Below are 114280 nucleotides of genomic sequence, written 5' to 3'. Positions count from 1 at the left end.
GCGCTGAAGCCGCCGAGCTTGCCGAGGACGGCGACGAGCATGGCGACGCCGGCGAGGAGCTGGATGACGAACTGGCCGAGTTCGGTGAGGGCGTCGGCCCAGAGTCCGCCGACGGTGCAGTAGACGCCGGTGACCACGCCGGTGATGAGGATGCCCTGGTTGAGGGAGATGCCGGTGAAGACGGAGAGGAGGGTGGCGATGGCGGCCCACTTCGCGCCGACGTCGACGATCTTCAGAAGGACGCCGGACCAGGCGAGGGCCTGCTGGGTGGGGAGGTTGTAGCGGTCCTTGAGGTATTCGAGCGGGGAGGCCACCTTGAGGCGGGAGCGCAGCCGGTTGAGCCGGGGCGCGAAGAGGCTGGCGCCGATGGCGATGCCGATCGCGATGGGGAAGGACCAGGTGACGTAGGACGTGACGCCGTAGGTGAAGGCGATGCCCGCGTACCCGGTGAACATCACCGCGCTGTAGCCCGACATGTGGTGGGAGATGCCGGAGAGCCACCAGGGCATCCGGCCGCCGGCCGTGAAGAAGTCGGAGACGGTGTCCACCCGCTTGTGGGACCAGACGCCGATCGCGACCATCACGCCGAAATAGCCGATGAGCACGGCCCAGTCGAGACTGTTCATGGAGCCCCCTCCAGGGGTTCTGGTCCGCCTTGTGAACGCCGTTCATGGTGTGGCGAGTTGCAAGGCAGGGACAATGCAATGGAGGGTCAAGGGACAGTAAAATCGTTCTGTTTACTGACCCTTGTTCATGTCCATGAACTCTTCCCGCGTGGAGTCGGCGCGGAATCAGAAGGTTCCTGCGGGTATCAGCGCATCAGCTCCCCGGCGTTGACCAGGAGGGACTGACCCGTGATCGCCCGCGCCCGGTCCGAGGCAAGGAAGGCCGCGGCCTCCGCCACGTCCCCGTCCGTCGCGAGCTCCGGCAGCGCCATCCGCTCGGTGAGCCGGGCGAGCACCTCCGCCTCCGGGACCTTCTCGGTGTGCGCGGTGAACTGGACGAAGGCCTGCACCGGCGGCCCCCACATCCAGCCCGGGAGCACGGTGTTGACCCGGATGCGGTGCGGCCCGAGCTCGTGCGCGAGCGAGTACATCGCCGAGGTCAGCGCCCCCTTCGAGGCCGCGTACGCCGCCTGCCGCACCTGGGTGGGCGCGGCCACCGCCGACTGCGTGCCGATCAGGACCACCGAACCGCCGCGCGCCTTGAGCGCCGGCAGGCAGGCGCGGGTCATCCGCAGGGTCCCGAGCAGGTTGACGTCCAGGACGCCCTGCCAGGTCGCGAAGTCGGCGTCCTCCAGCCCGCCGAAGTAGGAGTCCCAGGCGGCGACGTGGACCACCGCGTCGATCCCGCCGAAACGCTCGGCCGCGAGAGCGGCGAGGGCCTCGCACTGGGCCTCGTCGGTGATGTCGGTGGCCCGGTGGGCGGTCCGGCGGCCCTCCGGGTCGATCTCGGCGGCGGACTTGGCGAGGTTGGCCTCGGTGCGGGCGCCGAGGACCGCGTTGCCCCCGTCCCGTACGACCGTCTCGGCGATGCGATGGCCGAGTCCCGCGCCGACACCCGACACGACGACCGTCTTCCCCTGGAGCAGCATCCGGGTCCTCCCTGGGCCTGTTCATCGATCTGACGGTCCGTCAGAGTAGGGCCGTGTCGCCGACAAGGGAAGGGGAACGAGGATGAGCGAGGAGACCCGCAGCGAGACGTACGCGGAGCTGGCGTCCGTCGGCCCGTACGGGGTGCGGCCCGGCCACGCGCTGATCACCATGGTCGAGCCGCATCCCGGCCACGAGTACGCGTACAACCGCTGGTACGAGGACGACCATTACTACGCCGGCGCCATGGCCATGCCCTGGATGTACGCGGGCCGCCGCTGGGTCGCCACCCGCGAACTCCAGGAACTGCGCGCCCCGGAGAAGTCCGCCGTCGCCCGGCCCGTCACCGCGGGCTGCTACCTCTCCACCTACTGGATCACCGAGGGTCGCTACGACGACCACATGAAGTGGACCGTCGGCATCAACAAGAGGCTCAACCGCGACGCCCGCGTCCACCAGGAACGGACCCATGTCTTCACCGCGTTCCAGGACCACGAGGCGACCGTCTACCGCGACGGGGCGGCCGGCCCGCGCGACTTCCACGCCCTCGACCACCCCTACGCCGGGCTGATCCTCCAGGTCGTCGACACGGAGGGCCCGGAGGAGCGCGCCGCCCTCCTCGAACGCCTGCGGACCAGGGAACTGCCCCGCCGGCTCGCCGGCTCACCGGCCGCGATGGTCACGCTCTTCCGCCCGACCCCGCTGCCCGGCGACCGCATGACGTACGTGAAACAGGTCGAGGGCGTCGACACCCGCCTGACCCTGCTGTGGTTCCTGGAACGGGACCCGAGGGAGTGCTGGACGGAGCACTTCGCGGACCTGGAGTCACTGGGGGCGGACACGGGCCGCGTGGAACTGGTGGCGCCCTTCATCCCGACGGTGCCGGGGACGGACCGGTACGTGGACGAGCTGCGGTGACCGGTCCGGGGGCAAGGCCGAGCCCCCTCGGCCAGGACGGCGGACCGGTCGAGAGGGCTCTTTCGTACTGCTGACGGCTCGAGCGACGGGGCTCAGAGGGCCCCGTTGCTCACCTCGCCGACGAAGGCGTTCCACGATCCCGGTCCGAAAGAGAGGGCGGGACCCTCGGGGGCCTTGGAGTCGCGCACCGCGATCGCGGTCACGAGGGGGGACTTCACTTCGACGCAGGCCCCGTTCCCTCCGGAGTACGAGGACTTGGTCCAGGTGTCGGTGCCACCCTGAATAATCGCCATGCTGCTCAGCTCCGGTTCTGCCAGTGGATGTGTCGCGCCAACGTTCTTGCCGGCGTGATCGACGCTACTCGCCGGTCCCTTCCGGTGGGACCGGCGTTCACACGTCCGAGTGGCATATTCCAACTGGGCTTCCGTGGGAGCGAGTACGCCGTGTATTGTACCCGCCCCGCTGTTTTTCGGATGTCTTTCGGACCGTGAGGCGGCGCTTTTCGGCTCGGCCCCCGGGCATGTCGGCTCGGCCGCCGGGCATGTCGGCTCGGCCCCCGGGCACGTCGGCTCGGCCGCCGGGCGTCTCGGCTCAGCCCCTGGCGTGCTTCTTCACCATCTCCGAGATGAAGTCACGGGTCTGCTCGACGTTCAGCGCCTGCGCCCTGAGGTGCTCGTACATGACGCTGTACTTGCCGACGTCCTGCGCCTTCTCCAGGTACAGGTCGCTCGTCACGCCCTCGATGTAGACGACGCTGGAGTCGGACGTGTCCGGGAACTCCAGGATCGAGTACTGCCCGCTGATCCCGGGATGCGCGCCCATCTCGAACGGGATCACCTGCACGGTGACATGCGGCAGGTGCGACTGCTCGATGAGGTGCTCCAACTGCTCCACCATCAGCTGCCTGCTGCCGACGATCCGGTGCAGCGCACCCTCGTCGATGACCGCCCACAGGCGCAGCGGACGCTCCTCGTCCCGGATGCGCTCCTGGCGGCGGGTACGGACCGTGACCCGCTTCTCGATGTCCGCGGGCGTCGACTCCGGCAGCGCGCCGGTGATGACCGCCTCCGCGTAGGCGTGCGTCTGCAGCAGCCCCGGAATGATCTGCGGCTCGTACATCCGCAGGCTCTCCGCGTCGGTCTCCAGGCCGATGTAGACGCTGTACGGGATGTCGCCGAAGGCGTGCCACCAGCCCTGCTGGCGCGAGTCCTTGGCCATCTGCATGAGCGAGTCGACCATGCGCTCGTCCTCGACCTCGTACACGCCGCACAGGTCGCGCACATCGCGCTGACTGATGGAGCGGCGGCCGTTCTCCAGCCGGCTGATCTTGGACTGGGAGACGAGAAGACGCTCGGCGACCTGCTCGGCCGTCATGTTCTTCGCTTCCCGGAGCTTGCGCAGCTCCTGGCCCAATCGGCGTCGCCTGACGGTGGGGTTGACGTTGGACGCCACGGAAACTGCACCTCCGGCTGTCTGCTGCGTAGCTGTGAGTGTCTACCGCTTGGCAGACTGCCACCAATAGCCAGGTGTGCGCTGGAAAATGACCACAACGTATGCCCGGCTGACCACCGGAGACGTCCGGGGACGCACGTGTGCGGGGCGGCCGTCCAGACCGCCCCGCACACTTGTGCGGCTCCCGGGTTGGTTCTGTGCCGTGCGTGGTGCCTAGTGCGCCGCCGCGCGGGCCATGCTGCCGCGAGGCTGCGCCGGGACGCCCGCGGCGCTCCGACGCGGCTGTGCCGCCGCGCCGTTCTGGACGTCCATCACGGCGTGCGCCACGAGTCCGCCCATCGGGTCGTGCCGGATCAGATCGCGCAGCCGGGACCGCGACGACCGTCCTTCGTTGCCGGGGTAGAGGTGCTTCCCGAGACCGACCGCGTGGGCCAGCGCGGCAAGCGCCGCGGTCCGCGGGTCCGGCGGTACGCCGGTGCGGATCGCACTGTCCAGCCGGGAACGGATCTCCCGACTGATCGCCGTGTCCGTCGCCTGGTAGCGAGTCGTCGGCAACACCCCGCACATCTGGCCCTCCACGGCATGCACCATGCCGCATCGCTCCAGATGCGAGAGATACGTCTGGCGGAGCCCCAGTCGGGGTCCGCCGATCCAGTGGACGGCCCGAACCGGACTGCCACGCCTTCGCAGCAGCTCCAGTGCGGAGTCCAAGGTCGGATCTCCGGTCGGCCGTGGCATCACCACGGCGATACGATCCCCGTCAGGGGCTATCCGGCCTGCCAATGCCAGCTCCACTAGCTGTGCACCGGCCAGGCCGAGGTCGAGCGACTGCGGCTGCGCTGTGGTACCCGTGGTCGGGTCCAGAGCGAGCAGCAGAAGCTCCTCCGGAATGGTTCTGCGGCTCCTGCCCATCCATGCCTCCCCGCGTGGATGAATGACAGGGTGACCCCTCTCACATTCATCTGTCGAGAGTGCCTGGGTGGTTCATCCGGGAACCAGTAGGTATGTCGTTCTCGTCTAGCACGGGGGCCAAGGGGTTCACACAGGACACTGGTACACGGACCGGTACACGGTCCGTACGTACGCACGACTCATGGAGGAGGCACGGTGGCGGGCGAGTCCCCCGACAAGGCGGAGCAGCAGGGGTCGTCTCAGGAGACGAAGGCCTCGGGCGGCGGCGGCAGGGATCCTCGGCTTTCCGTTCTCCATGACTCGGACGCCTCGTCGGCGGCTGCGGTTGCGTCGTCCTCGGGATCGGGGTCGGGGTCGTCCTCGGGGTCAGGTTCGGGATCGGGATCGGGTTCGGCGACGGGGGCTGGGGCGGGTTCCGGGTCGGCGGTTCAGGTGGACCAGCCGACGGCCGTCTTCAAGACGCTGGCGCCGCGGACCCCGGAGGACGACGCACCGGCGGCCGCGCCGGAGCGGACGGGGTCGACGGGGTCGACCGAGCGGACCGAGGAGACGGGCCCGTCCGCGGCCTCCGGGACGTCGGAGCCGGAGAAGGCTCCGGAGCCCGAGAGCGACCGCCTGAAGGCCGCGGTAGCGGCGTGGGTGGCGACGGCGGAGGAGCCGGAGGCGGAGTCGGGGGCGAAGTCGGAGGACGCGCCCCAGGAGCCCGAGGACTCCGACGAGGACGAGTCGGAGTCGGAGTCCGGTGCGGACGAGGCCGACACCGACACCGAGCCGGCGGACGACGACCCCGAGGGCGAGGACGAGGCCGAGTCGGACGACGAGACGGAAGACGATTCCGAGGACTCCGCCGACTCTGACGACGACTCCGATGACGACTCCGACGAGGAGCCCGTCGAGGCGAAGGCGGCCACGGAGGCCTCCGCGGAATCCTGGTTCTCGGCGCGGAAGCCGGCGGCGGACGCGAAGCCCGCGGCCGAGAATCCCGCTGACGCTCCCTCCGACGCAGCCGACCCCGGCGACGGCTCCGAGGACTCCGACGACCCCGCCGGCTCCGACGTCGACGACGAGCCGGTCGACCAGCCGACGACCATGTTCAAGGCCGTCCGGCTGCCCGTGGACCAGCCCACGACCGCGCTGAAGCTCCCGTCCTCCCTGACCGGCACCGGCAGCAGCACCGGGGACGCCGACAGCGAGCGCACCAGCACCTTCCTGCCGCTGCGGGCGGACATCCCGGCCGAGCAGAAGGCCCAGGCCGCCGCGGCGGCTCCCAAGGCACCCAAGGCGCCCGAGGCGCCCGAGGCTCCGCAGCCCGCCGCCTCCGCCCCCGTACAGCCCAAGGCGCCGTCCGCGTCGGCACCCGCGGCCTCGCCCGCGCCCGCGCCCGCGTTCGCCGAGGCGGAGCGGACGCGGCAGCAGCCGCTGCCGCCGCTGCCCCCGCTCGACCTGCTCGCCGAGCTGACGAACACGCCGCCCCCGCCGCCGACCCCGCTGCGGACGACCGTGCGCCGGGTGCGGATCTGGACCCCGCTGGTCCTTCTGGTCCTGATCGTGTTTGCGATCGTGCAGATGGTCCGCCCGCTGCCCGCGCCCCAGCTGACCCTCTCGGCCGCCCCGACCTTCACCTTCCAGGGCGGTGACCTGAAGCTGCCGTTCCCCGCCGAGGGACAGGGCGCCGTCGAGGTCGAGGGTGTCGGTTCCATGGGCACGTACGGCGCCCAGAAGCCCGCCCCGATCGCCAGCGTCACGAAGACGATGACGGCGTACGTGATCCTCCGCGACCACCCGCTGAAGGGGAGCCAGAAGGGCCCCGAGATCGAGATCGACCAGAAGGCGGCCGATCAGGGCAAGGCGGAGCACGAGTCGACGGCGCGGGTCCAGACGGGCCAGACGTACTCGGAGAAGGAGCTCCTTGAGCTCCTGATGATCCCCTCCGCGAACAACGTCGCCCGGCTGCTCGCGCGCTGGGACGCCGGTTCGGAGGCCGCGTTCGTCAAGAAGATGAACGCCGCCGCGAAGGACCTGGGCATGACCCAGTCCACGTACACGGACCCGTCCGGTCTGCTCGACAGCACGGTGTCGACCCCGCAGGACCAGCTGAAGCTGGCCAAGGCGGTCATGCAGTACGACGTGTTCCGCGAGATCGTGAACATGCCGAACGTGACGGTGGACGGCATCCCCGGCCGGATCGAGAACAACAACAACATCCTGCTCCAGCCGGGTGTGAGCGGCATCAAGACCGGCTCGTCGACCCCGGCGGGCGGCAACCTCCTCTGGTCCGCGAACACGATCGTCGACGGCCAGAACCGGCGCATCCTCGGCATCGTGATGGGTGCGAAGGACGCGGAACAGCTCGGCGAGAAGCTCCAGCTCGCCATCGACAACAGCCTCAAGATCATTCAGCAGGCCCAGAAGGACGTCACCTCCGCGGCCGTCATCCGCAAGGGGCAGGTCCTCGGCTACGTCGACGACGGCCTCGGCGGCCGGACGCCGGTCGTGGCGACGAAGGAGGTCAAGGCGATCGGCTGGCCGGGTCTCCAGGTGAAGCTGGCGCTGACGGACGGCGGCAAGGCCGTCCCGCACACCGGCAAGGCGGGCGACGTCGTCGGTCAGGTGTCGATCGGCACGGGCGCCGGCAAGGTCAGCTCCCCGGTCGCGCTGCAGCAGGACCTGGTGGAGCCGGGCGTCGACAAGAAGCTGACGCGCGTGGGCTGACGAGCCTGTGGCGCCGGGCCAGGCCGGGTGACCGGTCGGCCCGGCACCTGGTCAGTCGGCCCGGCGCAGGGCCACCCGGCCCGGCGCCCGGTCACCGCTCCAGGCGGCCACCCGCTGGCTCGCAGCCCGGTCACCGCTCCAGGGCGGCAACCCGCTCCGCCGACTAAACGCTCGCCCGGCCACCACCCGCTCGCCCGGCCGGGCTCTCCGGTGGCCACCACCCGCTCGCCCGGCCGGGCTCTCCCGGTTCTCGGGGGAGCCCAGCTGTTAGCGTCTTCCCGGGGACGAGTACGACGCGTGACACACGCGAGCGAAGTGAAGACGGGCAGCACGGGAAAGGGCCGCAGTGACCACCGCCGAGCCGACACGCGCCGACCGCGCGGACTCAGCCCCTGAGGCCGACCATGCCGACGGCCCCGCCGACGGCCGTACCGAGGCCCGTGCCGAAGGCCGCTCCGGCGCCGGGGCCCCCGCGGAATCCGAATCCGACGCGTCTCGTGATTCGCTCCCGCGAATAGTGCTTCCGGCGCAGCGGCCGGCCCCGGCGTCCACCGCCCCGGCCCCGGCCCCGCGGCGGAAGCGCCGCTATACGGTCCTGGCGGCCACCGGCCTCGCGGCCGTCACCCACATCCTGTGGTTCTTCTTCTTCGCGAACAGCGGCGGCGACCTGGCGGCGCAGGACGCGTGGGCCGAGTTCGTCGGCCGGCACCCCGACTCGGCGTACAACCTGGCCTGGTACGGCGGGATGCACCCGGTCTCGTACAGCGTCGTGTCGCCGTACCTGATGTCGATGCTCGGCGTGCGCAGCACGATGATGGTCGCGGGGACGCTGTCGGCGGGGCTGACCGCGCTGATCCTGGTGCGGGTGCGGGCGGTCCGCAATCCGCTCGCGTGCTCGGTCGCGGGCGTGTTCGCGTTCCTCTGCAACGCCCTGTCGGGGCGGGTGACCTTCGGCCTCGGCATGATGTTCGCGGTCGGCGCGGTCGCGGCGGTGTTCTGCTGGCCGCACCGCTGGCGCCGCAAGCGCTGGGCGAAGGCAGCCGTGGCGGCGCCGCTCGCCGGTCTGGCGACGGCGTGCAGCCCGGTCGCGGGGCTCTTCCTCGGGGTCGCGGCGGCGGCGCTGTTCCTGAACCGCCGACGGCCGGGGGCGTACGCGCTGGGTCTGGCCCCGGTGGTGGTCGTCGCCCTGTCCTCCTGGCTCTTCCCCTTCTCGGGCACGCAGCCGATGGCATTCGGCTCGACGGCGCTGCCGCTGCTGTTCGGCGTGCTGACCTTCCTCCTCGTCCCGAAGGACTGGCGGACGGTCCGCACCGCCGCGGCGGTGTACACGATCGGCACGCTGCTCACCTGGCTGATCGACTCGCAGATCGGCTCGAACATCTCGCGGCTCCCGATGCTCTTCGCGGGCGTCGTGCTGCTGACGGCCCTGCCGTACACGGCGCCGCGCTCACGCCGCTGGTACGCGCTGGTGCTGGCGTTCGCCGGTCTGAACTTCTGGATCGGCTTCAAGGGCGTCGACGACGTGATCCGCACGGCCCCGGACGCCTCCTGGGCGCGTGAGCTCGCGCCGCTGGTCAACCAGCTCCAGGTGCGGGACGCGCGCAAGGCGCGGGTGGAGGTCGTACCGGCGTCGAGCCACCGCGAGTCCTCCGCGCTGAGCCCGTACATCAACCTGGCGCGGGGCTGGAACCGGCAGGCGGACATGGAGCGCAACCCGCTCTTCTACGACGACACGCTGAACGCCGTGAACTACGAGGAGTGGCTGCACCGCTGGGCCGTCCACTACGTGGTGCTGCCGACGGGCGCGCCCGACTCGGGCGCGGAGCAGGAGGCGGAGCTGGTCGGCGACGGCCTGCCGTACCTGAAGCAGGTGTGGTCGGACGAGAACTGGCGCCTGTACGAGGTCGCGGCCCCGACGCCCCTCGCGGACCCGCCGGCGGTGGTGCAGAGCGCGGAGGAGAACGAGGTCGTCATCCGCGTCGAGACCCCGGGCCAGGTCCTCATCCGGGTCCCGTACTCGCCGTGGCTGGCCCTGGTGGACGAGGACGGCGGCAAGATCGAACCCCCGCAGGAGACGGAGGCGTCGAAGCTGGCCCGCGAGGAGTCGGACACCGAGATCCCGAAGGTCTTCGCCAACGAGGAGGGCTGCCTCTTCAAGACGGAGGCGGACGCGGAGGGCGACGAATGGACACAACTGGTCGCCCCGAAGGCGGGCGTCTACCGCCTGGCGGCCCCGTACAAGCTCTCCCGGGGCACACCGTGCCCGGAGGAACTCCGCTGAGCCGGGACGACGCCGGGTCACGGCGAACTCGCTGAGCCGGACGACGCCGGGTCACGGCTTCCGGTAACCGGCCAGCAGCCGCCGCATGGCGAAGGCGTGCCCGCCGCTGCCGATGACGAGCGCCCGGTAGACCCGACCCGCGACCCCGGGAAACACGGCCCGGGTCTCGGCGCGCAGCCGACAGCGCCCGCCGCCCAGCTCCTCGACGCGGAAGACCAGGCTGTACGTGGAGAACCGGTGCCGCCCTTCGAGCGCGAGCTCCCGCCCCGGCACGACCCGGGCGACCCGGAACCCCGGAAACTCCGACCCCGCACCCAGCGGCCGCACCCCGCCGCTCTCCCGGGGAACAGCCCCCACGAGCCGCGCGTACCGCGCCCCACCGGCGGCGGTGGACAGCGACCGCCCGACCTTCACGAGCAACCGCGCCCACAACTCCTCGACACCGGCGTCCACGACGACGACATGCTCGTCGACGAACGGCAACACCCTCACGACGCCCCCTCCGGTGCGGGGCCGTGCGGGGCCGCGGGGGACTGCTGCGATCCGCCGTCGCTGATGTCAGTCGTGGATGTCGGCTGCCGCCGGTCGGCGAACGGCCGCCGATAGTCCGAGGCATCCCCGACCGGGGGATAGTCCCTGCCGAACATCACGTAGACGGGATTGTCGGCGTCTCCGGCCTCCAGCGCGACACAGATGTCCACGTCGTGGTTGGCGAACCGGTGCAGGTACTGGACGAACAGCTCCAGCTCCTCACCGGACAGCCGCTCGTCGTGCCGCTCGTTGTACAAGCCGCCCCCTACTGACTGATGGACCGGTCCGGACGATACCTGGGCCGAAACCGGAGGGCGGCTCCCAGGGCGGCCATCGCTACCGGGCGGGCCGACTCCACGACGCCCTTGGTGAGCCGACGGCCGTGGATGTCAGACCGCTCTGACATCCTGCGCCCGTGAGAATGACATGGGCCGACTTCTGGGCACTGATAGCCACGCTGGACGGCGAGGCGACCGAAGAGAGCTGTCGGCGCCTTGCGGAGGAGCTGAGCACTCGCTCCGTCCCCGAGATCATCGGCTTCGCAGAACGGCACGCCGAGGCTCTCCACCGCCTGGACCAGGAGAAGTTCGGCACCCTCCCTGTGGCTGACCTGACGGCCCGGTACGGCAGTCCTTTCCCGCAGTCGGCCGACGTCTTCCTGTACACCCGCTGCGCAGTGGTCGCCGCCGGCCAAGCAGTCTGGGAGAGCGTGTTCTTCGACGTCGAGAAGTTCGCCCCGTACACCTCCACCGCGTACGACGGCGAATGGCTGCTGTACGTGCCGGACAAGGCGTACGAGCTGGCCACGGGCGAGGAGTGGCACCGCCGGACTCGGTACTGCTCGGAGAGCTACTCCAACCGCGACGGCTGGCCCCACCTGCGGACTGAGAGGAACTAGCGCTGGCTGGGGATCTCGTAGACGATCTTGCAAAGTGCGGCGGGTGCGACGATGTCAGCCGTCTCCACTGGCCTGCCCTGGTCGCTGTAGTAGGTCCGTCGGATGTGCGTGACGAGCGCGGCCTTCTGAATCCCGAGGAGTGAGGCTTCCCCGGCGGTCGCCTGCCGCGGCTCCGGCTGCTCCACGGCATGGCTGACCGTGACCCCGATCTCGGCCAGCCGATTCACGACGCCGGCCCCGGCATGCGGCCCGCCCTCGGGAAGGACGACGAGGGGCCCGCCTGTGAGGTCGTACGGCTCCCAGCTCGTGGACAGCTGCACGGGCCGTCCGTCGGCGAGAAACTCGTACACCGTCCGGACGCACAGCTCACCCTCACCGATCCCGAGGCGCGTAGCGATCTCCGTCGGCGCGGCCACCTTCGCATCGGTCCGGCTCTCCCAGCCGCCGTTCCGCCCCACGGCCGTCATGTCCGCCCGAAACGGCGACCCATCAGGCTGCTCGCGCGCTGCGGACCGAACCATCCGCACCCGTGCTCGGGGCTCGGCCACATAGGCCCTGGACCCGGCACGCCCTCCAGCACACCCTGGGAGATCAACAACTCCTGGGCCCGGCGAACGACGTTCTCGCCCACCCCGCACTCCTGGCCGATCTGGCCCGAGAGGGCAGCCGGTCTCCAGGAGTCCACTCGTGCTCCGCGATCCGCCGCCGCCGTTCATCGGCGATGCGGAGATAAGGCGGCTGCTCAGGCATATGGAGCACCCCGCTGACGGAGTTCCTCTACCTCACCCACCAGGGAGAGTCCCCACACAGCCTGGCCCGCATCTACGTTCCTCGCGAGCTGGCGGCGGCTGGGCCCCCTTGGCCCCGATCCGGCGTGGAGGAATCCCGAGACAACGCAGCTCCGCCTGCCGATCGCCAGCAGATTCGTTCCAACCTGACGAACTGTCGCAAATCATCCTTAAGCCGTGAGTGACTACAGCTACGATCCACGCTTACTTGTTGATCAACGATGGGGAGATTCGTGAGATCTGGCATACGCACGGCCGTGGTTGGTGTGGCCATAGCTGCGATGGCCGGTTTCAGTGCACCGGCGTACGCAGCCGGAGCGAGTTCATGCCCAAGGGACGGTCACCTCTCGGGGAGCTCACGTTGCACCTCGATGTCTAATGGTGTCCTGTCCACCTACGCCGCAACCGGCAGCTACGTCATGGTCAATTACTACCGCGCGTCCGGCGGCAGCTTGACTGCGAGGCTCGGTCATGAGCGCAACGGCACCAACAGCTGGTGGGCCTACGAGAACATGTCCACGGTGCCTCGCCACTACAGCCAGCAGAGGAGCCTCACGGCCAGCTGCAGCGTGATCATCGGCAAGCTCTACACCAGTAGCGGCGCCACCTACGCTACGCCGCCCGTAGACCCCTGCTAATCCGTAACGGCACGCTGTCAGGGCCCGCATCACTCCTAGCCCAGCGGGAGGAGGTGCGGGCCCTTCCCTACGAACAGGCTCCTCCATGATTGAAGCTGTCTTTCAGCACCACCTGGTTTTCCTCACGATCGCCATCGCTGTGACTCTCGCCGCAGGCGCCGTTTCATATGCCGTGGCTGCCCGTCGCATCGACCGGCTACGCGCTGTGTTCTACGGGCTGTGGGCTTCCTCGACCGTGGGGCCCATAATGCTGACCACGTGGGGTGGCAGCGGGATACTTACGCAACGGTGCACGATCAATCCCGCCGTCATCGAGGCGTTCACCACGACGCAGGGCCAACTCAACGTCGCCCTCTTCGCTCCATTCGGTCTGCTCGCTGTCCTGGCCACAAGGCGACCACTTTTCAGCGCTGCGCTGGGAGTCTTGTTCACGGCGACCGTGGAGACCGCTCAGGCCACCATCCCGTTCATCTCTCGCCTTTGCGACACTGACGATCTCGTCACGAACACGGTCGGCGTTCTCGCAGGTGCCGGCATCGGAACCATTGTCTGCCGCAGAGTCAACTACGGCGTACCGCTGCCACAGCCAGTCGTCAGGCGCGCCACTATCGCCGGTACCGCGACTTCGCTGCTCATCGCCGCAACATGGGTCGTATCCATCGAGCCTGTACGTGCCGTTCTGCCCACGGCAAGTCCTTCCGCGAGTCCCGAGCAGGTCCAGGCGCTCAAAGCCGAGCTCAGGAAGGCTTTCGGTGATACCTACGCCATCGACACGGCGGACTTCCTGAACAACATAGAGGGCCCCAGCACTGTCAGCGCGCCGCTGCCCGGCGGCTTCGCAGAGATGACGTGGCCGGACCGTGAGAAGCTCACGGTCCACTTCACCCCTACCAGCCAAGGCGAGGGAACCTACGCCTACAAGATCCCAGGAGCCGGCCAGCACGTGGGGACGGCGGAGCAGGCACAGCAGGTGGCAACTCATTTCGCCCAGCGCTACGCGCCCTGGGCACTACGTGATTCCAAGGTCAGGGTGTGGTCGGCGGATACCAGTGTCCAGAGTTCCGGCTGGGTAGTCGAATGGCGCCGGTGGCAGGGCAAGATTCTCATGCCCATGCGGTTGGACATCCTGATCGAACCCTCCGGCCGTATGACGGACCTCATCGCCCGGAAGGTGAATGACCCCAAGCTGCCACCCATCGCCGTAAATGAGGCCACTGCGTGGAAGCGATTCAATTACCAGCACAAGCTCAAGCCCGGTCAGGGCAAGCGTGAAGAGCCCGTGCTTCTGGCAGAGCGACGGGGAGACGAGTGGCAAGTCCACTGGCGCCTGGGTGCCAACTATGCCGACACCCTGTTCTCGGCCACAGTGAACGCCACCACCGGCGACGTGACAAATCCGTCAGCCATCCCTGCGTCAGAGGGCTCCCCTCCCGCTACGGAGGAAGTCCAGGGGCCCTGAACGCACGAGAGCTCAGCAGGACGTGGACACACCATGGCGTGGCCCGGCTGCATTCCCTTGCTTGGTTCTGAAGAACTCGCGGGGACGCTGTCAGTGAGCGAGAGCCCACATCGGCATCGGGTCTGAGCGGTGCGACCGCTGGCACCGGACCCGGGCTGGTCTCGCCGGCTGCTCCGGACCTTCTAAATCGGGCTGCCAGCTTGGTGGGGCGGGTGCTGAACCGATCCATCACCCTGATCGCCATGTCGCGGCGGAGCTCGCGGGCCCAGTCGTAGGCAGCCTCGCCGTTGACCGCGAGATGTGGATCAGCACCGCACGCCAGGAGGACCGCGGTCAGTGCGCTGTCGATCGGCTCCCCCGACTGATTCGTGGCATCGACTTCTGTGTCGATGGCGTGCCTCAGCAGAGTCAACTGGCAGCAGACCTCGTCAGCGTCGGCTCCCTCGTCGAGGATGCGCGTGAGCGTGACGTGGTCGCTCAGCTCCACCGCTTGGTGAGCGAGCGTCCAGGGGTTCTCAATCTTCAGAGCATCCTGCATCTTCATGGCGTCCTCCGAGGGCACTCTGCCCAATGGACGCGACCTTGATCGGCCGGACAGGTCCTAGCTAGGCCCACCACTGACCCCGACTCCCATCCCGTCTGCCGTTGAGCACACCGTGGAGCGCGCACCAGCCTGCCGTCGGGAGTGACTACGTCTTCACGACGCGTACGGGCAGCCCTGTCGAGCCGCGGAACGTGTACCGCTCCTTTTTGCGTCGCCGCCTCCGCCGGGCTCCGCGTGATCCGGCTGCATGACGCCCGGCACGGGTGCGCGACCCTGCTCACCGCTGCCGACGTGGCGCCACGCGTCGAGGTGGAGATCCTCGGGCACAGCCAGATCAGCATCACCATGGACGTGTACACGCACGTCGTCCAGGACACGCAGCGTGAGGCCATCAGTCACATGGACCGGCTGCTCAAGAGGCGGTCCGGTCGTCCCTGATCGCTGTCGTTGATGTTAGGCGTAGATGTCAAAGGGCACCTAGCAACGTTGCTAGGTGCCCTTTTCCCTTGTGCCCCCGGCAGGATTCGAACCTGCGACACCCGCTTTAGGAGAGCGGTGCTCTATCCCCTGAGCTACGAAGGCGGACGGAGACAGCGTAGCGGACGGGTGTGGGGGTGTGCTGCGGTGATGGGGTGTTGTGGAGGGCGGCCCCGGGATCTGTCCCGGGGCCGCCCTCCGTCGGTGCGGGGTCGTTCGGTGGGTCAGCGGGTCACCTCGCGGTTGAAGACCGCGCGGGACCAGAAGTAGCCGAGGGCCGACAGGGCCGTGCACCAGGCCAGGGCGATCCAGCCGGCGTTGCCGATGTCCGTGCCGAGCAGGAGGCCGCGGAGGGTCTCGTTGATCGGGGTGAAGGGCTGGTACTCGGCGAACCAGCGCAGCGCCGTCGGCATGGACTCCGGGGGGACGACCGCGCTGCCGAGGAAGGGCAGGAAGGTCAGCGGCAGCGGGGCGTTGCTCGCGGACTCGACGGTCTTCGCGCCCATGCCCATCGCGGCGGACAACCAGGCCATGCCGAAGGCGAGGAAGAGGAGCAGGCCCGCGGCGGCCGCCCACTCGACGACCGAGGCGTTCGGCCGGAAGCCGATCGCGAGGGAGACGCCGGTGACCAGGACCAGGACCGCCGCGACCTGGAGGACGCTGCCCATGACGTGGCCCGTCAGGATGGAGCCGCGGGAGATCGACATCGTACGGAAGCGGTTGACGATGCCCTCCGTCATGTCGGTGCAGACCGACACGGCCGTCGCGACGGCCCCCGAGGTCGCGGCCATCAGGATGATGCCGGGCACCAGGTAGTTGATGTAGTCGCCGCGGTCGCCGCCCGCCCCGATGCCGGCGCCGAGCGCGCCGCCGAAGACGTACACGAAGAGCAGCAGCATCAGGAGCGGCATGACGAGGATCGAGATCGTCATCGACGGGTAGCGCTGCATGTGCTTGATGTTGCGGCGCAGCATCGTCAGGGAGTCGCGCAGGGCGTACGAGCGGGTGGGCGTGGACTGCGGGGCCGGGGCGAGGGTCGCGGTGCTCATCGGGTCGACTCCTTCTGAGTGGTGGTGGCGGCGGACGGGGCGGGGACGGTGGGGGCGTTCTGCTTGCCCGTGAGGGTGAGGAAGACGTCGTCGAGGTCGGGGGTGTGCACGGTGAGCGACACCGCCGGGGCCCCGGTGCCGTCCAGGGCGTCGAGGATGGCGCGGAGGTTGGTGACCGAGCCGTCGCTGGGGATCTGCAGGGCGAGTGCCTCGTCGTCCCGGGTCGCGATGCCGAAGACCGCGGCCGCCGCGGCGAGGTGGGTCTCGTCGGCGAACCGGACGCGTACGTGGCCGCCGGGGATCAGTCGCTTCAGCTCCTCCGCCGTGCCCTCGGCGACGAGCTTGCCGTGGTCGAGGACCGCGATGCGGTCGGCGAGGTGGTCGGCCTCCTCCAGGTACTGCGTGGTGAGGAAGATCGTCACGCCCTGCTCGGTGACCAGGTCCCTGATCAGCTCCCACATGTCGCGGCGGCTGCGGGGGTCGAGGCCGGTGGTCGGCTCGTCGAGGAAGATGATCCGCGGCCGGCCGACCAGCGTCATCGCCAGGTCCAGCTTGCGGCGCATGCCGCCGGAGAAGGTGGCGACGTTCTTGCGGGCCGCCTCGGTCAGGTCGAACCGGTCCAGGAGCTCGGCGGTGCGACGCCGGCCCTCGCTGCGGCCGAGGTGGTAGAGGTCGGCCATGAGGAGCAGGTTCTCCTCGGCGGTCAGCAGCCCGTCGACGGCGGCGAACTGGCCGGTGACGCCGATCAGGCTGCGTACCGAGTCGGCGTCGGCCCGCACGTCGTGGCCGGCGATCAGGGCCTCGCCCCCGTCGGCGGTGATCAGGGTGGAGAGGATCTCGACCGTCGTCGTCTTGCCCGCGCCGTTGGGGCCGAGCAGGGCGAAGATCGTGCCCTCGGGGATCCGCAGGTCGATGCCGTCGAGCACCACCTTGTCGCCGTACGACTTGCGCAGGCCGGTCGCGGAGATCGCCGTGGATCGCGTGCCGGGGGCCGCGGTGGCGGCTGCGGCCGCTGCGGTGGCCGTGTGCGTGGGGCGGTTCGTGGCGCTCATGGTCTGCGGGCCTTTCTCCGAAGTCAGCGGTGGGGCTGGTGAGGTGTTGGGCTGGTTGCGCTGGGGTGGTTCTCGGTGGTGCTCGCGGTGGAGTGGCGTTTGTTTGGCGCCACTCCGTGCCGTGCTTGCGCCATCATCGTGGCACATGGGTGGCGCCATGTCGAGTCATTGTGGCGCCATGCGTGCATCTTTGTGTCGCCACGTGGTGTCGAGCTCTTCTGACCTGCGGTTTTGACGGTGCTCTTTCCATGGGGAAAGAAAGGCGCCCCATGGCGCCGCCCTGGACAAGGGTGGCGCCATGGGGCGCTGTAACCGGTACTCAGCCGACCAGAGTGCTCTCCCGCGGGGAGCGTGCCGCCGACTGCGTCCCGGCGAGCCTCTCGCCCTCCACGTCCACCCGCGGCAGGATCCGGTCCAGCCACTTCGGCAGCCACCAGGCAGACCTGCCGAGCAGCGCGAAGAGCGCCGGCACGATCGCCATCCGGACCACGAAGGCGTCGAAGAGGACCGCGATCGCGAGGGCGAAGCCGATCATCTTCACGAAGTCGTTGTCCTCCACGATGAAGCCGGAGAAGACGCTCATCATGATCACCGCGGCCGCGCCGACCACCCGGCCGCCGTAGCGGAAGCCGTCGACGACCGCCTCGCCCGGGCGGGCACCGTGGGCGTACGACTCGCGCATCCGGCTGACCAGGAAGACCTCGTAGTCCATCGCGAGGCCGAAGACCACACCGATCATGAAGATCGGCATCGTGCTCATGATCGGGCCCGGTGCGTCGATGCCGAAGACGTCCGCCAGCCAGCCCCACTGGAACACCGCCACGACCGCGCCGAGCGCCGCGGCCACCGAGAGCAGGAAGCCGAGGGCCGCCTTCAGCGGGACCAGGACGGAGCGGAAGACCACCATCAGGAGGAGGAACGCGAGACCCACGACCAGGGCCAGATAGGGCAGGAGCGCGTCGTCGAGGGTCTGCGAGAAGTCGATGAACATGGCCGTCTGGCCGGTGACGAGGATCCGCGACGCGGTGCTCCGCTCCAGGTCGTCGGCGGTGTCGCGGAGTGCGTGGACCAGTTCTTCGGTCCTCTTCTCGGTCGGACCTGTGGTGGGGACGACGGTGAGGATGGCGGTGTCGCCCGCCTTGTTGGCGGTGGCGGGGGAGACCGAGGCCACGCCGGGCGTCCTCGCGAGGGCCTTGCCGATCTCGTCGCCCGTCCTCCTGGCGTCCGCCGGGGTTCCGGCGGACGCGGTCCCGGTGCTGCCGGCCGCGCCGGTACCGTCCGCGGTCCCAGTCGCGGACACGGTCTGCACCGTGATCGTCAGCGGGCCGTTGAAGCCGGGCCCGAAGGACTCAGAGAGCAGGTCGTACGCCTTGCGCTGGGTCGTCTGCGTCGACATCTGGCCCTCGCCCGGCAGGCCGAGCTCCAGGCTCGCGGCCGGTACGGCGACGGTGCCGAGGCCGATCACGCCGACCAGGAGGACGACCACGGGATGCCGCAGGACGTAACGCGCCCAGCGGGTGCCCAGGTTGGGCCGCGTCCTCCGAGCGAGTTTCGCCTCGTGCCGGGCGGCCCTGCGCCGCTGACGGTCCGACAGCGGCTTCACGGCGTACCGCAGGCGTCCCCTGCGCGCCATCACCTTCACCGGCGCGAGGCCGAGGAGGGCGGGGACCAGCGTGATCGCGACGAGGACGGCGACGGCGACGGTGCCGGCTGCGGCGAGGCCCATCTTGGTGAGCATCGGGATGTTCGCGACCGCGAGCCCGGCCAGGGCGACGATGACCGTGAGACCGGCGAAGACGACGGCCGAGCCGGCGGTGCCGACGGCCCGCCCCGCGGCCTCCTCGGGGGTACGTCCCTCCGCCCGCTCCGCGCGGAACCGGGACACGATGAACAGCGCGTAGTCGATGCCGACCGCGAGACCGATCATCATCGCGAGGGTCGACGTCGTGCCGGAGAGGCCGAACGTGGAGCCGAGCGCCGTGATGCCCGAGATGCCGATGCCGACCCCGATCAGCGCGGTGATCAGCGGCATTCCGGCCGCGATCATCGAGCCGAAGGTCAGGACCAGGACGAACGCGGAGACCAGGATGCCGATCTGCTCGCCCGTGCCGCCCATGGCCTGCTCGATCTTCACGGCGTCACCGCCGGCCTCGACGGTGAGCCCCGCCTCGCGGGCCTGCTCGGTGGCGGCGTCGAGGGCGTCGTGCGCCTCGTCGTCGACCTCCGCCGCGGGGACCTTGTACGTCACCACCGTGTAGGCGGTCGTCCCGTCCTCGCTGATGCTGACGGCGGGGGACTCGTACGGGTCGGCGACGCCCGCCACCTGCGGCGACGAGACTCCCAGCTCGGTGACGAGGCGCTCGACCTCGGTACGCGTCGAGGGCGTCGTGATCTTCGTGCCCGCAGGGGCGCGGACGACGACCCGGGCGGTGGCGCCGTCGACGCTCGCGTCGGGGAACTTCTCGGTCAGCAGGTCGAAGGCCTCCTGCGACTCGGTGCCCGGCATCGAGAACGTGTCGGCGGGCGGCGCCGGCGCGGACGAGGCGGCGACGCCCATGCCGACGAAGACCAGTAGCCAGAGCAGCAGCGTCACCCCCTTGCGGCGGAAGGCGAGGCGGCCCAGTTTGGAGAGGAACGTAGCCACGGTGGGGCTCCCGTTGGGTGGTTGAGGGTCGGGCGGGATGACGTGTGCGCGGTGCGCGGCGCTCGGTGGGTGGTGCGTGGTGCGTGGTGCGCGGGGGTGGGGGCGGTAGGCGGCACGGCTCGACGGCTCGACTGCCCGACTGCTCTACGGCATGGCGCCATGGCGCCATGGCCGTCCCGGGCCTACAGGGGCCCGTGCGGGCGGTGAGGGGTGGGGTGGGCAGCGGGTGCGCCTATGGGCGCGAGAAGTGCGGTGCGCGTGAGCCCGCGTTGCGGCCTGGTGGTGCCGCCGTTCCCGGTCGGGTCGGTCAGGACGCGGTGGTGAGCGACTCGCGGCGCGTCGGGGACCGGTGGAGATCGTGGAGGTCGAGGACGACCGGCACGGGCTGCTTGCGGGCCGTGGCGAAGACGTACAGGCGCAGCGCGAGGAAGCGCCCGATGCCGGCGAGGCCTGAGGCGGAGAGGTAGACGGTCTGCTCGACGGCGAGACCCGGGGCGCTCTCGATCGCGTGCAGGAGCAGCATCGCGAGGGTGGTCACGGAGAAGGCGGCGGCGGCCGTTCCTGCGGACTGCAGGTGGTGGCGGAGGCCGCAGCGCAGCAGGCCGCGTCGGGTGGAGGGCCGGAGCCCCGACGCGAAGGTGAAGCGGGCGTGCAGCTCGGTCGCGAGGATCGTCGAGACGACGGTGACCAGCGCGTTGGCCAGCGCGAACGGTAGGAGGGCGGCGAGCAGAGCGACGGCCGCGCTGGACGCGAGGCCGACTCCGCCGCCGAATATCACGAAGCGAACGAAGGAGACCAAGGCGCCGGGAGCGCCGGGAGCGCCGGTGGCCCCGGGAGGGCCAGGAGCTCCGGCGGTTCCAGGAGCGTCGGCGGTGCCATGAGTGCTGGTGGCGTCTGTGGGGCCCGTGGCGCCTGTCGTGCCTGTGGAGCCTGTGGTGCCTGTCGTGCCTGTGGTGCCGGCGGCACCAACACGGCCGGTGGCCCCGGGAGCGCCGGTGGTGCCAAGAGCGCCGGTGGTGCCAAGAGCTCCGGTGGTGTCGGGAGCTCCGGTGGTGCTGGTCCGTGGTCCGCGTTCCATCGGGCTTCCCTCCCCCCTCGGTTCGTTGTGTCGGGCGGCTACGCGCGGCGGATGACGATGTCGCCGACGCTCGTACGGCCGCGGACCTCGACGGTCTCCTCGGACTGGCCCGGGCCCTCGGCCGCGCCCAGTTCGTTGCGTACGCGGCCGGCCGTGGACCGTACGTCGAGCCAGGCCGCGGTGCCCTCGGCGATGCCGACCTCGAGGCCACCGGCCGCGGAGTCGAGCGTGATCCGGCCGCGGACGACCTCGCCGAGGCGGATCGCGCCGCTGGCGGTCTTGGCGGTGACCGAGGACTCGGTACGGCCCACGCCGATGGGCCCGTTGGACGAGTTCACCCGCAGCTCGCCGGTGATCTTGCCGACCGTGGTCTCGCCGTTGAGGTTCCGGATCGTCGCCGAGCCGTCGATCCGGCCGATCCGCACCCGGCCGGAGCCGTGGATCTCGGTCTCACCGGTCGTGCTGTCGACGAGGATGTCGCCGTGCGAGGTCTTCAGCCGTACGGCCGCGGCGTCGTCCAGCTGGATGTCCCCGGCGGCGGTGGTGAGCCGGCAGTTCCCGAACAGGCCCTCGCCGATCAGCTCGCCGAGGCCCGTCCTGCAGGTCAGATCCGATCCGGCGGGCAGTTCGACGGTCACGTCGACCGCGCCGATCTTGCCGAAGAGGGAGCGCTTCTTAGGGCCCTTGACCAGCAGCTTTCCACCCGTGCAGGTCACGTTGGTCTCGGCGGCGGCCTGGACGTCGAGCTTGTCGCCGGGGTCGCTCGGCGTCACCTCGACGACGGTGTCGGTGCGCTTTCCCGCGACGATCCGGGCCCGCCCGATCTCGATCTCGACGGTGGCGGAGAGAGGTGCGGGGGTGTCGAACGTAGGCATGGCTGTGCCGTCCTTTGAGTGAGGAGAGAGGTGAGTGCTGGGGTGACGTGCCTCGGTGCGGCAGTGAGGTGGGTGCGCCGGCCCGGTGGGCTGCGCGGGGCCGGTGAGGTGCGCGGCCTGGTGGTGTGCGCGGGCCCGGTCCTGCGGGCGGGTGGCCGGCGGTGGCTCGCGGGCGGCTAGCGGACCCAGCCGGTGAAGCCCTGGCCGACGGAGGGGCCGGCGCCCGTCGTGCCCTTGCGGGTGGTGCGGCCCGCCGTGCCGCCCGGTTCGAGGGCGGCGGCCACGGCCCGGACGAGCCAGGCGTTGACCGAGAGTCCCTCGCGGCTCGCGGCCTCCTCGACACGGATCTTGAGCTGGGCCGGCGGCCGGAAGTTGATGCGGGAGGTGGCGCCGTCCTCGCCCTCCACGGGGGTCGCGACCGGGGGCGGCGGGGCCGCCAGTGCGGCCTCGGCCTCCTCGAAGTGGTCGGCGGTCGGCGGTGCGGTGACCACGAACTCGGGGTTCAGTCCGCGCAGCCGCAGATCGACCGAGCCGGGCGCGAGGTCGCGGGTGACTTCGTCCATCGCGTCCGACAGGGCGTTGAGCAGGGTCAGCCGGGCGGCCGACTCGAGCTGTCCGGTGAGCCGGTCCGCCAGGGCGCGGGCTTCGTCGCCGCCCGCCTGGGCGGCCACGCCGAGCTCATGGCGGAGATTGTCCACGTACGGGGTGAGGTCCATGACGCAATAGTGGCACCATCATGGCGCCATTGCAAGTCATCTGGCGCCACGGTGCGCCATGCTGCGCCAGAGTGTTGCCGGGTTGGCGCCATAGCGGCCGCCCGCCGAGCGCCACGGCGCCCGCCCTCGGCCCGCGCGCCCTCGGCCCGTGCGCCCTCCGTCGCGTGCCGTCGGGTTGACCCGGTTCGGGGGTGCGCATAGCGTCGCCGCGCTGGGACGACGAGCGGATGCTCAGGGGGTTGTGCGGTGGCGATGCCAGGTGGAGACGAGCGGCTCACTGCGGACGGGGCTCCCTTCGCCGTCGAGGACGGGGTGTACGCCTCCGGGCCCCGCACGCTCAGGGAGTTCGTCGAGGTCGTCTGGGGCTACGACGACCGGGTGTTCCTGGTGTCCGAGGACGGCCGGACGACCTACCGCGAGTTCTTCGACGCCGCCTGCGGACTGGCCCGGCGGCTCGTCGGCGAGTACGGGCTGACGCCGGGGGACCGGGCCGTGATCGCCATGCGGAACCACCCCGAGTGGCAGGTCGCCTTCTGGGCCGCCCAGCTCGCCGGGCTCGTCGCCGTACCGCTCAACGCCTGGTGGACCGAGGACGAGTTCACGTACGCCCTCGACGACTGCGCCCCCGCGGTGCTCCTCGTCGACGGGGAGCGGGTCGGGCGGGTACGGGAGTGGGCCGCCCGGAACCACGTGCCCGGCATCGTCTTCCACGGGGAGACCGGCGAGGACCTGCCGGAAAGCGGCTTCGTGCCGTACGTCCCCGACACCGACCCGTACCTCGGGCCGCCCCTCGTCGAGGTCCTGCCCGAGCACGACGCGACCATCATCTACACCTCCGGCACCACCGGGCGCCCCAAGGGAGCCGTCGCCACCCACCTCGCGCAGGCCGGGGCCGCCATGAACCCGCGGTACTTCGCCGCCGCCGCGGCCCTCGCGCGCGGGGACATCCCCGGGGCGGGGCCCGTACCCGTGTCGCTGACCACGTTCCCCTTCTTCCACGTGGCCGCGTTCACCTCGTTCTACGGGGTGATGGCGGCCGGCGGCACCCTGGTCATGATGCGGAAGTGGGACGCCGGCCGGGCCCTCGAACTGATCCGGGAGCACCGCGTCACCCACTACGCGGGCGTCCCCACCACCGCCCTGCAGCTGCTCGACCTCGCCCGCGCCACCGGCGACCCGCTCGACAGCCTCGTCCTCCTCAGCACGGGCGGGGCCGCCGCCCCGCCCGGCATCGTCGACGGCATCACCGCCGGGTACGGGGAGCGGCTGGAGCCCCGCAACGGCTACGGGCTCACCGAGACCAGCGGCGGTGTCCTGTCCAACGTCGGTGCGGAGTACCGCGCCCACCCCGGCAGCGTCGGCCGGCCGACGCCCGTCACCGAGGTGCGGATCGACGGGCCCGACGCCGGGGGCGTCGGCGAGCTGTGGCTGCGCGGGCAGTCGCTCGTCCGCGGCTACTGGGGCAACGAGGAGGCGACCCGCGCGGCGTTCTCCGAGGACGGCTGGTTCAGGACCGGGGACCTCGCGCGCGTGGACGCGGACGGCCGGGTGACGGTCGTCGACCGGCTCACCGACATGGTCGTCCGGGGCGGCGAGAACGTGTACTGCGTCGAGGTCGAGGACGTGCTGCAGCAGCACCCGGACGTCGTCGACGCCGCCGTCCTCGGCGTACCGCACCCGCTGCTGGGCGAGGAGGTCGCGGCCGTCGTCCGGCTGCGGCCCGGCGCCGCCGTGGGCGTCGACGAACTGCGCACGCACGTGGGCGCGCGCCTCGCCGCCTTCAAGGTGCCCGCCCATGTCCTCGTACGGGAGGAGGAGCTGCCCCGGAACCCGACCGGGAAGCTCCTCAAGAGGGAGCTGCGGGGCGCGCTGCCGGTCGTCCGGCAGGACGGCCTGGCCGGCGGCTAGGCGGTGGCCTGATGGGTGGCTCGCCCGGCGCCTCGACCGGCTGCTCAATCAACGGCCCGGGCGGCGCCCCGACCGATGGCGTGTGACCTGGGTGGAGGAGGCCGGTGCGTGAGCCGGGCGGTCGCCGACCGGTGCCGCCTCAGCTCCGGGTGATCCGTACCCGGTAGGTGCCGTTCTCGTCCTCGTCGAGCACGCTGATCCGTATGCCGTTGGCCCGGTCCGTGAACGTCTCCCCGGGGCGGTACGGCGCGTCCGACAGCTCCGCGTGCACGTTGGCGCGCCGGGTGCAGCCGCCGCTCGCGTGCTCGCTGTCGGAGACGGTCACCGGGCCGTGGCCGGTGTCCACGTCGGACTCCACCCGGTAGACGAGGACGCCGTGCTCGCAGACCGCCTCGTCGTTGCCCTCCTTGCTGCGGACCTCGACCGCGTACCCCGACGTGTCGGAGAGCGGGACGATCGCCAGCTTGGGGCCGCCGGCGACCGCCAGCGGGGTGAGCGTGTAGTCGCCCGTGCCGGTGGTGGACGCGCAGCCGATCTGGTCGTTGTCGAGCCAGCCCAGCTTCCACTTGTGCCAGCCGAGCAGGTCGTTGTTGGCCCCCCAGTCCTCGGACATGATGTCCCAGTGCCCGACGGTCCCGCCGCCGTCCGAGGTGTACAGGTCGGGCAGGCCGAAGACGTGCCCGTTCTCGTGCGGCAGGACCCGGTAGCCGGTCTCGCCGAAGCTGCCGGAGCCGTCGTCCTGACGGCTGTAGACGAAGGACGTGTTCGCCAGGGGTACGCCGTCCGCGTAGGGGGCGTCGTCGTTCCCCGAGAAGGTCACGGACAGGACGGTGTCGAGGGCGGAAGGCCCGGCGTTCGGCGTGACCAGGACGTTGACCAGGTCGTACGCGCTGAAGTCGACCTTCTGGTCGGCGGCCGTGACGATGTCCTCGACGAGGGAGCGGTAGCCCGGTTCGTACGGTGAGCCGCGCTCGATCCCGTACGCGGAGAAGGCCTTCGGCATGCGCAGCCAGTCGGGTATCGGGACCTCGGCCTGGTAGCGCAGCCGTCCGTACGAGCTGACGCGGAACCACTCGGCGGTCTGCGGGAAGAACTCCCGGAAGCGCCCCATCGCGGTGCCGTCCCCGGGGGCGTCGGGGAAGTCGATCATCAGGTTCAGTGCCCTGACCCGGCCCGTGGAACGCACGTACCCGGGGGCCGTGGGGAGCCCTTCCGACATCTGCACGCCCAGCGTGGTGGCGATACGGCAGGGGCCCAGCTGGGCGCCGTCGGGCGCGGCGGCCACGGGGCCGGCCGAGGCCGGTGCGGGCCCGGGGAGGGTGCTGCTGGCGGAGGCGAGCAGCGTGAGGGAGAGCGCCGTGGTCGCGGCCATGGCGACGGGTCTGCGTATCCGTCGTCGGGGGTGCTGCATACGGGCGCCTCTCCGGTGGGGGCAGGTCGGCGGCACGCCCCTTCCCGTTCTCGCGGGGTCGCGCTGTGCGATCACTCTGTGACGAGTGCTTCCGGCGCGCGCGCCGGGTGGCCCGATCGGTGGACCGGGCGGGAGCCCCCCGTCCGGCCGCGCCCGAGCAGTGATCGAGCCGCGATCCGGCCGCGCCCGAGCGGCGGCCGAGCCGCGATCCGGCCGCGCCCGAGCCGCGCCCGAGCGGCAGTCCAGCGGTGATCGGCCGCGGTTCCAGGCGGATTCGAGTATGTGGTCCAGGTCACACTTCATCCGGGAAATAACCGGGGACCTGGTCCCCGTTTATGACTGTGTTCAGCGAAGTGGGGACTGTGTCCCCGGATCGCATCCCCGGACGGCGTCCCAGGACGGCTAGGGGGACGCGTCCCCGCCGGACACTCAGTCCCCGCAAGACCCTCAGCCCTCAGCCCTCAGCCCTCAGAAGGAGGTCGTGGCGTGACCAGCACCGTCGCCGGTTCCGCGCCCGCCCGGCGCGTACCCCGCCCCCGCGCGGACGCCCTGCGCAACCGCGAGCGGATCGTGACGGCGGCCCGCGAGATGTTCGTCGAGTTCGGGTCCCAGGTGCCCTACGACGAGATCGCGCGCCGGGCCGGCGTCGGGAACGCCACGCTCTACCGGAACTTCCCCGAGCGCACCGACCTCGTCCACGAGGTCGTCCTCTCGCTCATGGCCCGCGTCACCGAGGTCGCCGAACGGGCCGCGGAGGAGGAGAGCGACACGTTCGCCGCCCTCCGCCGCTTCACCCTCGGCGCCGCCGACGAGCGCGTCGGTGCCCTGTGCCCGATGCTCGACGGAGCCTTCGACAAGGACCACCCCGACCTGATCGCCGAGCGCGAGCGCCTGGAGGAGGCCGTCCAGGGCCTCGTGGACCGGGCGCAGCGGGCCGGCCGGCTGCGCACCGACGTGGGCGTCGGGGACCTGATGGTGGCCCTGTCCCAGCTGACCCGGCCGCTGCCCGGTTCGGGCTGCGCGTCCTTCGACCAGTTCGTCCGCCGTCACCTGCTGCTCTTCCTCGACGGCCTCGAGGCGCCCGCGCGCTCCGAGCTGCCCGGGAAGGCCGCGACCCTGGAGGACCTGAGACGCGACACCTGCTCGTCGTGAGCGCGCTCTCCGTGAGCGTCCTCCCCCGGGGTTCCGGGCCGGCCTGATCCGGCCCGCGTAACCCGCGCCCCGCCCTTCGACTTACCTTCACGTCCCTTTTTCACCAGTACGCGCCAAGAGGTGGCTACCCCCATGCCGAAAGTCCCCGACAACACCGTGACCCACCCCGACCCGGGCCGCTGGAAGGCGCTCGTCTTCATCGCGCTCGCCCAGCTGATGGTCGTGCTCGACGCGACCATCGTGAACATCGCGCTGCCCTCCGCCCAGCAGGACCTGGGGATCTCGGACGGCAACCGGCAGTGGGTCATCACCGCCTATGCCCTCGCCTTCGGCGGACTGCTCCTCTTCGGCGGCCGCATCGCCGACCTGTGGGGCCGTAAGCGCACCTTCGTCGTCGGCCTGATCGGCTTCGCCCTGGCGTCCGCCCTCGGCGGCGCCGCGACCGGCGAGGCCATGATGCTCGGTGCCCGCGCGCTCCAGGGCGCCTTCGGCGCGCTCCTCGCGCCCGCCGCGCTCTCGCTGCTCGCCGTGACCTTCACCGACGCCAAGGAGCGCGCGAAGGCCTTCGGCATCTACGGCGCGATCGCCGGCGGTGGCGGCGCCGTGGGCCTGATCCTCGGCGGTTTCCTCACCGAGTACCTGAACTGGCGCTGGACCTTCTTCGTCAACATCCCGTTCGCGATCGTCGCCGCGGTCGGCGCGTACCTCGTCATCCGTGAGCCCGCCGGCAGCCGCAACCGCTCCACGCTCGACATCCCCGGCGTCATCCTGTCCACGCTGGGTCTGGTCGCGCTCGTCTACGGCTTCACCCGCGCCGAGTCCGAGGGCTGGAGCGACGCCGGCACGATCGGCATGTTCGTCGGCTCCGCCGTGCTGCTCGCCGCCTTCGTGCTCACCGAGGCGAAGGTGAAGTCCCCGCTGCTGCCGCTGCGCGTCCTGACCGACCGCAACCGCGGTGGCGTCTACCTGTCGCTGGGTCTCGCCGTCATCGCGATGTTCGGCCTGTTCCTCTTCCTGACCTACTACCTGCAGGTCGTGAAGGGCTACTCCCCGGTCATGACGGGCTTCGCGTTCCTCCCGATGATCGCGGGCATGATCATCGGCTCGACGCAGATCGGTACGCGGCTGATGACCCGCGTTCCGCCGCGACTGCTCATGGCCCCGGGCTTCCTGACCGCCGGCGTCGGCATGCTGCTGCTCACCCAGCTGGAGATCGGCACCTCCTACGCCGGTCTGATCCTGCCCGCGCAGCTGCTGCTCGGCCTCGGCATGGGTACGGCGTTCATGCCGGCCATGTCGCTCGCCACGCACGGCGTGGACCCGCGGGACGCCGGTGTGGCCTCCGCGATGGTCAACACCTCGCAGCAGGTCGGCGGCGCCATCGGTACGGCCCTGCTGAACACGATCGCCGCCTCGGCGACCACCGCGTACCTCACGGACAACGCGGCGGGCGCGACCACGCCGGCTGCGCAGAAGCTGCTCCAGCTCCAGGGCATGGTCGAGGGCTACACCGCGGCCATCTGGTGGGCCGTCGGCATCCTGGTCGCCTCGGCCGTGATCGCCTTCACCCTGATCAACACCGGGAAGCCGGACACCGGCGTCGTCGCCGGGTCCGGTGAGGGCGCGGAGGACGAGGTGAAGGTGCCGGTCATCGTCCACTGATCCCGTACGTCGTGCGGCTCCTGTGATCCCGTAGGACCCGTACGTCGTCTGGTTCCTGCCCTGGTTCGGCTGCTCGTCAGCGGAGCCAGGGCAGGTCCGCGTCCGGGTCCGCGGGTTCGAGGCCCTCGGCCATCACGCGCATGATGGCGCCGAGCTGCTTCACCTGCTCGGGGGAGAGCCGGTCGAAGAGGGCCTGGCGTACCGCCGCCACATGGCCGGGGGCGTTCTGCCGGAGGACCTCCATGCCCTCGTCCGTGAGCCGGGCGAACTGGCCCCGCTTGTCGGAAGGGCAGTTCTCGCGCCGTACCCAGCCGCTCTTCTCCAGGCGGGCGATGGCGTGGGAGAGGCGGGAGCGGGTGATCTTGGCGCTCTTGGCCAGCTCGGTCATCCGCAGCCGGCGGCGCGGGGCCTGGGAGAGCTGGACGAGCAGTCCGTAGTAGATGTGCGGCATCCCGGCGTCGCGCTGCAGCTGGCGGTCGAGGTGGTCCTCGAGGAGCGTGGTGGCGTGCAGGTACGCGCGCCAGACGTGCTGCTCCTCGTCGGTGAGCCAGCGGGGTTCGGTCATGTCTCCCATGGTGCCCAATCGTACGACTCATTCTTGAAAGTTGAACTACATAGGTCTACGGTAGGTGGCAGGTAGCTTGAAGTTTCAAGGACCTGCCCCAGATCGAGAGACCGGAGGTGGTCGCCATGGACGCCACGCTGGAAACAGAGGCCACGCGGGCACGCATGCCCGCCCTGTACCTGTCCCACGGCGCCCCGCCGCTCGCCGACGACCCCGTCTGGCCCGGCGAACTCGCCGCGTGGTCCGCGGACCTTCCGCGCCCCAGGGCCATCCTCATGGTCTCCGCCCACTGGGAGGAGGCCCCGCTGGCCCTCGGTGCCACCGAGACCGTCCCGCTCGTCTACGACTTCTGGGGCTTCCCCGAGCACTACTACCGCGTCCAGTACGCGGCCCCCGGCGCGCCGCAGCTCGCCGAGGCCGTCCGCAAGCTGCTCCGCGCGCCCGGCACGCCCGTCCAGGACATCCCCGACCGGGGCCTCGACCACGGCGCGTACGTGCCGCTCGTCGAGATGTTCCCGGACGCCGACATCCCCGTCCTGCAGATCTCCATGCCCACCCTCGACCCGCGCCGCCTCATGGACATCGGACGCAGGCTCGCCCCGCTCCGCGACGAGGGCGTCCTGATCGTGGGCAGCGGCTTCTTCACCCACAACCTGGCCGCCCTCCGGCACACCGGCGGCGGGGTGCCGGGCTGGTCGGCCGAGTTCGACGCCTGGGGGCACGAGGCCCTCGCCGCGCGGGACGTCGACGCGCTCCTCGACTTCGAGCACAAGTCCCCGGCCGGGCGTCTCGCCCACCCGCGTACGGAGCACTTCGCCCCCCTCTTCGTCACGATGGGCGCGGCGGACGCGGCGGGCGACCTCGACGCGGAGCGGTCGGTCATCGACGGGTTCTGGATGGGACTGGCCAAGCGGTCGGTGCAGTTCGGCTAGCCGCCGGGGCCGGACCCACCGCCCGATCCGGGCCCGCGCTTCGGTCCCGGTGCCGGTCCCGTCGCCGGTGCCGGACCTGGTCCCGGTCCCACCGTGCACCGGCTCACTGGAGCAGCGGTGGATTCAGTTCGATCGAGCGGATCGCGGCGGCCAGGGCGAGCGGGTCGCCGACGTCGAGCGCCGTGTCGGTGAACTTGATCGTGTGGTCGTCGCCGTGCGCCGCCGCCCGCTCGAAGACCTCCTCGGCGGTGAGGAGGGTGGGCGTGTACGCGGCCGGCTCCGGCGGCGTGTACGCGGCGGTCACCGCCGCCGCGGCCGTCCACGCCGCCGCCAGGCTCGGCGCCCACAGTTCGCGCGGGAGCGCGGGCAGGGCGCGCAGGACCGCGTTGGGCGCGGTCGCCGCGTGGACCAGCATGATCGGCTCGCCGTGGCCGTGGGTCGCGTACCGGTGGGTGGCCGCCGTGACCAGCTCGGTGAGCAGGGCCTTCGCGGTGTCGGGGTCCGAGGCCGCGCCCCAGACAGGGAACGCCGTCAGCTGCGGGAGCCGGTCGCGGATCCCGCCCTCCTGTACCGGAACCGGTGGCACGGCGTCGAGCGCGGCGGCCGCCGACGGCGCCACGGCCAGCGCGGCGAGCTTCGGCAGCGGCGTGTTGCGGGCCGCCCAGTAGCCGAGGGCGTGCGCGAGCTCGGCGAGGCGGGGCGCGGTCGTTCCGCCGCCGCCCGCTGCCTCCTCGGACTCCAGGAGGGTCCGTACGGCGTGACCGGTACGGATCACGGGGTGCGTCGCCGAGGCCGAGATCCCCGGCAGCAGCCGCGGCCACCAGACGGCGAGGACCTCCCGCCAGGGGTGCTCGGCGAGCTCGCGGCCGAAGAAGCGGGTCCAGTCGGTGATCCGGACCGGGTCGCCGAGCGCCTCGCGCCAGCCGTCGGCCGTCACCGGCCGGGACGGCGGGGGCAGCTCCTCCAGCTTGTGCGCGTAGTGATCCAGCCAGCGGTGCACGGTCGGGGCCTGGCCGTTGCGGACCAGGGCCTCGACGGCCATCGGGGCGTGGTTGGTGAGCCAGCCGTTGCGCTCGGGGCCCGTGGTGTGGAGGCGTTCGAGGGCTTCGTCGAGGGTGCCGGATGCGTCGGTGCCGGATGCGTCGCTCATGGGGCGACGCTAGGGCGGGGGAGGGGCGGGCCGTAACGGGCTCGGGACCTAGTCCGGGAGGCCGAGAGGGCTCCGCCTCCGGGCGCGCAACCCGATGGCCCGTCCACGCGTCTTGAGGGATGACGTCGCATGTGATCGCGGTCTCACCGACGGCGTGGTCGGGGACCCCGCGAGCGACGTCGAATCACCCCTCGTGCCCGGTCTGACCTGCACCTCCGTGGGTGCCGCCGGCATGCCCGCACGGGCGGCGGCCGCGCAGGATACTGCATGATCGCGAAAATCCATGAGCCGGGTGGGAATTCTGTCCTGATTCCAGTCGTTGTTTCCGTCGGATGCAGGGCACCCGAAAAGGTGTCGCGACCTACTCAGCAAGGGAGCACGCATGGCAACCCGTGCCGTCGCCCGTCGTCAGACCTCCGCCAAGAGCGGGGCCGCACGGGCAAGCAGCGTTCGCGCCGTGGGCGGGGAGATCGCCGACCGCGACCTGGTCGGCATGTACCTCGACGAGATCGCGCGTACGCCCCTGCTCGACGCCGCCAAGGAGGTCGAGCTCTCCCAGACGATCGAGGCGGGCGTCTACGCCCGGCAGATACTCGACGGCGAGGTGGAGTCCGAGGCCGGCGGCGCGTCCCGCGAGGAGCTCGAAGCCCTCTACGAGGCGGGCGAGCGTGCCAAGGACCTCTTCATCAAGTCCAACCTGCGGCTCGTGGTGGCCGTCGCCCGGCGCTACCCGCGCAGCGGGCTGCCGCTGCTCGACCTGATCCAGGAAGGGAACGCGGGTCTGGTGCGCGCGGTCGAGAAGTTCGACTACGCGAAGGGCTTCAAGTTCTCCACGTACGCCACGTGGTGGATCCGCCAGGCCATCACCCGGTCCATCGCCGACCAGTCCCGCACGATCCGGCTCCCCGTCCACCTGGTGGAGGAGCTCGGCCGGATCCGCCGGGTGCAGCGCGAGTTCAACCGGGAGCACGGCCGCGAGCCGGAGCCGGCGGAGATCGCGGCCGAGCTGGACACGAAGCCCGAGCGGGTCGTCGACGTGCTCGACTGGGCGCGAGACCCGGTCTCGCTGAACATGTCGGTGGACGACGAGGGCGAGACGCAGTTCGGCGACCTCCTGGAGGACACGTCGGCGATCTCGCCCGAGCAGTCGGTGCTCACGCTGCTGCGCAGCGAGGAGCTCGACGACCTCATCGACAAGCTGGACCACCGGACGGCCTCGATCATCCGCATGCGGTACGGGATCGAGGACGGGCGCGAGCGGACGCTGACGGAGGTCGGCAAGCAGCACGGCCTGACGCGCGAGCGGATCCGGCAGATCGAGAAGCACGCGCTGCTCGAACTGAAGAAGATGGCGCACGACACGGGCTTCGACGCGGTGGCCTAGAGCGGCCGGCGCCCCGGACGCACGCAGCGGCCCCGGGGGCCCGGGGCAAGCCCCCGGGCCCCCGGGGCCCGTGCTGCCCGGGGCCCGTGCTGCCCGGGGCCCGTGCTGCCCGGGGCCCGTGCTGCCCGGGGTCCCGTGCTGCGCCGGTAGGACCGGCGCCGCCCAGGGCCCGCACCGCCCCAGGCCCCACGCGCCCCCGAGGGTCACACGCTGCCTGACGGCCCACGCGCCGCCCGAGGACCCCGCGCAGCCCAGGGCCACGCGCCGCCCGACGGCCCACGCGTGCCGCCCGAGGGCCCCGCTCCGCCCTCACCCCGTCGTCGATGCCGTCAGTCGGGTCGCCAGGTCTTCCACGTAGGTCAGGAGGGACGGCGGGCCCTGGATCGTGAAGGGGGCGTCCACCAGGGCCAGGCGGATGGCCAGCCATTCGACCGAGTCCGTCGAGCGGGTGCGCAGGCGGCAGGTCGTCGGGCCCGTCGCCGTCGGGACCAGGTGGGACGGCAGCCGCGCCGTGACGAAGTCGGCCGGCGCCTCGAAGGTGACGTCCAGGTCGAGCTCCGGCTGCGCCCGCGACATCGAGCGGACCAGCAGCTGTGCCGCGTCGCCCGCCGGGAGCTCCCGCGGTGTGAAGCGGGCCCCGGTGGCGAGCGGGTCGCTCACCCGGTCCACCCGGAAGGTCCGCCAGTCCTCCCGGCCCAGGTCGTACGCCACGAGGTACCACCGGCGCCCGGTGGAGACCAGCCGGTAGGGCTCGACCAGGCGCTTCGACTCGGCGCCGTCGCCCGCCCGGTACCCGAAGCGGAGCTTCTCGCGGCCGGTGACCGTGCCGGCCAGGGTGGTCAGGGTGGCGGGGGTGACCGTCGCGCCGTCCCCCCGCGTCAGCGGGAGCGTCGCGTTCTGGAGGGTCGAGACCCGGTGCCGCAGCCGCGCCGGCAGGACCTGCTCCAGCTTCGCCAGGGCCCGTACCGACGCCTCCTCGACGCCCTCGATCGCGTGTCCCGCCCCCGCCCGCAGTCCGACCGCGATGGCGACGGCCTCCTCGTCGTCGAGGAGGAGCGGAGGCATGGCCGTACCGGCGACGAGCCGGTAGCCGCCGACCGCGCCGAGGGTGGCCTCGACGGGGTAGCCGAGGTCGCGGAGCCGGTCGATGTCCCGGCGGATGGTGCGCGGGGAGACCGAGAGGCGTTCGGCGAGCTCGCTTCCGGGCCACTCGCGCGGGGTCTGAAGGAGCGAGAGCAGATTCAGGAGTCGTACCGGGGTGTCCGTCATACGTTTCAGGATGAGGGCCATCTAGGCCATCATTTGACCTAGATGGCCTTTATCTTCTCCGTATGAGTGCACACGAAGCCGACGCCGTCACGGACGCGGCCCCCACCGACACGTCCGACAAGCGGCGCTGGATAGCCCTGGCCATCGTCATGACGGCCGCCTTCATGGACCTGGTCGACGCCACGATCGTCAACATCGCGATCCCGAGCATCGAGCGGGACCTCGGCGCCTCCTTCGGGGCCATCCAGTGGATCACCGCGGGGTACGCGCTCGCGTTCGCCGCCGGCCTGATCACCGGCGGCCGGCTCGGCGACATCTACGGCCGCAAGCGGCTGTTCCTCCTCGGCACGGCGGGCTTCACGATCGCCTCCGCCCTCTGCGGTTTCGCGGCCAACCAGGAGATGCTGGTCGGCTCCCGCCTGCTCCAGGGCGCGGCGGCCGCGATGATGGTGCCGCAGGTGCTGTCGATCATCCACGTCACCTTCCCCGCGCACGAGCGCGGCAAGGTCTTCGGGATGTTCGGCGCGATCATCGGTCTGGGCGCGGTCTCCGGCCCGCTCCTGGGCGCGCTGCTCACGCAGTGGAACATCGCGGGCCTGGAGTGGCGTCCGATCTTCCTCATCAACCTGCCGGTCGGCATCGCGGGTCTGCTCCTGGGCCGCAAGTTCATCACCGAGTCGAAGGCCCCGAAGGCGCTGCGGCTCGACATGGTCGGTGTGCTCCTGGTGACGGCGGCGCTGCTGATGCTGATCTACCCGCTGACCCGCGGCCGTGAGCTGGACTGGCCGCTGTGGGGCCACCTGATGATGGCCGGCAGCCTGGTCGTGTTCGGCGCGCTCATCGCGTACGAGAAGTACAAGACGAAGAAGGACGGCTCGCCGCTCGTCGAACTGTCGCTGTTCAAGGTGAAGAGCTTCGCGGCGGGTATCGCGGTGCAGCTGACCTTCGGTGTCGTGATGGGCATCTTCTTCCTGGTCTGGACGCTGTACATGCAGATCGGCCTGGGGTGGAGCCCGCTGCGGGCGGGTCTGACGGGTGTGCCGTTCTCCATCGCGGTGTCGACGGCGGCCGGTCTCTCGGTGCAGAAGCTGGTGCCGCGCTTCGGCCGGAAGGTGCTCCAGGCGGGTGCGCTGACGATGATCGCGGGCGTGCTGCTCTACCTCTTCGAGGCGGGCCGGTACGGGACGGAGATCGAGTCCTGGCAGATGATCCCGCCGCTGGTGGTCATGGGCCTCGGCATGGGCCTCATCGTGGCGCCGCTGACGGACGCGGTCCTGTCCGAGGTGCCGAAGGAGCACGCGGGCTCGGCCTCGGGTCTGATCAACACGACCGGGCAGATGGGCAACGCGCTCGGCCTCGGCCTGGTGTCGGTCGTCTTCTTCGGCGTCATCGACGGCAAGCCCGCGCCGAAGTCCCCGACCGAGGCGGGCCTGGCGTTCGCCGACGCCTTCCAGAACGCGATGGGCTGGGTGGCGGTCGTGCTCGCCGTGATCTTCGTGGTGATGTTCGCGCTTCCGGCGAAGCCGAAGCAGCACCTGGAGGGCGGCGACGGCGGCGACGAGGGCGACGCCGTGATCGAGAAGGAGCCGGTGCTCGCGCACTGAGCCGACCGCCGACGCGTCGAGCGGACCGCGCACGCGTCGAGCAGGCCGCACGAAGGGCCCTGGTCCCGGGAATCGTCCCGGGAGCAGGGCCCTTCGTGCTGTTCCGGCACCGACGGCGGAGGCGGCCCCGGACCCCGGCCCCGGCCTCGGCTCCGGACGGCGACCAGGCCCCGTCCGGGACGGGGCGCGGCGACAGCCGGCAGGACGGTCACGAGGCGGTCAGCGGACGCGGGAGCGGGACTCCATCGCGTCGCGGGCCGCGCGCTCGTCCTCGTACACCTCGCACATGTGGCGGCCGTCCGGTGTCGCCGTGTGCTCGACCTCCCAGAGGCTCACCTCGCTGCCGTCGAGCAGCAGGAACTGGTGCTCGTAGAGGGTGAAGCCGGCGTCCCGGCCGCCCTCCACCGGGCAGTGGCGGCCGAAGGCCTGGGTGATGTGGTGGGCGAAGGCCAGCCGGAGCCGGCGGGCCGTCGCGCGGCCGGGCCGGTCCGCGTTCTCCGCGCGGCGCAGGACGCGGCGCGCGTGGTCGGCGGACTTGTCCGGCACGTACATCCGGGGCTGGGCGGGTATCGGGCGGGCGAGCAGCGCGCTCAGCAGCTCCAGGTCGTCGTCGTCCTCGAAGGCGCGCCCGTCGGAGTGCTCGGCGGTCCAGCCGGGCAGCGGGCCGGTGGGCAGGCGGGAGGCGGCGAGCCGGGCCTCCGACTCCTCGGCGTACAGCTCGTGCTGCTCGGCGCCGTCCCGGCCGGCGTTGTGCGTGAGCTCCCAGAGGCTGAGGGCCGAGCCGTCGCTCAGCAGATACGTGTGGCGGTAGGTCGCGCGGTGCAGCGACGCGCTGTGGTGCGAGGAGTGGAGCGCGCTGGAGTGCGCGAGCGCCGTGTCGAGGCGCTCGACGGTCGAGTCGGGCAGGTCGAAGGAGTTGAGCGCCCGGCCGAGGAGCCGCTCAAGGTGCGTCTCGGTCGTCTCGTACGGATCGTGAGGATCCTGCGGATCGTTCAAGAGGGTCTCCAGGCCGTCGCCGCATGTCACTTGGTGCTTGCTTAACGTAGTCCCTGGGTCCGACATCGCGTCCGGGGTTCCGGAAAACGAAGGGCGTCGGAGGGAAGTTCCCGCCCTCCGGACGGGTTCACCCCAACTCCCTTGCAGTTACCGGGAGTACGGCTCTGATCGCGGTCGGTCCGCCGCGCCCGGACCGCCGTAGAGCTCACGGTACGAGGGGAAGTCCCCACCCGGTCCGCGCAGGCCTCCGGGGGCCGCGAGCACCGCCCGGACGATCGCCCGCGCCACCAGGTCCGCGCCGGCCGCCAGGACCTCGTTCAGGGCCAGCGGGCCGGGACCCTCCGGGAGTTCGCGGGACCCGGTGGCGAGGGTGAAGACGGTGTCGCCGTCGTTCATGAGGTGCACCGGGCGCACGGCGCGCGCGATGCCGTCGTGCGCCGTGCCCGCGACCTTCTGCGCCTGCGCGCGGGTCAGCACGGCGTCGGTCGCGACGACGGCGAGCGTGGTGTTCAGCGGGGGCGGGGCGGCCGCCGCCCGCGCCTCGGCGAGGCGCCGCAGCGCGGCCTGGTGCACCGCCGGATCGGGGAAGGAGGGCAGGCCGCCGGGGAAGGAGGCCCCGGGGTCGGGGTCTCCGTAACTCCCGTAGAGGGCACCCGTGGCCGGGTCGACGGCCGAACCCACCGCGTTCACCACCACGAGGACGCCGACCGTGATCCCCGACGCCAGGACGGTGCTCGCCGTGCCCACCCCGCCCCGCAGGCCGCCGACCACGGCGCCCGTGCCCGCGCCGACCGCGCCCGTCTCCACGCGCGCGTGGTCCCCGCTCGCGTCGGCCGCCTCCACCGCCGCCCGCCCCGTCGCCGGACCGGGCCTGGCCGTGAAGTCACCGCCCCTGCCGAGGTCGAAGACGCACGCGGCGGGCACGACGGGCACGACGTGGGAGGGGTTGGGCCCCACCCGCACGCCCCGGTGCCGCTCCTCCAGCCAGGCCATCACCCCGGCGGCGGACTCCAGGCCGTACGCGCTGCCGCCGGTCAGGACGACGGCGTCGATCCGCTGGACGACGTTGCGCGGGTCGAGCGCGTCCGTCTCCCGCGTACCCGGCCCGCCGCCTCGTACGTCCACGGCGGCGACGGCGCCGCCCGCCGGGGCGAGCACCACGGTCGTCCCGCTCAGTGCCCCGTCGCCCGGCACGCGCGCGTGTCCCACGCGCAGTCCGCGCACATCGGTGATCGAGTCCGTCGTCCCGCGCTGTTCGGGCTGTGTCATGTCCCCTGCCTACCACGCGTACCGGGTCAGCCGGTCGCCGTACCCGTACCGGGACTCGTACCGGGAGCCCCACCAGGGCCCCCGCCGGGACCCGTTCCCGTCCCCGTTCCGGCGCCCGGTCGCGTCGCCGGGTTCCCCGCCGTCAGGGTCACGCCGACCGCGACCGTGACCGCCGCGACGACGCCCGCGGCCAGGACCGCCCAGCGGCCCGCGAACGAGCACATCAGGATCGCGAGCGCCGAGACGGGCAGGACGAGTTGCTGCGCGATGCCGACCTTGAAGTAGCGGGCGTGGAGGAGCCACACGGACAGCAGGAACACGGCGGACGGGATCGTCACCGCGGACGAGGCGGCGAGCGTGGAGATGTGGGCCTTGCCCACGGCCTCCTCCACGGCGATCTCCAGTCCGGCGCCGACGGCCGCCGCGGCCGCGAAGATCACGTAGTGGCCGTAGCCCCACCGGAACGCCTCGCGGCTGGAGGTCAGCCGGTTGTGCGCGGGCACGACGAAGTAGATCCACCAGGCGGCGAAGACGAGCAGCAGCCCGCCCGCGGCGATCGGCAGCACCTCGCCGAGGGCGTCGTTCTCGGCGATGCCCGTCTTCACGGCCACCGTCGCCGCGGCGACGGTCTCGCCGAGCACGATGATGGTGAACAGGCCGTACCGCTCCGCGATGTGATGGGGATGCCAGGTGCTGGGCGCGTTCCGCTCCGCGAACAGGGGGACGGACATCTCGGCCAGCGCCATCACGAGGAACACCCACGGGCGGGCCGACTCCGGGACGAGGAGCAGGGCGATCCAGCCGATCTGCACGGCGACGACCCCGCCCGCGTACCGCCGGCACATCGACCGCTCGGCGGGATCGGTGGCGTGGTGCGCGGCCCGCAGCCACTGCGAGGCGAGCGCGAGCCGCATGACGACGTAGCCGATGTAGACCACGAGGAAGTCGTGCTCCGCGAACGCGCGCGTGACCCCGGCCGCGAGGATGAGGACGCCGGCGATCTGGATCAGGGTCACGACGCGGTAGAGCACGTCGTCGTTGTCATAGGCCGAGGCGAACCACGTGAAGTTCATCCACGCCCACCAGATCGCGAAGAAGATCATCGCGTAGTTGACGATCCCCTCGCCCGCGTGGCCCTCGGCGACCGCGTGCACCAGCTCCGCGCCCGCCTGCGCGACGGCGACGACGAAGCAGAGGTCGAAGAACAGCTCCAGGGGCGTGGCCGCCCGGTGCGACTCCTCGCGGGAGCGCGCGGTGAGGGGGAGGAACGGTTGTGTCATGCCCCCAGCACATCAGAGCGGAAGGGTCTCCCGCTGACATGCCACGCGCGGCGGGATCTCCGCCCCCGCCTCCGCCGCTGCGTACCTCGCCCCCGCCTCCGCGTACCTTGCCTCCGCGTACCCCGCCTCCGCCGCCGCGTGCCTCGCCTCCGCATGCCCCACCCCCGCGTACCTGGCCTCCGCCCCCGCCTCCGCGTACCGCGCCGCCACGAGCCGCGCCACGCGCGCGTGGTCGGCGATCGGGGCCGCGACCGCCCACGTGCCCGGGACCGCGGCCAGCGCGCGCGTGAAGCGGCCCGGGGCGAGGAGGTGGGTGGCCACCGCGACCCGGCGGAAGCCGCGGGCGCGCAGCAGCGCGACCGCCTCGGCCGGGGCCGGGGCGCTCGCCGAGCAGTACGCGGCCGTCACCGTCACCGGTACCGGCAGGAGCAGGCCCAGCTGCCGGACCGCCGCCAGGGTGCCGTCGTTGCCGCCCGGCCGGGAGGAGCCCGCGCCGGCGACGACGACCGCGTCCGCCGCGCCGCCTGCCGCCCGTTCGGCGTCCCGCAGCCGGTCGTACAGGGCGAGGGCCACCGCGTGCTCGCCGCTCAGCCCGCGCGTGACCGCGCAGTCGAAGGCGCGGGCGACGGCCGGGATGTCGACGGTGCGGTGGTAGCCGTCGCCGAGGAGCAGCGGCACGACGACCGCACCGGGCCGGTCCGCGAGCACGTGCGGCAGCGAGGGCGTCTGGTGGTCGAGGTGCCCGACGGCCACGGGCGCGCCGGTCAGCGCGCGTACGGAGTCGGCTAGCCGGGCGGTCGTCGCGCCCGCCTCGGGCACTGCGCTGCCGTGCACGGCGATGACCAGCTCGCGTGCTGTCATCCGTACCTCCACCCGCCCCGGTCCACGCGGTCGGGGAGTGTCCCGGCCCTGTCGGGGGCCGCGCGACGGTGTCGTGCGTCGTCGCGGCCCCACCCGTTCACGCTAAGCCCGTGCCGCCGCCCCGCGGCCGCGCCGTTCGGCCCCGGCCGGGGGGTCGCAAGTCCCGGATCCTCGGGCCCTTCACGGCCCCGACACGCCCACCCGGCGCCCCTACGGTCGGAGGGGACGCCACCCGTACGCGAGCGGCCCACCCGGCCCTGAACCGTGCACGGAACCAGTCCCGCGCACCCGAACCAGCCCCGCGCACCCCCACCGCGCGCCCCACCCCACCCACCCCGCACCCGAACACCCCACGGAGACCGCCATGGCCGCCCAGCGGACGCAGACCCTCGTGCTCATCGGCCACGGAATGGTCGGCCACCGGCTCCTGGAGGCGCTGGCCGAGCGCGGCGCGCTCGCCGACCCCGCCGTGCCCGGCGGCCCCGGCTGGCAGGTCACCGTGCTCGCCGAGGAGGACGTGCCCGCCTACGACCGCGTGCACCTGTCCTCCGTCTTCACCGGCACCGACCCCAACCAACTGGGTCTCTCCACGCCCGAGTTCCTCTCCGGCCACGGCATCGACCTGCGGCTCGGCGACCCGGCCGAGCACATCGACCCGGCCGCCCGCACGGTCACCACCACCTCCGGCGCGGTCGTCCCGTACGACGCGCTGGTCCTGGCGACCGGCTCGTACCCCTTCGTGCCGCCGATCCCCGGCGCCGACGCGGCCGGCTGCTTCACGTACCGCACGCTGTACGACGTCGACGCCCTCACCCGGTACGCCGAACAGGCCGGGACCGGTGTCGTGATCGGCGGCGGGCTCCTCGGCCTGGAGGCCGCCGGGGCGCTCCGCACCCTCGGACTCACCACGCACGTCGTCGAGTTCGCGCCCCGGCTCATGCCGCTCCAGGTCGACGACGGCGGCGCGGCGGCCCTGCGCGCGACGATCGAATCGATGGGCGTGGCCGTGCACACCGGGGTCGGCGCCGCCGAGGTCGAGACGGACGCCGACGGGAAGGCCTGCCTGCTGAAGCTGTCGAACGGCGAACGGCTCCCCGCCGACGTGGTCGTCTTCTCCGCCGGCGTGCGGCCGCGCGACCGGCTGGCCCGCGAGGCGGGACTGGCGGTCGGGGACCGTGGGGGAGTGGCGGTGGACGAGCACTGCCGGACGACGGACCCGTACGTGTACGCGATCGGCGAGTGCGCGCAGACCTCCGACGGGCGGGTGTACGGCCTGGTCGCCCCCGGCTACCAGATGGCGGAGGCGGTCGCCGACCAGCTCGCCGGCTCCGGCGCGACGGTGTTCACGGGCGCCGACACCTCCACCAAGCTGAAGCTGCTCGGCGCGGACGTGGCGTCGTTCGGCGACCCGTTCGCGGACGGACGGGACGGCGGTCCGCGGGCCACCGAGATCGTGTTCTCCGACGGGCGCGAGGGCGTCTACAAGAAGCTGCTGCTCGGCCCCGAGGGGCAGCTCCTCGGCGGCATCCTGGTCGGCGACGCCGAGGCCTACGGCTCCCTCAAGCCGCACGCGGGCCGCCGGCTTCCCGGCCCGCCGGAGGCGTTCCTCCTCCCGGCCGGCGCGGCCGGCGCGGAGCCGCCGGGCGCGGACGCGCTCCCCGACGACGCCGTCGTCTGCTCCTGCCACAACGTGACCAAGGGCGCGGTGGCCGCGGCGATCACCGAGCACGGCCTGACCGACCTCGGGGGCGTCAAGCGCTGCACCAAGGCGGGCACGGGCTGCGGCGGCTGCGCGGGCACGCTCCAGGCCGTCCTCGACGCGGCGGGCGTGGAGCGGTCGCGCGGGCTGTGCGAGCACTTCCCCGAGCTCACCCGCCCCGAGATCTACGAACTGGTCCGCACCGAGCACATCCGCTCGTTCACCGAGCTGATGGAGCGGTACGGCTCCGGCGGCACGGGCGGGAGCGCGGGCGCGGGAGGGGGCGCGGGCGCGGTTCGTGGCGCGGGCACGGACGGGGGCAGGGGCACGGACGGGAATGCGGGCGCGGGCGGGAACGCGGGCGCGGGCGGGAACGCGGGCGCCGGCTGCGTCGTCTGCAAGCCCGTCGTCGCCAACGTCCTCGGCACCCTCGCCCCCGAGCTGGGCCTGCGGCACGTCCTCGACGGCGAGCAGGCCGCGCTCCAGGACTCCAACGACCTCTTCCTCGCCAACCTCCAGAAGAACGGCACCTACTCGGTCGTCCCGCGCGTCCCGGGCGGCGAGATCACGCCCGAGCAGCTCATCGCCCTCGGCGAGGTGGCCCGGGACCACGGCCTCTACAGCAAGATCACCGGCGGCCAGCGGATCGACCTCTTCGGCGCGCGGAAGGAGGAGCTCCCCGCCATCTGGCGCCGGCTGATCGCGGCCGGTCTCGAGTCGGGGCAGGCGTACGGAAAGTCCCTGCGCACGGTCAAGTCCTGCGTCGGGTCGCGGTTCTGCCGTTTCGGGCAGGGCGACTCGGTCCAGCTCGCGATCGATCTGGAGCTCCGCTACCGGGGCCTGCGCGCCCCGCACAAGATCAAGGGCGGGGTCTCGGGCTGCCTGCGCGAGTGCGCGGAGGCCCGGGGCAAGGACATCGGCGTCATCGCCACCGCCGGCGGCTGGAACCTGTACGTGTGCGGCAACGGCGGCACCCGCCCCCGCCACGCCGACCTGCTCGCCTCCGACCTCTCGGCCGCCGGGCTGTTCGCGCTGATCGACCGGTTCCTCATGTACTACGTACGGACCGGGGAGCGCCTCGAACGGACCTCGGCGTGGCTGGAGCGGCTCGGCGGCGGGACCGAGGCAAGCGGTGGGACGGGCGGGAGCGACGGGGCCGGCGGCACGGCCGCGGCCCGCGGGCTCGCGCGGCTGCGGGAGGTCCTGATCGAGGACTCGCTGGGGATCTGCGCGGAGCTGGAGGCGCAGATGGACCGGCACGTGGCCGCGTACCGCGACGAGTGGCAGGCCGTCCTCGACGACCCCGCGGCGCTGGCCCGCTTCGCGCCGCACGTGGCCGGGGTGGAGTTCCTGGAGCCCGGACGGGGCCGGGCCGCGGTCCTCGCGGACGGCACCGAGGCGGCGCTGTTCCGGAACGGGGACGGCGAGGTGTACGCGGTGGGCAACCGGGACCCGTTCTCGGGCGCCGACGTCATCGCGGACGGGATCATGGGCAGCAGGGACGGGGTGCCGGTGGTGGCGTCCCCCCTGCACAAGCAGGAGTTCGACCTGCGCACCGGCGCCTGCCTCGACGACCCGTCGGTCACCCTCCCGGTCCTCCCGGTGCCTACGGCCCGCCCCTGAGGGGACCTAGTGCCGCCGACGGCCCGACCTTGGCCCGCCCGCCGGCCCGACCTAGGCCCGCCCGACGGCCCGACCTAGGCCCGCCCGTCCGGCGACCATCGGCACTGACCCGGCCCCCACCCCGCGGCGCAGCCTGGAAGAGCAAGGAAAAGCCTCGAAGCTCAGCCCCGAACAGGGAAGTCAGGGAAGCGCCATGAGTTCCGTAGTCCAGGACAGTAGAAGGACGGGCGGGTCCTCCGCCTCGTACGACACGGAGCAGTACCGCCCCGGCAGGCCGATCACCGACTGGGAGCCGGAGAACGAGCTCTTCTGGAAGTCGATCGGACGGAAGGTCGCGAACCGCAACCTGTGGATCGCCGTCCCGGCGCTGCTCGTGGCGTTCGTCGTCTGGCAGGTGTGGTCGGTCACCGCGACCAACCTGAAGGACGTCGGCTTCGGCTTCTCGACCTCCCAGCTGTTCTGGCTGACGGCCATCCCCGGTCTGACCGGCGGCACCGCCCGGATCCTCTACACCTTCCTCGGCCCGATGATCGGCCAGCGCCGCTTCACCGCGCTGTCGACGGTCGTCCTGATCGTGCCGCTGATCTGGCTCGGCATCGCCATCCAGGACCCGACGACCCCGTACGCCGTGATGGTGGCCATCGCCGCCCTCTGCGGCATCGGCGGCGCGAACTTCGCCTCCTCCCTCGCCAACATCGGCTTCTTCTTCCCCAAGGCGAAGAAGGGCAGCGCGACCGGTATCAACGGCGGTCTCGGCAACCTCGGCGTCTCCGTCGTGCAGCTGCTGACCCCGATCGTCATCACCTGGTCGACCATCGCCATCGGCTCGGCCCAGCACAAGGCCGACGGCACCCCCGTGTACCTGCAGAACGCCGCCTTCCTCTGGGTCCCGGTCCTGCTGGTCCTGGCGGCCGTCGCCTGGTTCGGGCAGAACGACCTGAAGGTCGCCTCGACCCCGTTCAAGCAGCAGAAGATCATCTTCAAGCGCAAGCACAACTGGCTGATGACCTGGCTGTACGTCGGCACCTTCGGCTCCTTCATCGGCTTCGCCGCCGCCCTGCCGATGCTGATCAAGACCACGTTCCCGGACTACTCGATCGCCACGTACGCCTGGATGGGCCCCGCCGTGGGCGCGCTCGCCCGCTGGGGCGGCGGCTGGATCGCCGACAAGTGGGGCGGCGCCCGGGTCACCATCCTGTCCTTCGTGGGCATGGCCCTCTCCCTCGTCGGCGTGATCAACTTCCTGCCCTCGGGCAGTGACGGCGGCTCGTTCTACGGCTTCTTCTTCTGCTTCCTCGCCGCGTTCTTCTTCTCCGGGATCGGCAACGGATCGACCTTCCGCCAGATCCCGGTCATCTTCCGGGGAACCCACCTCAAGGGACTCACGGAAGGCACCCCGGAACACGACAGGGCGCTGAAGCAGGCGGAGATGGAGTCCGGCGCCGTCACCGGATTCACCTCGGCCATCGCTGCCTACGGCTTCTTCTTCATCCCGGCCCTGTTCGGCTCGGTGGCCGTGACCAGCGCGATGTGGGGATTCGTCGCCTTCTACGTCAGCTGCATGGTCGTGACCTGGTGGTTCTACGCCCGGAAGAGCGCCGAGGCCCCCAGCTGAGGCACTCCGGAAAAAGACCCCGCCCGGCGGGGTCTTTTCGCGTACCCGGAACAGGACCTAAGGCCGCCCGGAGGTGACCATTGCCGACCGAAATGATCGATCAGAAGAGGTGCAATGGAAGCAGGCAGAAACGCGACCGAATGAATCGAAGAAGGCGGTGCGGGCAGTGACTGCGACCCCTGCTGAAGCAACGGTGAACGAGCGGGCCTGGAAGGGCTTCAAGGGCGGACTGTGGCGCGACGCCGTCGACGTCCGCGACTTCATCCAGCAGAACTACACGCCGTACGAGGGCGACGACTCCTTCCTGGCCGGACCCACCGAGCGGACCACCGCCGTGTGGAAGGCCATCACGGACCGGTTCCCCGAGGAGCGCGCCAAGGGCGTCTACGACGTCTCGTACGACGTGCCGTCCACCATCACCGCCCACGCCCCCGGCTACATCGACCGCGACAAGGACCTGATCGTCGGCCTCCAGACCGACGCCCCGCTGAAGCGCGCGATCATGCCGTACGGCGGCTGGCGCATGGTCGCCGGCGCCCTGGAGACCTACGGCTACCCCGTCTCCCCGGACCTGGAGAAGGTCTTCACCGAGTACCGCAAGACCCACAACGCCGGAGTCTTCGACGCGTACACCCCCGAGATCCGCGCCGCCCGCAAGGCCGGCGTCGTCACCGGGCTCCCCGACGCCTACGGCCGCGGCCGCATCATCGGCGACTACCGCCGCGTCGCCCTCTACGGCGTCGACCGGCTCGTCGAGGTGAAGCGGGAGGAGAAGGAGGAGCTCAACACCCTCCCCGCCGGAGACCGCTCCATCGAGGAGACCATCCGGCTCCGCGAGGAACTCGCCGAGCAGATCCGCGCCCTGGGCGAGCTCAAGGCGATGGCCGCCTCCTACGGCCACGACATCTCCGGCCCCGCCGTCACCGGCCGCGAAGCCGTCCAGTGGCTGTACTTCGCCTACCTCGCCGCCGTGAAGGAGCAGAACGGCGCCGCGATGTCCCTCGGCCGCACCTCCACCTTCCTCGACGTCTACCTCCAGCGGGACATCGAGGCCGGTGCCCTCACCGAGGAGCAGGCCCAGGAGCTCGTCGACGACTTCATCATCAAGCTCCGCATCGTCCGCTTCCTGCGTACCCCGGAGTACGACCAGGGCTTCTCCGGCGACCCGACCTGGGTCACCGAGTCGCTCGCCGGCATGGGCGAGGACGGCCGTCCGCTGGTCACCCGGACCTCGTTCCGCTACCTCCAGACCCTCTACAACCTGGGCCCGGCCCCCGAGCCGAACATGACCGTCTTCTGGTCGCCGCGCCTCCCGCAGGGCTTCAAGGAGTTCTGCGCGAAGGTCTCCATCGACACCTCCTCCGTCCAGTACGAGTCGGACGAGCTGATGCGCCCCCGCTTCGGCGACGACACCGCCATCGCCTGCTGCGTCTCCGCGATGCCCGTCGGCAAGCAGATGCAGTTCTTCGGCGCCCGGGTGAACCTCGCCAAGACCCTCCTGTACGCGATCAACGGCGGCCGCGACGAGAAGTCCGGCGTCCAGGTCGGCCCCGACACCGGCGCCCTCACCTCCGACGTCCTCGACCACGACGAGGTCATGGCCAGGTTCGACGCGCAGATGGAGTGGCTCGCGGACGTCTACGTCCACTCGCTGAACGTCATCCACTTCATGCACGACAAGTACGCCTACGAGCGCATCGAGATGGCGCTCCACGACCGCGACGTGCGCCGCACCATGGCCTTCGGCATCGCCGGTCTCTCGGTGGCCGTCGACTCGCTGGCCGCGATCAAGTACGCCACGGTCACCGTCCACCGCGACGAGACCGGCCTCGCCACCGACTACACCGTCGAGGGCGACTACCCGGCCTACGGCAACAACGACGACCGGGCCGACGAGATCGCCGTCTGGCTGGTCGAGGAGTTCATGAGGAAGGTGCGCAAGCACCCCACCTACCGGAACGCCGAACACACCCAGTCCGTGCTGACCATCACCTCCAACGTCGTCTACGGCAAGAAGACCGGCAACACCCCCGACGGGCGCCGCGCCGGCGAGCCCTTCGCCCCGGGCGCCAACCCGATGAACGGCCGCGACACCCACGGCTACGTGGCCTCGGCCCTGTCGGTCGCCAAGCTCCCGTACGAGGACGCCGAGGACGGCATCTCGCTGACCAACACGGTCACCCCCGACGGGCTGGGCCGCACCCCCGAGGAGCGGATCACCAACCTCGCGGGCGTCCTCGACGGCTACATGGCCAGCGACGGCTTCCACATGAACGTCAACGTCCTCAACCGCGACACCCTCATGGACGCCATGGAGCACCCGGAGAACTACCCCCAGCTGACCATCCGGGTGTCCGGATACGCGGTCAACTTCGTCCGGCTCACCCGCGAGCAGCAGCTCGACGTCCTGAACCGCACCTTCCACGGCTCGCTGTAAGCGGCCCTTCCCCGGCCCGGGGCCGGGGGCCCTCACTCCCGGCCCCGGGCCACCCCCTCCGCCCCTGGAGGGGGCCCCTCCCCCTCCCCCTCCCCCTCCCCCTCCCTCCCCACCCCTCCCCCTCTCCTGCGCACCGCCCGAAGGCCCCTCCGAAGGAGGCCCCGCCATGACAAGCCTCGCCCTCGCCCCCACGACCCCGGCGGCGTCCCCGGCGCCCATTCCGGTGTCCCCGGCGGCCACCCCGGCCGCCGCCGCGACCCAGCGCCCCTCCGAGGGCTCGGTCCACTCCTGGGACCTGTCCACCGGCGTCGACGGCCCCGGCACCCGCTTCGTCACCTTCCTCTCGGGCTGCCCCCTCACCTGCCTCTACTGCCACAACCCCGACACCTGGCGGATGCGCAACGGCCGGCGCACCTCCGCCGACGCCGTGATCGCCGAGGCGGGCAAATACGTCCGCTTCATCTCCGCCTCCGGAGGCGGCGCCACGGTCTCCGGCGGAGAACCGCTCCTCCAGCCCGTCTTCACCGGCGAGCTGCTGCACCGGATGAAGCACGAGCTCGGCCTGCACACGGCCCTCGACACCTCGGGCTTCCTGGGCGTCCGCGCCACCGACGCCCTGCTGCGCGACACCGACCTGGTCCTGCTCGACATCAAGTCCTGGGACCCCGCCACATACCGGAAGGTCACCGGCCGGCCGCTCGCGCCGACCCTCGACTTCGCCAGGCGTCTCGCCGACCTCGGCCAGGAGGTCCACGTCCGCTTCGTCCTCGTCCCGGGCCTCACCGACGACCCGGCCAACGTGGAGGGGGTCGCCGCCTTCGCCGGGGGCCTCGGCAACGTCTCCCGCGTGGACATCCTTCCCTTCCACAAGCTCGGCGAAGCGAAGTGGCAGGCACTCGCCATGCCCTTCACCCTGCACGACACGCCGTCCCCGACGCCCGGTCAGGTCGCCGAGGTCCGCGAGGTCTTCCGCGCCCACGGCCTGCACGCGGTCTGACCTCGGCCCGACGCGGCGGGACGGATTCCGCGGTCGCCCGAGGGTTCCGAGCCGACCCGGAGCGGCGGACGGAACCCGTCCGGGCGACGCCCTCACCCCAGAACCTTTCAAAACAGGGCAAAACCGCCCGTACGGCCTTACCGTGGCCGCGTGACCGAGCCACCGCAGACAGCCGAGCCGACCCCTCCGCCGGGCGATCCCGCCCCCGGCGCCCCCTCCCCGGGCGGCCCCGCCCCGGGAGATCCGGCGGCCGCCGGCCTCCCCCCGCAGACCCCGGCCGCCGTGCGCCGCCGCGCCTCCCTCGCCGGCGCCGTCGTCTCCGTCCTGCTGATCCTCGCGATCGTCTTCGGCAGCCGCCTGCTCCGCGACTTCGACTCGGCCCTGCTGCCCTACGCCGTCGCCACGGTCTTCCTCGCCTTCGGCGTCGCCTACCGCTACACCGTCTGGATCTCCGCCCCCGGTGCCCGCCGCCTCTTCCACAAGGGCTGGGGCTCGTTCTTCTCCGTCGCGAACTTCCGCAGGGCACCCACCGCGGTGCCGAAGATGATCGCCACCTACCTCGGCTTCCAGAAGTTCCTCGGCGCCCGCTCGCACGCCCGCTGGGCCGCCCACCAGCTCATCTTCTGGGGCTGCCTGCTGGCCGCCGCGATCACCTTCCCCCTCACCTGGGGCTGGTTCACCTTCACCTCCGCCACCGGCGCGGGCCCCGGCTACGAGATGCGGATCTGGGGAATCAAGATCATCGGCTTCGACGCACTCAGCGTCGTCGGCTGGCTCATGTTCCACGGCCTCGACATCGCCGCCGTCCTGGTCATCCCCGGCGCCGGCTACTTCCTCTGGCGCCGCATGAAGGACCGCGGCGCCATCACCGGCCAGCGCTTCGCCTACGACCTGGTGCCGCTGCTCGCCCTCATCGTCATCTCCGTGACCGGGCTGCTGCTCACCTTCTCGTCGATCTTCCTGCACGGCGGAGGCTACGAGTTCCTCGCGATCCTCCACATGGTGTCGGTCGTCTTCACCCTCATCTACATCCCCTTCGGGAAGTTCTTCCACATCGTCCAGCGGCCCGCGGCCGTCGGCATGCAGCTCTTCAAGTACACCGCCCGCCGCAAGGACGAGGAGGTGCTCGCCTGCCGCCGCTGCCACGAGCCCATCGACACCGCCCCCTACGTGGAGAACCTCAAGGGCACCATGCGCGACCTCGACCTCGGCTTCGACGAATGGGCCGAGTACTGCCCCCGCTGCAAGCGCGTCCTGCGCGGCAACGCCTACCTCGACCACGTGAAGAAAGGGTTCAAGTGACCGCGACCGACCCGAACAGGGCGCTGCCGCTCGATCCCTCCCTCGCCCCGCCCGGCACCCGCAACTTCCGCGACGCCGGCGGCATCCCCGCCGACCGCTGGCACGCCGACCAGAACGGCGAGACGCTCGTCCCCACCCACTGCTGCTTCTGCGGCGTCCAGTGCGGCATGTACCTCCGCGTCGACCGCGGCGGCAAGGTCTTCGGCGTCGAACCCCGCAACCACGACATCAACCGGATGCGGCTCTGCCCCAAGGGCATCAACGCCTACCAGCAGGTCAACCACCCCGACCGGCTCACCGCGCCCCTCATGCGCCGCAACCGCGACGAGGAGTTCCGCGAGGTCAGCTGGGACGAGGCGCTCGACCACACCGTCGCCGAGATCCGCCGGATCCAGGGCGAGTACGGCAACGACGCCTTCGGCCTCCTCGGCGGCGCCAGCCTCTACTCCGAGAAGACCTACCTCGTCGGCAAGTTCGCCCGGGTCGCGCTCAAGTCCCGGCACGTCGACTACAACGGACGCCTCTGCATGGTGTCCGCCGCCGGGGCCAACAAGCTCGCCTTCGGCATCGACCGGGCCGGCAACCCCTTCTCCGACATCCTCCTCACCGACTGCCTCCTCATCGCCGGGTCCAACGTCGGCGAGTGCTTCCCCGTGATGACCCAGTACCTGTGGGGAGCCCGCGACCGGGGCGCCACCCTCATCGTCGTCGACCCGCGCGAGACCGCGATCGCCCGCACCGCCGACGTCCACGTCGCCCTCAAGCCGGGCACCGACTCCGCCTTCTTCAACGCCGTCCTCCATGTCGTCGTCGCCGAGGGCCTCGCCGACGACGCCTACCTCGCCGCCCACGCCACCGGCTGGGACGAGGTCAAGGCGACGGTCGCCGCGTACCCGCCGGCCCGGTCGGCCGAGATCTGCGGCGTCCCCGAGGAGCAGATCGTCCAGGTCGCCCGCATGTTCGCCGGCGCGGACCGGGCCATGGCCTGGCACGCCCGCGGCGTCGAGCACCACTCGCAGGGCGTCGAGAACTGCCTCAGCATCATCAACCTGTGCGTCGCCGCCGGACACATCGGCCGGCCCGGCGCCGGCTACGGCACCATCACCGGCCAGGGCAACGGCCAGGGCGGCCGCGAGCACGGCCAGAAGTCCGACCTCCTCCCCGGCGGCCGCTCCATCACCAACCCCGAGCACCGCCGCCAGATCTGCGAGATCTGGGGCATCGACGAGGCCGAACTCCCGCCCGCCGGGACCTCCATGATGGAGATGGTCTGGCAGATGCAGCGCAAGGAGATCCGCGGACTCGTCGGCATCTGCAACAACCCCTTCGTCTCCCTCCCGAACTACGCCACCGTCAAGGACGGCTACGACACCCTCGAGTTCCACGCCCAGTTCGACTTCTTCCTCTCCGAGACCGCGGCCAACGCGCACGTGGTCTTCCCCGTCACCGTGTGGGCCGAGGACGAGGGCGTGATGGCCAACGCCGAGGCCCGGGTCGTCAAGCACAACAAGGCCCAGGAGCCCCCGGCCGGCGTCCGCACCGACACCTGGGTCATCTGCGAACTCGCCCGCCGGCTCGGCGCCGGCGACAAGTTCGAGTTCCCCGACTCCCGCTCCGTCTTCGAGGAACTCCGCATCGCCTCCGCCGGAACCGTCAACGACTACTACGGCATCACCTACGAGCGCCTGGAGGAGACCGGCGGCATCGCCTGGCCGTGCCCCAGCACCGAGCACCCCGGCACCCCCCGCCTCTTCGAGAACGGCCGCACCTACCACCCCGACGGCAAGATCCACATGCAGGTCGTCGAATGGCACCCGCCGATGGACCCGTACAGCGAGGAGTTCCCCCTCTCGCTGACCACCGGCCGCACCGTCGCCCACTTCCTCTCCGGCAACCAGACCCGCCGCCTCGGCGCCCTCGTCGAACAGACCCCGCGCCCCTGGGTGGAGGTCCACCCCTCCCACGGCTTCCGCAACGGCGACCCCGTCCGGGTCGTCACCCGCCGCGGCAGCGAGGTCTTCCCCGCCCTCGTCACCGAGGCCATCCGCCCCGACACCGTCTTCGTCCCCTACCACTGGCCGGTCCCCACCGCGGCCAACGCCCTCACCATCGACGCCCTCGACCCCCGCTCCAAGATCCCGGAGTACAAGGTCTGCGCCGCCCGCATCGAGGCCGCCGAACGGATCGACGAGGTCCCCGCCCCACCCACCGCACCAGGCCACCAGGCCTACCCGGAGACCCAGGTCTCCCGCACCGACCCGCTGCCCCCCACCTCCCCCCAGGGCCGCGGCACCGCGGAGAGGAGCTGACCCGCACATGATGGGCCGCACGATCTTCATCGACCCGGGCCGCTGCATCGGCTGCCAGGCCTGCGTCTCCGCCTGCCGGGAATGCGACTCCCACCGGGGCAAGTCGATGATCCACCTCGACTACCCCGACGAGGGCCACTCCGTCGCCTCCCTCCCCACCGTCTGCATGCACTGCGAGGACCCCGTCGCCCCCTGCGCCGAGGTCTGCCCCGCCGACGCGATCCTCGTCACCGCCGACGGCGTCGTGCAGCAGGCCGACACCACCCGCTGCATCGGCTGCGCCAACTGCGTCAACGCCTGCCCGTTCGGCGTCCCCAAGATCGACCTCCAGGCGAAGCTCCAGATGAAGTGCAACCTCTGCTACGACCGCACCGCCTACGGCCTCGCCCCGATGTGCGCCACCGTCTGCCCCACCGGCGCCCTCTTCTACGGGACCCTCGAAGAGCTCCAGGCCGAACGCCCCGGCGTCCAGGTCGCCGACTCCTTCACCTTCGGCTCCACGACCGTCTCCACCGGCGTGGCGATGGTCGTCCCCGCCGACAAGGTCCAGTGGCCGGTCCCCGGAGGCCTTCCCGTCGTCGAGATCAATGGAAGGGACGTCCGTTGAGCGTCACCGACCCGCAGCCGCCCGCGTCGGACCCCCGTTCCGACGCGGCCCAGGAAGCGCTCCACGACCGGATCGCCGCGGACTCGCTCACCACCCGCCGCGACTACCTGCGGATCGTCGCCACCGTCTCCGGCGGCCTCGCCGTCGGCGGTGTCGCGGTCGCCGCCGGCATCCTGCACCGGCACGGGGACAGCGACGGGCCGACCGAGGCGAAGAAGATCGCGGACGCGATCCTGCCCGGGGAGTCCCTCGCCTTCCGCTACCCCGGCTCCGAGGACCGCGCGGTCGCCGTCCGCCTGGAGGACGGCACGCTCGCCGGCTACTCCGCCGTCTGCACCCACCTCGCCTGCGCCGTGCTCTGGCGCAAGGACCGCGGCAGCGAGGGTGAGCTGTACTGCCCCTGCCACGAAGGCGTCTTCGACGCCCGTACGGGAGAGGTCACGGCCGGCCCGCCGCCCCGCGGACTGCCGAAGGTGCTGCTCGTGGAGGAGGCCGACGGCAGCGTCTGGGCGATCGGCACGGCCCGCTCGGGCGAGAGCGCCCGGGAGGGCCTCTGCCGCCAGCTCGGCGACGACCGCCCCGAACTCGCCGACCGGCTGGGCTGCCCCGGCGCGTCCGCCCGGGGCGCGGCGCCGGAGAGGAGTGAGCGCACATGACCGAGGACGCCTTCCCCCGCGACCCAGAAGCCCCGGAACCGGCCAGGCCCCCCGTCACACCCGGAGCCCCCGTCACTCCCGGCGCCTCCGGGGGATCGCCGCCGCCCTCGCCCTCGGCGCCCGCCGCTCCGCAGGCCCCGCGGCCCCCGGCGTACACCCCGGGCAGTGCGCAGCCGCGGCTGAACCGCCCCGTGCACGAGCGGTATCCGCAGATCCGCCCCACCAGCGGATATGGCGATCCGCGGATCACCCGCACCGGGCCGGGGCCGGGAGCCGGTACGGAGCAGGAGCCGGAGCGCTCCTCGAAGCTGACGGCCCGCCTCACGCTGGCGCTCACGGTGGTCATCGGCCAGCTCTGGGGGCTGACGATCGTCGTCGACGAGTGGATGTCGGGGAACACCGGCACCGCCTGGTGGGGCGCGGGCTTCCTCTGTCTGTCGTTCCTCGTGGTGCTCGGGATCTGGCTGCTCGACCCGAAGGACCGCTGAGGGGCGTAGGCGGTACCGGAGATACGCAGATCAGAGGGGTTCGGGACGGGGCGGCGGGCGTACCCTTGGGGTATGAGCACCGCCCCCGCCCACGGACCGCGAGACGCGAAGCGGCCCGGCGTACCTTCCAGCCCCGAGAACAGTCCGAAGCCGGCACTCGTCTTCGACGATCCGCTGGACCAGCAGTCCGCGGACGACACGGACCGTGGATGGGGCGAGCGGCCTCGCACCGGTGGCGACAGCGCCGCCGACCTCGCGCGCTTCCTCGACGAGAAGCCGCCGCACCACCTCTGACGCCGGCACGAGCTGTCGGTCAGGAGGTGGGGTGCGTCCCCGACCCGCCGCCGGACCCCGAGCCCGTACCCGGGCCCGTCCCGGTGCCCGTGCCCGCGACGGGTCCTCGCTGGGCGACCAGGTGGTCGCGGATCTCCTTGAGGACCTCCAGCTCGCTGATCTCCATGACCTCCTCGACGCCCTCCTTCGCCTTCTCGTGCGCCGCGCGCTTCGCGAGGATCTTCGCCATCGGCAGGACCATCAGGAAATAGACGACGGCCGCGGTGATCAGGAAGCTGAGGATCGCGCTGAGGACCAGACCCCACTGGATCTGGATGCCCTGCATCTCTCCGTCGACCACCCTGCAGGGGTCCTTGAGGCAGGACGAGTAGCTCTCCAGGTCCTTCGTGCCGAAGGCGCCGACGACCGGGTTGATGATGCCCTTGACCACCGAGTTCACGATGTTGGTGAACGCGGCACCGATGACGACGGCCACGGCCAGGTCGATCACGTTGCCACGCATCAGGAAGGCTTTGAAGCCGCCCATCAGACTTTCCTTCTTCTCGGCCACCAAGGTGCCTTTCGTCGCTTGTGCTGCTGTGTGCGCTGTGTGCGGTGCCATTAGGCCGCGAACGGTACAGAGCCGTCCAATCCGTACACACGTACCGGTGAACGGGCAGGGTGTCCGTGCGAATCAGCACACTGTCACCGCCAGTTGGGAGGTGACACCCGCACCCGCCAGCGCGGCGGCCGTCGACCGCGGCACCGACAGGACGACGAGCGCCCCTCCGTCCGACCGAGTCTCGCCCGGCTGCGGAACTTCGGCCACCCGGGCGCCCGTCGCGACCACCCGGGCCTCACCGGCCCCGCCGAGCGCCGAGTTGGGCGCGGCGATCACGTCGACCCGGTCACCGGGGCGCAGCAGCCGTACGGTCGCGGCGTCGGCGATCCGCACCGGAGCGGACACCAGCCGGACGGCGACGGACGGCCGGGCGCGCGCCGCGGTGGGGGCGGTCCGGTCGCCCGGCGGGGGTGCCGCCGCGGCGCCCGGTGGCGGGCCGCCGCCCGCGACGGCCAGGGCCGTCGCCACGAGGGCCAGGAGTACCGCGGGGGCCCAGCGTCCCCGGCGCAGCGCCCTGCGCAGCCGCAGCCGGGGGCCCCGTACGCGCAGGGGTGCGAAGACCGGCACCACGCACGGCGCCGGAACGGGCGAGAGGGAAGGAGAGAGGGAGGGGGAGGGGGGAAGGTAAGGGTGCGTCATCGCGGGTGCCGCCGTCCTGGTCGGGAATGGGATCGCCCCCACTCTCCGGCCCGCGCCGAATCCCCGCTCCCGCCTGTGGATCACCCGCCGCCTGTGGACAACTCCCTCACCCTCGCGGGGGGTTCACGGCAGGTCGATCCCCAGGTCCCAGCCGTCGTGCGCCTGTGTGCACAGGCAGTCCCGGTCCATCGTCGCGGGCAGCGCGCCCACCGCGTCGAACAGCACCTCCCGCAGCCGCTCCACGTTCTCGCCGAACACCCTCAGCACCTCGGTGTGGGAGACGCCGTCGCCGGTCTCGGCGCCCGCGTCCAGGTCGGTGACGAGCGCCAGCGAGGTGTAGCAGAGGCCCAGTTCCCGGGCGAGGACGGCCTCGGGGTGTCCGGTCATGCCGACGACCGACCAGCCGGCCGCAGCGTGCCACCGGGACTCCGCCCGGGTGGAGAAGCGGGGCCCCTCGATCACGACCATCGTGCCGCCGTCGACCGGGTCCCAGCCCCGCCCCCGGGCGGCCTTGACGGCGACGCGCCGCCCGTCCGGGCAGTACGGGTCGGCGAAGGTCACGTGGACGACGCGCGGCACGGCCCCGTCGGACCGGCGCTCACCGTCGAAGTAGGTCTGCGCGCGGGCCTTCGTACGGTCCACGAGCTGGTCCGGGACGACGAGCGTGCCCGGCCCGTACTCCTCGCGGAGTCCGCCGACGGCGCAGGGCCCGAGGATCTGCCGGACGCCCACGGAGCGCAGGGCCCAGAGGTTGGCGCGGTAGTTGATGCGGTGCGGCGGGACGCTGTGGCCGCGGCCGTGGCGGGGGAGGAAGGCGACCTGCCGGCCGGCGATCTCGCCGAGGAGGAGGGAGTCGCTGGGACTGCCGTACGGGGTGTCGACGGACACCTCCGTGACGTCGTCGAGGAAGGAGTAGAAGCCGGAGCCGCCGATCACGCCGATGTCCGCGTACGCGCCTTGGTTCGCCATGGCGGCCACCCTATGCGGGGCGCCGGCGAACACCGAGGGCCCCCGTCGCGAACGACGGGGGCCCTCGGTGAAGTACGTACGGACCGCGTCCTGGCGTCAGGATCGATCGCGCAGGGGTCAGGCGGCCGAGCTTCCGGTGCTCGACGTGGACGTCGAGGAGGCGGAGGCGGACGACGAAGAGGTCGACGCGGCCGGCTTGGCGTCCGACGTCGAGGACGACGTGGACGACGGGGTCGAGGACTTCGACGCGGCCGGCGAGCTGCTGGACGACGAGCCGCGGCTGTCGTTCCGGTAGAAGCCGGATCCCTTGAAGACGATGCCGACGGCCGAGAACACCTTCTTCAGGCGGCCCTTGCACTGGGGGCACTCGGTCAGCGCGTCATCGGTGAACTTCTGCACCGCCTCGAGGCCTTCGCCGCACTCGGTGCACTGGTACTGGTAGGTCGGCACTTGTCTTCCTCCTGGCACTCACACTCATCGAGTGCTAACGACAATCCATACTGACGTATTCCGCGGGTTCAGTCCACCGCCACCGGCACGCGGTGACCGATACCACGCGCCGCGACGCGGCTCGTCTCGCGCGGCTTGAGGCGTGACCGCAGGGCGAGGAGCGTGGCCAGGGCGAGCGCCGTGCCCACCATCGGCACCAGGAATCCGGTGCTCGCGCCGTGCGCGTCGGCGAGGCGGCCGGCGACCGTGACGGCCGCGGCCTGGCCGAGCGCGACGGCGCCGGTGAGCCAGGTGAAGGCCTCGGTACGGGCGGACGCCGGGATCAGGGTCTCGACGATGGTGTAGCCGGTGATCAGGGCCGGGGCGATGCACAGACCCACGACCAGACCGAGGGCGCCGAGGAGCAGCACCGAGTGCGTGGTCCACAGCAGCGACGCGGCCACGGTGAGGCCGGCGTAGCCGAGGATCAGGCGGCGGCGGGGGCCGATCTTCCAGGCGACGGCGCCCATGGCGATGCCCGCGAGCATGTTGCCGGCGGCGAAGACCCCGTACAGCAGACCGTTGGCGCCGGGGTTGCCGATCTCCTCAGTGAAGGCGGTGAGGGAGACCTGCATGCCGCCGAAGACGGAGCCGATGCCGAGGAAGGCGACGACGAGGACGCGGACGCCGGGGATGGAGAGCGCCGAGCGGTGCGGCTCGGAGGAGCCGGCCGCGGTGATGCCGAACGCGGGCTGGGTGGCGCGCTGAGCGGCGAAGAAGAGCCCGCCGAAGAGGGTGAGCGCGGCCTCGGCGATCAGGCCGGCGGCCGGGTGGACGCCGGTGCACAGGGCGGTCGCGAGGACGGGGCCGACGACGAAGGTGAACTCGTCGGTGACGGACTCGAAGGCCGCGGCCGTTGGCATCAGCGGGGTGCCGTCGAGCTTGGCGGCCCAGCGGGCCCGGACCATCGGTCCGACCTGCGGCACGGAGGCGCCGGCGGGCACGGCGGCCAGGAACAGGGCCCACAGCGGGGCGCCGCCCAGGGCGAGCGAGACGAGCAGCGAGACGGACGCGGTGTGGACGAGGACACCGGGGATCAGGACGGCGCGCTGGCCGAAGCGGTCGGCGAGCTTGCCGCTCTGCGGGGCGAACAGCGCCATGGAGACGCCGGTGACGGCGGCGACGGCGCCGGCGCTGCCGAAGGATCCGGTGGTGTGCTGGACGAGCAGGACGATGCCGATGGTCAGCATCGCGAAGGGCTGCCGGGCGGCGAAGCCGGGGAGCAGGAAGGACAGCGCGCCGGGGGTGCGCAGCAGCTGCCCGTAACCCGGACGCGTGTCCGAGGTGACCGTGGACGCCACGGTCCTGGCCTTTCTGCCGCCTGGTAGCGCGCTCCCGCACGGTGGTGCGGATGTCGCCGAGAGCTGTCCTCATGCGCGTTACTGCGGTAGATACCGGGCCGGCCCCACTGCGGAGGGGCGCCACGGCCGCCATACGGTCGCGCCAGCTCTGCGTCAGGCAGAGTTGGTTCGATCAGGTGTGCCTTCATGGTACAGGGAGGAGCGTCTTCCTGCCTGGGAAAACGCTCCTGCCCCTGAATTAATGCCTGGGATTAACCGGATGTTCGCTTGTGGCCCTGGCGACTCTGGCCGTTGCGCTTCTGCTCGTGGTGGCTCTGGTCGTGCCGGTGGAAGCGCATCTCGGTGCCGTGCGGCTCGCTGACCGCCGTGGCGCCCCCCGTGCCCAGCCAGCCGGCGAGCTTGCCGCCCTGGCCGACCGCGCGCAGCCGTCGCTCCGTGGAGTCCCGTACCGGGTCGGTCGCGACGACGAGGAGTTCGTCGCCGCGCCGCAGGACGGTCGCGGGCCCGGGGACGAAGCTCGTCTCCTCCCGTACGACGAGGGTGACGGCCGCTCCGGCGGGCAGCCGCAGCTCGGCGACCTCGACTCCGTGCATCCGGGAGTGCTCCGGGATGGCGACGGAGAGCAGGTGGCCGCGCAGCCGCTCCAGGGGAGCGGACTCGACGCCGAGGTCGGCCGCCTCCCCGGAGTCGCCGAGCTTGAGGGCCTTCGCCAGCCAGGGCAGGGTCGGCCCCTGGACGAGGGTGTAGACGACGACGAGCACGAAGACGATGTTGAAGATCCGCTCGCTGCCCTCGATGTCCGAGACCATCGGGATGGTGGCCAGGATGATGGGGACGGCTCCGCGCAGGCCGGCCCAGGACATCAGTGCCTGCTCCTGCCAGGGGATGCGGAAGGGCAGCAGGCTGACCAGGACTTCCATGGGCCGGGCGACCACGGTCAGGACCAGGCCGATGACGACGGCGGGCCAGAAGTCGTGGACGAGCTCGTGCGGGGTGACGAGCAGGCCGAGCAGGACGAACATGCCGATCTGCGCGATCCAGCCGAGTCCCTCGGCGAAGCCCCGGTTCGCGGGCGCGTGCGGCAGTTTGGCGTTGCCGAGGACCATCGAGGCCAGGTAGACGGCGAGGAAGCCGGAGCCGTGGGCCATGGCGCCGGCCGCGTACGCGACGACGGCGATGGCCATGACGGCGATCGGGTAGAGGCCGGAGGCGGGCAGGGCGACGTGCCGCAGCCCGTACGCGCCGAGGAAGCCGACGGCGAGGCCCACGGCGACGCCGATGGCGAGTTCGAGGGCGATCGTGCCGACGAGGACGTACCAGTCGTCGACCGGTCCCGCCGTGGAGAAGGCGACGACGAGGATGACGACGGGGGCGTCGTTGAAGCCGGACTCGGCCTCCAGGACACCGGTGACCCGTGAGGGCAGGGGGACCTTGCGCAGCACGGAGAAGACCGCGGCGGCGTCGGTCGAGGAGACGACGGCGCCGATGATGAGGGCCTGTCGCCAGTCGAGGCCGACGAGGTAGTGGGCGGCGGCGGCCGTGATGCCCACGCTCACCGCGACGCCGACGGTGGAGAGGACGACCGCGGCGGGCAGGGCCGGCTTGATCTCCTTCCACTTCGTGCCGAGGCCACCCTCGGCGAGGATCACGACGAGGGCGGCGTAGCCGATGACCTGCGTCAGTTCCGCGTTGTCGAAGGCGACGTTGCCGATGCCGTCCTGGCCGATGGCGATGCCGATGCCGAGGTAGAGCAGCAGGCTGGGGAGCCCGCTCCGGGACGAGATCCGTACGGCCGCGACCGCGATCAGCAGCACGAGGGAGCTGATGAGCAGGAGTTCGTTGAGCTCGTGGACAGTCAGTGGCCGTTCCTTCCCCTCACATGCAGCTGGACCGTTCTTCCAGCGGCCGTCGCGTGCCGCTGGATCGTTCCTCCGGCAGCAGACACTTCGTTACCTTACCTAATCTTTAACGTTTTCTTGACGCCGCCTTTGCACCTCCTCGCTCGCCCGTACGGTTCTCTTCCGGACACCGCGTCCGGGCCCTCCGGACGCTGCGCCTAAGGTTGCACCCGTACTCCAGGACCACCCTGCCCCTCGAAGGACAGCGATGCCCTCCAACACGACCGCGCCTCCCGCCAAGAAGAAAGGGCGGCGCGCCCGCCTGATCCTCCTCGTCCTGGTCCTCGCTCTGGTCGCGGGCGTCGGATACGGCGGGTTCTGGGGTGTGACCACCGTCCGGGCCTCGTTCCCGCAGACCACGGGCGAGATCCGGCTCGACAGCCTGTCCGGCGAGGTCGAGGTGAAGCGGGACGCGAACGGCGTCCCGCAGATCTACGCCGACAACGAGGCGGACCTCTTCCGTGCCCAGGGCTACGTCCAGGCGCAGGATCGCTTCTACGAGATGGACGTCCGGCGGCACGTGACCGCGGGCCGGCTCTCCGAGATGTTCGGCGAGAGCCAGATCGAGACGGACTCCTTCCTGCGCACGCTCGGCTGGCGCCGGGTCGCGCAGCAGGAGTACGACAAGGTCCTGTCGCCGGAGACGAAGAAGTACCTCCAGGCGTACGCGGAGGGCGTCAACGCCTATCTGAAGGACCGGGACCCCGCCGACGTCTCCGTCGAGTACGCGGCCCTGGCCCTCACCAACGACTACGCGATCGAGCCGTGGACGCCGGTCGACTCGGTGGCCTGGCTCAAGGCGATGGCCTGGGACCTGCGCGGCAACATGCAGGACGAGATCGACCGCTCGCTGATGACGAGCCGGATGAGCGCGAGCCAGATCAAGCAGCTGTACCCGGACTACCCGTACGCGCTCCACCAGCCGATCGTCGACGGGGGCGCGGTGGACGAGTCCACCGGGAAGTTCGACCCGAAGGGCTCGGCGGGCGACGGTGACGGCGACCTGACCACCGGGGAGACCCCGGGCGACGTGCCCGGCAGCGGCTCCGACTCCTCAGGCTCCTCTGGTTCCTCCGGTTCCTCCGCTTCCTCCTCCGAGGGCTCCGGTGCGCAGTCCCAGCTCGGCGCACTCTCCGAGGTCCTGGACGGCGTGCCCGCCCTCCTCGGCCCGAACGGCAACGGCATCGGCTCGAACTCCTGGGTCGTCTCCGGGCGGTACACGACCTCCGGCAAGCCGCTGCTCGCCAACGACCCGCACCTGGCGCCCCAGCTGCCGTCCCTCTGGTACCAGATGGGCCTGCACTGCCGCTCGGTCTCGGCGACCTGCCGTTACGACGTCTCCGGCTACACCTTCTCCGGCATGCCCGGTGTGATCATCGGACACAATGACAAGATCGCCTGGGGTCTCACCAACCTGGGCGCCGACGTCACCGACCTCTACCTGGAGAAGATCGGTCCCGACGGCTACCTCGTCGACGGCAAGGTCAAGCCCTTCACGGTCCGCGACGAGACCATCAAGGTCGCCGGCGGCGAGGACCGGACGATCACCGTCCGCTCCACCGAGCGCGGCCCGCTGGTCTCCGACCGCTCCTCCGACCTGGAGAAGGTCGGCCAGAAGGCCCCCGTCGGCAACGCCGCCCCCGACCGCGGCACCGGCTACGGCGTCTCCCTCCAGTGGACCGCCCTCCAGCCGGGCAAGTCGATGGACGCGATCTTCGCCCTCGACCGCGCCAAGGACTTCGAGCAGTTCAGGTCCGCGGCCAAGAACTTCGAGGTCCCCTCGCAGAACCTGATCTACGCCGACACCGAGGGCAACATCGGCTACCAGTCCCCGGGCAAGATCCCGCAGCGCGGCAAGGGCGACGGCACCCTGCCCGCGCCCGGCTGGGACTCCTCGTACCGGTGGAAGGGCTACATCCCCTTCGAGCAGCTGCCGTACGAGTACAACCCGAAGCGCGGCTACATCGTCACCGCCAACCAGGCCGTGATCGACGCCAAGGACTACCCCGACCTGCTCACCAAGGACTGGGGTTACGGCTCGCGCAGCCAGCGGATCAACGACCTGATCGAGTCGAAGACCAAGGACGGCGGAAAGATCTCGCCGGACGACATGCGGACCATGCAGACGGACAACCGCAGCGAGATCGCGACGCTTCTGAACCCGCTCCTGCTGAAGATCGACATCTCGGACCCGTACGTCCGCGAGGCGCAGAAGCTGCTGGAGGGCTGGGACTACACCCAGGAGCCCGACTCGGCCGCCGCCGCCTACTTCAACGCGGTCTGGCGCAACGTCCTCAAGCTGTCCTTCGGCAACAAGCTGCCCAAGGAGCTCCGCGCCGAGGGCGACTGCATCAACGTGCGCCCGGCCGACGCCACCGGCCCGGTCGACGAGCAGAACAAGCTCGTACGGGAATGCGGCCAGCGCGACCCCGACTCCGCGCAGCCGGACGGCGGCGACCGCTGGTACGAGGTGGTCCGCCCGCTCCTCAAGCAGGAGAAGAGCGAGTGGTGGGTCACCCCGGGCAACCGCACCGACCAGGCCACCGAGACCCGTGACCAGCTGCTCGCCCGCGCCATGAAGGACGCGCGCTGGGAGCTGACCGCCAAGCTCGGCAAGGACGTCTCCACCTGGAGCTGGGGCCGGCTGCACCAGCTGACCCTGAAGAACCAGACCCTCGGCACCGCCGGCCCCGGCGTCGTGCAGCAGCTCCTCAACCGCGGCCCCTGGAACCTGGGCGGCGGCGAGGCGGCCGTCGACGCCACCGGCTGGAACGCGGCCGGCGGCTACGAGGTCATCTGGGTGCCGTCGATGCGGATGGTCGTCAACGTCGGCGACTGGGACAAGTCCCGGTGGATCAACCTCACCGGCGCCTCCGGTCACGCCTTCAACTCCCACTACACCGACCAGACGGACGCGTGGGCGAAGGGCGACCTGTACGACTGGGCCTACGGCAAGGCGGCCGTCGACGCGGCGACGAAGGACACGCTGAAGCTGAAGCCCTGATCCCCTGATCAGGGCCGGAAGCGGGTGACCCCCTCCGGGGTCACCACCGCGTGCACGGGGTGGTCGTGCGGTTCCTCCGGGACCCGCGCGACCACCTCGTCCGCGTAGAGGAGCACCACGAGCGCCGGATCGGCACCCGCGCGCGTGAGCCGGGCGAGCACCCGGTCGTACGAGCCGCCGCCCCGGCCGAGCCGCATCCCGCGGCCGTCGACCGCGAGGCCCGGCAGCAGGACGGCGTCGGCGGCGCACACGGCCTCGGGACCGAGCCGGGGCCCGACCGGTTCGAGCAGGCCCCGGCCGGCCTTCGCGAGCCCCTCCGGGCCCTCGTACGCCGCCCAGTCCAGGTCGTTGTCGGGGAGCAGCACGGGGAGCAGGACCCGCACCCCGCGCGCGTGGAGCGCGTCGAGCAACGCGCGCGTGCCCGGCTCCCGGCCCACCGACACATAGGCGGCGACCGTGGACGCGTCCGCGAGTTCGGCGAGTTCGAGTCCCCGGCGGGCGAGGGATTCGGCCGTGCGCGTCAGGGAATCGGTGTTCAGTGCGGCGCGGGCGGCCAGAAGTCGGCTGCGCAGCACGGTCTTTTCGGACATCTCGGGTGTCATGTGAGTCCCATGCAATTCACTAAATTCTCGTAACTGTCTTTATGTGGAGGAAGTTAATCGGAGCCACATCTTTCTCTCATTACGAACGACTAAAGTGCACGGCATGAATCACTCGCTCCCCAGGCTCGGCCGGATCAGCAAGGCTGTCATCCCGGCCGCCGGCCTCGGCACCCGCTTTCTCCCGGCGACCAAGGCGACGCCGAAGGAGATGCTGCCGGTCGTCGACAAGCCGGCCATCCAGTACGTCGTCGAGGAGGCCGTCGCGGCCGGCCTCTCCGACGTCCTGATGATCACCGGCCGGAACAAGCGTCCCCTGGAGGACCACTTCGACCGGAACTACGAGCTGGAGGAGGCCCTGACGCGGAAGGGCGACGCCGAACGCCTCTCCAAGGTCCAGGAGTCCAGCGACCTCGCCACCATGCACTACGTGCGCCAGGGCGCCCCGCGCGGCCTCGGGCACGCCGTGCTCTGCGCCGCCCCGCACGTCGGCGACCAGCCCTTCGCGGTCCTCCTCGGCGACGACCTGATCGACCCCCGCGACCCGCTGCTCGCGCGGATGACGGAGATCCAGGAGCGCGAGGGCGGCAGCGTGATCGCCCTCATGGAGGTCGACCCCTCGCAGATCCACCTGTACGGCTGCGCGGCGGTCGAGGCGACCGCCGACGCGGACGTCGTGAAGGTGACCGACCTGGTCGAGAAGCCGGACGCGGACGAGGCGCCCAGCAATTACGCGATCATCGGCCGCTATGTCCTGGACCCGGCCGTCTTCGGGACGCTGCGGGAGACCGAGCCGGGCCGCGGCGGGGAGATCCAGCTGACGGACGCGCTGCAGAAGCTCGCCTCGGACGAGAAGATCGGCGGACCGGTGCACGGTGTCGTCTTCAAGGGCCGCCGCTATGACACCGGTGACCGCGGGGACTATCTGCGTGCCATTGTCAGACTCGCGTGCGAACGTGAAGATCTGGGACCGGACTTCCGGGCCTGGCTCCGGAGATACGTCAGCGAGGAGATGTAGCACCTTGAGCAGCAGCGCGGCACCGTCGCCGTCCCACGACGACCAGGACCACGACGGCAAGGACCACGTCGAGCAGGGCCACGACGACCAGGACCACGCCGGTCAGGGCCACGGCGCCCACGACGGGCACGAGGGGCACGTCGGGCACGGCCATGGCGGCGAGGGGCAGGCGGCCGACCCCTGCGCGGGGCCCGCGCGCGGGCTGTGGTCGGTGGACGAGCACCTGGCCGACATCCTCGCGACGGTCGGCCCGCTCGAACCCATCGAGCTGCAACTCCTCGACGCCCAGGGCTGTGTCCTCGTCGAGGACGTGACGGTGCCGGTCGCGCTGCCGCCCTTCGACAACAGCTCCATGGACGGGTACGCGGTCCGGGTCGCCGATGTCGCCGGCGCCACCGAGGAGTTCCCCGCCGTCCTCACGGTCATCGGGGATGTCGCCGCCGGTGACGGCGGGCTGCCCACCGTCGGCCCCGGGCAGGCCGCCCGGATCATGACGGGCGCCCCGCTGCCGCCCGGCGCCGAGGCCGTCGTCCCCGTCGAGTGGACCGACGGAGGCACGGGCGGGGGCGCGGCCACCGGCATGACCGCCGCGAGCGCCGCCCCCGAGGGGGCGTCCGGCGAGGTGCGGGTGCACCGGGCCGCGGAGGCCGGCGCCCATGTGCGCGAGCGGGGGAGCGACGTACGGGCCGGGGAGCTGGCCCTGTCGGCCGGCACGGTGCTCGGGCCGCCGCAGATCGGGCTGCTGGCCGCGATCGGCCGCGGCACCGTCCGGGTGCGGCCCCGCCCACGGGTGGTCGTCATGTCCACCGGGAGCGAGCTGGTCCAGCCCGGCGAGCCGCTGGGCGAGGGCCAGATCCACGACTCCAACAGCTTCGCGCTCGCCGCGGCCGCGCGGGACGCGGGCGCGCTCGCGTACCGGGTGGGCGCCGTCGCCGACGACGCCGAGTCGCTGCGCGCCACCATCGAGGACCAGCTCATCCGGGCCGATCTGATCGTGACGACGGGCGGGGTGAGCGTCGGCGCGTACGACGTGGTCAAGGAGGCGCTGACCGCCGACGGGCAGGTCGACTTCCGCAAGCTGGCCATGCAGCCGGGCAAGCCCCAGGGCTTCGGCGCGATCGGCGCCGAGCAGATCCCGCTGCTCGCCCTGCCGGGCAACCCGGTCTCCTCGTACGTCTCCTTCGAGCTGTTCGTCCGGCCCGCGATCCGGGCCCTGATGGGCGTCGAGGACCTGCACCGGCCCCGGGTGCGGGCCGAGCTGGCCGCCGGCCGGGCGCTGTCCTCGCCGGCCGGGCGGAGGCAGTTCCTCCGGGGGACGTACGACCCGGAGGCGGGCACCGTCAGTCCGGTGGGCGGTGCGGGCTCCCACCTGATCGCGGCCCTCGCGCACGCGGACTGCCTGCTCGTGGTCCCGGAGGAGACGGAGAGCGTCGAGCCGGGCACGGAGCTGGAAGTGGTCCTCCTCGGCTGAGAGGGCGAGGGTGGGGGTACGGTGTCGTCCCACACAGCGACCGGGAGTGTCACGGCGATGAGCACGCAGCAAGGTCTCACCCACATCGACGAGGCGGGCGCGGCCCGCATGGTCGACGTATCGGCGAAGGACGTCACGTCCCGCACGGCGCGCGCCAGCGGGCGGGTCCTCGTCTCGCCGCGCGTGATCGAGCTGCTGCGCGGCGAGGGCGTCCCGAAGGGCGACGCGCTCGCCACGGCCAGGATCGCCGGGATCATGGGCGCCAAGAAGACCCCGGACCTCATCCCGCTCTGCCATCCGCTGGCCGTGTCGGGCGTGACGCTGGACCTGGCGGTCACCGACGACGCGGTCGAGATCCTGGCGACGGTGAAGACCACGGACCGGACGGGCGTCGAGATGGAGGCCCTGACGGCGGTCTCGGTGGCGGCCCTGACGGTGGTCGACATGGTGAAGGCGGTCGACAAGGGCGCGGTCATCTCCGACGTGCGGGTGGAGGAGAAGACGGGCGGGAAGTCGGGCCACTGGACGCGGAGCGAGTCGTGACCAGCGGGGCCGGGGTTTCGCCGGCTTCGGACGCGGCGGCCTGCTCGGCGCTCGTCGTCACCGCCTCCAACCGGGCCGCGGCCGGGGTCTACGAGGACAAGGGCGGTCCGCTGATCGCCGAGGCCCTCGCCCGGATGGGCTTCGCCGTGGACGGCCCGCAGGTCGTCCCGGACGGGGCGCCGGTCGAGGCGGCGCTGCGGGCCGGGATCGCCGCGGGGTACGACGCGATCGTGACCACCGGCGGCACGGGCATCTCGCCCACCGACGAGACGCCCGAGGTGACCCGCCGGGTCCTGGAGCGGGAGATCCCGGGCATCCCGGAGGCGATCCGGGCGTACGGCCGGGAGAAGGTGCCGACGGCGGCGCTCTCGCGGGGCCTCGCGGGGGTCGCGGGCGGCACGCTGATCGTGAACCTGCCCGGGTCCTCCGGCGGGGTGCGGGACGGGCTGACCGTCCTGGAGCCGATCCTGCGGCACGCCGTCGACCAGATCCGCGGCGGCGACCATCCGAGACCGTCGTGATCCCGACCTGGCCGGTGGTCCTCGTGGACGGAGACGTGATGCTCCGCCCGATAAAGATCCGTGACCACGCGGCCTGGCGCGAGGTGAACCGGCGCAACCGGGAGTGGCTGCGGCCCTGGGAGGCGACGGTCCCGCCGCCGTCTCCCGGCGGGCCGGTGGCGCAGCGGCCGACGTACCGTCAGATGGTCCGCCATCTGCGGTCGGAGGCGAACGCCGGGCGGATGCTGCCCTTCGTGATCGAGTACCGGGGCAGGCTGGTCGGGCAGTTGACCGTCGCGGGCATCACCTGGGGCTCGATGTGCTCGGGGCACGTGGGCTACTGGGTGGACAGCGAGGTGGCCGGACGCGGTGTCATGCCGACGGCGGTCGCGCTGGCGGTCGACCACTGCTTCCGCTCGGTCGGTCTGCACCGGATGGAGGTGTGCATCCGTCCGGAGAACGGGCCGTCGCGCCGGGTCGTCGAGAAACTGGGTTTCCGGGAGGAGGGGTTGCGGCCCCGCTACCTCCACATCGACGGCGCGTGGCGGGACCATCTGGTCTTCGCGCTGACGGCGGAGGAGGTCCCGGAGGGGCTGCTGCGCCGTTGGCACCAGGCGAGAACCAGGCGAGAATAAGATAAGTGTTCGAATTCAATCGGTAGTTGGCAGTCAATCGATCTGAACAATCACAAAAAAGTTCAGTGATATCAGCCAGATCGTGCGACACACCGGGCCAATTGGCCGATGCCGCCGCGTGAACCCCTCTACCGTGTGAGGCGTGAGCAGCAGCGGCCTCATCTACGCAGTCATCGTCGGGGCCTGGGCCGCCTACTTGGTACCGATGTGGCTCCGCAGGCAGGACGAGCTGAACGAAGCCCGTCCGACGGAACGCTTCAGCACCGCCATCCGGCTGCTTTCCGGACGGGCGGGCATGGAGCGCCGATACGCCAAGGAGCTCAAGCAGCGGGACCGTACGGCGGAGGGTCCGACGCCCGACGTGGACCCGGACGCGGAAACCGAGCATCTGAGCTCGGTCGACGTCCGGGCGTTTTCCGCGCCCGCGGCCAGAACGGAAGCGCGCCTGGAACTCCCCGAGCGGGAGCCGGCGCCGCAACCCGCCCCGAACCCCGCCCCGGCACCGGCCCGCCCCGCCACCGGCGCGGCGGCCGAACGCGCCCGCCGGGGCAAGGTCCTCGCCCGCCGTCGCCGCACCACGACGCTGCTCTTCGCCGTCTTCACCCTCGGCGCGGTCGTCGCCGCCGTCGGCGGCGTCGCCTTCCTGTGGGTGCCGGCCGTGCCCGCGCTGCTCCTCAGCGCGTACATCGTGCACCTGCGGATCCAGGAGCGCCGCCGCTTCGTGTACGTGATGGACCGGCGGCGCGCGGAGGCCGCGGCGGCGCGGCTGCGCGAGAGCCGCCGCCCGGCGCCCACGCCCGAGCCGTCGCCCGAGTCCGCCCCGGGCCCCTCCCCGCAGGAGGCGGACCGGCGCGCCCTGGTCGAGCAGACCGACCACGCGGAGTGGGTCGACCAGCAGCGCGACCGCGGCCCGGCCCGCGGGGACAGCTGGGACCCGGTGCCGGTCCCGCTCCCCACGTACGTCACCGCCCCGGTCGCCCCGCGCGCCACGAGCGGCATCGACATCACGGACCCGGAGACCTGGAGCGCGGCCCGCTCCTCCACGGCGGCCGACCCGGCCCCCACCCCGCCCCCGGCGCCGCGTCAGCGCACCACCCCGCGCCGCGAACGCGACCACGGCCGCACCCCGCTCTTCGACCAGTACGCGGACGACGACCGCCCCCGGGCGGCCAACGAATGACCCCGAAGGGGCCCGCGACGGCCCCCGGCTGACCTGCGCGGGAACGGATTTTTGCCTGAGCCGGTCGGGATGCTAATGTTTCACACGTCGCAAGGGCCTGTGGCGCAGTCTGGTAGCGCACCTCGTTCGCATCGAGGGGGTCTGGGGTTCAAATCCCCACAGGTCCACAAACGACAGTTCGCGAGTAGCTCTCGTGAACGGTGACGAAATCCCGCCCGATCGAAAGATCGGGCGGGATTTCTGCTTTTTTCGATGTCTGCTCCCGCGCCGACGTGGCCGAGCGGGCGCCATCACCTAACCCTCTTATGGTGAAGCTCGATGCGGTGGGGTGTGCACCCGCTTGGAATCAGCTGGACATGAGCCCCTTTTATGGTCCGCAGGAGTCCGTGCGCAGGCAGGAAGAGTGTTGAGCACTCGCAGTGCTCACTTGGTCGCCGCGGGGCGCGCTCCCTAGTGTCCTCCGTGAAGGAGCCCCCGCAGGGGCGCGTTCTACAGGGAGTCGGGATATGCCCAACAAGAACAAGGCAGTGCGCGAGGACCGGTTAGTCACCCGCGCGGAGATCGCGGCCATGGCCGGCGTGGCGAGGCCCACCGTCACCTCGTGGAGCCGGGGTCACGGCTTTCCCGGGGCGGAGAGAGCGGGTGGGGGCGAGTACTTCCGCCGGTCCGCCGTGCTGGAGTGGTTGGACGGGCGGCCCGTCCCGCGAGGTTCCAGGGGGCCGGAGGAGCCCGAAGGCCTCACCTTCGGAGACCGTGCGCGGCGGACCCTGGCCGTTGGCGACCCGGACGGCGGGGTCGTGCCCGGACCGGCGGACGACGGGGTGGGTACCGACCCGTTCGCCGCACGCGATCGGGCGAGGGTGCGGGAGTTGATGGGCCCGCTGGCCGACCGGGTGCGGGGTGCCGGCTCGCTCGTCGACTACATGGCACTGCTCCTGTCCCTGCTGTTCCTCCGCCGGCTCGGTGGTGAACGGTGGGACGGCGTGGAGCAGGGGATGGCCGTCGGCACCGGATCCGACGGGGCCCGCGCGCTGCTTCGCCGCATCGGCTCGGTGACGGACCGGAGCCTCGCCCTCAGAGGAGTGGTGCCCGGCATGGAGGAGGCGGTGCGGCGCCTCGAGCCACGTACGTACGAGGATCTCAAGCGGGTCGTCCGACAGGTGCCGGAGCTGGGACCGCATGCTTTCCAGGTCATCCTGGACGAGTACGAGACGAGTGCTCAGCTGCGGAGCGGCGAGTTCTTCACTCCTCGTGGCGTGGTGCGCATCATGGCGGGACTTACCTACTCGGCGTGTCATGACGAGCAGCCCGGCTCGATCTACGATCCGTACGCCCGGGGCGGCGAGATGCTCGTCGAGGCGGCCGCGTACTGCCGGTCGCAGGGAGTCGCCGTGCGCGGCCTCGAACTACACGGTTACAGCCATGGGCACGACACCGCGCGGCTCGGGAACATGAACCTCGCCCTGCAGGGCGCACGTCCTCAGGTGAGGTTGGGGCGCGGGGCTCCGTGGGCGGCGGGTGACTTCCAGGGCACGCTCTACGACTACGTGCTGACCAATCCGCCGTTCAACATGAACGACTCGGCAGGTGAGCCGCGGAGTGACGGGGAGTGGCCTTACGGGTCCCCGCCGGTCGGCAACGACAATTTCGCCTACCTCCAGCACGCGGTCAAGTCCCTGCGGGAAGGCGGCACCGCAGCGGTGGTCATGCCGATGAAGGCCGGCAACTCGGCGAACGGCGCCGAGGCCGCGATTCGTCGGAGCATGCTGGAGCGGGGGGTGGTGAAATGCGTTCTCGGGCTGCCGGACCGGCTTTTCTCCAGCACTCCGGTGCCGGTGGCGGTGTGGTTCCTCAATCATCCGTCGCAGCCGAACGAGGACGTGCTGTTCCTGGACGCCCGGAGCCTCGGAACCATGCGGAAAGGCAAGCGGGTGCTGGGCGAGGACGACAGCCGCGCGGTGCTTGAGGCGTATCGCTCGGAGCTCGGGTCCGAGGCGGCGGTGCGCGTGGAAATCGATCAGGGCCGTGCGGTGCTGGGCGCACGGGTCTCCCGGGAGGCCGCGCTTCGCGATCCCGGCTGTTCGCTCAATCCGGCCGACCACGTCCGGGCGGCGCGGAAGGACGAGGCATCCGTCGAATCGGACCTCGCCGAGGCATGGGAGGAGATGGAGCGCTGCGCCGGGGCGTTGAGGCCCGCGGCCCTGGACGCCTTGCGTCCCCCGGCCGCCTCTTCCTCGCGCGAGGGATGGGGGACCGTGACGCTGTCGGAGCTGTGCACGGTGCAGGCGGGCCCTTCGTTCACTCTGCTCCGCGACGCTCGCACGCCGTACGGGCAGGTGCCCCTGGTGTTTCCGAAACACCTCGACCAGGGGCGGATCGGCGACATCGAGGGCGAGGCCGTCTCCCTCGCGTTCGCCGAGCGGCTCCGGAAGTTCTCGTTGAGGGCGGGAGACATCGTGTGCATCCGGACGGGTGCCATCGGACCGCCAGCGCTGGTGGGCGCACGGGAGGAAGGGTGGATGCCGAGTACCAACATCCTCCGCCTGCGGGTGCTGGATCCAGGCCGTACGGATCCGGACTACCTGGCGCACTACCTCGGTCGCCCCGAGTCCGTCGCGTGGGTGGTCGACCGGGCGACGGCGACCGGTGCTCCGTCGATCAGCGCCCGGTCGCTCGGCAATCAGCCGGTCGTGCTGCCACCGCTCGACGAGCAACGGCGTATCGCTGGTGAACTCGCCTCCCTCGAAGAACGGGCGGCCGCTCACCAGCGCTTCGCTGAGGCGGTCTCGGCCGCACGTGCCGCGCTGGCGGAGCGCCTGATGGCGCCTGCTCCCGGTCGGGACACCTCCTCCGTCGGCGCCACTCCGGCACCGACCTCCCTCCGTACGGAAGGACCGCACTCGTGACGTCGTCCGCAGTTCCGCCCCAGCTGCCCGCCCCCGCCGTCCCCACGTGGGTGTTGTGGCTGCTGCTGATGCTCTCCTCGTCGCTGGTCGTGGCCCTCGTCGTCGGGATCCTGAAGTCGTTCGGTGGCGCAGGACTCGCCGAAGCCTCACTGACGGGCGGCGCTGCCTTCGGGGGCGCGTTCGGCCTGTGCCTGACGGCTGTCCCCGTGATGAAGCAGTTGCGGAAGACAGGCTGACGACCTCGCAGGCGAACGGGCCCGCCCGGGTGGCAGCTGAAGAACGGAAGGGCTCCTGTCCGATCGCGCGATCGGACAGGAGCCCTTTCGGGGTCGCCGCCCCCGTGCCCGCGACCTCAGCGGTGCTCGGTGAGTTAGCCGAGCATGATCGATCCATTCAGCTCCGCGCCGTGGCCCTTTCCGTCGGGGGAGTCACTGTTCCTGACGCCCCGACACTCGGTTCAGACCCCTCACGGATGGGAGGTCTCGGTGTCCGCGGAGCAGCTCGCGTCGCTGGCTGTGGGGCGGGATGCGGCGAGGCGCCTCGGGGCCCGGCGCGGCTGCCTGGGAGACACACCGGTCAACCTGTGGCTCCAGGAGATTCTCCGTGAGCGCCCTGAGGAGTTCGGGAGAGTCGGCAGCATCGTTCTGGGGGCGGACGAGGTGCGCGTTCCCGAGCCCGCCGTTCCACGGGGATTCGTGGATTCGCTCGCGGTGTACGGCCTGGAGGTCATCGACGGGCTTCAGCGGCTGAGTGTGATCGCCAGAGCCCAGCAGGAGTGGGGGGCGGAGCATGTCGCCCGTGCGATCGTCCGGCTGGAGATCCCGTGCGGGAGGGAGCGGGACGTCGCGCGTGACCTGCACGACCGGGCTCACGGGTTCGTCAATGAACCGACGGCCCAGGACGGACTGATCCGGTGTCCGCGCATCCAGGCACTCATGGCGTGCAACTGGGAGGGGATGGGGCATTTCGACCCTCGGCGCGGTGGCTCCGTGGGTCCGCACCTCAAGCCCTTCCCGATGTCCGAGATCACCCGGGCGCTCGCCTGCGTGTCGGCGGTCGGTGACATGGCCGCCGTGCACTTGGCGGCCACAGACGAGGGGCTGGACACGCTCTGGTCGGACATCGGGTCGGATCTCTACCGGGGAGTCTTTCCCGACGGGATGAGTCCCCTCGGGATCATGCGCGCCGTCGCTGCGTACCGGGGGGCCGGGCGCGTGCTCACGGGCATGCCCGGGCGACTGAAGACCGGAGCCGGGCATCTGGTCACGTATGCGCCCGACCTCATCTGCCGGGTGGCCTGCCGCAGAGTGCTGCCGCTGGAGCGGCTGCACGACGAACGGTCCCGCTACGAGTGGCAGGCAGTGATCAGGCACCAGCTGCCGGCCACCGTGCAGGAGGTCGCGGGGGAGCTCGTGCAGAGGTACGCGGAGGTTCGCCGCGGTCGAGGCAGCAAGCGGACCTACAAGGAGGAGGCCGTGCTGCTCGACATCTGGCGGGAGATCCTCGAGTGAGTCCTCAGATCAGCGGCTTGGCGAAGCAGCGGCTGTTGTCGTAGTCGCGGTACATGCCGAACTTGGCGCACGGCGCGTAGCCGCTCGACGTGTAGAGGGCTATCGCCTCCGGCTGGGCCGTGCCCGTCTCCAGGACCATGCGGGTGCGGCCGGCCTCGCGGGCGTCGGATTCCAGGGCGGCGAGGATGCGGCGGGCCAGGCCCAGGCCGCGGGCGCCGGGGGTCACGTACATGCGCTTGAGTTCGGCGTCGCCGTTCTCGTAGCCCTCGTCGTTCTTGTCCTGGGTGCGCCAGCCGCCCGTGGCGACAGGGTTGCCCTCGGGGTCGTACGCGAGGAGGTAGAGGCCCCGGGGAGGGACGAACATCCCGGCGTCCAGCGGTGTGGCGTCGCCCTCGTCGCCGTAGCGGACGGCGTACTCCGCCTGGACCGCGTCGTTGAGTGCGACCGCGTGCGGGTGGTCGTAGGGCGTGGGCTGGATGTTCATGCGAAGTATCGTACATGTATGCGGGGCGGGGGTGTCGGTATTCTCCCGGGATGCTCACTGTGACGTCCGTGAATGTCAATGGTCTCCGTGCCGCCGCCAAGAAGGGGTTCGTCGAGTGGCTCGGCGGTACCTCCGCCGATGCCGTCTGCCTGCAGGAGGTGCGCGCCGAGGAGGCGCAGCTGCCGCCGGAGGTGCGGGCGCCCGAGGGGTGGTTCACCGTGCATGCGCCCGCCGCCGCCAAGGGGCGCGCCGGGGTGTCGCTCTACACGCGCCGCGAGCCCGACCGGGTGCGGGTCGGCTTCGGGTCGAGCGAGTTCGACACCAGCGGCCGGTACGTCGAGGCCGATCTGCCCGGCGTCACCGTCGCCAGCCTCTACCTGCCCTCCGGTGAGGCCGGTACCGAGCGCCAGGACGAGAAGTACCGGTTCATGGGCGAGTTCCTGCCGTACCTGAAGGAGCTCCGCGCGCGGTCCGCCGCCGACGGCCGCGAGGTCGTCGTCTGCGGCGACTGGAACATCGCCCACCAGGAGGCCGACCTCAAGAACTGGAAGGCCAACAAGAAGAACGCCGGCTTCCTCCCCGAGGAGCGGGAGTGGTTCGGGCAGGTGCTGGAGGAGGGCGACGGGGGGTACGTGGACGTCGTCCGCGCCCTGCACCCCGAGCAGGAGGGGCCCTACTCCTGGTGGTCCTACCGCGGCCGGGCCTTCGACAACGACAGCGGCTGGCGCATCGACTACCAGATCGCCACTCCCGGGCTCGCCGCCAAGGCCGTCAAGGCGTACGTCGAGCGGGCCGCCACCCATGCCGAGCGCTGGAGCGACCACGCGCCCGTGACCGCCGTCTACGAGCTGTAGGAACGGGAAGAGGCGGCGCGGGAGGCGGGGCGGCTCAGGGGCCGTGCGGCGGGGTCTTCGGGCTCAGGCGGCGGTCGAGCGCCATCGACAGTTCCGCCTCCACCACGCTCTTCGCGAGCGGGCGCAGCCGCCACAGGTCGTCCTCGGCCGCGTGGGTGCGCAGCAGGTCGGTGAAGAGCTCGGCGAGGGCGTCGGCGTGCTCGCGGACGCGGGCGCCGGCCTTGAGAACCTCGGCGAGCGGCACGCCCTCGCGGACGAGCGCGGCGGAGACGTCGAGCAGCCGGCGGCTGATGTGGATGATCTCCTCGCCGTCGGTGACGAGGTAACCGAGGTCCAGGGCGGCGGCGAGGTTCTCCGGGGTGACCTCGCCGGCGAAGTGGTCGGCGAGCTCCTCGGGGGTGAGGCGGACCGGCTCCTCCTCGCTGGGGGCTCCGAGGGCGAGCACCTCGCGGACGTTGCGCCCGCTCTCGAAGGCGGTGGTGAGGTCGGCGATGCCGTTGAGGGTGTGGCCGCGCTCCAGGAGGGCGGCGATCGTGCGCAGCCGGGCCAGGTGCTGCTCGTCGTACCAGGCGATCCGGCCCTCGCGGCGGGGCGGGGGGATCAGGCCGCGCTCGCGGTAGAAGCGCAGGGTGCGCACGGTGATGCTGGCGGCGGCCGCCAGTTCCTCCATGCGGTACTCGCGCGCGCCTTCGGGCTCGTCGCGCACGCCCTCGGGGCCGGGCGTCGCGGGCGTGACCTGGTGCGGGCCGCCGCCCGTGCCGGTCCGCCGGTCCTCGCGTGCACCCTCGTGCGCCACCGTGTCGGGTCCCGATCCTTCGCCGTTCGCTCTGCCTGATCCTTCAGCCACGGACGCCAGCCTATGTTGTACCGCCGGTAACTTTCCCTCGTCCGACCCCTACCGCTCGGTATGGAGCTGCTCTACAGTCCCGACTGTGCCAGTGATTGCTGGCGCGATTGGCCGGGCACGCGGGAGGCGGCATGGCGAAGCACGAGCAGGTACGTGTGGCGGTGATCGGATCGGGATTCGGCGGCCTCGGCGCCGCCGTCCGGCTCCGCCGCGAGGGGATCACCGACTTCGTGGTCCTGGAGCGGGCCGACTCCGTGGGCGGCACCTGGCGGGACAACAGTTACCCCGGGTGCGCCTGCGACGTCCCCTCCCACCTCTACTCCTTCTCCTTCGCGCCCAACCCCGACTGGCCGCGGACCTTCTCCGGACAGCGCCACATCCGCGCCTATCTGGAACACGTCACCGACACCTTCGGCATCCGCCCCCACCTCCGCCTGAACCACGAGGTCGTGCGGATGGAGTGGGACGCCGAGGCGCTCCGCTGGGAGATCGAGACCAGCCAGGGCTCCTTCAGCGCCGAGGTCGTCGTCTCCGCGACCGGCCCGCTCTCCGACCCCAAGATCCCGGACATCCCCGGCATCGCCGACTTCCCCGGCAAGGTCTTCCACTCCGCCCGCTGGGACCACGAGTACGACCTCACCGGCAAGCGCGTCGCCATGATCGGCACCGGCGCCTCCGCCATCCAGATCGTGCCCGCGATCCAGCCGCAGGTCGGGAAGCTGACCCTCTTCCAGCGCACGCCCCCCTGGGTCATGCGCCGCATGGACCGGGCCATCACCGGCCCCGAGCGCTGGCTCCACCGCGCCCTGCCCGTCACCGGCACCCTGCGCCGCGGCCTCCTCTGGGGCATCCGCGAACTCCAGGTCGGCGCCTTCACCAAGCACCCGAACGAACTCGGGCTCGTCGAGAAGCTCGCCAAGGCCAACATCGCCAAGTCCGTCAAGGACCCGGTCCTGCGGGCCAAGCTGACGCCCTCGTACCGCATCGGCTGCAAGCGCATCCTGCTCTCCAGCACGTACTACCCGGCGATCGCCCAGCCCAACGTCGACGTCGTCGCCTCCGGCCTGCGCGAGGTCCGCGGCTCCACCGTGGTCGCCGCCGACGGCACCGAGACCGAGGTCGACGCGATCATCTTCGGCACCGGCTTCCACGTCACCGACATGCCGATCGCCGAGCGGGTCGTCGGCGCCGAGGGCCGGACGCTCGCCGAGACCTGGAAGGGCGGCATGGAGGCGCTGCGCGGCGCCACCGCCGCCGGATTCCCCAACTTCATGACGGTCATCGGCCCCAACACGGGCCTCGGGAACTCCTCGATGATCCTGATGATCGAGTCCCAGCTGAACTACATGGCCGACTACCTGCGCCAGCTGAACGTCCTGGGCGGCCGCGCCGCCCTCGCCGTCCGGCCCTCCGCCGTCGGCGCCTGGAACCGCAAGGTGCAGGCCCGGATGGAGCGGACGGTCTGGAAGGCGGGCGGCTGCGAGAGCTGGTACCTCGACGCCAACGGGCGCAACACCACGCTGTGGCCCGGCACGACCGGCGAGTTCCGGCGCGAGACCCGGCAGGTCGACCTCTCCGAGTACGAGGTCCTCCGCGCCCCCAAGCCCGTGAAGGCCGCCGGGGAGACCGCCGCGAAGTCCCGTACCGCCTCGCGCAGGAAGGAGGCCGCCAAGTGAGCCGCCGCCTGACCTCGCTGACCTCGTCCCGGGAGGTCACCGCCGTCTCCGCCGACGGCGCCCCGATCCACGTCGAGGTGTACGGCCCCGAGGGCGCGCCCGTCGTCGTCCTCGCCCACGGCTGGACCTGCTCGATCGCCTTCTGGGCCGAGCAGATACGGGCCCTCGCCGCCGACCACCGGGTCATCGCCTACGACCAGCGCGGCCACGGCCGGTCCCCGGCCCCCGCCGGGCCCTCCGGATACGCCACCCGGGCGCTCGCCGACGACCTCGAAGCGGTCCTCGCGAGCACCCTCGCCCCCGGCGAGAAGGCCGTCCTCGCCGGGCACTCCATGGGCGGCATGACCCTCATGGCCGCGGCCGACCGGCCGGGCTTCCGTGAGCACGCGGCGGCCGTGCTGCTCTGCTCCACCGGTCCCTCGCGGCTCACCGCGGAGGCCACCGTCGTCCCCGGCCGGCCGAGCGACCGGCGCACCCGGCTGACCCGGGGCGTCCTCGGCGCGAAGGCTCCGCTCGGACCCGTCAACGCGGTCTCGAAGAAGGTCCTCAAGTACGCGACGATGGGCCCCGGTTCGGCGCCCGAGCGGGTCGACGCCTGCGCCCGGATCGTGCACGCCTGCCCGCGCGGGGCCCGCGTCGGCTGGTCCAGGGTCCTCTCCGAGCTCGACCTCGAGGCGGGCCTGCGGGCGCTGGACCTGCCCGTCGCGGTGGTCGTCGGCACCGCCGACCGGCTCACCCCGCCCGTCCACTCCCGCGCCATGGCCGAGGCCCTCCCGCAGTGCGTGGGACTGCTCGAACTGGCGGGGATGGGGCATATGACACCCGTGGAGGCCCCCGAGGCCGTCACCGCGCGGATCCGCGAACTGACCGACACGTACCTGGAAGTGAAGGAGAAGGCATGAGCCGGGTGAGCCTGGAAGGACAGGTCGCGGTCGTCACCGGAGGCGCCCGCGGCGTCGGGGAGCTCCTCGCCCGCAAGCTGTCCGCGCGCGGAGCGAAGATCGCGCTCGTCGGCCTGGAGCCGGAGCAGCTCAAGGAGGTCGCCGGGCGGCTGCACACCGAGGCCGACTGGTGGCACGCCGACGTCACCGACCACGAGGCGATGGCCGTGGTCGCGGCCGAGGTGAAGGAGCGGTTCGGGAAGGTCGACATCGTCGTCGCCAACGCCGGTGTCGCGGCGGGCGGACCCTTCGCGGAGTCCGACCCGGGCGCCTGGCGCCGGGTCATCGAGGTCAACCTGATCGGCGGCGCGGTGACGGGACGGGCGTTCCTGCCGGTCCTCATGGAGTCGCGGGGGTACTTCCTCCAGATCGCCTCGCTCGCCGCGCTGACCCCGGCCCCGATGATGACGGCGTACTGCGCCTCCAAGTCGGGCGTCGAGGCCTTCGCGCACAGCCTGCGCGCCGAGGTCGCCTACAAGGGGGTCAAGGTCGGCGTCGGCTACCTCTCCTGGACCGACACGGACATGGTGCGGGGCGCCGACGAGGACGACGTGATGCGGGAGCTGCGCCAGCGGCTGCCGTGGCCGGCGAACCGCACGTACCCACTCGGCCCGGCCGTCGACCGGATCGTCGCGGGCATCGAGCGGCGCTCCCCGCACGTCTACGCGCAGTGGTGGCTGCGCGGGATGCAGTCGGTCCGCGGCTACCTGCCGGGGATGATCGCGACCGTCGGGCAGCGCGAGATGAAGCGCTTCGAGCCGCGTCTCGGCTCGGTCTCCAAGGGCCTGGTGGGCGCGGGCGGTGCCGCCGACGAGCAGGCGCGGACGGGCGGTTCGGCGGCGCGCTGACGGCGCTCCGGCCGCGCGGCGGGAGGGGACCCCGCCGCGCGGCCGACGGCGGCTCCCCGCGCGGTAGCCGTCCGTAACTGATCGAAATGCGTGGAATGTTCGCTCGTGCAAGGCTGGTCGAGGCCCAGGAGGCGCGTCGCCTCCGTCCCCTCTCACCCGTCTAGGAGTGAACCTTCATGGGCAAGGCAGAACAGTTCAAGGACACGTCGGAGCAGCTGAAGCAGCAGGCCAAGCAGGCCATGGGCAAGGCGAAGGACGAGGCCTCCTCGCGCGCCGCCCAGGGCCGCGGCCGCCCCGACGACGAGACGCGCAGGGCCCAGCAGGAGGCCCAGGACCGTCTCGACCAGGACTACGACGCCTGACACGCGTTCACCGCGTGCCGTGTCGAGCGAGGCGCACCCGGGAGACCGGGTGCGCCTCCGCGTGTGTGCGTGATCACGACGGGCCGAAAAGTCGTACGCACCGGGCGCCGGATCTTCGTACGGTGGCGCCCATGGCCGTACTTGAGCGACTGAGATCCGATCACGCCCCCGCCCTGCTCGCCTTCGAGCGGGAGAACCGGGGGTACTTCGCCGCGTCCGTGCCCGACCGGGGGGACGCGTACTTCACCGAGTTCGAGGAGCGGCACCGGGCGCTGCTCGACGAGCAGGAGGCCGGGGGGATCCACTTCCATGTGCTCGTGGGGGAGGGCGGCGAGGTCCTCGGGCGGTTCAACCTCGTCGACGTCGCCGACGGGGCCGCCGAGCTGGGGTACCGGGTGGCCGAGAGGGCGACCGGGCGGGGCGTGGCGACGGCCGGGGTGCGGGAGGTGTGCCGGCTGGCGCGTGAGGAGTACGGGCTCAGCCGGCTGACCGCCGTCACGACCCTCGACAACGACGGGTCGAGGGTCGTCCTGGGGCGCGTCGGGTTCGGCGCGGTCGGGAGCGTGACGCTGGACGGCCGGGCGGGGACCTCGTACGAACTGGACCTGGCCGACGGGCTGGAGCGGAGCGCCGCCTAGGCGCTCCGCGGGTGGGCCGGGCGCGTCGCCCCGGCGGGACGCGGCCCGCGCGGGCCGGTCCGGCGGGGTGTCACCCCCGCAGGACGTGGCTCCTGCGGGTCGGTCCCTCGGGTGTCACCCCCGCAGGGCGCGGCTCGCGCGGGCCGCGTCCGGTGGGTGTCGGTCCCGCAGGACGTGGCTCCTGCGGGCCGGTCCGGGGTGTCAGTTGTCGGTCTGTGCTCGTGGGGGGAGTTTCGGGCGGGAGCGGTCCGGCAGGTCCACGTACCCCGGGGGGCTCGCCGCCGGGGTCTCCGCGAGGAGGGCGAGGGCCACCTCGACCGCGTCGTCGAGCTGGGCGTGCCGGCCCTCCGCCCAGTCCAGGGGGGTGCGCAGGACGGCGAGGTCCGGTTCGACGCCGTGGTTCTCCAGGGACCAGCCGTACTCGGGGAACCAGGCCGCGTTCATCGGGACCGTGATCTGGGTGCCGTCGCCGAGGCGGTGGCGGCCGGTCATGCCGACGACTCCGCCCCAGGTGCGCTGGCCGACGACGGGCCCCAGGCCGAGCAGCTTGAACGCGGCGGTGATCATGTCGCCGTCGGAGGAGGTGGCCTCGTCGGCCAGCGCGACCACCGGGCCGCGCGGGGCGTTGGAGGCGTACGCGACGGGCTGGGCGTTGCGGGTGAGGTCCCAGCCGAGGATCCTGCGGGTGAGCTTCTCCATGACCAGCTCGCTGATGTTGCCGCCCGCGTTGCCCCGTACGTCGACGATCAGGGCCGGCCGGGAGACCTCCATGCGCAGGTCGCGGTTGAACTGCGCCCAGCCCGATCCGCCCATGTCGGGGATGTGGAGGTAGCCGCAGCGGCCGCCGCTGATGTCGCGCACCACCGCCCGGCGCTTGGCCACCCAGTCCTGGTAGCGCAGTGGACGCTCGTCGATCAGCGGGACGACGGCGACGCGGCGGGCCCGGCCCTCGCCCTCGGCGGGGACGAAGGTGAGCTCGACGGTGGTCCCGCCGGTGCCCGAGAGCAGCGGGTACGGGCCGGTGACCGGGTCCACCGGCCGGCCGTCGACATGGGTGAGGACCGCGCCCTCGCGGATGCCCGTACCGGCGAGCGGGGAGCGGGCCTTGGAGTCGGAGGACTCGCCGGGCAGGATGCGCTTCACCGTCCAGCCGGCCTCGCGGGGCACAAGGTTGGCGCCGAGCAGGCCCATGGGCCGCTGGTAGTGCGGAGGGCCCTCGTTGCGGCGGGCGGGCGTGACATAGGCGTGCGAGGTGCCGAGTTCGCCGAGGACCTCGCGGAGCAGGTCGGCGAACTCGTCGGGGGACGCGACCCGTTCGACGAGCGGCCGGTACTGGTCGAGCACCGCCGTCCAGTCGACCCCGCCCATGTCGGGCTCCCAGAAGTAGGCGCGGACGATCCGGCCCGCCTCGTCGAAGGCCTGCCGCCACTCGGCGCCCGGCTCGACCTCGTGCAGGATGCGCCGCAGGTCCAGGTAGACCGTGGAGTCGCCGTCCCCGGACTCGGTGGCGGGCACGGCCCGCAGGTCGCCCTCGTCGGCGACCACGAGCCGGGTGCCGTCGCCGCTGACCGCGAACCAGTCGAGGTCCTTGGCCAGTTCGCTCTTGCGGGCCTTGGTGATGGAGAAGTGCTCCAGGGTGGGCTTGCCCGAGGTGTCGGTCGGGTTGGCGAAGGTCTCGCCGAGCGCGCCCGAGATGGGCCAGCGCAGCCAGACGAGGCCGCCGCCGCTGACCGGGTGGAGGGCGGAGTACTTGGAGGCGGCGACCGGGAAGGGCGTGACCCGGTCGGGGAGCCCCTCGATCTCGACGGTGACCGTGCCGTCGGTGGTCGTCTCCGCGTCGTCGTCGGCCGGGTCGAGGCCGCCGGCCGCCGGGCGCCCGTCGGGGAGCAGCGCGAACGGCGAGGGCGTCGCGGAGGAGAGGGGCACCAGGTAGGGGCGGCAGCCGAGCGGGAACGACAGGTCGCCGGTGTGCACGTCGTACACCGGGTCGAAGCCCCGCCAGGACAGGAAGGCGAGGTAACGGCCGTCCCGGGTGAAGACGGGGTTCTCGTCCTCGAAGCGCCCGTTGGTGACGTCGACGACGGTACGGGCGCCGGGCCCGGAGATCCGGGCCATCTTGATGGAGCGCAGGGAGCGGCCGATGCCCGGGTGGGACCAGGTGAGCCAGGCGCCGTCGGGGGAGAAGGCCAGGTCGCGGACGGGGCCGTTGACGGACCGGATGAGTTCGGTGACCCCTCCTCGGCCGGGCTCCGTGCCGGAGCCGCCAGTGCTTCCAGTGCTTCCAGAGCCTTCGGTGTCTTCCGTGTCCCCGGAGCCCTCGGACTCCTCGGACTCCTCGGACTCGTCGGTGTCCTCGGTCGTGTCGATGAGGAGCAGCCGGCCGTCGTGGGTGGCGATGGCCAGGCGCTCGCCGTCCGGGTCGGCGATCAGCTCCTCGACCCGGCCGAGGTCGCCGGAGGCGAGGCGGCGGGGCGGCCGGTCGCCGCTGGCGCGCGGCAGGTAGGCGACCTCGACGGCGTCCTCGCCCCCGGCGTCGGTGACGTACGCGACCTGGCCGCCGCTGCCGAGCATCTCGGGGAGCCTGACCCGGACGCCGGGGGTGTCGACGATGGTGCGGGCGGGGCCGTCGCGGTGGGTCAGCCAGTACAGGCTGCCGCGCACGGAGACGGCGCTGGCCCGGCCGGTCTCGTCGACGGAGACGGCGTCGATGTGGTGGGCGGCGGGCACCTGGTAGGGGCGCCGGCCGACGCGCTGGCCGCCGAGCCGCACCTCCAGGCGCCTGGGCCGGGAGCCGGGGGTGAGGGCGTCGACGATCCACAGGTCGCCGGCGCACTGGTAGACGACCCGGTGTCCGTCGCTGGAGGCGTGCCGGGCGTAGAACTCGTCGTGGTCGGTGTGCCGGAGCAGGTCGGTGCCGTCGGGCCGGCAGGAGTAGAGGTTGCCGACGCCCTCGTGGTCGGAGAGGAACGCGACCCGGCCGTCGACCGCCATCGGGCAGTCGAGGTGGCCGCCGATGTCGGGGAGCAGCCGCTCGCCGTGCAGCCAGAGGCGGCCGGTGGCGCCGCCGAGGTAGCGCTTCCAGGCGGCCGGCTCGTGGGGCGGCTTTCCGGTGAGCAGGAGGGTGCGGTGGGTGCCGGCGGGCTGCTCGCCGTGCCCGGGGGCGTCCGGGGCCGTGGTGACGGCGATGTCGGAGACCGGGCCCCAGGGGAGGCGGCCGCCGGGGGAGCCGTCGGTGGGGACGTTGTAGGCCCACGAGTAGTAGGAGAAGGGCTGCCCGTGCGAGGAGACGGCGAGGATGTCCGAGCGCCCGTCCCTGTCGGGGGGTGTCCAGCCGCAGACGCGGGTGTCGGTCGAGCCCCAGTAGGTGAGCCGTCGGGCGGCCCCGCCGTCGATGGGGACGAGATGGATCTCTGGGTCGAGGCTGCGCCAGTTCGTGTACGCGATCTGCCGGCCGTCCGGAGAGAAGCGCGGGTGGCCGACCCGCGTCCGGTCGACGGTGAGCCGCCAGGCCCGGCCGGGGCGGTGGCCCGCGGGGACGAGGGGGGCGATCCAGAGATCGTCCTCGGCGGCGAAGCACAGCAGGTCGTCGTGGAGGTGCGGAAAACGGAGATACGCGACGTCGTCACTCACCTCCTCATGCTTTCCAAGCGAGGGGGGTGCGGCAACTCGTACGTGCTTGCGGGCGTCTTCACGGGCGTGGTGCGGCTCCGGTGTGGTCCAGGACACGTACGAAACGGTTTCGTTTCGTTCAGGGCGGGGGTATCTTCGTACTGTACGAAACCGTTTCGTTCGACAGGAGTCCGGTCATGGCCCGCAGCAGGCTCACCCCAGAGCGTGAGTCCGAGCTGTACGGAGCCGTGCTCGACCTCCTCCGAGAGGTCGGCTACGACGCCCTCACCATGGACGCCGTCGCCGCCCGCACCCACTCCAGCAAGGCCACCCTCTACCGCCAGTGGGGGAGCAAGCCCGAGCTGGTCGCCCGGGCGCTGCGCGACAACAAGCCGGCCGATCTCTCGCAGATCGACACCGGCACGCTGCGCGGCGACTTCCAGGAACTCGTCGACCGGTCCGACGACTGTCAGATGGAGAGGGACTCCGCGCTGATGCGGGGTCTGGCCCATGCCGTCCACACCAACCCCGACCTGCACCGGGCGCTGCGCGAGCTGCTCATCGAACCCGAGATGAACGGCCTCGAGGAAGTGCTGCGCCGAGCGGTCCGCAGGGGCGAGGTCGACGCCGGCAACCCGGCGCTGAAGCTCGTCCCGCACATGCTGATCGGTGCGTTCATCGCCCGTCCGCTGATCGACGACCAGCCGGTCGACCACGCCTTCCTCAAGACCTATGTCAACGCCGTGGTGCTCCCCTCACTCGGCGTCTAGAGCCCCCCCCCCACCGCAGCACCCGCAGTACCGCACCCCCTGACGACGCACCGCTCCGCCGTCGGGCCGGCTCCCCATGCCCTGTCCCACCCCACACTGGGAGACGCCCCCGTGGCCACGTTCCTGTACAAGTTGGGCCGTTCCGCCTTCCGGCGCCGACGGCTCGTCGCCCTCCTCTGGGTGGCCCTCCTGGCGGTCGCCGGGATCGGCGCCGCCACCGCACCCGTCGCGACCTCCAGCTCCTTCTCCATCCCCGGCACCGAGGCCCAGCGCGCCTTCGACCTGCTCGAAGAGCGCTTCCCGGGCGCCGGAGCCGACGGAGCCACCGCCCGTGTCGTCTTCCAGGCCCCCGAGGGCCAGAAGATGACCGACCCGGCGCACAAGGCCGTCGTCGAGGAGACCGTCGCCGCCCTGAAGTCCGGCTCGGACCAGATCGTCTCGGTCACCGACCCGTACACCGGGAAGGCCGTCTCCCAGAACGGCTCCACCGCCTATGTCTCCGTCGCCTACAAGGTCAACGCGATGGAGCTCACCGACGAGACGCGCGAGGCGCTGACCCAGGCCGGGCACAACGCGCAGGGCAAGGGGCTGACCGTCGAGGTCGGCGGTGACGCCCTGCAGACCATGCCGGAGACCGGCTCCGGCGAGATCGTCGGCGTCGTCATCGCCGGCATCGTCCTGGTCCTGACCTTCGGCTCGCTCGTCGCGGCCGGACTCCCGCTGCTCACGGCGATCATCGGCGTCGGCATCGGCGTCTCCTCGATCACCGCGCTCGCGAACGTGCTCGACCTCGGCTCCACCACCTCCACCCTCGCGATGATGATCGGCCTCGCCGTCGGCATCGACTACGCGCTCTTCATCGTCTCCCGCTACCGCGCGGAGCTGGCGGACGGCCGCGAGAAGGAGGACGCCGCGGGCCGCGCCGTCGGCACGGCGGGCTCCGCCGTCGTCTTCGCCGGACTCACCGTCGTCATCGCCCTGGTCGGCCTGGCCGTCGTCAACATCCCGATGCTGACGAAGATGGGCTTCGCCGCCGCCGGCACGGTCGTGATCGCCGTACTGATCGCGCTCACCCTGATCCCCGCCATGCTCGGCTTCGCCGGCGACAAGGTCATCGGCCGCAAGCAGCGCAAGGCCGCGAAGGCCGAGGCCGGTGCCGACAGCGCGAAGAGCCGGAAGCCGAACGGCGGCACCCGCTGGGCCCGCTTCGTCATCCGCCGCCCCGTCATGGTGCTGCTGATCGGCGTCCTCGGCCTGGGCGCGATCGCGCTGCCCGCCGCCTCCCTGGAGATGGGCCTCCCGGACGACGGCGTCAAGCCGACCTCCACCACCGAGCGCCGGGCCTACGACGCCCTCTCGGACGGCTTCGGCCCCGGCTTCAACGGCCCGCTGCTCGTCGTCGTGGACGGCGACAAGGCGACCGCCGACCGGACGGTCTCCACCATCAAGGGCCTCGAAGGCTGGGCCGCCGTCACCCCGGCGACCCCGAACAAGGCCGGCGACGCCGCGATGATCACCGTGGTCCCGAAGGACCGCCCGTCCTCCGGCGCCACCGAGACCCTCGTCCACGACATCCGGAACGCCACCGGCGACGACGTCCTCGTCACCGGCGCCACCGCGATGAACATCGACTTCTCGCAGAAGATGAACGACGCCCTGGTGCCGTACCTGGCCCTCGTCGTCGGCCTGGCCTTCCTGCTCCTGACCGTGGTCTTCCGCTCGATCCTCGTCCCGCTGAAGGCGGCCCTCGGCTTCCTGCTCTCGGTGGTCGCCGCGCTCGGCGCCGTCGTCGCGGTCTTCCAGTGGGGCTGGCTCGGCAGCCTCTTCGGGGTCGAGCAGACCGGCCCGATCATGTCGATGATGCCGATCTTCATGGTGGGTGTCGTCTTCGGTCTCGCGATGGACTACGAGGTCTTCCTCGTCACCCGGATGCGCGAGGCGTACGTCCACGGGGAGCGGCCCGGCGAGGCGATCGTGACCGGCTTCAAGCACAGCGCCCGGGTGGTCACCGCCGCCGCGGTGATCATGATTGCGGTCTTCTCCGGCTTCATCGGCATGACGGACCAGATGATCAAGATGATCGGCTTCGGCCTGGCCGTCGCGGTCCTCTTCGACGCCTTCGTGGTCCGCATGGCGATCGTCCCGGCCGTCCTCGCACTGCTCGGCCACAAGGCCTGGTGGCTGCCGAAGTGGCTGGACCGGATCCTGCCGAACGTGGACGTGGAGGGCGAGGGTCTCGCCAAGGACGCGCCCGCGGACGGGGCGTCCGGCTCGCAGCCGGACCTCGTGAAGGTCTGATGCCCGCCGCCCGGGCCACCGCTCGATCCACCGCCTGATCCACCGCCTGATCCCGGGGCCCGGTCCCCGGGGTCACGGCACCCCCGTACGCCGTCAGCTCGTCGTCATCGACGGGCCGGCGGCGTACGTGTGCTTCAGGAACCGGGTCAGCGCCGTCGTGTCGAACTGGACGACCGTCACCATCCCGTCGTCCTTGTGCAGCTCGACGACCGTCTGGACGCGGCCGCAGGGCCAGACGCCTATGTCGCCGCGGCGGGTCGGGGCGCGCAGGCCGGTCTCCAGGAGGACGCGGGGGAAGGACCACTCGACGTCGCCGGGGAAGACGAAGCGGACGGTCGCGGGCGAGAAGCCGGGGTCGTAGCGGAGGTCGACGGGGACGGGGCGGGAGAGAGGGGCGTCGCTGATGATGCGTCCCCTCGCGTGGTCCTCGACCGCGAGGTCGGTGTCGCGGTCGACGGGGCGGGCGGCTTCGTGGTCGAGTGCGCGATCGTCTGCGGCAGCCATCGGGGGCTCCTCACCGTTTGTCCTCTTATCGACTAATGTCCCACTCCTTCCCGGCAGGCGCACGACCCATGCGCCGCTGTTCTGTGACCTGCGCGCTCTTGCAAGTGCTTTGCAGGAGCACTCATCATTCAGGGCGTGCATGTACCTGACGGATTCATCAACGCCCCCGTATCGATCGCCGCCGGTGTCGTCGCCGCCGGCGCCGTCGCCGTGAGCCTGCGCGGGGCGCGGCGGGAACTCGCGGGCACCTCCCGTGCCGGAGGCCACGGAGGAGAGCGGACCGCGCCGCTCGCCGGACTCGTCGCCGCCTTCATCTTCGCCGTCCAGATGCTGAACTTCCCGGTCGCGGCCGGGACCAGCGGACACCTCCTCGGCGGCGCGCTCGCGGCGATCCTCGTCGGGCCGTGGACCGGCGTCCTCTGCATCGCCGTCGTCCTGCTCATGCAGGGCATCCTCTTCGCCGACGGCGGCCTCACCGCGCTCGGCGTGAACATCACGGTCATGGGCGTCGTCACCGTCGTCGTCGCGTACGGGCTCTTCCGCGGCCTCGTCCTGCTGCTGCCCCGCACCCGCGCCTCGGTGACCGCGGCCTCCTTCGTGGCCGCGCTCGTCTCCGTCCCGGCCGCGGCCGCCGCCTTCACCGCCCTCTACGCGGTCGGCGGCACCACCGACGTCCCGGTCTCCAAGGTCCTCACCGCCATGGTCGGCGTCCACGTCCTGATCGGCGTCGGCGAGGCCTTCATCACCATGCTGACCGTCGGCGCGGTCATCGCCGTCCGCCCCGACCTGGTCTACGGCGCCCGCGGCCTGACCGCCCCGCTCAAGCTGCGCGTCGGCGGCGAGCTGGTCGACGCGGCCCCGGCCGCCGCCCCCGCCGCCGCCCCCGCCGGCTCCCCGAAGAAGCTGTGGATCGGAGGTGTCGTCACCGCGCTCGTCCTGGCCGGCTTCGTCTCCTTCTACGCCTCCGCGAGCCCCGACGGCCTGGAGAAGGTCGCCGCCGACAAGGGCATCGACAGCAAGGTCGAGGACCACGCGGCCGCCGACTCCCCGCTCGCCGACTACGGCGTCAAGGGCATCGAGACGGCCCGCCTCTCGGGCGGTCTGGCCGGTGTGATCGGCGTGGGCGCGACCCTCGCCGTCGGCACGGGGGCGTTCTGGGTCGTCCGCCGCCGCCGTGCGCACGACGAACCCGGCACGCACGCGGAAACGACTGCCTGAGATGGGGGCGGGGCACACCCACAAGCTCTACCGGCACGCGCACTCGCCGGTCCACGAGCTGCCCCCGCACACCAAGCTGGCCGCGGTCCTCGGCTTCGTGGTGGCCGTCGTCTCGACGCCCCGCGAGGCCGTCTGGGCCTTCGCCCTCTACGCCCTGCTCCTCGGGGCCGTGGCGGCGAAGGCCCGCGTCCCGGCCGGCTTCCTGCTGAAGCGGCTGCTCATCGAGGTGCCGTTCGTCGCGTTCGCGCTGCTCATGCCCTTCGTGGTGCCCGGCGAGCAGACCACCGTCCTCGGGATCCCGCTGAGCGTCCCCGGCCTGTGGGGCGCCTGGAACGTCCTCGCCAAGGGCACCCTCGGCGTCGCCGCCTCCGTGCTCCTCGCCTCCACCACCGAACTGCGCGCCCTGCTCCTCGGCCTCCAGCGGCTGAAGCTGCCCCCGCTGCTCGTCCAGATCGCCTCGTTCATGATCCGGTACGGCGACGTCATCACCGACGAGATGCGCCGGATGTCCGTCGCCCGCCGCTCGCGCGGCTTCGAGGCGCGGGGCGTCCGCCACTGGGGCGTCCTCGCCAAGTCGGCCGGCGCGCTCTTCATCCGCTCGTACGAGCGCGGGGAGCGGGTCCACCTCGCCATGGTCAGCCGCGGCTACACCGGCACCATGCCGGTCATCGACGAGGTGACCGCGACCCGGGCCCAGTGGGCCTACGCGGCGGCCCTCCCGCTCACCGCACTTCTGATCTGCCTCCTGGGATGGACCCTATGACCGCCCCCTCGACGCCCGTCCCCCCGACGACGCCCCCCTCGCTCGACGTACGGGGCCTGGCCTACGCCTACCCCGACGGCCACCAGGCCCTCTTCGGCGTCGACCTCACCGTCGGGCGCGGCGAGCGGGTCGCCCTCCTCGGCCCCAACGGCGCCGGCAAGACCACCCTCGTCCTCCACCTCAACGGCATCCTCACCGGCGGCGCGGGCACCGTCGCCGTCGCCGGGCTGCCGGTCGGCCCGGCGCACATGGCCGAGATCCGGCGCAAGGTCGGCATCGTCTTCCAGGACCCCGACGACCAGCTGTTCATGCCGACCGTCCGGGAGGACGTGGCCTTCGGACCGGCGGCGGCCGGCCTCCGCGGCGCCGAGCTGGAGGCCGTCGTACGGAAGGCCCTCGACCGGGTCGGGATGGCCGCGTACGCCGACCGGCCGCCGCACCACCTGTCGTTCGGGCAGCGCCGCCGGGTCGCCGTCGCCACGGTCCTCGCCATGGAGCCGGAGATTCTCGTCCTCGACGAGCCGTCGTCCAACCTGGACCCGGCCTCGCGCCGCGAGCTCGCCGACATCCTCCGCTCGCTCGACGTCACCGTCCTCATGGTCACCCACGACCTGCCGTACGCCCTGGAGCTCTGCCCGCGCGCGGTGATCCTCAGCGAGGGCGTCATCGCGGCCGACGGGCGGACCGGCGACATCCTCGCCGACGAGGAGCTGATGGCCGGGCACCGCCTGGAGCTGCCGTTCGGCTTCGTCCCGGGCTCGGTGGCCTGAGGCTTCCGGCGTCCCGGGCTCGGTGGCCCGAGGCCTCCGGTGTCCCCGGCCCGGTGGCCCGAGGCCCCCGGAATCCGCCCCTCACCCGCCGCGTTGCACCATGGAGAGTCGGATCGGCGAGTGAGGAGTGGGGACGTGGACGTCCAGGGCACGGTGGCGGCGGGCTGGGAGCCGGTCAGGGACGCGTTCCTGCGCAACTTCGCGCAGCGGGGCGAGCGCGGCGCGGCCGTCGCCGTCCACCGCGACGGCGAGCAGGTCGTCGACCTGTGGGCGGGCGCGAAGGACGTCGACGGCACGGAGCCGTGGACGGCCGACACCGCGCAGGTCGTCCGCTCGGCCACCAAGGGCGTCGCCGCCGCCGTCCCCCTGCTCCTGCACCAGCGCGGACTGCTCGACCTGGACGCCCCGGTCGCCACGTACTGGCCCGAGTTCAAGGCGGCGGGCAAGGACGCCGTGACCGTCCGGCAGCTGCTCGCGCACCGCGCCGGCGTCCCCGTCCTGGACCGGCCGCTCACCCTCGCCGAGGCCGTCGACCTGGAGACCGCGAGCCGCGCGATAGCCGCCCAGACCCCCGTCTGGGAGCCCGGCACGGCCCACGGCTACCACGCCCACACCTTCAGCTGGCTGCTCTCCGGCCTGGTCCACCGGGTCACCGGCCGCACCATCGGCCGCTGGGTCGCCGAGGAGATCACCGCCCCCCTCGGCCTCGACCTGTGGATCGGGCTCCCCGACGCGGAGGCCCACCGGGTCGGCCGGCTCGGCCCCGTCGAGGAGATCGACCCCCCGGGCAGCGGCGCCCTCAAGCTCCGCCCCAAGCGGTCCGTCACCGAGGCCTACCAGGACCCGGCCTCGCTCACCCGGCGCGCCTTCGGGGTCATCGACCCCAAGCCCGACGAGAACGACCCGGTCTACCGGGCCGCCGAACTGCCCGGCTCCGCCGGGGTGGCGACCGCCCGCGCCCTCTCCCGCTTCTACGCGGCCACCCTCGGCCCCGTGGACGGCGCCGGGCGCCTCTTCACCCCCGACACCCTCACGCTCGCCCGGACCGAGCAGTCGGCCGGCGCCGACCGGGTGCTGCTGGTCGGCACCCGCTTCGGCCTCGGCCACATGCTGCACGGCCCGGCGTCCCCGCTCCTCGGCCCGTCGTCGTACGGCCACCCGGGCCGCGGCGGCTCCCTCGGCTTCGCCGACCCCGACGCCGGTGTCGCCTTCGGGTACGTGACGAACGGCATGCGCAAGACGGTGACGGCGGACCCGCGCGCGCAGGCGCTGGTGAGAGCCGTCGGATCGGTGGTGCGCGGCGCGGTGTGAACCGCTCGCGGCCGCACCGGCGTTCATGATCCCCCCGACCTGACATTCCTCCGGGCGCGACCTGACATTCTGCCCTTCCGGGGCACGGACGGGTGATCATTCGAGCGCTAGCGTGTGGCCGCTCCACCGCTCGGTGGACCAGGCGCACGGGGGCGCATGTGATCGAGATTCCGTTGACGACGTCCGCACACGGGACCCACGCCGGAGCCCTCCGGATCGCCGACAGCCGGCTGTGGGAGACCTTCGGCAGCATCGGACTGCTGTCCACCTACCGGGGGCTCGCACCCTGGCCGTACACCGCCTGGGGCCGGGCGGCCCGGCGTTCGCTGATGCGGGCCGACGTGACCCTCCCGGGGTGGCTCGTCCACCTGTTCCGGGCCGGCGGCGGCACCCTGCCGTCGTTCCTGCTGCCCGTCCCGTCCTCGGCCCGGCCGCCGGATCCGGCCGAGGAGATCGCGCTGCTCCGCGCGGTGCCCCCGGCCCGGGTGCGGGAGGAGCTGGAGCGGTGGTTCCCGCAGGGCGTCCCCGTCGAGGTGCGCCCGCTGTACGCGGATCCCGCGGCGCGGATCGCCGACCTGTGCGCCTTCCTCCCGCGCTACGCGCGCGCCGCCCTCGCCCCGTACGAGGCGTCCCTGCGGACCGTCACGGACGACGACATCCTGCTCCGGGCCCGGGTGCTCGCCACCCAGGGGCCCGACCGCCTCCTCGGCACCCTGAACGGGGCCGTGTCGCGCCGCGGCGACGTCCTGCGGCTGCACACCGGACCGCCGGGCAGGATCGCGGTGAGGGCGGACGTCTCCCGCATCGTCCTCGTACCCCTGGTGTTCGGCCGGGGGGCCTCGCTCCTGGGCTTCGCCCCGAACGGGGTGGCGGCCGTGTCGTACCAGGCCGAGGGGGCCGCCGTCCTGGCGTGCGAGAACCGGGCCGGGCGGCGGGCCGGCGGGCGGGCCGACGAGGAGGGCGACGAACCCGCGCGCGGCGACCGGCTCGAGATCCTGCTCGGCCGCAGCCGGGCCGGGGTGGTCCGCGGCCTGGTCGCACCGACCACGACCTCGGATCTGGCGGCGACCCTCGGCCTCGCGCCGAGCACCGTCTCCGAGCACCTCACGTCCCTGGTGGCGGCGGGCGTGGTGCGCCGGCGCCGGGCGGGCGTCCGGGTGCTGTACGAACTGGACGCCTCGGGTGTCGCGCTGCTCAGGCACCTGGACAACCGGCGTAGGGTCAACGCGCCGTCGTACGAAACCACTTGAACCATGCCGTACCGAGGAGGAACCCCCATGACCGCCGACGCCGTGACCGATGCCGTGACCGATGCAGAGATCGCGACCGCGACCGAGACCGACGCGACGCCCGACCACGGGACGTACGAGAAGCTGCTCGCCCTGCTGGACGAGCGCGGCGCCGCCTACCGGGTGATCGAGCACGCCCCCGAGGGCGGCACCGAGGCCGTCAGCGCGCTGCGCGGACACACGCTCGCCGAGGCGGCCAAGTGCATCATCGCCATGGTGAAGATCGGCAAGAAGGAGAAGCGCTTCGCGCTGGTCGTCGTCCCCGGCGACCGGCGGATCGACCTGAACGCGGTGAAGGCGCTGTACGGCGGCACGTACGTCTCCTTCGCGTCGCCGGAGATCGCGGAGGACCTCGCGGGTTCGCCGAGCGGCACGATCCTGCCGTTCGCCTTCGACGAGCGGCTCGAACTCCTCGTGGACCCCGCTCTGCTGACGCACGGGGAGTTCTACTTCAACGCCGCGCGCCTCGACCGCTCGATCGCCCTGTCGTCGGAGGACTACCGGGCGATCGCGGAGCCGCGGGTGGAGCGGGTCTCGACGGACTGACCCGCGGGAGGCGGCGCGTCGACGGACCGACCCGCGGGAGGCGGGGCGTCGACGGTCTGACGCGCGGGAGGCGGTGCGTCGACCGGGCGGGTCAGGCCATGGCGGGCGTCAGCGCCAGCAGCATGCCCAGTCCGACCAGCACGGCCCCGATGACCTTGTTGAGCACGGTCTGCCGCTGCAACAGCCGGGACCGCAGGGCCTGGTTGGAGAAGAGGACCGCGGCCAGGCCGAACCAGACCAGGTGGGCGAAGGACATGAAGAGCCCGTAGCCGACCTGCTGGAAGACGGGGGTGTCGGCGCTGACGACCTGCGTGTACGTGCTCAGCACGAACAGCATCGTCTTCGGGTTGAGCGCGTTCGTCAGAAAGCCGGTGCGGAGCGCCCCGGCCTTCGAGAGGCCACCGTCCTCCGACAGGTCGATGTCCACCTGGGCCTTGGTGACGAACGTCTTGTAGCCGATGTACACCAGATAGGCGGCGCCGATGAGTTTCATCGCCGTGAAAAGCATCGGCGTCCGGGAGACCAGAAGTCCGACACCCAGCATGGTGTAGGTGACGTGGACGAGAACACCGAGTGCAATTCCGACGGCCGCGAGAACGCCGGCGGTCCTTCCGTACAGATAACTGTTGCGGACGGTCATCGCGAAATCCGCGCCGGGGCTGATGACAGCCAGAATGGTGATGACCGCCACGGCGATGAGCTGACCCATGTTCCCGACTTCCCGCCTTCTCGCTCACGTACTCAATCGAGGGGTGAGCGGGCGGGAGGGCCCGGGTCCGCGCGGAACCCGCCCCCTCCCACCCGCCCCTGACTTCAGGGCTTGTGACGGTAGGTGATGACCAGCACGTCGCGCGAGGCCGGGGCGGCCGGATCGATCTGCTCGATCGGCGAGACGCCGTGGTAGACCCGCTCGTCGTTGACGAGGGCCACGTCGAGCGGGTCGGTCAGGGAGAACTTCTCGACCGGCTGCTTGTCCAGGTTGAAGACGGTGCTCTCGCCGCCGGTGGCGTTCGCACGGCCGACCATCGCCATCAGGACGAACGTGACACCGTCGCGGTGCACGCCCTCCGGGGTGGGCAGGCCGACCTCCTCGCCGTTGACCTCGATGCGGAACTGGTGGGCCTCGATGTGCCAGCCCGAGTACGGGGCGAGGCGGCCGAAGATGTCGCAGCCGAGGGTGAGCAGGCTGTCCATGGTCCGGCCGCGCAGGATCTGGTCCTCGAACGGCTCGTAGTGCCGGGCCACGCCGCCGTTGAGGGTGTTGTAGTCGAGCCCCTGGTAGTGCGGCTGGTGCGCCTCGACGCGGTAGTCGTTGCTCGCGCGGGGCGCGCTCAGGGTGGCGTGCCGGCGGCGGCGGTAGCGTCCGCCGTCCGCCATGTAGCTGTCGAGCGGCATCCGCGACCAGCTGTCGCGGAACGCCTCCAGGTCGTCGACGGCGGTCTCGGAGCGCTGGAGGAGAAGCTGCTTCACCTTCTCGCCCGAGATCAGGTCGTAGCTCCGGGAGGAAAGGGACTCCGCGATTTCCTCGACACCGGACTGATACGTGGACATGGTTTTCCCCCTGATGAAAGCGTGGTCGGCGGCGAAGTAGATCGTGGTATTCGCGCCAGGGGTGTGTCAAAGCCTTTCGGCTCTGGCCGAATTGCCGTATCTCGGCTTTCTCCGTGCTTATGGGCGGGGGTAATTGATGAACGGGATGTTACGGGGGGCTGGCGCCGCCCGGAGCCGGGTGCTGAGATCGGGCGCATGGACCTCAGGGAACGCTTCGGCGGATACGCGGTACTGATCACGGGCGCGGCGCGCGGCATCGGCGCGGCGACGGCGCGACGGCTCGCGGCGGAGGGCGCGAGGGTCCTGGTCACGGACGTGGACGAGGCGGCGGCACGGAAGACGGCCGAGGGGATCCCGGGCGCGGAGCACCGGCACTGCGACGTGGGCGACCAGTCGTCGGTCGACGGGGCGACGGCGTACGCGGTGGAGGCCTTCGGGCGCCTCGACGTCCTCGTCAACAACGCGCTCGGCCCGGTGGAACCCGACCGGGCCCGCTTCGAGGACGAGCCGGACACGGTGTTCGCCGTCCAGCACGACCTGACCTTCATGGGCGCGGTCCGCTGCTCCCGCGCGGCACTGCCGCATCTGGCGGCGGCCGGCGGGCGAGGGGCGATCGTGAACATCGGCTCGGTCAACGCCGAGACGGACTTCGGCAACCACGCCTACAGCGCGGCGAAGGCGGGCCTGGCGTCGCTCACCCGCACGCTCGCGGGCGACGCGGCGGCGCGCGGGGTGCGGGTGAACCAGGTCAACCCGGGGACGATCGCGACGACGGCGTGGTCGGGCAAGGACCGCGAACTGAGGACCCTGGCCGACCGGGTCTACCCCCTGTCGCGGGTGGGCGCCCCGGAGGACGTGGCGGCGGCGGTCGCCTTCCTGGCCTCGGCGGACGCGTCCTGGATCACGGGCACGGTACTCCGCGTGGACGGCGGCCTGCTGGCGGTGAACACGCACTTCGCGGAGGTACTGGGGGACTGAGGGGGCGGACGCCCTGCGGTGGTCCGCGGTTCCGCCCGGGTGCCGGGCCCTCCTTCCGTCCAGGCCGGGTCGTGCCGCGCACGCCCTCTCCCCGGCCTGCTTTGGGCCCGGACTCGGGGACGCCGAGGGGGAGTTCGCACTTCTTGCGTTCTTCCGGTGCGGGTGGGCATGCTGTGACGGCGATCACGTGCCGTATCTCGACCGCAACGGTGAGTTGATCTTGCTGGTCCGTACGAGAAACAGCAAGGCCCCCGCGACCGCGCGACCGGCCGGGGCGAGACCACCGCTTCGAAGGAGCGTCGACGTGAGCATCCCTGGCGTCCGCCGTGCCGGCCCGGTCCGCCGGCTGTTACCGCCCCCGCCGGGCCGCCGCCCGGCCGTACGGGCCGTCGCCGCCCCGGCGGCGGGGGGTGGGGCGAGGTGAGCGCGGCGGGGGCGTACCACCGGACCGCCCGGCGGCCCCGGCTCTGGGCGTTACGGCCCGACCGGACGGGCAGCGGGACCGTCACCGAGGCCGAGTGCACCACCTGCCTCGACGGCTCCGGCGCGGCGGACGACGGCCGCGGGCCCGCCGTCTGGTGTCTGTCCCACGCCCAGGCCACCGGTCACACCGGCTTCCGCCGCGTCCGTACGGACTTCTTCCGCGCGTCCTGGGACGGCCCGGCCCCCGGTGCGGGCGCGGGCGTGGGTGTCGGCGTCGGCTGACGCCGCCCGGCCGTCACCGCGGGGCCCGTCACCCGGTGCCTGCCCAGGCCGCCCCGTCACCCGGCGCCCGCCCGTCACACCGGCCGCCCCCGTCACCCGGCGTGCAGCATCAGTCCGATGCCCGCCGCCATCAGGCCCGCCGCCGCGACCCTCGGGGCGCCGAAGCGCTCCTTGAAGAACAGTGCTCCGATGGCCGCGCCCACGATGATCGAGGACTCGCGCAGCGCCGCGACCGGGGCCAGCGGCGCCTTCGTCTGGGCCCAGAGCACCAGGCCGTACGCGGCCACCGACAGGGCCGCGCCCAGCAGACCCCGCCCCGCGTGCGGGCGGAGCTGGGGGAGCAGGGCCGCCCGGCGGGTCCAGAGGGCGTACGCCGGGATCGCCAGGCCCTCCAGGATCATCAGCCACGCGATGTAGCCCAGGGGCGTGCCCGAGGCGCGGACGCCGACCCCGTCCACCACCGTGTACAGCGCGATCGCCAGGCCCGTGGCGCCCGCCGCGAGCAGTGCCGGCCAGTGGGGGCGCTGCCCCTTGCCCCGGATGCCCCACAGGGCGAGGCCCGTCAGGCCCGCGCACGCCACCGCGACGCCCAGCAGCTGCCAGCCGTCCGGGATCTCGTCCACGAACACCGCCGCGAGCGCCGTCACGGCCAGCGGGGCCGTACCGCGCGCGATCGGGTACATCTGGCCGAAGTCGCCCAGCGAGAACGAGCGCATGAGCAGCACCATGTAGCCGACGTGCAGCAGCGCGGAGGCCCCCAGGTACGGCCAGGCCTCCGCCGCGGGCAACGGCACGAAGAGGGCCGCGGCCAGGCCGATGAGGGCGCCGCCGCCGGATATCAGCGTGAACGAGACCAGCTGGTCCTTGATGTGGTGCGCCAGGGCGTTCCAGCTCGCGTGCGTGACGGCGGCGACCAGGACGGCCAGCGTGACGAGCGGCGTCACGCCGTGGGCTCCCGGACGTCCACCAGGGTCGCGCCGGCGTGCGAGACCAGCGACTTAGGGTCGAGGGCGAACACCGTGTGCGGGTTGCCCGCCGCCGCCCACACGAGGTCGTGGTCGAGCAGGCCCCGGTCGGCGAGGACCCGGGTCCGGGTGCGGTGCCCGAACGGCGGGACGCCCCCGATCGCGTACCCGGTCGTCTCCCGGACGACCTTCGCGTCGACCCGGGTCACCTCCCCGGCGCACAGCTCCCACCGCACCCGCTCGACGTCCACCCGCGAGGCGCCGTCCATCAGGACGAGGACCGGGACCCCGTCGGCCGCGAAGACCAGGGACTTCACGATCTCCGACACCGCGCAGCCGATGGCCTCCGCGGCCTGCTGCGCGGTGCGGGTCTCGTGCGGGAAGCGGCGGATCTCGACGTCGAGCCCCAGCTCCCGGAGGGCGGCGGCGAACTGGGGGTGGGCGAGGGCGGTGCTGTCGTCAGCGGTCATGGCCCGCACGCTAGCGTTGGTTGTACGGGCCATGCGACCGGGTTCCGAGGGGTGGGTCAGCCGGCCGCCAGCACCTTCGCCACCACCGTGCCCGCCGAGTCGCCGCCGTGGCCGCCCTCCTGGACGACCGCGGCCGCCGCGAGGTCGCCGGAGTAGCCGGTGAACCAGCTGTTGGAGGTCTCCTGCTCGTCGACCTCGGCGGAGCCGGTCTTGGCGCCCTTCGGGGAGGCGAGCCCGGACATCGCGCGGAGCGCGGTGCCGTCCGGCGCCGTCGCGGCCGCGGTCATCATCGTGCGCAGCCCCCTGGCGACCTCGCGGGAGAGCGGTTCGGCCGTGGCGAACTCACGGTCGTCGAGCTCCCGCGCCACCAGGTAGGGCTGGAGGAAGCCGCCGTTCTTCACGGTCGCGGAGAGCGAGGCGACGTTCAGCGCGCTCATCGTGATCTTGCCCTGGCCGATGTACGAGGCGGGAGTCTCGCTGCCGGCCGACTCGGGCACGCTGCCGTCCGATGCCGTCACGCCCACCTGCCAGACCTGGCCTATGCCGAAGGAGTCGCGGGCGGTGTCGCCGAGGGCGGTGTCCGCGATGCCCTTGTCGCTGAGCTTGCTGATCGCCTTGATGAAGGCGGTGTTGCAGGAGCGGCGGAAGGCCGCGGTGAGGGTGCCGTCGCTGATGCTGAACTTCTTGAGGTTCTGGAAGGTCGTGCCCCTCGACAGGACGGTGGAAGGACACTCGACCTTGGTGTCGGGCGTCGCCAGCCCGTTCTGCATCATCATCGCCGCCGTGACGATCTTCATCGTCGAGCCGGGGGCCTGGGCTCCCTGGAACGCCACGTTGAACTCGGTGGCGGGGCTGTTGGCGACCGCCAGGACCGCGCCCGTCGACGGCTCGATCGCGGCCACCGAGGCGCTCCCGTACCCCTTCACCGCCTTCTCGGCCGCCGCCTGGACGCCCGCGTCGATGGTGGTCCTCAGCGTGCCCGGCTTCCCCTTCGACAGGACCAGGAGGGGGGAGTCGGGCACGGACTCGCTGCCCGAGTCGATCCAGGTCTCGACGCCGCTCTCGCCGCCCGCCTTCGCCCCGTACCGCTGGCGCAGGGTGTCCAGGACGGGTCTCAGCGAGGGGTACTTCGCGGCCGTCAGCTCCGTGCCGTCCCGGTCGACCGCCTTCACGGGGGCCGTCTTCGCGACCCCCGTGCGCAGCGTCGCCCCGGCCGTGAGCAGCTTCGGGTGGAGCACGGACGGCGCCCACTTCACCAGGGCCCGGCCGGTCGTCTGCCCCCGGACGACGGTCAGCCGGGAGGTGTACGACCAGGGCTTCGACACGTTCTCGTAGGTGATCACGGCCTTCACCGTGAACGGCACGGTCGTCCCGGTCGGCGTCCCCGGCGTGATCACGGCCTCCGAGACGCGCGCCCCGTCGTGGTAGGCGGCCACCGCCGGCCCCGCCGCGACCGGGTCGTTCGTCAGCTGCCCGGCCTTCTCCGGCTCCCCGGCGGCCCAGGCGGCCAGGAAGTCCCGCGCGGCCGTGGTGACCTCCTCGTCCGTGACGGGCCCGGTCCTCGGCGCCTGGGCCGAGTTGGACCGCGGTGAGGTCTCCCCGCCCATCACGCCGTTCCAGAGGTTGTAGCCCCCGTATCCGACTCCGCCCGCCACGACGACGAAGACTCCCCCGACGACGGCGACCTTGGCTCCACTGCGCATGGCTGCGCTCCCCTCCCCGTGTGAACCCACGAGTCAAGCAGCGCCCCATGCGTGTGTCGAGCACCTTCCGGCCTCTCCGTCACACAGGCCGGTCGGGAGTCAGCCCTGGGGGACCTTGATGTGCGCCTCCGCGGGCGGGAGCGGCGGCGTGTAACGGGACTCGGCCTTCGCCGTCGGGGTCAGATCCCGGTGGATCGCCCGGGAGACGGCCTGGATGGTGTTCACCCCGTACGTCATGGAGCTGTTGCCGTCGGTGAGCACGGTGATGGTGTAGTCGTGGCCGCCGCCCTGGAACGCGCCGATGCTGTGCACACGCCAGCCGCGCGTGGCGCGCTGCAGCCAGCCGTTCTTGACGTGCACGCCCACCGAGGAGGGCGCGCCCGCGGGGGTTCCCCACTTCTGCGAGGTGACGACGCGGCCCATGAGCTTGAGGATGTACGCGCGGGAGTTGTCGCTGAGGACGGTGTTCCTGGCGGTGATCAGGGAGAGCAGCCGCTGCTCGTCGGTGACGTTGATCCGGGTGAGCCCCCAGTACCCGCCGGACCCCGGCACCGTCCGGGTCATGCCGGCCGCCGCGAGGAAGCCCTTCACCTTGGTGACGCCGAGCTGGTTCCACAGGGAGGTGGTGGCCGCGTTGTCGGACTTGGTGATCATGGCGGTGGCGAGGGTGGTCTCGCGCGAGGTCAGCTGCCGGTTGGTCTTCTTCGCGTCCCAGAGGAGCGTGGCGAGGACGGTCACCTTCACGACGCTGGCCGAGTCGTACGAGGTCGTCGCGCGCAGCGTGCACGTGGTGTTCGTGGTGCGGTCGCGCAGGCCGACGGCGACGGTTCCGGCGCGCGAGGCGAGCGCGGCGGTGATGTCGCGCTGCAGCTTGGCGGCGAGCCCCGGCTGGCTGGAGGTGCAGCTGACCTGCGGCGCGGTCGCGGCGGCGGCGGGCGCCGCGCCGGCGACGACGGGTACGAGCATGCCGACGGCGGCCGCGGCCGTGAGCACGCGGCCGCGCACGGATATGTGGTGAGTCATGTGGGTCCCCCTGGAAACGAAGCGCACGCGCGTCCGGCGCGCTCGCCCTGTACGACTCCTGAGCGGGCGGATGGTTGTACGAATCCGCCGCAGACAAGCGAGAGGGCGCGACCACCGGTCGCGCCCTCTCGCGTGCGATTCCCCCCCCGGCTACACCCAGGTGTCGAGCCACATCCGGTTCCGCCATTGGTCGAGCGGAATGGGAGTGCCGGTGTAGATGGGCCAGAAATAGATGAAATTCCAGACGATGAGCAGAACGATGCAGCCCGCCGCCACCGCGCCGAATGTGCGGCGCCGTTCCGACGAACCCGCGGGGCCGATGATCGCGCCCAGCATCATCGCCACCGCCAGACACAGGAACGGAACGAAGACCACCGCGTAGAAAAGGAAGATGGTGCGTTCCTGGTAGAGGAACCAGGGGACCCAGCCGGCCGCGATGCCGCAGGCGATCGCGCCCGCGCGCCAGTCGCGGCGGAAGGCCCAGCGCCACAGGATGTACAGGATCGCGAAGCAGGCGGCCCACCACAGCAGCGGGGTGCCGAGGGCCAGGACCTCCGCCGCGCACTTCTCCTTCGCGGAGGCCGGGCAGCCGCCGGTGCCGGGCGCGGGGGACTCGTAGAAGTAGGAGACCGGGCGGCCGAGGACGATCCACGACCACGGGTTCGACTCGTACGTGTGGGGCGAGGTGAGGCCCACGTGGAAGCTGTAGACCTCGGACTCGTAGTGCCAGAGGCTGCGCAGCCACTGCGGCAGCCAGCCCCAGGTGCCGCCGCCGTCCAGCTTGTCCTGGTCGGCGGCCCAGTTCCGGAAGTAGCCCTTGTCACTGACGATCCAGCCGGTCCACGTCACCAGGTAGGTGGCGATAGCGACCGGGACGACGGACACGAACGCCGGGACCAGGTCCTTCTTCACCACCGCGAGGTACGGGCGGACCGCTCCCGCCGTCCGGCGCCCGCCGACGTCCCACAGCACCGTCATCAGGCCGAAGCCCACCATGACGTAGAGGCCGTTCCACTTGGTCGCCGCCGCGAGGCCCAGCATCACACCGGCCGCGATCCGCCACGGCCGCCATCCCAGGCGCAGGGACTCCGCGATCTCGGCGTCCGGCCGCAGCACGCCCTCCTCGTCCTCCGGGAGCGCGCCCGCGAGCCGCTTCCTGGTCCGGTCGCGGTCCAGGACCAGGCAGCCGAAGGCCGCCAGGACGAAGAACATCAGCACCTGGTCGAGGAGCGCCGTACGGCTCATCACGAAGTGCAGTCCGTCGACGGCGAGCAGCAGACCCGCCAGACAGCCCAGGAAGGTGGAGCGGAAGAGCCGCCGGCCGATCCGGCACAGCATCAGGACCGACAGCGTGCCGAGCAGCGCCACCATGAAGCGCCAGCCGAACGGCTCGAAGCCGATCAGCTTCTCGCCGGCGCCGATGACCCACTTGCCCATCGGGGGATGGACGACGTAGCCGGGATCGGTCGGCACGAGGACCGCGCCGGGGTCGCTGAGGACGGTCTTGTCGATGTCCTTCGGCCACGCCCCCTCGTACCCCTGGTTGATCAGCGCCCAGGAGTCCTTGGCGTAGTACGTCTCGTCGAATATCACCGCGTTCGGCTTGCCCAGGTTCCAGAACCTGAGCAGCCCCGCGACCGCCGTGACCAGGAGCGGACCGCCCCAGGCCATCAGCCGCCACAGCCGCTCGGACCGGTCGGGGCCGATGCCGAGCAGCGACATCACGCGCTTGGACGGGCGGACGTACGAGGGGACGAGCCGCTCCCGCAGCCCGATGGGGGCGGCGCGTCCGGCGGGCGGCGCGTAGCCGAAACGCCGGAGCCGCTGGTGCCACGGAGAGGGCTCTGCCACGGGCTCTGCCATGGGGTGCTGGCCTTCCATGGCCTCGGGTGCGGTACTGGTCACCGCGCCATCGTAGGGAACGCGCCTGTGCGCGTCGCCTCTCCGGGCTGGGAGGATGGGGCGTGTGACAGGAACGCTGGTACTCGCAGGGACCCCCATCGGCGACATCGCGGACGCTCCGCCCCGACTCGCCACCGAACTGGAGAACGCGGACATCGTGGCCGCCGAGGACACCCGGAGGCTGCGCGGACTGACGCGTGCCCTGGGCATCCACACGACGGGCCGCGTCGTCTCCTACTTCGAGGGGAACGAGTCCGCCCGTACGCCGGAGCTGGTCGAGGCCCTGGTCGGCGGGGCGCGCGTGCTGCTCGTCACCGACGCGGGCATGCCGTCCGTGTCCGACCCCGGCTACCGGCTCGTCGCCGCCGCCGTCGAGCAGGACATCAAGGTGACGGCCGTCCCCGGCCCGTCCGCCGTCCTCACCGCGCTCGCCCTCTCGGGCCTGCCCGTGGACCGCTTCTGCTTCGAGGGCTTCCTGCCCAGGAAGGCGGGCGAGCGCCTCGGCCGGCTCCGCGAGGTCGCCGACGAGCGCCGCACCCTCGTCTACTTCGAGGCCCCGCACCGGCTCGACGACACCCTCGCCGCGATGGCCGAGGTCTTCGGCGCCGAGCGCCGCGCCGCCGTCTGCCGCGAGCTGACCAAGACGTACGAGGAGGTCAAGCGCGGCCCGCTGGCCGAACTCGCGGCCTGGGCGGCCGAGGGCGTACGGGGCGAGATCACCGTCGTCGTCGAGGGCGCCCCCGAGACGGGACCGGCCGAACTCGACGCCGAGGAGCTGGTGCGCAGGGTGCGGGTGCGCGAGGAGGCGGGCGAGCGGCGCAAGGAGGCGATCGCCGCGGTCGCCGCCGACGCCGGGCTTCCCAAGCGCGAGGTGTTCGATGCCGTGGTGGCGGCAAAGAATGCGGCTGGACCGGGCCCCGGAAACGGTAAAGGACTAACCTGAAAGGCAAAGCCGAACCCGGCGCGGAGACCCGTCACAGGGCTCTTGGCAAGGGAACTGCCAAATGCCTTCCATGGTTCGACCCGTGCTGATGCGCTCCGGCCCGAAAAGGCGTCCACTGGATCAGTGGAGAGGAGCTGGAATGTCCGAGATCACCGGCACCGGCATATCCGTCGCCCATGAGGCGTACGCCTTTGCCTGCATGCGCTGTGGATACGGCTGGGAGCAGGCGTACGAGATCGAGCACCACGTCGACGCCGCAGGCCACAATTTCGTCGTCTACAAGGCCGACGGGGAGCGGGTTCCGTCCCCGCTGTCCAGCCCCACCTGTATGAACTGCGGCGGTCACGTCGTCCGGATCATGCGTGCGGGGCAGGTGTCGTCGGTGCTGGACCTGATCGCCGCGACGGAGAAGCACCGGCGGGGATCGAAGGAGACCAAGCCCGTCTCGCCGGCCGGACCCATCGGCCAGGAGCTGACCGAGGACGACTCCGAGCAGCCGCCGGTGCCGCACCACTGGCATCTGTCCGACCTGCTGCACCCCTTCCGGCGCCACCCTTAGCCCCGGAGCGCCGCCCCTAGCCCCGGCGCCACCCCTAGCCCCGGAGCGTCCCCCCCGGGCCGGGTGCCGGACCGGACCGGGACCGGCATATCCACGCGCGTCGGCACTCGTGACCCTCGTACGATCGGGGTCATGAGTGCCAAGGACGCCCCGCCGCCGCTGCCCGAACCCCTCCTCGTGGAGGTCGCGGACTCGCACACCCACCTGGACCTCCAGTCCGGGACCGTCGAGGAGGCGCTGGTCAAGGCCGCCGCCGTCGGAGTGACCACCGTCGTGCAGGTCGGCTGCGACGTGAAGGGCTCCCAGTGGGCCGCGGAGACCGCCGCCGCACACGAGCACGTGCACGCGGCCGTCGCCCTGCACCCCAACGAAGCGCCCCGGATCGTCCTCGGGGACCCCGACGGGTGGTCCCGCCAGGGCGCCCGCCCGGGCGGCGGCGAATCCGCCCTCGACGACGCGCTCACCGAGATCGACCGGCTCGCCGCCCTCCCGCACGTCCGCGGCGTCGGCGAGACCGGCCTCGACTTCTTCCGCACCGGCCCCGAGGGCATCGCCGCGCAGGAGCGTTCCTTCCGCGCCCACATCGAGATCGCCAAGCGGCACGGCAAGGCACTCGTCATCCACGACCGCGAGGCCCACGCCGACGTGCTCCGCGTCCTGGACGAGGAGGGCGCCCCCGAGCGGACCGTCTTCCACTGCTACTCCGGCGACGCCGCCATGGCCGAGATCTGCGCCGCCAAGGGCTACTACATGTCCTTCGCCGGCAACGTCACCTTCAAGAACGCCCAGCACCTGCGCGACGCGCTCGCCGTCGCCCCGCTGGAACTCGTCCTCGTCGAGACCGACGCCCCCTTCCTCACCCCGGCGCCCTACCGCGGCCGCCCGAACGCCCCGTACCTGATCCCGGTCACCCTCCGGGCCATGGCCGAGGTCCGCGGCATCGACGAGAACGAGATGGCCGAGGCGATCGCGGTGAACACGGCCCGCGCCTTCGATTACTGATCCATAACGGTTACGTGTCGTAGCCGGTTCACCGCACCGCGTGAGGGGCGCGCGGGTAGGGTCCCGGCCTCGTGAGCACTTCCCAGGGCAGTCACCGCGCCGGACGGCGGGCCGCGCCCCTGCCCGTGCACGAGCAGCCGACCCAGGCCGCGCCGCTCGTCGTCCCCGCCCCGGGGGCCGGGCCGGGCCTCGTCCCCGGGCAGGGCTCCCGTGCCGGGGCCCGGCGGGCCGCCCGCCGCCGCAAGGCCTCGGGGCCCGCGGGGGAGGGGCTGCGGCGGCTCGTCCCGCAGGCGCTCGTCGTCGCCTTCCTGGCCGGCGGCACCAGTGCGTTCGTCGCCGACGACAAGGCCGTCCGGCTCTCCGTCGACGGCGTCCCGCGCACCCTCCACACCTTCGCCGACGACGTCGGGGAACTCCTCGCCGACGAGGGCGTCGCCGTCGGCGCCCACGACATCGTCGCGCCCGCCCCCGCCGAGGCGCTGGCCAGCGGCGACGAGATCGTCATCCGGTACGGCCGCCCCGTCGCCCTCACCCTCGACGGGCAGCGGCGCCAGGTCTGGACGACCGCCCGGACCGTCGAGGGCGCGCTGCGCCAGCTCGGGGTCCGCGCGGAGGGCGCGTACCTCTCGGTCTCCCGCGGCGCCCCCATCTCCCGCGGCGGGCTCGCCCTCGACGTGCGGACCGAGCGGACGGTCACCTTCCTCGCCGACGGGCGCGAGCGGACCATCCGGACGAACGCCGCCACCGTCCGCGAGGCCCTCACCGAGGCCGGGATCACCCTCTCCGCGCAGGACGCCACCTCCGTCGTCCCCGACTCCTTCCCGCGCGACGGCCAGACCGTCACCGTGCTGCGGATCACCGGCACGAAGGTGTCGCGCGAGGAGTCCGTGCCGTACGCCGTGGAGCGGACCCGCGATCCCGAGCTCTTCGTCGGCACCGAGGTCGTCGACCGGCAGGGCGCGGCCGGCGTCCGCCGCGTCACCTACGGCCTGCGGACGGTCAACGGCGTCGCGCAGCGGCCCCGGCGGCTCGGCGAGGAGATCGTCCGCGAACCCGTCAGCCGGCGGGTCCGGGTCGGCACCCGGCCCATGCCCACCTCCGTCGCGGGCGCCGACGGCCTCGACTGGGGCGCGCTCGCCGCCTGCGAGTCGGGCGGCCGCCCGAACGCCGTCGACCCCTCGGGGACGTACGGCGGGCTCTACCAGTTCGACCCCGGCACCTGGCGCTCCCTCGGCGGCAGCGGCGTCGCCCAGAACGCGCCCGCCGCGGAGCAGACCTTCCGGGCGAAGAAGCTGTACGTGCAGCGGGGGGCGAGTCCGTGGCCCCACTGCGGACGGCGGCTGCACGGGTGAGGCGGAGGCGGCGCGAGGCGGAGTGGGGCGCGGCGGGACGGGACGGAGTGAGGCGGGGGCCGGGCGGGGCCGGGCGGGGCGGGGCGGGGTCGGTCGTAGGACCGCCCCGCGGGTGCCCCGTAGGCTGTACCGGTGAGCACCACCACCGGCCCCGAAAGCCCTGACGCCCTCCTCGGCCCCGCCGACATCCGTGAACTGGCCGCCGCCCTCGGCGTGCGCCCCACGAAGCAGAAGGGCCAGAACTTCGTCATCGACGCCAACACCGTCCGGCGGATCGTCCGCACGGCCGAGGTGCGGCCCGACGACGTGGTCGTGGAGGTGGGGCCCGGACTCGGCTCCCTCACCCTGGCCCTCCTGGAGGCCGCGGACCGGGTGACGGCCGTCGAGATCGACGACGTGCTCGCCGCCGCGCTGCCCGCCACGATCGCCGCCCGCATGCCCGCCCGCGCCGACCGCTTCGCGCTCGTGCACTCCGACGCGATGCAGGTCCAGGAGCTGCCGGGCCCGGCGCCCACCGCGCTCGTCGCGAACCTGCCGTACAACGTCGCCGTGCCCGTCCTGCTGCACATGCTGGAGCGGTTCCCGAGCATCGAGCGGACCCTCGTCATGGTCCAGGCCGAGGTCGCCGACCGGCTCGCCGCCAAGCCGGGCAACAAGGTGTACGGCGTGCCGTCCGTCAAGGCCAACTGGTACGCGGAGGTCAAGCGCGCCGGGTCCATCGGCCGCAACGTCTTCTGGCCCGCGCCGAACGTCGACTCCGGTCTCGTCTCCCTCGTCCGCCGCACCGAGCCGCTGGCGACCACCGCCACCCGGCAGGAGGTCTTCGCGGTCGTCGACGCGGCCTTCGCGCAGCGCCGCAAGACCCTGCGCGCGGCCCTCGCCACGTGGGCCGGCTCGCCCGCCGCGGCGGAGGAGGCCCTGGTGAAGGCCGGGATCTCGCCGCAGGCCCGCGGCGAGGGGCTGACGGTGGAGGAGTTCGCCCGGATCGCGGAGGCGAAGGCGTGACCGCCGCGGCGGGCGTCACCGTCCGCGTCCCCGCCAAGGTCAACGTCCAGCTCGCGGTGGGCGCCGCCCGCCCCGACGGCTTCCACGACCTGGCCAACGTCTTCCTCGCGGTCTCCCTCCACGACGAGGTCACCGCCACCCCCGCCGAGACGCTCACGGTCACCTGCGAGGGCCCGGACGCGGACAAGGTGCCGCTGGACCGCACCAACCTGGCCGCGCGGGCCGCGGAACTGCTCGCCGCCCGGCACGGCATCGCCCCCGACGTGCACCTGCACATCGCCAAGGACATCCCGGTCGCCGGCGGCATGGCCGGCGGCAGCGCCGACGGCGCGGGCGCCCTGCTCGCCTGCGACGCGCTGTGGGGCCTGGGCTCCTCCCGCGAGGAACTCCTGGAGATCTGCGCCGAACTCGGCAGCGACGTGCCGTTCAGCCTGGTCGGCGGGGCGGCGCTCGGGACCGGGCGCGGCGAGAAGCTGACGGGGCTGCGGGTCGGCGGGGTCTTCCACTGGGTGTTCGCCGTCGCCGACGGCGGGCTGTCGACGCCGGTGGTGTTCGGCGAGTTCGACCGGCTCACCGAGGGCACCGAGGTCCCCGAACCGGCCGCCTCCCCGGCCCTCCTGGACGCCCTGCGCGCCGGGGACACGACCGCGCTCGCGGCCGCCCTCGCCAACGACCTCCAGGCGGCGGCGCTCTCCCTGCGCCCCTCCCTCGCCGGGACGCTGGCGGCCGGCACGGAGGCGGGCGCGCTCGCGGCCCTGGTCTCGGGCTCGGGCCCGACGACCGCGTTCCTGGTGAAGGACGCGGAGTCCGCGGAGACGGTCGCCGCCGCCCTGACCGCCTCGGGCACCTGCCGCACCGCACGGGTGGCGACCTCGCCGGCGCCGGGGGCCACGGTCCTCTAGAGCCTTTCGCCGATCAACCCGGTGTGACCGGCACGCTCGACGTCCGTACTCACGCGCCGGCTGAGTATCAGCGCCCTGTCGGGCGCGAGGCCGTCCGCGGGAGCGTACGGGCATGGGAATCAGCGCGCGTGAGCTCGCCGCCGCAACGCCGGCGAGCCGGGACCGGTACGTCGATCTGCTCCGGGTCGCCTCGCTCGCCGTCGTCGTGCTCGGGCACTGGCTGATGGCGGCCGTCACCACCGACGGGCAGGTCGGGAACCTGCTCGCCGTCGTGCCCGGACTCCAGGTGGTGACCTGGCTGTTCCAGGTGATGCCGGTGTTCTTCTTCGTCGGCGGCTTCTCGCACGCCCTCGCCCACCGCTCCCGCCCGCAGTACGCGGCCTTCCTGCGGGCCCGGCTCCAGCGGCTGCTGCGGCCGACGATGGTCTTCACCGGCGTCTGGGGCGCCGCCGCGCTCGTCCTCCAGCTGTCCGGGGCGGACGGAGGGCTCACCGGGGTCGCGCTGCGGCTGGTCACCCAGCCGCTCTGGTTCATCGGGATCTACCTGGCGATGGTCGCGTTCACCCCGCCGCTGCTGCGGCTGCACGAGCGGTGGGGCTGGGGCGCGTTCGCGGCCCTCGCCGGCGGCGCGGTCGCGGTGGACGTGCTGCGGTTCGCGGCGGACGTGCCCTTCGTCGAGTTCCTGAACTTCGCCTTCGTGTGGCTGGCGGTCCACCAGCTCGGGTTCCTCCGCGCCGACGGCATGATCCGCCGGCCCGCCGTGCTCGCCGGGGCGGGCCTGCTCGGCGCGACCGCGCTCGTCGCCCTCGGGCCGTATCCGCTGTCGATGGTGGGGATGCCCGGCGAGAAGGTGTCCAACATGGCCCCGCCGACCCTCGCCCTGCTCTGCCACGGCCTGTGGCTGGTCGGCGCGGTGGAGCTGCTCCGGGGGCCCGGGGCGCGTCTGGTGGCCCGCGCCCCGGTGTGGCGTGCGGTGGTCGCCGCGAACGGGATCGCGATGACGGCGTTCCTCTGGCACCTGACGGCGATGCTGGGGGTGTACGGGGCGATGCTCGGCCTCGGTGCGGAGCCGCCCGCCCCGGCGAGCGGCGCCTGGTGGGCGCAGGTCCCCCTCCGCTTCCTCGCGGCGGGCCTCCTCACGGCGCTGCTGGTGGCCGCCTTCCGCCGCTTCGAGGCGCCGGTTCCGGCGGTCCCGGCGACGGGCGGGGGCGGCCCGGTGGCGGCGGTCGGCATCACGCTCGCGCTCCTCGGCGTCCTCGGCCTCTCCCTGACGGGCTTCGCGGGACTCCTCGACGGTCACTCGGCCACCCTGATAGCCGTCCCGGTCACGGCCCCGGCGGCCGTCGGCCTCGCCCTCGCGGGCTGGCTCCTGGTGGAGAGGGCGGGACGGCACCGGTCCGGGGACGGTGCCTGAGCTCGCCGTCTCAGATCGCGATGACGGTGGCCCGACCGGCACAGAGGACCATCAGGTCCTCCGGGTCCGAGGTGAGCACGGTGACCGGACCGGGGGCCGCGAGAGCCGTCGCCGCGACCATCGCGTCGATGGCGTGCTTGTGGCCGTGCAGCCCGTTCGCGGCCAGGAGGGCGGCCGCGCCGCGGGCGACGGTGTCCGTCACGGGCTCGATGACGAGACGTGACAGGGTCCATTCCAGGGCCGCGCGATTGATGCGCGGGTGCATCACCTCCACCAGCGTGGCGGCGCTCGTCACGACGCGCAGGTCGTCGGCGCGGGCCAGCGCGAGCCAGCCGGTGACCTCGCGGTCACGCAGCACGGCCTTGGCCAGTCCCTCGCTGTCGAGGACCAGCGTGCCGCCGGGGGCGGCCTCCGCACGGGTCACGCGGCGCTCGCCCCGGTCGGCCCCGTGCCGTCCTGCTGCTCACGGGCCCGGCGCAGCTGTTCGCGCCGTGCCTGGATCTCCTCGTCCGTGACCGGTCCGTGCTCGGCCTCGGCCACCGCGATGAGTTCGTTGAGATCGTCCCGCTCTATCTGCCGGGCGACAGCCGCCGCCACATAGGCGGAGAGTCCCGAGGGCCCGCTGCGGGCCCGTGCGGCCTCCGCGATGTCGCGCGGCATGCTGATCGAGTACTTCTGAGTAGGCTCGGTCATGCTACTCATGCTACCGCTGGTACTACCCGTCGGCGCGGTGTACGCGGCAACGTACTCTGGGAGATCGATCGATCCCCCGTACAGGAGTCAAAGTGGCCGTCAATCTGGTCAATGTCGAGGCTGTCAGCAAGGTGTACGGCACCCGTGCACTGCTCGACGGCGTCTCGCTCGGCGTCTCCGAGGGGGACCGGATCGGCGTCGTGGGCCGTAACGGCGACGGCAAGACCACCCTCATCCGGATGCTCGCCAAGCTGGAGGAGGCCGACACCGGCCGGGTCACCCACAGCGGCGGGCTGCGCCTCGGCGTGCTCACCCAGCACGACTCGCTCGACCCGAAGGCCACCATCCGGCACGAGGTCATCGGTGTGATGGCCGACCACGAGTGGGCCGGCAGCGCCAAGATCCGCGACGTGCTCACCGGGCTCTTCGGCGGGCTGGACCTGGCCGGCTTCGAGAACGGCCTCGACACCGTCATCGGCCCGCTCTCCGGCGGCGAGCGCCGCCGTATCGCGCTCGCCAAGCTGCTCATCGAGGACCAGGACCTGATCGTCCTCGACGAGCCCACCAACCACCTCGACGTCGAGGGCATCTCCTGGCTGGCCAAGCACCTCCAGGAGCGCCGCTCCGCGCTCGTCTGCGTCACCCACGACCGCTGGTTCCTCGACCAGGTCTGCACCCGCATGTGGGACGTGCAGCGCGGCGCCGTCCACGAGTACGAGGGCGGCTACTCCGACTACGTCTTCGCCCGCGCCGAGCGCGAGCGCATCGCCGCCACGGAGGAGTCCAAGCGGCAGAACCTGATGCGCAAGGAGCTGGCCTGGCTGCGGCGCGGCGCCCCCGCCCGCACCTCCAAGCCCCGGTACCGCATCGAGGCCGCCAACGAGCTGATCGCCGACGTGCCGCCGCCGCGCGACACCTCCGAGCTGATGAAGTTCGCCAACGCCCGGCTTGGCAAGACCGTGTTCGACCTGGAGGACGTGACCGTCACCGCCGGTCCCAAGACCCTCCTCCAGCACCTCACCTGGCAGCTCGGCCCCGGCGACCGCATCGGCCTCGTCGGCGTCAACGGCGCGGGCAAGACCTCCCTCCTGCGCGCCCTCGCCGACGCCGCCGTCAGCCAGGGCGAGATCCAGCCCGCGGCCGGCAGCGTCACCGTCGGCAAGACCGTCCGGCTCGCGTACCTCTCCCAGGACGTCACCGAACTCCCCGGCACCCTGCGGGTCCTGGAGGCCGTCCAGCAGATCCGCGACCGGGTCGACCTCGGCAAGGGCCGCGAGATGACCGCCGGGCAGCTCTGCGAGCAGTTCGGCTTCTCCAAGGAGAAGCAGTGGACGCCCGTCGGAGACCTCTCCGGTGGTGAGCGCCGCCGCCTCCAGCTGCTCCGCCTGCTGATGGACGAGCCGAACGTCCTCTTCCTCGACGAGCCCACCAACGACCTCGACATCGAGACCCTCACCCAGCTGGAGGACCTCCTCGACGGCTGGCCGGGCTCCATGGTCGTCATCTCCCACGACCGGTTCTTCATCGAGCGCACCACCGACCGGACGCTCGCGCTGCTCGGCGACCAGACCCTGCGGATGCTGCCCCGCGGCATCGACGAGTACCTGGAGCGGCGCCGGAAGATGATCGAGGCGTCCGTCCCGACGCCCGCCGCCGCGCCCGCGCAGCCGAAGCCGGGCGTCTCCGCCGCCGACAGCCGCGCCGCCAAGAAGGAGCTGCAGAAGGTCGAGCGCCAGCTCGACAAGCTTTCCGACAAGGAGGGCAGACTGCACACGCGGATCGCCGACAACGCCACCGATTTCGAACTCGTGGCGAAGCTCGACGCGGAGCTCCGGGAACTCGCGGGTGAACGCGAGGAATTGGAGATGCGCTGGCTCGAACTGGCCGAGGACGCATAACGAGGGCATCACAGGCCGGTCCTCCCTTGGGTACAAGGGGCGGACCGGTCGCTTTTGCGCCGAGGCGTGAGTGGTAGAAAGAAAACCCGCTCACGTCAAGGGGGAACTGCTGATGACCCAGCCGCCCAGCAACCAGCCGCCGGGGGGCTTCGGAGCTCCCCAGGATCCGAACCAGGGCCCGCACCAGGGCACGCCGCCCGTCCCGCCGCAGGCACCGCAGACTCCGCCGCCGCCCGCCGGCCCGCCCGGGGTGCCCCCGAGCGCGCCGCCCGCCGCGCCGGGCCCGTACGGCCAGCAGCCGCAGCCCGGTTACGGATACCCGCAGCAGGGCCAGCCCGGTCAGCCGGGCCCCTACGGCCAGCCGGGCCAGCCCGGCCCGTACGGCCAGCAGCCGTACGGCTACCCGCAGCAGGGCCAGCAGCCCGGCTACGGCCAGCCCGGTCAGCCCGGACCGTACGGCCAGCAGCAGAACCCCTACGGCGGGTACCCCACCCAGCCGGCGTACCAGGGCGCCCCCACCCCGCCGTCCTCCGGCGGCGGCCTCAAGGGCCGCACCGGTCTCGTCGCCGCGATCGCCGCGGGCGCCGTCCTGGTGGCCGCCGTCACCACCTGGGCCGTCGTCGGCGGAGACGACGACAAGGACCCGGTCGCCGGACCGACCGCCACCGCGAGCTCCTCCTCCGGCGCTCCCGCGCCCACCGAGTCGGTGGACAAGGGCGACGGCTCGGGCGACGGGTCCAAGGGCGGCGGCGACGACCTCAACGCCGGCCGCCAGGCCGGCGAGGCCAAGGTCAACTGGCTGCTCCAGAACGACGTCGACCTGCCCCGCAACGGCGCCGACGTCCTCGGTCCGTGGATCGTCGGCGACACCGTCGTCAAGGCCATGTACAAGGGCGTCTCCGGCTACAACCTGAGCGACGGCGCCCCGAAGTGGCACGTCGACGTGCCGTTCGAGCTGTGCGCCGCGCCCGCAGAACCCTCGGCGAACGGCGTCATGGTCTTCGCCTACGCCGAGAGCGCCAAGGACGGCGCCAAGTGCACCTCGCTCCAGCAGATCGACCTGAAGACCGGCAAGGCCGGCTGGAAGAAGGCCGTACCGAAGCCCAAGGGCCTCTTCGCCTTCTCGGACAACACGCTGTCCATCAGCGGCAACACGGTGACCGTCTCCGGCACCAGCAGCTCCTACGGCTTCTCGCTGACCGACGGCAAGCAGCTCTTCACCGGCGCGACGACCGGCTGCAAGCCCTTCGGGTACGCCGGCGGCAGCAAGCTGATCGCCGCCGTGGACTGCCCGTCGGGCAGCACCACCAAGAAGATCCAGGGCGTCAGCCAGGTCGACCCGAACACGGGCAAGCCCAAGTGGACCTTCAAGCTGGAGGCCGACTGGGAGGTCGACCGGGTCTACTCGGTGGATCCGCTGGTCGTCTCCGCCACCCAGCGCGAGCAGAAGAAGTGGACCATCTTCGCGCTCAACGCCAACGGTTCGCTCCGCTCGCAGATCCAGGGCGGCAAGGACAAGTTCGCCCCCTCCTGCGGCGGCGGGTTCGTCATCTTCGGCAAGAACCTCCAGGGCTGCACGGGTGTCGCCGCCGACGCGAACACCTTCTACATGGCCACCGAGACCTCGTACGGCACGCCCAACGAGGTCGTCGCCTTCGACCTGAAGAACGGCAAGGCCAAGTGGCGCTCCAAGGCGCCCGGTGAGCAGTCCATGATCCCGCTCCGCATGGAGGGCGGCCAGGTCCTGGTCTACGTGGACCCGTCGTACGACAAGGGCGGCGCGGTCGCGACGATCGCCCCCACCGGCGGCGCACCGAAGACCGTGCTCCAGCACCCGGCGTCGACGGCCCAGGTCGAGAACAACTTCTACAGCCCGGGCTACGCGTACGGCGCCGGCACCTTCGTCGTGGCGAGCGGGCGCGTCTCCGCGTCGAACGACAAGGAAGAAAAGCTGGTCAAGACGATGATGGCCTTCAGCAAGTGAGGTACACGGACCGATGACGCAGCCACCCCCGCCGCCGAACCAGCCCCCGGACCCGCAGGGCGGCTTCGGCGCGCCGACGCCGCCCCCGCCGCAGCAGCAGCCGGAGGCCGGTTACGGCTACCCGCAGCAGGCCCCGCAGCCGGAGCCCGGTTA

Annotated in this window: 100 protein-coding genes, 2 tRNA genes and 2 pseudogenes (2 of these 104 only partly in view); 60 read left to right on the top strand and 44 right to left on the bottom strand. The window is 72.0% G+C overall.

From position 1 onward, the window contains the following. Positions 1-626: the 5' portion of a sodium:solute symporter family protein gene (locus tag AMK27_RS32225; protein WP_073916251.1), read on the bottom strand. Its footprint begins 925 nt before the window's first position; 626 of the gene's 1551 nt are visible here — the first part of the coding sequence; the start codon lies at positions 624-626; the stop codon falls past the left edge of the window. 185 nt (positions 627-811) lie between these two features. Continuing rightward, positions 812-1594: an SDR family oxidoreductase gene (locus tag AMK27_RS32220; protein ID WP_073916250.1), complete on the bottom strand. Its 783-nt coding sequence runs from the start codon at positions 1592-1594 to the stop codon at positions 812-814. Between the two features lie 82 nt (positions 1595-1676). On the opposite strand from AMK27_RS32220, the gene AMK27_RS32215 reads away from it, so the two are divergent. Next, positions 1677-2510 carry a hypothetical protein gene (locus AMK27_RS32215; protein ID WP_073916247.1) on the top strand — a complete coding sequence of 278 codons (834 nt, stop codon included), beginning with the start codon at positions 1677-1679 and terminating at the stop codon, positions 2508-2510. Between the two features lie 92 nt (positions 2511-2602). On the opposite strand, the gene AMK27_RS32210 is transcribed toward AMK27_RS32215, so the two are convergent. The 3 genes from AMK27_RS32210 to AMK27_RS32200 form a co-directional block, all read right to left on the bottom strand. Beyond that, a complete protein-coding gene (locus AMK27_RS32210) occupies positions 2603-2803 on the bottom strand; it encodes a DUF397 domain-containing protein (protein ID WP_073916245.1) in 201 nt (66 codons plus the stop codon). A 298-nt stretch (positions 2804-3101) separates the two neighbouring features. Then, a complete protein-coding gene (locus tag AMK27_RS32205; protein ID WP_073916242.1) occupies positions 3102-3962 on the bottom strand; it encodes a helix-turn-helix domain-containing protein in 861 nt (286 codons plus the stop codon). A 213-nt stretch (positions 3963-4175) separates the two neighbouring features. Continuing rightward, positions 4176-4874, bottom strand: coding sequence for a GOLPH3/VPS74 family protein (locus tag AMK27_RS32200; RefSeq protein WP_030315572.1), 699 nt, complete (start codon positions 4872-4874; stop codon positions 4176-4178). 195 nt (positions 4875-5069) lie between these two features. Here AMK27_RS32200 and AMK27_RS32195 point away from each other — a divergent pair, with 195 nt between their 5' ends. Then, positions 5070-7586 carry a D-alanyl-D-alanine carboxypeptidase family protein gene (locus AMK27_RS32195; RefSeq protein ID WP_079188657.1) on the top strand — a complete coding sequence of 839 codons (2517 nt, stop codon included), beginning with the start codon at positions 5070-5072 and terminating at the stop codon, positions 7584-7586. 346 nt (positions 7587-7932) lie between these two features. Next, the gene (locus AMK27_RS32190; protein ID WP_073916239.1) at positions 7933-9867 is read left to right on the top strand and encodes a hypothetical protein; all 1935 of its coding nucleotides are present in this window, start codon (positions 7933-7935) and stop codon (positions 9865-9867) included. Positions 9868-9918: 51 nt separating this feature from the next. On the opposite strand, the gene AMK27_RS32185 is transcribed toward AMK27_RS32190, so the two are convergent. Then, positions 9919-10359, bottom strand: coding sequence for a hypothetical protein (locus AMK27_RS32185; RefSeq protein WP_073916237.1), 441 nt, complete (start codon positions 10357-10359; stop codon positions 9919-9921). Further along, positions 10356-10655, bottom strand: coding sequence for a hypothetical protein (locus AMK27_RS32180; protein ID WP_073916234.1), 300 nt, complete (start codon positions 10653-10655; stop codon positions 10356-10358). The genes AMK27_RS32185 and AMK27_RS32180 overlap by 4 nt, the downstream gene beginning before the upstream one ends. 164 nt (positions 10656-10819) lie before the next feature. Here AMK27_RS32180 and AMK27_RS32175 point away from each other — a divergent pair, with 164 nt between their 5' ends. Further along, positions 10820-11296 carry a DUF4240 domain-containing protein gene (locus AMK27_RS32175; protein WP_073916232.1) on the top strand — a complete coding sequence of 159 codons (477 nt, stop codon included), beginning with the start codon at positions 10820-10822 and terminating at the stop codon, positions 11294-11296. Here the strand turns inward: AMK27_RS32175 and AMK27_RS32170 are convergent. Next, positions 11293-12046 (bottom strand): annotated as a pseudogene (locus AMK27_RS32170) (GntR family transcriptional regulator). The gene AMK27_RS32175 and the pseudogene AMK27_RS32170 sit on opposite strands and share 4 nt — an antisense overlap. 409 nt (positions 12047-12455) lie before the next feature. Between AMK27_RS32170 and AMK27_RS32165 the strand changes: the two are divergent. Together AMK27_RS32165 and AMK27_RS32160 are read left to right on the top strand one after the other, a co-directional pair. Then, the gene (locus tag AMK27_RS32165) at positions 12456-12722 is read left to right on the top strand and encodes a hypothetical protein (RefSeq protein WP_073916226.1); all 267 of its coding nucleotides are present in this window, start codon (positions 12456-12458) and stop codon (positions 12720-12722) included. Positions 12723-12807: 85 nt separating this feature from the next. Then, on the top strand, positions 12808-14181 hold the full coding sequence (locus AMK27_RS32160; RefSeq protein ID WP_073916224.1) for a VanZ family protein: 1374 nt from the start codon (positions 12808-12810) through the stop codon (positions 14179-14181). On the opposite strand, the gene AMK27_RS42070 is transcribed toward AMK27_RS32160, so the two are convergent. Next, a complete protein-coding gene (locus AMK27_RS42070) occupies positions 14156-14725 on the bottom strand; it encodes a hypothetical protein (RefSeq protein WP_073916222.1) in 570 nt (189 codons plus the stop codon). The genes AMK27_RS32160 and AMK27_RS42070 overlap by 26 nt on opposite strands. A gap of 140 nt (positions 14726-14865) precedes the next feature. Between AMK27_RS42070 and AMK27_RS32150 the strand changes: the two are divergent. Then, positions 14866-15163: pseudogene (locus AMK27_RS32150) on the top strand (tyrosine-type recombinase/integrase); the annotation flags it as partial. A gap of 71 nt (positions 15164-15234) precedes the next feature. Here the strand turns inward: AMK27_RS32150 and AMK27_RS32145 are convergent. The 7 genes from AMK27_RS32145 to AMK27_RS32115 form a co-directional block, all read right to left on the bottom strand. Next, a tRNA-Arg gene (locus AMK27_RS32145) sits at positions 15235-15307 on the bottom strand. A 119-nt stretch (positions 15308-15426) separates the two neighbouring features. Continuing rightward, positions 15427-16251 carry an ABC transporter permease gene (locus AMK27_RS32140; RefSeq protein WP_073916220.1) on the bottom strand — a complete coding sequence of 275 codons (825 nt, stop codon included), beginning with the start codon at positions 16249-16251 and terminating at the stop codon, positions 15427-15429. After that, positions 16248-17303 carry an ATP-binding cassette domain-containing protein gene (locus AMK27_RS32135; protein ID WP_079188656.1) on the bottom strand — a complete coding sequence of 352 codons (1056 nt, stop codon included), beginning with the start codon at positions 17301-17303 and terminating at the stop codon, positions 16248-16250. The genes AMK27_RS32140 and AMK27_RS32135 overlap by 4 nt, the downstream gene beginning before the upstream one ends. A 319-nt stretch (positions 17304-17622) precedes the next feature. Next, positions 17623-19947, bottom strand: a complete 2325-nt coding sequence (locus AMK27_RS32130; RefSeq protein WP_073916217.1) for an MMPL family transporter — start codon at positions 19945-19947, stop codon at positions 17623-17625. Positions 19948-20254: 307 nt separating this feature from the next. Further along, the gene (locus AMK27_RS32125) at positions 20255-20725 is read right to left on the bottom strand and encodes a hypothetical protein (protein ID WP_241847667.1); all 471 of its coding nucleotides are present in this window, start codon (positions 20723-20725) and stop codon (positions 20255-20257) included. 338 nt (positions 20726-21063) lie between these two features. Then, entirely contained in the window at positions 21064-21900 is an 837-nt protein-coding gene (locus tag AMK27_RS32120; RefSeq protein WP_073916212.1) for a DUF4097 family beta strand repeat-containing protein, read from the bottom strand. Positions 21901-22076: 176 nt separating this feature from the next. Beyond that, positions 22077-22616 (bottom strand): hypothetical protein, encoded by a 540-nt coding sequence (locus AMK27_RS32115; RefSeq protein WP_073916209.1) that lies wholly within the window; start codon positions 22614-22616, stop codon positions 22077-22079. A 252-nt stretch (positions 22617-22868) separates the two neighbouring features. On the opposite strand from AMK27_RS32115, the gene AMK27_RS32110 reads away from it, so the two are divergent. Beyond that, positions 22869-24524, top strand: coding sequence for a class I adenylate-forming enzyme family protein (locus AMK27_RS32110; RefSeq protein ID WP_073916615.1), 1656 nt, complete (start codon positions 22869-22871; stop codon positions 24522-24524). Positions 24525-24663: 139 nt separating this feature from the next. On the opposite strand, the gene AMK27_RS32105 is transcribed toward AMK27_RS32110, so the two are convergent. After that, on the bottom strand, positions 24664-25935 hold the full coding sequence (locus tag AMK27_RS32105; protein WP_073916206.1) for a M6 family metalloprotease domain-containing protein: 1272 nt from the start codon (positions 25933-25935) through the stop codon (positions 24664-24666). A gap of 486 nt (positions 25936-26421) precedes the next feature. Between AMK27_RS32105 and AMK27_RS32100 the strand changes: the two genes are divergently transcribed. Together AMK27_RS32100 and AMK27_RS32095 are read left to right on the top strand one after the other, a co-directional pair. Continuing rightward, on the top strand, positions 26422-27087 hold the full coding sequence (locus AMK27_RS32100) for a TetR/AcrR family transcriptional regulator (protein WP_073916202.1): 666 nt from the start codon (positions 26422-26424) through the stop codon (positions 27085-27087). A gap of 132 nt (positions 27088-27219) precedes the next feature. Continuing rightward, entirely contained in the window at positions 27220-28749 is a 1530-nt protein-coding gene (locus AMK27_RS32095; protein ID WP_073916199.1) for an MFS transporter, read from the top strand. A gap of 76 nt (positions 28750-28825) precedes the next feature. Here the strand turns inward: AMK27_RS32095 and AMK27_RS32090 are convergent, their stop codons facing one another. Further along, positions 28826-29314, bottom strand: coding sequence for a MarR family winged helix-turn-helix transcriptional regulator (locus AMK27_RS32090; RefSeq protein ID WP_198955972.1), 489 nt, complete (start codon positions 29312-29314; stop codon positions 28826-28828). Between the two features lie 125 nt (positions 29315-29439). On the opposite strand from AMK27_RS32090, the gene AMK27_RS32085 reads away from it, so the two are divergent. Next, positions 29440-30246 carry a dioxygenase family protein gene (locus AMK27_RS32085; protein WP_073916611.1) on the top strand — a complete coding sequence of 269 codons (807 nt, stop codon included), beginning with the start codon at positions 29440-29442 and terminating at the stop codon, positions 30244-30246. Positions 30247-30349: 103 nt separating this feature from the next. Here the strand turns inward: AMK27_RS32085 and AMK27_RS32080 are convergent, their stop codons facing one another. Continuing rightward, on the bottom strand, positions 30350-31396 hold the full coding sequence (locus AMK27_RS32080) for a questin oxidase family protein (protein WP_073916195.1): 1047 nt from the start codon (positions 31394-31396) through the stop codon (positions 30350-30352). Positions 31397-31778: 382 nt separating this feature from the next. Here AMK27_RS32080 and AMK27_RS32075 point away from each other — a divergent pair, with 382 nt between their 5' ends. Next, positions 31779-32780 carry a sigma-70 family RNA polymerase sigma factor gene (locus tag AMK27_RS32075; RefSeq protein ID WP_030315552.1) on the top strand — a complete coding sequence of 334 codons (1002 nt, stop codon included), beginning with the start codon at positions 31779-31781 and terminating at the stop codon, positions 32778-32780. A 309-nt stretch (positions 32781-33089) separates the two neighbouring features. Here the strand turns inward: AMK27_RS32075 and AMK27_RS32070 are convergent, their stop codons facing one another. Next, positions 33090-34049: a helix-turn-helix transcriptional regulator gene (locus AMK27_RS32070; protein WP_073916608.1), complete on the bottom strand. Its 960-nt coding sequence runs from the start codon at positions 34047-34049 to the stop codon at positions 33090-33092. A 62-nt stretch (positions 34050-34111) separates the two neighbouring features. Here AMK27_RS32070 and AMK27_RS32065 point away from each other — a divergent pair, with 62 nt between their 5' ends. Further along, positions 34112-35653, top strand: coding sequence for an MFS transporter (locus AMK27_RS32065; RefSeq protein ID WP_073916191.1), 1542 nt, complete (start codon positions 34112-34114; stop codon positions 35651-35653). Between the two features lie 219 nt (positions 35654-35872). Here the strand turns inward: AMK27_RS32065 and AMK27_RS32060 are convergent, their stop codons facing one another. The 4 genes from AMK27_RS32060 to AMK27_RS32045 all read right to left on the bottom strand — a co-directional run bounded on the left by AMK27_RS32060 (position 35873) and on the right by AMK27_RS32045 (position 40059). Continuing rightward, entirely contained in the window at positions 35873-36715 is an 843-nt protein-coding gene (locus AMK27_RS32060; protein WP_231073968.1) for a DUF6227 family protein, read from the bottom strand. An 81-nt stretch (positions 36716-36796) separates the two neighbouring features. Further along, positions 36797-37918 carry a P1 family peptidase gene (locus AMK27_RS32055; protein ID WP_073916184.1) on the bottom strand — a complete coding sequence of 374 codons (1122 nt, stop codon included), beginning with the start codon at positions 37916-37918 and terminating at the stop codon, positions 36797-36799. Positions 37919-37944: 26 nt separating this feature from the next. Then, positions 37945-39198, bottom strand: coding sequence for a low temperature requirement protein A (locus AMK27_RS32050; protein ID WP_241847666.1), 1254 nt, complete (start codon positions 39196-39198; stop codon positions 37945-37947). 12 nt (positions 39199-39210) lie between these two features. After that, a complete protein-coding gene (locus AMK27_RS32045) occupies positions 39211-40059 on the bottom strand; it encodes a sirohydrochlorin chelatase (protein ID WP_073916181.1) in 849 nt (282 codons plus the stop codon). Between the two features lie 364 nt (positions 40060-40423). Here AMK27_RS32045 and AMK27_RS32040 point away from each other — a divergent pair, with 364 nt between their 5' ends. The 10 genes from AMK27_RS32040 to AMK27_RS31995 all read left to right on the top strand — a co-directional run bounded on the left by AMK27_RS32040 (position 40424) and on the right by AMK27_RS31995 (position 54086). Then, positions 40424-43381, top strand: coding sequence for an FAD-dependent oxidoreductase (locus AMK27_RS32040; RefSeq protein ID WP_073916179.1), 2958 nt, complete (start codon positions 40424-40426; stop codon positions 43379-43381). Positions 43382-43574: 193 nt separating this feature from the next. Continuing rightward, positions 43575-44996: a NarK family nitrate/nitrite MFS transporter gene (locus AMK27_RS32035; protein ID WP_241847665.1), complete on the top strand. Its 1422-nt coding sequence runs from the start codon at positions 43575-43577 to the stop codon at positions 44994-44996. A gap of 166 nt (positions 44997-45162) precedes the next feature. Continuing rightward, positions 45163-47433, top strand: a complete 2271-nt coding sequence (gene pflB / locus AMK27_RS32030; RefSeq protein WP_198955971.1) for a formate C-acetyltransferase — start codon at positions 45163-45165, stop codon at positions 47431-47433. Between the two features lie 166 nt (positions 47434-47599). After that, positions 47600-48430: a pyruvate formate-lyase-activating protein gene (gene pflA / locus AMK27_RS32025; protein ID WP_073916171.1), complete on the top strand. Its 831-nt coding sequence runs from the start codon at positions 47600-47602 to the stop codon at positions 48428-48430. 150 nt (positions 48431-48580) lie between these two features. Then, positions 48581-49732 (top strand): MFS transporter, encoded by a 1152-nt coding sequence (locus AMK27_RS32020; protein ID WP_073916168.1) that lies wholly within the window; start codon positions 48581-48583, stop codon positions 49730-49732. After that, the gene (locus AMK27_RS32015) at positions 49729-52041 is read left to right on the top strand and encodes a molybdopterin oxidoreductase family protein (protein WP_073916167.1); all 2313 of its coding nucleotides are present in this window, start codon (positions 49729-49731) and stop codon (positions 52039-52041) included. The genes AMK27_RS32020 and AMK27_RS32015 overlap by 4 nt, the downstream gene beginning before the upstream one ends. A 7-nt stretch (positions 52042-52048) precedes the next feature. Continuing rightward, complete coding sequence (locus AMK27_RS32010) at positions 52049-52648, top strand: 4Fe-4S dicluster domain-containing protein (RefSeq protein WP_030315529.1); 600 nt, start codon at positions 52049-52051, stop codon at positions 52646-52648. Next, on the top strand, positions 52645-53304 hold the full coding sequence (locus AMK27_RS32005; protein WP_073916165.1) for a Rieske (2Fe-2S) protein: 660 nt from the start codon (positions 52645-52647) through the stop codon (positions 53302-53304). Before AMK27_RS32010 ends, AMK27_RS32005 begins: the two co-directional genes overlap by 4 nt. After that, positions 53301-53792 carry a DUF6755 family protein gene (locus tag AMK27_RS32000; protein ID WP_073916163.1) on the top strand — a complete coding sequence of 164 codons (492 nt, stop codon included), beginning with the start codon at positions 53301-53303 and terminating at the stop codon, positions 53790-53792. Before AMK27_RS32005 ends, AMK27_RS32000 begins: the two co-directional genes overlap by 4 nt. A gap of 72 nt (positions 53793-53864) precedes the next feature. Further along, positions 53865-54086, top strand: a complete 222-nt coding sequence (locus AMK27_RS31995; RefSeq protein ID WP_073916162.1) for a hypothetical protein — start codon at positions 53865-53867, stop codon at positions 54084-54086. Positions 54087-54105: 19 nt separating this feature from the next. Here AMK27_RS31995 and mscL read toward each other — a convergent pair whose 3' ends face one another. The 6 genes from mscL to AMK27_RS31965 all read right to left on the bottom strand — a co-directional run bounded on the left by mscL (position 54106) and on the right by AMK27_RS31965 (position 59899). Beyond that, complete coding sequence (gene mscL / locus AMK27_RS31990; protein ID WP_073916160.1) at positions 54106-54636, bottom strand: large conductance mechanosensitive channel protein MscL; 531 nt, start codon at positions 54634-54636, stop codon at positions 54106-54108. A 123-nt stretch (positions 54637-54759) separates the two neighbouring features. After that, positions 54760-55326 carry a hypothetical protein gene (locus AMK27_RS31985; protein ID WP_073916158.1) on the bottom strand — a complete coding sequence of 189 codons (567 nt, stop codon included), beginning with the start codon at positions 55324-55326 and terminating at the stop codon, positions 54760-54762. A gap of 123 nt (positions 55327-55449) precedes the next feature. Further along, positions 55450-56295 carry an S-methyl-5'-thioadenosine phosphorylase gene (locus tag AMK27_RS31980; RefSeq protein ID WP_073916157.1) on the bottom strand — a complete coding sequence of 282 codons (846 nt, stop codon included), beginning with the start codon at positions 56293-56295 and terminating at the stop codon, positions 55450-55452. Positions 56296-56412: 117 nt separating this feature from the next. Continuing rightward, positions 56413-56745 (bottom strand): FmdB family zinc ribbon protein, encoded by a 333-nt coding sequence (locus AMK27_RS31975; protein WP_073916155.1) that lies wholly within the window; start codon positions 56743-56745, stop codon positions 56413-56415. A gap of 68 nt (positions 56746-56813) precedes the next feature. After that, positions 56814-58085: an MFS transporter gene (locus AMK27_RS31970; RefSeq protein WP_073916154.1), complete on the bottom strand. Its 1272-nt coding sequence runs from the start codon at positions 58083-58085 to the stop codon at positions 56814-56816. A gap of 251 nt (positions 58086-58336) precedes the next feature. Then, on the bottom strand, positions 58337-59899 hold the full coding sequence (locus AMK27_RS31965; protein WP_241847664.1) for a potassium/proton antiporter: 1563 nt from the start codon (positions 59897-59899) through the stop codon (positions 58337-58339). 292 nt (positions 59900-60191) lie between these two features. Between AMK27_RS31965 and AMK27_RS31960 the strand changes: the two genes are divergently transcribed. Beyond that, positions 60192-62987: a penicillin acylase family protein gene (locus AMK27_RS31960; RefSeq protein ID WP_073916152.1), complete on the top strand. Its 2796-nt coding sequence runs from the start codon at positions 60192-60194 to the stop codon at positions 62985-62987. 8 nt (positions 62988-62995) lie between these two features. Here AMK27_RS31960 and AMK27_RS31955 read toward each other — a convergent pair whose 3' ends face one another. Beyond that, entirely contained in the window at positions 62996-63589 is a 594-nt protein-coding gene (locus AMK27_RS31955) for a 5-formyltetrahydrofolate cyclo-ligase (RefSeq protein ID WP_073916151.1), read from the bottom strand. A 103-nt stretch (positions 63590-63692) separates the two neighbouring features. Between AMK27_RS31955 and galU the strand changes: the two genes are divergently transcribed. The 10 genes from galU (at position 63693) to AMK27_RS31905 (ending at position 73350) form a co-directional block, all read left to right on the top strand. Continuing rightward, positions 63693-64604 (top strand): UTP--glucose-1-phosphate uridylyltransferase GalU, encoded by a 912-nt coding sequence (gene galU / locus AMK27_RS31950; RefSeq protein ID WP_073916149.1) that lies wholly within the window; start codon positions 63693-63695, stop codon positions 64602-64604. Between the two features lie 211 nt (positions 64605-64815). Next, entirely contained in the window at positions 64816-66075 is a 1260-nt protein-coding gene (glp, locus tag AMK27_RS31945; protein WP_198955974.1) for a molybdotransferase-like divisome protein Glp, read from the top strand. A gap of 57 nt (positions 66076-66132) precedes the next feature. Next, a complete protein-coding gene (gene moaC, locus AMK27_RS31940) occupies positions 66133-66618 on the top strand; it encodes a cyclic pyranopterin monophosphate synthase MoaC (protein ID WP_055600182.1) in 486 nt (161 codons plus the stop codon). Beyond that, positions 66615-67139, top strand: a complete 525-nt coding sequence (locus AMK27_RS31935) for a MogA/MoaB family molybdenum cofactor biosynthesis protein (protein WP_073916148.1) — start codon at positions 66615-66617, stop codon at positions 67137-67139. Before moaC ends, AMK27_RS31935 begins: the two co-directional genes overlap by 4 nt. Positions 67140-67153: 14 nt before the next feature. Next, on the top strand, positions 67154-67753 hold the full coding sequence (locus AMK27_RS31930) for a GNAT family N-acetyltransferase (RefSeq protein WP_073916600.1): 600 nt from the start codon (positions 67154-67156) through the stop codon (positions 67751-67753). Between the two features lie 142 nt (positions 67754-67895). Continuing rightward, on the top strand, positions 67896-68933 hold the full coding sequence (gene sepX, locus AMK27_RS31925) for a divisome protein SepX/GlpR (protein WP_073916146.1): 1038 nt from the start codon (positions 67896-67898) through the stop codon (positions 68931-68933). Between the two features lie 93 nt (positions 68934-69026). Then, a tRNA-Ala gene (locus AMK27_RS31920) sits at positions 69027-69100 on the top strand. Positions 69101-69439: 339 nt separating this feature from the next. Then, positions 69440-71839 carry an N-6 DNA methylase gene (locus AMK27_RS31915; RefSeq protein WP_073916144.1) on the top strand — a complete coding sequence of 800 codons (2400 nt, stop codon included), beginning with the start codon at positions 69440-69442 and terminating at the stop codon, positions 71837-71839. After that, positions 71836-72075, top strand: a complete 240-nt coding sequence (locus AMK27_RS31910; protein WP_073916143.1) for a hypothetical protein — start codon at positions 71836-71838, stop codon at positions 72073-72075. Before AMK27_RS31915 ends, AMK27_RS31910 begins: the two co-directional genes overlap by 4 nt. A 249-nt stretch (positions 72076-72324) precedes the next feature. Then, complete coding sequence (locus AMK27_RS31905) at positions 72325-73350, top strand: hypothetical protein (protein WP_143204894.1); 1026 nt, start codon at positions 72325-72327, stop codon at positions 73348-73350. Positions 73351-73354: 4 nt separating this feature from the next. Here the strand turns inward: AMK27_RS31905 and AMK27_RS31900 are convergent, their stop codons facing one another. Further along, a complete protein-coding gene (locus AMK27_RS31900) occupies positions 73355-73834 on the bottom strand; it encodes a GNAT family N-acetyltransferase (RefSeq protein ID WP_073916140.1) in 480 nt (159 codons plus the stop codon). A 50-nt stretch (positions 73835-73884) separates the two neighbouring features. On the opposite strand from AMK27_RS31900, the gene AMK27_RS31895 reads away from it, so the two are divergent. After that, the gene (locus AMK27_RS31895; RefSeq protein ID WP_073916136.1) at positions 73885-74688 is read left to right on the top strand and encodes an exodeoxyribonuclease III; all 804 of its coding nucleotides are present in this window, start codon (positions 73885-73887) and stop codon (positions 74686-74688) included. 34 nt (positions 74689-74722) lie between these two features. Here the strand turns inward: AMK27_RS31895 and AMK27_RS31890 are convergent, their stop codons facing one another. Beyond that, positions 74723-75358 carry a MerR family transcriptional regulator gene (locus tag AMK27_RS31890; protein WP_073916598.1) on the bottom strand — a complete coding sequence of 212 codons (636 nt, stop codon included), beginning with the start codon at positions 75356-75358 and terminating at the stop codon, positions 74723-74725. 308 nt (positions 75359-75666) lie between these two features. Here AMK27_RS31890 and AMK27_RS31885 point away from each other — a divergent pair, with 308 nt between their 5' ends. The 5 genes from AMK27_RS31885 to AMK27_RS31865 all read left to right on the top strand — a co-directional run bounded on the left by AMK27_RS31885 (position 75667) and on the right by AMK27_RS31865 (position 80000). Continuing rightward, on the top strand, positions 75667-77211 hold the full coding sequence (locus tag AMK27_RS31885; RefSeq protein WP_073916133.1) for a flavin-containing monooxygenase: 1545 nt from the start codon (positions 75667-75669) through the stop codon (positions 77209-77211). Continuing rightward, positions 77208-78113, top strand: a complete 906-nt coding sequence (locus tag AMK27_RS31880) for an alpha/beta fold hydrolase (RefSeq protein ID WP_073916130.1) — start codon at positions 77208-77210, stop codon at positions 78111-78113. The genes AMK27_RS31885 and AMK27_RS31880 overlap by 4 nt, the downstream gene beginning before the upstream one ends. After that, entirely contained in the window at positions 78110-79000 is an 891-nt protein-coding gene (locus AMK27_RS31875; RefSeq protein ID WP_073916127.1) for an SDR family oxidoreductase, read from the top strand. Before AMK27_RS31880 ends, AMK27_RS31875 begins: the two co-directional genes overlap by 4 nt. A 176-nt stretch (positions 79001-79176) precedes the next feature. Beyond that, positions 79177-79362: a hypothetical protein gene (locus AMK27_RS31870; protein WP_073916125.1), complete on the top strand. Its 186-nt coding sequence runs from the start codon at positions 79177-79179 to the stop codon at positions 79360-79362. Positions 79363-79493: 131 nt separating this feature from the next. Then, positions 79494-80000: a GNAT family N-acetyltransferase gene (locus tag AMK27_RS31865; RefSeq protein WP_073916123.1), complete on the top strand. Its 507-nt coding sequence runs from the start codon at positions 79494-79496 to the stop codon at positions 79998-80000. Between the two features lie 201 nt (positions 80001-80201). Here the strand turns inward: AMK27_RS31865 and AMK27_RS31860 are convergent, their stop codons facing one another. Next, positions 80202-83630: a S41 family peptidase gene (locus AMK27_RS31860; protein ID WP_073916121.1), complete on the bottom strand. Its 3429-nt coding sequence runs from the start codon at positions 83628-83630 to the stop codon at positions 80202-80204. A gap of 176 nt (positions 83631-83806) precedes the next feature. Here AMK27_RS31860 and AMK27_RS31855 point away from each other — a divergent pair, with 176 nt between their 5' ends. Together AMK27_RS31855 and AMK27_RS31850 are read left to right on the top strand one after the other, a co-directional pair. Beyond that, complete coding sequence (locus AMK27_RS31855) at positions 83807-84379, top strand: TetR/AcrR family transcriptional regulator (RefSeq protein ID WP_073916118.1); 573 nt, start codon at positions 83807-83809, stop codon at positions 84377-84379. A 111-nt stretch (positions 84380-84490) separates the two neighbouring features. Further along, positions 84491-86677, top strand: coding sequence for an MMPL family transporter (locus AMK27_RS31850; protein WP_073916116.1), 2187 nt, complete (start codon positions 84491-84493; stop codon positions 86675-86677). Between the two features lie 93 nt (positions 86678-86770). On the opposite strand, the gene AMK27_RS31845 is transcribed toward AMK27_RS31850, so the two are convergent. Beyond that, positions 86771-87181: an SsgA family sporulation/cell division regulator gene (locus AMK27_RS31845; protein ID WP_231074023.1), complete on the bottom strand. Its 411-nt coding sequence runs from the start codon at positions 87179-87181 to the stop codon at positions 86771-86773. Between the two features lie 135 nt (positions 87182-87316). On the opposite strand from AMK27_RS31845, the gene AMK27_RS31840 reads away from it, so the two are divergent. The 6 genes from AMK27_RS31840 to AMK27_RS31815 all read left to right on the top strand — a co-directional run bounded on the left by AMK27_RS31840 (position 87317) and on the right by AMK27_RS31815 (position 93078). Continuing rightward, entirely contained in the window at positions 87317-88399 is a 1083-nt protein-coding gene (locus AMK27_RS31840; RefSeq protein WP_073916113.1) for an energy-coupling factor ABC transporter permease, read from the top strand. 1 nt (position 88400) lies between these two features. After that, complete coding sequence (gene cbiQ, locus AMK27_RS31835) at positions 88401-89162, top strand: cobalt ECF transporter T component CbiQ (protein ID WP_073916110.1); 762 nt, start codon at positions 88401-88403, stop codon at positions 89160-89162. After that, a complete protein-coding gene (locus tag AMK27_RS31830) occupies positions 89150-89932 on the top strand; it encodes an energy-coupling factor ABC transporter ATP-binding protein (protein ID WP_198955970.1) in 783 nt (260 codons plus the stop codon). The genes cbiQ and AMK27_RS31830 overlap by 13 nt, the downstream gene beginning before the upstream one ends. Before the next feature lie 135 nt (positions 89933-90067). Then, positions 90068-91243, top strand: a complete 1176-nt coding sequence (locus AMK27_RS31825) for a serine hydrolase domain-containing protein (protein ID WP_198955969.1) — start codon at positions 90068-90070, stop codon at positions 91241-91243. Positions 91244-91416: 173 nt separating this feature from the next. After that, entirely contained in the window at positions 91417-92493 is a 1077-nt protein-coding gene (locus AMK27_RS44230) for a helix-turn-helix domain-containing protein (protein ID WP_143204893.1), read from the top strand. 27 nt (positions 92494-92520) lie between these two features. Next, entirely contained in the window at positions 92521-93078 is a 558-nt protein-coding gene (locus AMK27_RS31815; RefSeq protein WP_241847663.1) for a YbaK/EbsC family protein, read from the top strand. Positions 93079-93169: 91 nt separating this feature from the next. Here the strand turns inward: AMK27_RS31815 and AMK27_RS31810 are convergent, their stop codons facing one another. After that, positions 93170-93787 (bottom strand): LysE family translocator, encoded by a 618-nt coding sequence (locus AMK27_RS31810; protein ID WP_073916102.1) that lies wholly within the window; start codon positions 93785-93787, stop codon positions 93170-93172. 104 nt (positions 93788-93891) lie between these two features. Continuing rightward, positions 93892-94629 carry a 2OG-Fe dioxygenase family protein gene (locus AMK27_RS31805; RefSeq protein ID WP_073916101.1) on the bottom strand — a complete coding sequence of 246 codons (738 nt, stop codon included), beginning with the start codon at positions 94627-94629 and terminating at the stop codon, positions 93892-93894. A 195-nt stretch (positions 94630-94824) separates the two neighbouring features. Here AMK27_RS31805 and AMK27_RS31800 point away from each other — a divergent pair, with 195 nt between their 5' ends. Beyond that, the gene (locus AMK27_RS31800) at positions 94825-95607 is read left to right on the top strand and encodes an SDR family NAD(P)-dependent oxidoreductase (protein ID WP_073916099.1); all 783 of its coding nucleotides are present in this window, start codon (positions 94825-94827) and stop codon (positions 95605-95607) included. 420 nt (positions 95608-96027) lie between these two features. Next, positions 96028-96312: a DUF7848 domain-containing protein gene (locus AMK27_RS31795; RefSeq protein WP_073916098.1), complete on the top strand. Its 285-nt coding sequence runs from the start codon at positions 96028-96030 to the stop codon at positions 96310-96312. A gap of 92 nt (positions 96313-96404) precedes the next feature. Here the strand turns inward: AMK27_RS31795 and AMK27_RS31790 are convergent, their stop codons facing one another. From AMK27_RS31790 to AMK27_RS31770, 5 genes are all read right to left on the bottom strand, one after another. After that, positions 96405-97256, bottom strand: a complete 852-nt coding sequence (locus AMK27_RS31790) for a DMT family transporter (protein WP_073916096.1) — start codon at positions 97254-97256, stop codon at positions 96405-96407. Continuing rightward, entirely contained in the window at positions 97253-97747 is a 495-nt protein-coding gene (locus AMK27_RS31785; RefSeq protein WP_079188653.1) for a YbaK/EbsC family protein, read from the bottom strand. The genes AMK27_RS31790 and AMK27_RS31785 overlap by 4 nt, the downstream gene beginning before the upstream one ends. 56 nt (positions 97748-97803) lie before the next feature. After that, complete coding sequence (locus AMK27_RS31780) at positions 97804-99450, bottom strand: penicillin-binding transpeptidase domain-containing protein (RefSeq protein WP_073916093.1); 1647 nt, start codon at positions 99448-99450, stop codon at positions 97804-97806. A gap of 99 nt (positions 99451-99549) precedes the next feature. After that, positions 99550-100473, bottom strand: coding sequence for a serine hydrolase (locus AMK27_RS31775; RefSeq protein WP_073916092.1), 924 nt, complete (start codon positions 100471-100473; stop codon positions 99550-99552). Between the two features lie 150 nt (positions 100474-100623). Next, positions 100624-102378 carry a dolichyl-phosphate-mannose--protein mannosyltransferase gene (locus tag AMK27_RS31770; protein WP_073916090.1) on the bottom strand — a complete coding sequence of 585 codons (1755 nt, stop codon included), beginning with the start codon at positions 102376-102378 and terminating at the stop codon, positions 100624-100626. 52 nt (positions 102379-102430) lie between these two features. Here AMK27_RS31770 and rsmI point away from each other — a divergent pair, with 52 nt between their 5' ends. The 7 genes from rsmI (at position 102431) to AMK27_RS31735 (ending at position 109552) form a co-directional block, all read left to right on the top strand. Further along, positions 102431-103318: a 16S rRNA (cytidine(1402)-2'-O)-methyltransferase gene (gene rsmI / locus AMK27_RS31765; protein WP_189833481.1), complete on the top strand. Its 888-nt coding sequence runs from the start codon at positions 102431-102433 to the stop codon at positions 103316-103318. 139 nt (positions 103319-103457) lie between these two features. After that, positions 103458-103877: a hypothetical protein gene (locus AMK27_RS31760; RefSeq protein WP_073916087.1), complete on the top strand. Its 420-nt coding sequence runs from the start codon at positions 103458-103460 to the stop codon at positions 103875-103877. A gap of 132 nt (positions 103878-104009) precedes the next feature. Next, a complete protein-coding gene (locus tag AMK27_RS31755; RefSeq protein WP_073916085.1) occupies positions 104010-104879 on the top strand; it encodes a TatD family hydrolase in 870 nt (289 codons plus the stop codon). A 71-nt stretch (positions 104880-104950) separates the two neighbouring features. Continuing rightward, positions 104951-106231 carry a resuscitation-promoting factor gene (locus AMK27_RS31750; RefSeq protein ID WP_073916083.1) on the top strand — a complete coding sequence of 427 codons (1281 nt, stop codon included), beginning with the start codon at positions 104951-104953 and terminating at the stop codon, positions 106229-106231. 132 nt (positions 106232-106363) lie between these two features. Next, positions 106364-107236, top strand: coding sequence for a 16S rRNA (adenine(1518)-N(6)/adenine(1519)-N(6))-dimethyltransferase RsmA (gene rsmA / locus AMK27_RS31745; protein ID WP_073916081.1), 873 nt, complete (start codon positions 106364-106366; stop codon positions 107234-107236). Then, the gene (locus AMK27_RS31740) at positions 107233-108138 is read left to right on the top strand and encodes a 4-(cytidine 5'-diphospho)-2-C-methyl-D-erythritol kinase (RefSeq protein ID WP_073916079.1); all 906 of its coding nucleotides are present in this window, start codon (positions 107233-107235) and stop codon (positions 108136-108138) included. The genes rsmA and AMK27_RS31740 overlap by 4 nt, the downstream gene beginning before the upstream one ends. Before the next feature lie 112 nt (positions 108139-108250). Continuing rightward, positions 108251-109552 (top strand): acyltransferase family protein, encoded by a 1302-nt coding sequence (locus AMK27_RS31735; protein ID WP_073916076.1) that lies wholly within the window; start codon positions 108251-108253, stop codon positions 109550-109552. Positions 109553-109562: 10 nt separating this feature from the next. Here AMK27_RS31735 and AMK27_RS31730 read toward each other — a convergent pair whose 3' ends face one another. Continuing rightward, the gene (locus AMK27_RS31730) at positions 109563-109976 is read right to left on the bottom strand and encodes a PIN domain-containing protein (RefSeq protein ID WP_073916074.1); all 414 of its coding nucleotides are present in this window, start codon (positions 109974-109976) and stop codon (positions 109563-109565) included. Beyond that, complete coding sequence (locus AMK27_RS31725) at positions 109973-110245, bottom strand: CopG family transcriptional regulator (RefSeq protein WP_073916071.1); 273 nt, start codon at positions 110243-110245, stop codon at positions 109973-109975. The genes AMK27_RS31730 and AMK27_RS31725 overlap by 4 nt, the downstream gene beginning before the upstream one ends. 92 nt (positions 110246-110337) lie before the next feature. On the opposite strand from AMK27_RS31725, the gene AMK27_RS31720 reads away from it, so the two are divergent. The 3 genes from AMK27_RS31720 to AMK27_RS31710 all read left to right on the top strand — a co-directional run. After that, positions 110338-112143, top strand: a complete 1806-nt coding sequence (locus AMK27_RS31720) for an ABC-F family ATP-binding cassette domain-containing protein (RefSeq protein ID WP_073916068.1) — start codon at positions 110338-110340, stop codon at positions 112141-112143. A 112-nt stretch (positions 112144-112255) separates the two neighbouring features. Beyond that, positions 112256-114127, top strand: a complete 1872-nt coding sequence (locus AMK27_RS31715) for an outer membrane protein assembly factor BamB family protein (protein ID WP_073916066.1) — start codon at positions 112256-112258, stop codon at positions 114125-114127. 13 nt (positions 114128-114140) lie between these two features. Beyond that, positions 114141-114280 carry the start of an outer membrane protein assembly factor BamB family protein gene (locus AMK27_RS31710; RefSeq protein ID WP_073916063.1) on the top strand. 1717 nt of this gene lie beyond the right edge of the window, so only the first 140 of its 1857 coding nucleotides appear in the window; the start codon lies at positions 114141-114143; its stop codon lies off the right edge, out of view.

Origin of the sequence: Streptomyces sp. CB02009 (assembly GCF_001905825.1) — a bacterium.
Classification (GTDB): domain Bacteria; phylum Actinomycetota; class Actinomycetes; order Streptomycetales; family Streptomycetaceae; genus Streptomyces.
Note: the sequence above shows the minus strand (reverse complement) of the source record. Positions and strands in the feature narration are given on the sequence as shown.

What these genes read in the sequence shown, in the direction of transcription:
- AMK27_RS31865 (WP_073916123.1), top strand. Translation starts at nt 79,494, where the DNA reads ATGGCCGTACTTGAGCGACTGAGATCCGATCACGCCCCCGCCCTGCTC.
- AMK27_RS32120 (WP_073916212.1), bottom strand. Translation starts at nt 21,900, where the DNA reads ATGCCTACGTTCGACACCCCCGCACCTCTCTCCGCCACCGTCGAGATC.
- AMK27_RS31830 (WP_198955970.1), top strand. Translation starts at nt 89,150, where the DNA reads ATGGACCCTATGACCGCCCCCTCGACGCCCGTCCCCCCGACGACGCCC.
- AMK27_RS32105 (WP_073916206.1), bottom strand. Translation starts at nt 25,935, where the DNA reads ATGCAGCACCCCCGACGACGGATACGCAGACCCGTCGCCATGGCCGCG.
- AMK27_RS31815 (WP_241847663.1), top strand. Translation starts at nt 92,521, where the DNA reads ATGACCGCCGACGCCGTGACCGATGCCGTGACCGATGCAGAGATCGCG.
- rsmI (WP_189833481.1), top strand. Translation starts at nt 102,431, where the DNA reads ATGGGGCGTGTGACAGGAACGCTGGTACTCGCAGGGACCCCCATCGGC.
- AMK27_RS32135 (WP_079188656.1), bottom strand. Translation starts at nt 17,303, where the DNA reads ATGAGCGCCACGAACCGCCCCACGCACACGGCCACCGCAGCGGCCGCA.
- AMK27_RS32115 (WP_073916209.1), bottom strand. Translation starts at nt 22,616, where the DNA reads ATGGACCTCACCCCGTACGTGGACAATCTCCGCCATGAGCTCGGCGTG.
- AMK27_RS31810 (WP_073916102.1), bottom strand. Translation starts at nt 93,787, where the DNA reads ATGGGTCAGCTCATCGCCGTGGCGGTCATCACCATTCTGGCTGTCATC.
- AMK27_RS32035 (WP_241847665.1), top strand. Translation starts at nt 43,575, where the DNA reads ATGAGTTCCGTAGTCCAGGACAGTAGAAGGACGGGCGGGTCCTCCGCC.
- AMK27_RS32070 (WP_073916608.1), bottom strand. Translation starts at nt 34,049, where the DNA reads ATGACGGACACCCCGGTACGACTCCTGAATCTGCTCTCGCTCCTTCAG.
- AMK27_RS31845 (WP_231074023.1), bottom strand. Translation starts at nt 87,181, where the DNA reads ATGGCTGCCGCAGACGATCGCGCACTCGACCACGAAGCCGCCCGCCCC.
- cbiQ (WP_073916110.1), top strand. Translation starts at nt 88,401, where the DNA reads ATGGGGGCGGGGCACACCCACAAGCTCTACCGGCACGCGCACTCGCCG.
- AMK27_RS31715 (WP_073916066.1), top strand. Translation starts at nt 112,256, where the DNA reads ATGACCCAGCCGCCCAGCAACCAGCCGCCGGGGGGCTTCGGAGCTCCC.
- AMK27_RS32175 (WP_073916232.1), top strand. Translation starts at nt 10,820, where the DNA reads ATGACATGGGCCGACTTCTGGGCACTGATAGCCACGCTGGACGGCGAG.
- AMK27_RS32010 (WP_030315529.1), top strand. Translation starts at nt 52,049, where the DNA reads ATGATGGGCCGCACGATCTTCATCGACCCGGGCCGCTGCATCGGCTGC.
- AMK27_RS31760 (WP_073916087.1), top strand. Translation starts at nt 103,458, where the DNA reads ATGTCCGAGATCACCGGCACCGGCATATCCGTCGCCCATGAGGCGTAC.
- AMK27_RS32040 (WP_073916179.1), top strand. Translation starts at nt 40,424, where the DNA reads ATGGCCGCCCAGCGGACGCAGACCCTCGTGCTCATCGGCCACGGAATG.
- AMK27_RS32220 (WP_073916250.1), bottom strand. Translation starts at nt 1,594, where the DNA reads ATGCTGCTCCAGGGGAAGACGGTCGTCGTGTCGGGTGTCGGCGCGGGA.
- AMK27_RS32200 (WP_030315572.1), bottom strand. Translation starts at nt 4,874, where the DNA reads ATGGGCAGGAGCCGCAGAACCATTCCGGAGGAGCTTCTGCTGCTCGCT.
- AMK27_RS31870 (WP_073916125.1), top strand. Translation starts at nt 79,177, where the DNA reads ATGGGCAAGGCAGAACAGTTCAAGGACACGTCGGAGCAGCTGAAGCAG.
- AMK27_RS32210 (WP_073916245.1), bottom strand. Translation starts at nt 2,803, where the DNA reads ATGGCGATTATTCAGGGTGGCACCGACACCTGGACCAAGTCCTCGTAC.
- AMK27_RS31725 (WP_073916071.1), bottom strand. Translation starts at nt 110,245, where the DNA reads ATGACCGAGCCTACTCAGAAGTACTCGATCAGCATGCCGCGCGACATC.
- AMK27_RS31955 (WP_073916151.1), bottom strand. Translation starts at nt 63,589, where the DNA reads ATGACACCCGAGATGTCCGAAAAGACCGTGCTGCGCAGCCGACTTCTG.
- AMK27_RS31875 (WP_073916127.1), top strand. Translation starts at nt 78,110, where the DNA reads ATGAGCCGGGTGAGCCTGGAAGGACAGGTCGCGGTCGTCACCGGAGGC.
- AMK27_RS31780 (WP_073916093.1), bottom strand. Translation starts at nt 99,450, where the DNA reads ATGCGCAGTGGAGCCAAGGTCGCCGTCGTCGGGGGAGTCTTCGTCGTC.
- AMK27_RS31800 (WP_073916099.1), top strand. Translation starts at nt 94,825, where the DNA reads ATGGACCTCAGGGAACGCTTCGGCGGATACGCGGTACTGATCACGGGC.
- AMK27_RS32060 (WP_231073968.1), bottom strand. Translation starts at nt 36,715, where the DNA reads ATGTCGGACCCAGGGACTACGTTAAGCAAGCACCAAGTGACATGCGGC.
- AMK27_RS31995 (WP_073916162.1), top strand. Translation starts at nt 53,865, where the DNA reads ATGAGCACCGCCCCCGCCCACGGACCGCGAGACGCGAAGCGGCCCGGC.
- AMK27_RS32085 (WP_073916611.1), top strand. Translation starts at nt 29,440, where the DNA reads ATGGACGCCACGCTGGAAACAGAGGCCACGCGGGCACGCATGCCCGCC.
- AMK27_RS31805 (WP_073916101.1), bottom strand. Translation starts at nt 94,629, where the DNA reads ATGTCCACGTATCAGTCCGGTGTCGAGGAAATCGCGGAGTCCCTTTCC.
- AMK27_RS31785 (WP_079188653.1), bottom strand. Translation starts at nt 97,747, where the DNA reads ATGACCGCTGACGACAGCACCGCCCTCGCCCACCCCCAGTTCGCCGCC.
- AMK27_RS32065 (WP_073916191.1), top strand. Translation starts at nt 34,112, where the DNA reads ATGAGTGCACACGAAGCCGACGCCGTCACGGACGCGGCCCCCACCGAC.
- AMK27_RS32055 (WP_073916184.1), bottom strand. Translation starts at nt 37,918, where the DNA reads ATGACACAGCCCGAACAGCGCGGGACGACGGACTCGATCACCGATGTG.
- AMK27_RS31960 (WP_073916152.1), top strand. Translation starts at nt 60,192, where the DNA reads ATGCCCTCCAACACGACCGCGCCTCCCGCCAAGAAGAAAGGGCGGCGC.
- moaC (WP_055600182.1), top strand. Translation starts at nt 66,133, where the DNA reads ATGAGCACGCAGCAAGGTCTCACCCACATCGACGAGGCGGGCGCGGCC.
- AMK27_RS32050 (WP_241847666.1), bottom strand. Translation starts at nt 39,198, where the DNA reads ATGACACAACCGTTCCTCCCCCTCACCGCGCGCTCCCGCGAGGAGTCG.
- AMK27_RS31915 (WP_073916144.1), top strand. Translation starts at nt 69,440, where the DNA reads ATGCCCAACAAGAACAAGGCAGTGCGCGAGGACCGGTTAGTCACCCGC.
- AMK27_RS32165 (WP_073916226.1), top strand. Translation starts at nt 12,456, where the DNA reads ATGTCTAATGGTGTCCTGTCCACCTACGCCGCAACCGGCAGCTACGTC.
- AMK27_RS31985 (WP_073916158.1), bottom strand. Translation starts at nt 55,326, where the DNA reads ATGACGCACCCTTACCTTCCCCCCTCCCCCTCCCTCTCTCCTTCCCTC.
- AMK27_RS32095 (WP_073916199.1), top strand. Translation starts at nt 27,220, where the DNA reads ATGCCGAAAGTCCCCGACAACACCGTGACCCACCCCGACCCGGGCCGC.
- AMK27_RS31890 (WP_073916598.1), bottom strand. Translation starts at nt 75,358, where the DNA reads ATGGAGGAACTGGCGGCCGCCGCCAGCATCACCGTGCGCACCCTGCGC.
- AMK27_RS31855 (WP_073916118.1), top strand. Translation starts at nt 83,807, where the DNA reads ATGGCCCGCAGCAGGCTCACCCCAGAGCGTGAGTCCGAGCTGTACGGA.
- AMK27_RS31755 (WP_073916085.1), top strand. Translation starts at nt 104,010, where the DNA reads ATGAGTGCCAAGGACGCCCCGCCGCCGCTGCCCGAACCCCTCCTCGTG.
- AMK27_RS31885 (WP_073916133.1), top strand. Translation starts at nt 75,667, where the DNA reads ATGGCGAAGCACGAGCAGGTACGTGTGGCGGTGATCGGATCGGGATTC.
- AMK27_RS31980 (WP_073916157.1), bottom strand. Translation starts at nt 56,295, where the DNA reads ATGGCGAACCAAGGCGCGTACGCGGACATCGGCGTGATCGGCGGCTCC.
- AMK27_RS42070 (WP_073916222.1), bottom strand. Translation starts at nt 14,725, where the DNA reads ATGAAGATGCAGGATGCTCTGAAGATTGAGAACCCCTGGACGCTCGCT.
- AMK27_RS31895 (WP_073916136.1), top strand. Translation starts at nt 73,885, where the DNA reads ATGCTCACTGTGACGTCCGTGAATGTCAATGGTCTCCGTGCCGCCGCC.
- AMK27_RS32140 (WP_073916220.1), bottom strand. Translation starts at nt 16,251, where the DNA reads ATGAGCACCGCGACCCTCGCCCCGGCCCCGCAGTCCACGCCCACCCGC.
- AMK27_RS32160 (WP_073916224.1), top strand. Translation starts at nt 12,808, where the DNA reads ATGATTGAAGCTGTCTTTCAGCACCACCTGGTTTTCCTCACGATCGCC.
- AMK27_RS32075 (WP_030315552.1), top strand. Translation starts at nt 31,779, where the DNA reads ATGGCAACCCGTGCCGTCGCCCGTCGTCAGACCTCCGCCAAGAGCGGG.
- AMK27_RS32000 (WP_073916163.1), top strand. Translation starts at nt 53,301, where the DNA reads ATGACCGAGGACGCCTTCCCCCGCGACCCAGAAGCCCCGGAACCGGCC.
- AMK27_RS31900 (WP_073916140.1), bottom strand. Translation starts at nt 73,834, where the DNA reads ATGAACATCCAGCCCACGCCCTACGACCACCCGCACGCGGTCGCACTC.
- AMK27_RS31775 (WP_073916092.1), bottom strand. Translation starts at nt 100,473, where the DNA reads ATGACTCACCACATATCCGTGCGCGGCCGCGTGCTCACGGCCGCGGCC.
- pflA (WP_073916171.1), top strand. Translation starts at nt 47,600, where the DNA reads ATGACAAGCCTCGCCCTCGCCCCCACGACCCCGGCGGCGTCCCCGGCG.
- AMK27_RS32080 (WP_073916195.1), bottom strand. Translation starts at nt 31,396, where the DNA reads ATGAGCGACGCATCCGGCACCGACGCATCCGGCACCCTCGACGAAGCC.
- AMK27_RS31735 (WP_073916076.1), top strand. Translation starts at nt 108,251, where the DNA reads ATGGGAATCAGCGCGCGTGAGCTCGCCGCCGCAACGCCGGCGAGCCGG.
- AMK27_RS32090 (WP_198955972.1), bottom strand. Translation starts at nt 29,314, where the DNA reads ATGACCGAACCCCGCTGGCTCACCGACGAGGAGCAGCACGTCTGGCGC.
- AMK27_RS32045 (WP_073916181.1), bottom strand. Translation starts at nt 40,059, where the DNA reads ATGACAGCACGCGAGCTGGTCATCGCCGTGCACGGCAGCGCAGTGCCC.
- AMK27_RS32110 (WP_073916615.1), top strand. Translation starts at nt 22,869, where the DNA reads ATGCCAGGTGGAGACGAGCGGCTCACTGCGGACGGGGCTCCCTTCGCC.
- galU (WP_073916149.1), top strand. Translation starts at nt 63,693, where the DNA reads ATGAATCACTCGCTCCCCAGGCTCGGCCGGATCAGCAAGGCTGTCATC.
- AMK27_RS32215 (WP_073916247.1), top strand. Translation starts at nt 1,677, where the DNA reads ATGAGCGAGGAGACCCGCAGCGAGACGTACGCGGAGCTGGCGTCCGTC.